This window comes from Microbacterium sp. 1.5R, assembly GCF_007667425.1.
Taxonomy (GTDB): domain Bacteria; phylum Actinomycetota; class Actinomycetes; order Actinomycetales; family Microbacteriaceae; genus Microbacterium.
In genome coordinates, this window is sequence record NZ_VDRC01000001.1 from 394,829 (window position 1) to 507,231 (window position 112,403).

A 112,403-nucleotide genomic window follows, 5' to 3' on the forward strand; every position below is an offset into this window, starting at 1 on the left:
CGATGCAGCCGACCTCGTCGACCGCATCCGCTGGCAGCTCGAGGCTCTGGCGGCCGAATCGGCGAAGGAGCCGGTCGATGAGGCCAGGGCCTTCGGTGGCATCGACATGGTGCGCATCGTGCCGACGGCCGTCGACGACGCCGCCCATCATCAGCCAGGACTCTTCGGCTCAGGTACCGATGAGCGCCTTCACCACGCCGTCTCCCGGGTGCAGACGATGCTCGGTCATCAGGGTGTCGTGACGGCCGCGCTCTCCGGCGGTCGCTGGCTCGCCGACCGCCAGGTGCTCACTCCCTGGGGTGAGCGATCGGTCGCACCGCGCGATCCTGATCGCCCATGGCCGGGGAGCCTCCCCGATCCGCTCCCCGCAGAGGTCTTCCGTCCTCCCCGGCCGATCGGCGTGCAGACGTCGGACGGCGCTTCCGTCGAGATCGACGAACGAGGGGCGCTGTCCGCGGTTCCCGCACTCATCGACGGCGACGATGTACGGGCATGGGCCGGCCCCTGGCCGATCCACGAGAGACGCTGGGAGAGCACGGGCGGCAAGAGAGGGCACCGGCTGCAGATCGTCGACGGTCACGACCGCGCATGGCTCGTCTTCTCCGCCGGCGACCGCTGGTGGGCCGAGGGGCGGTACCGCTGATGGGCTGGCACAACCCTCCGCAGACCTGGCGCGAGCTCGAGCGCACTCTGAGCGGCGAGGAGTCCCCCTATCCGATCGGCGGCCCCGAGCCCCGCCTCGACCGTCCCGACCCCGGCCCGGTCAGCACCAGGAAGAAACGCACCCCGCCCACAGCGGTCACCAGACCGGCCGACCCCGTGCCGTACGCCGAGCTGCACGCGCACTCCTCGTACTCGTTCCTCGACGGGGCGTCGTCGCCGGAAGACCTCCTCGCCGAGGCCGAGCGGCTCGGACTCGCGGCGCTGGCCCTCACCGACCACGACGGCTTCTACGGGGCGGCGCGCTTCGCCGAGGTCGCCGAGCTGATGGAGGTGCACGTGCAGACCGTGTACGGCGCCGAGCTCTCCCTGGGCCTCGACGGGCCGCAGCGCGGTGCCGCCGATCCGGTCGGCGACCACCTGCTCGTGCTCGCCGACGGACTCGAGGGCTACCACCGCCTGTCGGCCACCATGACGGGCGCTCACCTCCGCGGGGGCGAGAAGGGCAGGCCGGTCTATGACATGGACGAACTCGCGGCGACGGCCGACGGACACTGGACGGTGCTCACCGGATGCCGCAAGGGCGCCGTCCGCCGCGGACTCGAGGTCGGCGACGCGATGACCCCGCTGCGACGGCTCGTCGACCTCTTCGGCCGGGATCGCGTGGCCGTCGAGCTCTTCGACCACGGCGACCCCCAGGACACCCGTCGCAACGACGCCCTCGCCGAGCTCGCTCGCAGACTGAGGCTTCCCGTGGTCGCGACGAACAACGTCCACTACGCCACACCAGAGCGCGCATCTCTCGCCGAGGCCGTCTCGGCGGTCCGGGCTGTGCGCAGCATGGACGACCTCGACGGCTGGCTCCCTGCGCACGGCGGCGCGCACCTGCGCAGCGGCGCCGAGATGGCCGCCCGGTTCCGCCGCTATCCTGGCGCGATCTCCTCCGGGCTCGAGATCGCCGCGGCATCCGCCTTCCCGCTTCGGAGCGCGCGACCGGCCCTTCCGAAGCAGGAGGTGCCGGAGGGACACACGCCCATGACCTGGCTGCGGCATCTCGTGTGGGAGGCGGTGCCGTCGAAGTATCCGCGCCTCGACGACGACGGCCGCCGTCGGATCCACCGCGAGCTCGACGTGATCGAGGAGAAGGACTTCCCCGGCTACTTCCTCATCGTGCACGGCATCGTGGCAGAGGCACGGCGGCGCGGCATCCTCTGCCAGGGCCGAGGCTCTGCTGCGGCGAGCGCGGTCTGCTACCTGCTGGGGATCACCGCGGTGGACCCCATCCTCTACCGCCTCCCCTTCGAGAGGTTCCTCGCGACCACCCGTTCGGAGGAGCCGGACATCGACGTGGACTTCGACTCCGATCGCCGGGAGGAGATCATCCAGTGGGTGTACCGCGAGTACGGGCGCGAGCGCGCAGCGCAGGTGGCCAACGTCATCCAGTACCGCCCCAAGAACGCCGTCCGCGACATGGCGAGAGCGCTCGGGCACTCCGTGGGGCAGCAGGACGCCTGGTCGCGCCAGGTAGACGGCTGGAGCACCAGGCTGGAGGTCGCCGACGAGCACGACATCCCGGCAGATGTCCTCGACTATGCGGGCGAGCTGCTCAAAGCACCGCGGCATCTCGGCATCCATTCCGGCGGCATGGTGCTCACGGCGAGACCCGTGGGCGAGGTGGTCCCGGTGGAGCACGCCCGCATGGAGAACCGCACCGTCATCCAGTGGGACAAGGACGACGCGGCGTGGATGGGCCTGGTGAAGTTCGACCTGCTCGGCCTCGGCATGCTCGCCGCCCTGCAGCACTGCTTCGACCTCATCCTCGATGCGACCGGCGAGAAGTGGACATTGGAGACGCTACCGAAAGAGGAACCGGCCGTCTACGACATGCTCTGCCGCGCCGACTCGATCGGGGTGTTCCAGGTGGAGTCCCGAGCGCAGATCGGCCTGCTCCCCCGGCTGCAGCCCCGACGGTTCTACGACCTGGCGATCCAGATCGCGCTGATCCGTCCAGGGCCCATCCAGGGCGGGGCGGTGCATCCGTTCGTCCGCCGGAAGATGGCGAAGGACGCCCTCGACGAGGAGAATCGTGCCCGCGCCGTCCGGGGCGAGGAGCCGGTGCTGCTGGATATCCCCTACCCGCACGACGATCTGAAGCCGATCCTGGAGCGCACGCTCGGCATCCCGATCTTCCAGGAGCAGCTGATCCAGATGGCGACGGCGATCGGCGACTGCACTGCCGATGAGGCAGATCTGCTGCGGCGTGCCATGGGGTCGAAGCGCGGGCTGGAGAAGATCGAGAAGGTGCGCGACAAGCTCTATGCGGGGATGACGCGGCGCGGCCTCTCGAAGGAGCAGTCCGACCGGATCTACGCGCAGATCCAGGCGTTCTCGAACTTCGGCTTCGCGGAGTCGCACTCCCTGTCGTTCGCGCTGCTCGTCTACGCCAGCTCCTGGCTGAAGCTGCACTACCCCGCGGCGTTCCTCGCGGGCTTGCTGCGCTCGCAGCCCATGGGCTTCTACTCGGCGGCGACTCTCACCGCCGACGCCCGCCGCCACGGTGTGCAAGTGCGCAGGCCCGACCTGCACGCCTCGGGCGCCACCGACACTCTCGAACCGCTCACCGACGAGACAGAGCGGATGCCGACTGGTCTCGACTCGTGTCGTGAGGCGGATCAACCGGACACCCCTCGTTTCGACCGCACCCAGCCCGATGACTCCGCGGCCCACCGCCGTGACGGCGGGTACGCGGTCAGGCTCGGCCTCAGCGGCGTCCGAGGAATCGGCCTCCCCCTCGCCGAGCGGATCGTCTCCGAGCGAGAGGCGCACGGGCCGTACCGCGACCTGCACGACCTCGTGCGGCGGACGGATGCCACGGCCGCACAGCTGGAAGCCCTGGCCACGGCGGGGGCGTTCGAGTCGCTGGGACTGCAGCGACGGGAGGCGATGTGGCTCGCCGGTGCGGCGGCCGAGGATCGATCGCGGTTCCTCCCGGGCACCGTGGTCTCGGTGCAGCCGCCTCTGTTCGCGGATCAGTCGAGCTACGAGCAGCTGTCGTCCGACCTGTGGGCGACCGGGGTCTCCACCGACGACCATCCGATGGCGCACTTCCGCGCGGCGTTGACGGATCGGGGCGTGCTCTCCTCCCGTGACCTGCAGTCGCACGAGACCGGTCGTCGGGTCGAGGTCTCCGGTCTCGTCACCCATCGGCAACGACCGGCGACCGCCGCTGGCGTCACGTTCCTCAACCTCGAGGACGAAAGCGGTCTGATCAACGTCATCTGCTCGACCGGGGTGTGGGCACGTTATCGCCGCATAGCTCGGGATTCGCCGGCACTCATCATCCGCGGCATCCTGGAACGCTCGCCCGAGGGGGTGATCAACATCCTCGCCGATGCGTTCGAAGACCTCCGAACAGGGGTCGCGCATCGCTCCCGGGACTTCCGCTGATCCGAGGACGGCGGCTCACCAGAAGCGGTCGGCCTCCGGCTCGGGCACCCCGTCGGCCCCACCCCACCGGTCGGCTTCCGCTTTCGCCGCCTCGGCCGCGGCATCCGCACCCAGTAGCGCGGCGCGGGCGTTCGTCGCTCCTGCGCCGTCTCCCTCGACGTCGACCGTGAGCACAGTGCGCGCGCCCGCGCCGATCGTCACCGTGCAATCGAGCACTCGCCCCGACCACCGCACGACCTCGCCCCGCGTGCTCTCATCCGCGACGTAGCGGATTCCGGTGTCCAGATCGACGAACTGCAGCACCGCAGCCCGTCCGCTCTCCTCGTCAACGGCTTCCATGATGTCGAGACGATGCCCTCGCTCGACGGCGATCTGGGCGTTCAGCACGAGCCTTCTGTCCATGCACCCACTCTAGGAGCGGCGGTTCGCAAGACAACCCCGAGTGCAACTCTCATAAAAGAGAGAATATTCGGAAGAAACATTCGTACATTTCTTTGTCCCCCAAATGGCGGACAAGCCCGAATCGCGATATTCTGCTCTGAGTAGCGGGGGCTACCGGCTGACTTATGGGGAGACAGCCGATGAGAGCAGCGAGATCTTCGCCGCCCTCCCCCTCCGTCCGGGTAGGACGGTGGGCCCTCTCGAGCGATCCATCTGGGGCGGATGACTCGAGAGGGCAACCAGTCCAGACCTCCTCGCCCCGGCCCGCGTACCGCCCGGGGCAGCACGCGTCAACCCCGCCACCTTTCCGTCCGCGTGGGTCGTACGCTCGGTCTCCGTTCCAGGGAGGACCGCCCCATGAGTGCAGCTCGGCCGCGAGGCAGCATCCGCATCGGCGTCTCGGGATGGAAGTATCCCCGGTGGAGGGGCGACTTCTATCCGAAAGGCCTCGCCCAACGCCGCGAGCTCGAGTACATCGGCGAGCGCTTCTCCACCGTCGAGCTGAACGGGTCGTTCTATTCGCTGCAGCGCCCCGAGAGCTACCGTCGTTGGCGGTCGGAGGTACCCGAGGACTTCGTCTTCGCTGTCAAAGGGTCACGGTACGTGACGCATATGCTCCGTCTGCGCGACACCCGGCAGGGGCTCGCGAACTTCTTCGCCTCCGGTGTGCTCTCCCTCGGCGCGCAACTCGGGCCGATCCTCTGGCAGCTGCCGGAGAGACAGACATTCGACCCCGACCTCGTCGAGGAGTTCCTTGCCGGCCTGCCGTCGACGACGTACGAGGCGCTCGAGCTCGCGAGACGGCACGATGAGCGCCTGGACGGTCGCGCCTGGCTGGAGATAGAGGAGGACCGCCCCCTGCGCCATGCGCTCGAACCGAGATCCGACACGTTCGCCGATCCGGAGGCGCTCCGACTCCTGCAGAGACACGGCACGGCTCTCGTCGCCGCCGACACCGCGGGCCGGTGGCCCCGGTTCGACGCCCTCACGAGCGACGTCGCCTACGTCCGACTGCACGGCGCGCAGATGCTGTACCACAGCGGATACACGGCAGCAGAGCTCGCGGAGTGGGCCGGGATCGTGGCCTCCTGGGCCGACGGGTCGGGATCGAACGACGGACTCCCCCGCGACGTCTACGTGTACTTCGACAACGACGCCCGCGGGCACGCTCCGCACGACGCAGAGGGGCTGGCGGCGCTCGTCGGTGCGCTCACCTGAGGTCGGACGTCGCGCGCGTGTCGGCTCAGCCGCGGGTGCCCGATATGGTCGGAGCATGACTCGGGGGCGTCGACGCGGTGTGACCACGGCTGTGCTGAGCGGCGCTCTTCTGGTCGTGATCGTGGCGATCGTCCTCGGCTGCACCCCCATGTCGCGTGCCGCACCGGGAGCCGTTTCGGCGGTCCAGGAAGTCGTCGGCGACAGCGGCGAGGTGTCGGTGTACGTCGTCGAACGGAACATCAATGTCATGCCGAGGTGTCAACTGACCGTGCGAATGATCGACGGTGTCGCCGAAGACGAGCTCGCTCGAGTGCTCGAGCGGGTATGGGCAGCGACAGGCGACTCACCCTGCATCGTGAAGACCGTGAAGACCGTGGAGACCGCAAGCCGCTCGACGGTCTTCGGTGCCCCGCCCGTGGCCATGACTGCGGGCGAAGCCAGTGCTGTCGCCGCCGCCCTTCAGCGCATCGACGTCGTCACGGTCTCCGTCCGCGAAGACGGAGGCGTGAACGCCGACGCCTCGGTGCGGACGGGCGATTTCTCGGATGCCGCAGAACTTGCACGGGCCGCCGTCGCGTCCGCGGCCCTCGAGGAGGAGTTCGGACGAGTCCTCTGGTCGATGAGGTGGTCCGCCGACAGCAGCCCGTACGACGACGCAACCGTTACCAGCGACATCACGCCCGATGCGAGACTCGCCGACCTCTTCGACGGACTCGCCGCTCTGCGGGACTCCGGCGCGCTGGGCGACGGCTACGGAACGGATGACGCGGCACTCGACGCCCCCATCATCGCGGTGAAGCTCAACGCGATCACCGAATCGGGTTCGACGGTCGTCGGCATCGGTCTCACCGTCGCCGGCTGGGATGCCGATGACCTCGACGCCCGCGGCGCGGAGCTCGCGCAGTCGAGCCGTGCCGCCGAGGCGGCCCGCATGATCGCCGCCCTCGGGGAGGAAGTCGGCGTGCCGATCGGGTCGATCACGGCTAACGGGACGGTGGATCTGCTCCCCGAGCCGTGACCGGCGCCGGCGCGATCGACATCGTGCCGGACATGCAGAAGGCCCGGACCTCTTGCGAGTTCCGGGCCTTTCTCTGGTCGGGCTGACAGGATTTGAACCTGCGACCCCTTGACCCCCAGTCAAGTGCGCTACCAAGCTGCGCCACAGCCCGTTGTTCTGCACTCTCGCGCAGGCAACTCCCCTATCTTAGCCTGACCCGCGGCGCCTCCGCGAACCGACAGTCGGCCGGGCGTTGCACAGTGTCCGAGGCCCGGCGTAGCGTCACTGCATGGCCACGATCACGACGGAACCGGCGACGACCGCGCGGTGGGACGATGTGCAGCGCGCGCTGACCGGCGGCGGCGATGGCGCGAGCTGCCAGTGCATCTGGCCGATGCTCCGCAACAAGGACTGGAACCAGACCACGACGCCCGAGCGCACGGAGATGCTCCGCGCCGAGATCGATGCAGGCCCACCACCGGGGATCATCGCTTACGTCGACGGCGAGGCGGCCGGGTGGATCCGCATCGGCCCGCGTCCTCCGCAGGCACGTCTCGCTCACACCCGTGCGATCGCAGCGGCATCGAGTGAACCGTTCGACGACGACTCGGTCTGGGCGGTCACCTGCTTCGTCGTGCGGCGCGAGCATCGCGGATCGGGGCTCAACCACGAGCTGCTCAGCGCGGCCGTCGACTTCGCGCGCGACTCCGGCGCGCGTCTCATCGAGGGATACCCCGTCGACACCCGCGGTGAGAAGCAGCGCAGCAACGAACTGTTCCACGGCACGATGAGCACATTCGCCGCCCAAGGGTTCTCGGAGCGAGGAGAACTCACACCGGGTCGCCCTCTCGTCGCTCTCGACCTGTCGGCATGATCGTCGATCACCATCCGAGCGCCGGTAGCGTGGACACATGAGCGACGAGCACCCGACCATCGACGATCCCGAACTCGGCACCCTCAGCCGCGCGTCCACTGAGCTGGGTGACGGCACGGTGCTGACCCACGACTGGTACGCGGGCACCGTGACGGTCGACGACGTCGAGCTGGAGCTCATGCTCGAGGGCACCACCCCCGACGAGGCGAGTGCGCTCCTCCCGCACGTCCGCGAAACGATCGCGGCCCTCCCGGCACTGCGACGCCTCGCATCGGATGCCGTGGTCACGGCGTTCAGCACCGGAAGACCCGAGCAGGCGGATCTCGACGCCGGAGCATCCGACCTCACCCTGGAGACGATCGAGGCCTCCGCCGACGGCACGGTGGTCCTCCACCTGATCGATGCGTGCGGCGAGCACTTCCCCGAGGGCTACTGGCCGGCCGTGCACCTCGGAGCCGACGGCCAGATCGCCCAGGTGACCGTCGAATCCTGACCTTCCCACCCGTCATACGATGAGGGGACTCGATCGGCCGACCCTTGTCGGCCGACTGATCGCCCGCCCCCTATCAGACCCGGAGACCCTGTTCATGGACGCCGCACGCATCGACAGCTGGCTGTGGGCCGTGCGCGTGTACAAGACGCGCTCAGCCGCGACGACCGCCTGCCGGGCGGGGCATGTCCGGCTGAACGGAGACAAGGTCAAGGCCGCGCAACACGTCCGCATCGGCGATGAGCTGCGGGTGCGCATCGCCGGCTTCGATCGGATCCTCGTCGTGCGGCAACTCCTCGTGAAACGAGTGGGCGCCCCCCTCGCGGCGGCGGCCTACGAGGACCGGACGCCGGCACGCGAACCGCAGGCGATGATCGGCGTCCGTGACCGTGGAGCGGGACGCCCGACGAAGCGCGAGCGCAGAGACATCGACCGCCTGCGAGGACGAGGCGACGAGGATGCCGATATCTTCGGTGGCTGAGCTCTTTTTATTCGAATATTTGTTCTAAACTAGGGGCATGACCCGGCGCACCGACCTCGACCTCGATCTCGAGGAGCGCCAGCGCCTGCTCGATGCATGGGTGGACAAGAGGCGCCGCATCGCCGCCCTGGAGGCCGAGGCGTCGGAACTGCTGATCGAGCGGATCTCGATCCACGACGCCGATGTGACGGAGAGCCCGTTCCACCGGGACGCCATCTACCGATCGATGCTGTCGGAGTACTGCGCCGCCGCACATCTCGCGCGCGGCACGGTCGAGCAGTCGTTCACCGATGCACGCACCCTCTCCCGAGATCTCCCCCACGTCCGAGTCGCCTTCGCGGCCGGAACGATCAGCGTCGCGCATGTACGCGAGATCGTTCGCGCCAGTGCCATCGTGAGCGAGGCGGTGCGAAGCGGACGAGCGGATGCCGCGACACTCGCGCTCTTCGAGACCGCGGTGCTCGTGGTCGCGGAGCAGGACACAGCGGCGCGCACCCGTGCCCATGCCAGACAGGTCGCCGCGGCCCTCGCCGGCGAGACCGTCGTCGAACGTCATCGGCGCGCGACGGATGAACGCTGCGTCAGTGTGCGGTCGGTCGACGACGGGCTGGCATTGCTGACCGCGGTTCTGCCGGAATGGATCGCGGTCGCGATCGCCGATCGGCTCACCCGTCTGGCGCGAACGGTCGTCACCGGTCGCGACGATCGCGAGCCGGTGCTGCCCGTCCTCGATCCGGCCGGCGATGGCATCTCCGTCGACGATCTCGCCACCGACGACCCCCGACGCGACTCTTACGAGCGGAGCGTCATCTTCGGAGAGGGCAACACGTTCACGACCGACCCGCTGGGCCGCCGCACCGACCCGATGACTGACCCCACCAGCGCAGACGTCGAGCACCTCGAGGCCGATGAGCGGACGCTCGACCAGATCCGAGCGGATCTCCTCGCGGATCTGCTCCTGGCCGCTGTGCCGAGCGAAGCGCTCGGCACCGGACTCGACGCCGTTCAGCCGCGGATCCAGGTCACGGTCGCAGCCACCACGCTCGTCGGTCTCGACGACAGGCCGGCGGAGCTCGACGGGTACGGACCACTCGATCCCGACATCGCCCGACGGCTCGCCGGACGCAACACCGGGTGGTCGCGCCTCTTCCTCCATCCGGACGGCCGCGTCGTCGAGGTCGATACCTACGCGCCGAACGAAGCGATGCGGCGCTTCCTCCGAGCCCGCGATCAGCATTGCCGCTTCCCGGGGTGTCGTATGCCGGTGCACCGATGCGAGATCGATCACAACCATGATCATGCGCGCGGTGGACGCACCCGCCTCGACAACCTCAGCCACTTCTGCACGACCCATCATTCGCTGAAGCATCCGGACGTCGACGATCGACATCGCTGGACAGCACAGCAAGGTCCGGGAGGCGAGGTCACCTGGACGAGCCCGCTCGGTCGCGAGTACACCGATCCGCCGCGACGCCGAGTGATGTTCGTGTGATGCTCGCGTGATGTTCGTGTGATGTTCGCGTGCCGGGGAAGGAGGTTCGACGCGCCGGTCGGCGCGTCCGGGTTCACGCAATGCCTCCGGGCGCGGTTAGCTCATCGCGCGTCGTCGAGCACTCCGCGCAACCATCCAGCCGATCGCAGCTGCACGGCGCCGGCGGCTGTCACGCGCTCCCTCAGCTCACGGTCGCTCGTCACCACCACCACATACTCGCCGAGAGCGACGCGACGCTGCACCTCGGCGACGATCGCGTCGTCTCCTGCGGCATCCGCCGGCACGACCGACAGGACGCCCGCAGGCAGCACTACCTCCGACTCGTCCGCATCGGGGACGTCGAGGCCGCGAGCGGCTCCTTCCACGACGAACGCGACAGGCGGGAACCATGATGTACCGGCGAGCTCGATATCCTCCCCGCGCACGGACAGCCCGTTCAGCTCCTCAGCGAGCCGGGTGGCCGCGCCGGCGCGGTCCTTCCACCAGCCGTTCGGGACCGAGCCCACGACGTTCGCCGCATCGACGACCACCGAGGGCCGCACGTCGAGGAGGTCGCGCAGCACCGGCCACGCCGCCCCGAAACCCGGGTGCAGCGGCCGCGACGACACCTCGTCGAGCGGCACCCACTCCAGCGCGACGCTCTCGGGGTCACTGATCACCGGTTCGAAGGGCTCGACGACATCCGCGACGACGGTCGTGTACGACCAGATACCGAGGTCGAGCACGCTGGTGAACCTCGGGCGCACCGAGGCATCCGGAACGCCCGCTTCCTCCTGTGCCTCCCGCACCGCTCCGAGGATGGCGCTCTCCCCCTCGTGCAGGGCGCCGCCGGGCAGCCCCCACGTGCCACCGAAGTGGCTCCACGCCACCCTGTGCTGCAGAAGGATGCCGCGCTCGGAGTCGATCGCGAGAAGGCCTGCGGCGCCGAAGCGTCCCCAGTACTTCTCCCCCGTCGGAGCCACGATCCAGGCGTCGCCGGGATTGCGCGGCCCGGCGGGGCGACGCGGCTCACCGGCAGCAGGAGGAACGACAGTCACCCCCTCAGCTTTTCACAGCATCCGCGCATCGGCATCCGCTCCGGTCACATGCGGGAACAGCGACGGGCCGCCCGCAGGGAGCGGACGGCCCGTCGACGGAGAGGTCTCAGCGCTGGCGCTTCTCGCGGACGCGCATGTTGACGACGATGGGCGTCCCCTCGAACTCGTACAGCTCGCGCAGGCGACGCTGGATGAAACGACGGTATCCAGGGTCGAGGAATCCGGTCGTGAACAGCACGAACGTCGGCGGGCGGGTCGACGCCTGCGTACCGAACAGGATGCGCGGCTGCTTCCCCCCGCGCAGCGGGTGCGGGTGCTCGGCGACGAGCTCGGCGAGGAAGGCGTTGAACTTGCCCGTCGGGATGCGACGGTCCCAGTTCTCCAGCGACGTCTCGAGCGCCGGCACGAGCTTGTCGAGGTGACGGCCGGTCTTCGCCGAGATGTTCACGCGCGGGGCCCAGGCGACGTGCGCCAGGTCCTGCTCGATCTCGCGCTCGAGGTACCGGCGACGGTCGGCGTTCTCCAGGTCGAGGTCGTTGAGACGGTCCCACTTGTTGAACGCCAGCACGAGAGCGCGGCCCGACTCGAGCACGAGGTCGATGATGCGCACGTCCTGCTCGCTGATCGTCTCCGACACGTCGAGCACGACGACCGCGACCTCGGCCTTCTCGAGCGCGGCAGAGGTGCGCAGCGACGCGTAGAAGTCGGCGCCCTGCGCCATATGCACGCGGCGACGGATGCCTGCGGTGTCGACGAGCGTCCACAGCTTGCCGCCGAGCTCCACGATCTCATCGACGGGGTCGCGGGTGGTGCCGGCGAGGTCGTTCACGACCACGCGCTCCTCCCCCGCGGCCTTGTTCAGCAGCGACGACTTGCCGACGTTCGGACGCCCGAGGATGGCGACCCGGCGCGGCCCGCCGATCTCGGCCTTCGCGACAGCCGAGACGTCGGGGAGCTTCTTCAGCACTTCGTCCAGCAGGTCGGCGACGCCCCGGCCGTGGATGGCCGAGACCGGGTGCGGCTCGCCGAGACCGAGGTTCCAGAGTGCGGCGGCCTCGGGCTCCTGGCGCGCGTCGTCGATCTTGTTCGCGACGAGGAAGACGGGCTTGCCGCTCTTGCGCAGCAGGCGCACGACGTGCTCATCGGTCGACGTCGCACCCACCATCGCATCGACGACGAACAGGACGAGGTCCGACAGATCGATGGCCACCTCGGCCTGGGCGGCCACGGACCGGTCGATGCCCCGCGCGTCGGGCTCCCAGCCGCCGGTGTCGACGAGCGTGAACCGGCGGTCATTCCACTCGGCCTTGTAGGTCACACGGTCGCGCGTGACACCCGGTGTGTCCTCCACGACGGCCTCACGGCGACCGAGGATGCGGTTCACGAGCGCCGACTTGCCCACGTTGGGCCGACCGACGATCGCGACCACGGGCAGCGCGGGCAGGAACTGGATGCCGTCCTCCCCGAGCGTCACGCCGGCGAGGAGCGCGGCATCCTCGTCGTCGAGCTCGTAGTCGGCGAGGCCGGCGCGCAGGGTCTCCGCGCGCTGCTCGGCCAGCTCCTCGTCGAGTGCGTCCATCTTCTCGGCGAGCTGGTCTGGGCCGCCTTCGTATTCGTCGTCAGCCACGGTGTGCTCCTCGGAGTCGTTCGATCACCGCGAGTACGGCGTCGATGGTCTGGGGGAAATCGAGCGCCGTCGAGTCGACGACCTCGACGCCGTCCGCGGCGTTGAGGAAGTCGACGACGGCGCTGTCGGATGCGTCGCGTCTGTGCAGAGCGTCGGCGACGGCCTGGGCGTTCTCGCCGGCGAGCTCGCCCGCACGACGCGCGGCGCGCACCTCGGGTGCGGCGGTGAGCAGGATCCGCACCGGTGCGTCGGGCGCGACCACGGTGGTGATGTCGCGGCCCTCCACGACCACGGCCGGGTACGGAGCCTCGGCGACGAGCGTGCGGAACAGGCGATTGACCTGCTCGCGCACCTCGGGCACTCGCGCGACGCCGCTCACGGCGCCGGATACGCGCGACTCGCGGATCGCGTCGGTGACATCGGAGTCGCCGACGAGCACCGTACGGTCGTCGGGGTCGAGGCCCAGTCTGACGGGGAAGTCGGATGCCGCCACGCGCACCGACTCGGCGTCATCCGTGTCCGCGCCCCGGTCGAGGACGTGCCAGGCGAGGGCGCGATATGCCGATCCGGTGTCGAGGTAGCCGAAGCCGAGCCTGCGGGCGATGGCCTTCGACACGCTGGACTTGCCGGACCCGGCAGGTCCGTCGATCGCGATGAAGTCAGTCATTGGTCGCCCCTGCAATCCGCCAGCCGCGTTCCTGGAGTCCGGTGATGGCCCCGTGCAGCGCAGCAGGATCGACGCTGATCTCGGCGAGACCGAACTGCGCACCGGGCGAGTGCTCGAGTCGCAGGTCCTCGACGTTGACACCGAGCTCTCCGAGTTCTCCGAACAGTCGTCCGAGCTGACCAGCGGTGTCGTCGATCATGACGACGAGGCTCTCGAAACGTCGGTTCTGACCGTGCTTACCCGGCAGACGCTCGACCCCGTCATTGCCCTGCTTGATCGTCTCCGCGACCACACGCCGCGCACCGGGAGCTTCGGGAGCGCGGAGCGCATCGGACACCTCCTGGAGATCAGCCGCGAGAGCGTCGAGGATCTCGACGACCGGTCCGGCGTTCGCGCCCAGGATCTGCACCCAGAGTTCGGGAGCGGATGCCGCGATGCGCGTCGTGTCACGGACACCCTGACCGGAGAGTCGCAGCGCGCCCTCGTCGGCGACCGCGAGTCGGGCGGCGAGAAGGCTCGCCACGACCTGGGGTACGTGCGAGGTGAGGGCGACCGAGCGGTCGTGCTCCTCGGGTGTCATCTCCAGGGGCATCGCCCCGACGTCCAGCGCGAGCGCTTCGACGAGAGCGAGATCGGAGGCCTTGGTGTCTTCGTCACGGCACACCACCCACGGTCGGCCGATGAAGAGGTCGGCACGGGCGGAGATCGCGCCGCCCCGCTCGCGACCGGCGAGCGGGTGCGAGCCGATGTACCGGGTGATGTCGACTCCGCGGTCTCTGAGCGAGAGGAACGGCTCCAGCTTGACGCTCGCGACATCCGTCACCACGGCGTCGGGGAATCGTGCGAGTTCGGACTCGACGACATCGGCCGTGACGTCCGGCGGTACGGCGACCACGACGAGCGACGGCGTGTCGGCATCCGCCGCTGCGCGCCCCGCGCCGTAGTCGATCGCGAGACGCAGCTGAGCCGGCGAGGTGTCGGAGAGCACCACGTCGACACCCTTGGACCGCAGGGCGTGGCCGATGCTCGCGCCGAGGAGCCCGGCGCCGACGATGCGCACGGTGCCCGAGAGACGGGCGGCGACGCGCGGCGCGGACACACCTGTCGTCGGCACCCCGATGGGCGCGCTCGTCGTCTCGGTCACTCGTTCTCCTGCTGCTCGCCTGGCGCCGCGGCGACACCGGAATCACGGCGCGCCAGAGTCAGCAGCGCACCGAGTTCGATTTTACTCAGTTCGCGGGTGCGACCAGCCGGGAGGGTTCCCAGGTGCAGCGGGCCGAACTGCCGACGCACGAGTTCGGTGACGGGATGCCCGACGGCCGCCATCATCCGGCGCACGATGCGATTGCGACCGGAATGCAGCGTCAGCTCGACGAGGCCCGACCCGCCGGAGGTGTCGAGCAGGCGTGCCTTGTCGGCGGCGATCGGGCCGTCCTCCAGCTCGATCCCCTTCGTCAGCTTCGAGATCGTCTGGGCCGTCACCGCACCGTCGACCTTGGCGATGTAGACCTTGGTGACGCCGAACGACGGGTGTGCGAGCACATGGGCGAGCTCGCCGTCGTTCGTGAGCACGAGCAGTCCGCTGGTCTCGGCGTCCAGACGACCGACGTTGTAGAGGCGCTCCTCGTACTCATCCGTGAAGCGGCGCAGGTCGGGGCGTCCGCTCTCGTCCCTCATACTGCTGACCACCCCGGTGGGCTTGTTGAGCATCACGTACCGCTTGGAGACGTCGAGCTGCACGGCCGTGCCGTCGACGTCGACGAGATCGGTCTCGGGGTCGATGCGTGTGCCGAGCTCGGTCACGGTGCGGCCGTTCACCCGGATCCGCCCCTCGACGATGTACTGCTCCACGACCCGTCGCGACGCGACACCGGCCGCGGCGAGCACCTTCTGCAGTCTGACGCCCTCGGCGCTGGTGTTCTCGGTCATCGGACCACTCCTTCATCGAAACCGAATCGCGCGGTGGGGCGGTCGGTGGTGGGGACGTCGAGCACGGTCATCGCACGACCCCTTCGTCGAACCCGTCAGCGCCGTCGTCGAGCAGCGGAGAGATCGGAGGCAGCTCATCGAGCGAATTGATCCCGAGGTGCTGCAGCAACGAGTCGGTGGTGCCGTAGTTGATCGCGCCCGTCTCCGAGTCGGCGAAGAGCTCGGTGATCAGGCCGCGTGCGAGGAGTGTGCGCACGACCGAGTCGACGTTGACCGCGCGGATCGACGCCACCTGGCTGCGCGTCACCGGCTGCTTGTAGGCGATGACCGCGAGAGTCTCGAGGGCGGCCTGCGACAGACGCGCCGGGGCCTGCCCCCCGACGAACTCGGCGACCAGGGAGTCGTGGTCCTCACGCACATAGAGTCGCCACCCGCCGCCCACTTCGCGGAGTTCGAATCCGCGGCGCGGGCCGCTCCCCCGACCGTCGTAGTCCTCGACCAGGGTCTCGATCGTCTGACGCACGGCAGCGACCGGTGATCCCACAGCTGCGGCGAGAGCGACGAGGCCGATGGGCTCGTCGATGATCAGCAGGATCGCCTCGATCCGCTCGGCCAACGGAGCCTCGACGGCGGGTACGGCGCCCGCCTCTTCGTCCGCCGTCGGCGTGGTCACGTCATCGGTCATAGTCGGCCCCCAGGCTCGCGAGTGTCTCGTCCGACCAGGTGTCGGCGGCCCAGCGCAGCGTCAACTCGCCGAGCGGTTCCAGTTGTTCGAAGCTCAGCGCCGCATGTCGGTACAGCTCCAGCACGGATATGAAGCGCGCCACGACGATGCCGGGCTCACTGATGCCGGCCACCAGCTCGCGGAAGCTCAGCGACTCGGTGCCCCGCAGCAGGGTCACCACGATCGCGGCCTGTTCGCGGATGCTGACGAGCGGTGCGTGCAGATGGTCCAGTCCGACGTGCGGGATCTCCTTCGGGGCGAAGGCGAGCAGCGCCAGGGCTGCGAAGTCGTCGACGCTGAGCGACCAGACGAGCTCCGGGGTCTGCGCACGGTGCTTCTCATCGAGGCGGACCGCCCTGACGTGCCGACGGTCCTCCCGCTGCAGGCAGCGCGAGAACCAGGAGGACACCTCCTTGAAGGCGCGGTACTGCAACAGCCGGGCGAACAGCAGGTCGCGCGCCTCGAGGAGCGCGACGGCCTCGGCATCCACCAGCTCTCCCTGCGGGAGGAGACCGGCGACCTTCATGTCGAGGAGCGTGGCGGCGACCACGAGGAACTCCGATGCCTGATCGAGCTCCTCGTCGTCGTCGAGGTGCTGCAGGTAGGCGATGAACTCGTTCGTGACGGCGCTCAGCGAGACCTCGGTGATGTCCATCTCGTGCTTGGAGATGAGATTCAGCAGGAGGTCGAACGGTCCGTCGAAGTTCGACAGGGAGACGCGGAATCCGGTGTCGGCCTCGGCCTCGGGCTCGAGCTCGGCCTCGGGCGCGAGCTCGGCCTCGAGCTCCGCAGAGTCGGGCACCGCCGCCTCGTCCGGCGCGGCCGGTGCGAGCGTCTCGGAGATCTCGTCAGGCGACGGCGCCACGGGCGACCAGCTCCCGCGCCAGCCGCAGGTACGCCTGTGCGGCGGCGTGCTCCGGAGCGAACTCGGTGATGGGGACGCCGGAGACGGACGCATCCGGGAACTTCACCGTCCGGCCGATGACGGTCTCGAGCACGTCGTCTCCGAAAGCCTCGACCACGCGTTCCAGCACCTCGCGGGAGTGCAGCGTGCGCGGGTCGTACATCGTCGCGAGCAGGCCGTCCATCGTGATGGAGGGGTTGAGGCGGTCGCGCACCTTGTCGATCGTCTCGATCAACAGAGCCACACCGCGAAGGGCGAAGAACTCGCACTCGAGCGGGATGATGACGCCGTGGGCCGCGGTGAGGGCGTTGACCGTCAGGAGTCCGAGCGACGGCTGGCAATCGATGAGGATGACGTCGTACTCCCCCGCGACCTGACGCAGCACGCGGGCGAGGATCGTCTCGCGAGCGACCTCGTTGACGAGGTGCACTTCTGCGGCCGAGAGGTCGATGTTGGCGGGCATCACGTCGAGGCCGTCGACGTTCGTGTGCACGATCGCCTCATGCGCGTCGCGCTTGGTGTCGAGCAGGAGGTCGTAGATCGTGGTCACATCGTGCGTCTGGATGCCGAGACCGGCCGACAGCGCACCCTGAGGGTCGAAGTCGACGGCGAGGACCTTGCGGCCGTACTCGGCGAGAGACGCGGCGAGGTTGATCGACGTTGTGGTCTTGCCCACGCCGCCCTTCTGGTTGCAGAGGGCGATGATGCGCGCGGGTCCGTGCGAAGCCAGCGGCGCAGGGGTGGGGAACCCGTGATACGGCCGGCCGGTCGGTCCGAGGGGTGTCTCGTCGGCCTTCCGTGCCTTCGCCCTGGACTTCGCCGCTTTCTCAGCCACCGCTTCTCCTGCTCCCTCGTGCTTGGTCGATTGTAGCGGCAGGCGTACCGGCGAACGTCCTCGGCGCGCGGCGTCGCCGGTCATCGACATCCGCTGCGCTCATCGAGCGCGCGGGTGCGACGTCGCGTACACGTCGCGCAGCGAGTCCACCGACACGTGCGTGTAGATCTGCGTCGTGGCCACCGAGGCATGCCCGAGCAGCTCCTGGACGACGCGCACGTCCGCGCCGCCCTGCAGCAGGTGCGTCGCGAACGAGTGCCGCAGCGAGTGCGGGGAGACATCGGCCGTGATGTGCGCGCGCTCTGCGGCCCCCCGGATCACGAGCCAGGCGCTCTGTCGCGACAGGGGCGCGCCCCGGGCGCCGAGGAAGAGCCGCGCCGACGCGCGCCCCTTCGCCGCGAGCACCGGCCGCACACGGGTGAGATAGGCGTCGACCGCCGCCCGCGCGTACGAGCCGATCGGAACGATGCGCTCCTTCGAGCCCTTGCCCCGTACCCGCAGCACATCGCCGTGCGACAGGTCGTCGACATCGAGGTTCACCACCTCCGACACGCGCGCGCCCGTCGCGTACAGCAGCTCGAGCAGAGCACGGTCCCGCAGGCCGAGGGGCTCGTCGCCCGACGGGGCGGCCAGCAGACGCTCGACCTGATCGATGGTGAGGGCCTTGGGCAGTCGCCGCGGAGCCTTCGGCGGTCGCAGCCGCACGCTCGGATCGTCGTCCTCGATCCCCTCTCGGGCGAGGAATCGATGCCACCCCCGTATCGACGACTGCAACCGCGCCAGACTCGTGGCGGCCGGCGCGGGCTCGACGGACGACCTGTCGGCGATGAACCGGCCGACGACCGTCGGCGTGATCGCCGCCGTGTCGTCGATGCCTTCGTCCACGAGCCAGTCGACGTAACCGCCGAGGTCGCGCCGGTACGCCGCGATCGTGTGCTCGCTCAGGCCTCGCTCGATGGTGACGTGGCGCAGATAAGAGTCGAGCGCGCGGTCGAGCTGCATGCTCAGCCCCGGTCGCGCAGCCTCTGCGCGGTCGCGAGCACCCCGATCGTGAGGATGCCGTTGCGCATCCGCCCGTCGAGTACGGCTGCGATGACCTCGTCGAGTGCTCGCCACTCGATGCGGATATCGGCCTCTTCGTCCTCCCGCGCGTGGGCGGACGGTGCGGCCGAGATCCCCGTGGCGAGGAAGATGTGAATGACCTCGTCGTTGCCGCCGGGTGTGGTCCACGAGGAGACCAGCGGCTCCCAGTCGGCCGCGACCAGATCGGCCTCCTCTGCGAGCTCGCGCTTCGCCGCAGTCAGCGGCTCCTCACCGTCGACATCGAGCAGACCGGCGGGGAGCTCCCAGTCACGGTGACGGATCGGATGCCGGTACTGCTGGATCAGCAGCACCCGCCCGTCGTCATCGAGCGCGAGGATCGCCACGGCTCCGGTGTGCTCGACGTACTGCCGACGGATCTCTCCGTCGCCGTACCGAACGCGATCGTCGCGCACGTTCCAGACGGCACCCTCGAACGCGAGGTCGCTCTGCAGGACCTCGGGCTCGAAGGGCTCGTCTCGCAGCTCGCCGGCGTCGGACGAGATCTCAGGCATCGGCTTCGACATCGAACAGCTCGCTCGCGCGGTGACGGTCGATCGCGGCGCCGACCAGACCGCGGAACAGCGGGTGCGGATCCGTCGGACGCGAGCGGAGCTCCGGGTGCGCCTGTGTCGCGATGTAGTACGGGTGCACGTCGCGCGGCAGCTCGACGTATTCCACGAGATCGAGCTCGGGATTCAGGCCGGAGAAAACGAGGCCCGCATCCGACAGGCGAGACCGGTACGCGTTGTTGACCTCGTAACGGTGGCGGTGGCGCTCAGAGGCGATCGGAGTCCCGTAGACCTCGCGGGCGAGTGATCCCTCGGCGAGTGCCGCCTGATAGAGGCCGAGACGCATCGTGCCGCCGAGGTCGCCCCCGTCGAGGATCTCGACCTGCTCGGCCATCGTGGCGATGACGGGCTCGGTGGTCTCAGGGTCGAACTCCGTCGACGAGGCGCCCGCGATGTCGGCGACGTCGCGCGCATACTCGATGACCATGCACTGCAGACCAAGGCAGAGTCCGAGCGTGGGGATGCCCTGCTCGCGAGCGAACTTCAGCGCGCCGAGCTTGCCCTCGATGCCGCGGATGCCGAATCCTCCCGGTACGCAGATGCCGTCGAGTGTCGCCAGCTGCTCCCTCGCGCCGTCCGGCGTCTCGCACAGGTCGGACGGGATCCAGCGGATGTTGACCTTGGTCTCCTGGGCGAATCCGCCGGCCTTGATGGCCTCGGTCACCGAGAGGTAGGCGTCGGGCAGATCGATGTACTTGCCGACCAGCCCGATCGTCACCTCGTGCTTGGGGTTGTGCACCGCGTGGAGCACGCGGTTCCACCGCGTCCAGTCGACGTCGGCGGCCTTCTGGTCGAGGCCGAGGCGGCGCACGATGTACGAGTCGAGGCCCTGCTCGTTGAGCGTCGACGGGATGTCGTAGATGCTCGGCAGATCGACCGTGTTGATGACGCCTTCGGCGTCGACGTCGCACATGAGGGCGATCTTGTTGCGGTTGCTCTCGCTCACCGGGCGGTCGCTGCGGAGCACGAGAGCGTCGGGCTGGATGCCGACCTGGCGCAGAGCGGCCACCGAGTGCTGGGTCGGCTTGGTCTTCTGCTCGCCCGACGCGCCCATGAACGGCACGAGCGAGACGTGCACGAAGAAGACGCTGTCGCGGCCGAGCTCGTGGCGCAGCTGCCTGGCCGACTCGAGGAACGGCTGCGACTCGATGTCGCCCACCGTGCCGCCGACCTCGGTGATGATGACGTCGGGACGCGGGTCCTCGGTCGCCTGCAGACGCATGCGCCGCTTGATCTCGTCGGTGATGTGCGGGATGACCTGCACGGTGTCGCCGAGGTACTCGCCACGGCGCTCACGGGCGATCACCTGCGAGTAGATCTGGCCGGTGGTGACGTTCGCCGCCTGCGACAGGTTTATGTCGAGGAAGCGCTCATAGTGGCCGATGTCGAGGTCGGTCTCGGCACCGTCGTCGGTGACGAAGACCTCACCGTGCTGGAACGGGTTCATCGTGCCAGGGTCGACGTTCAGATACGGGTCGAGCTTCTGCATCACGACGCGGAGTCCGCGTGCCGTGAGCAGGTTGCCGAGACTGGCCGCGGTGAGCCCCTTACCCAAAGACGAAACGACACCACCAGTCACGAAGATGTGCTTGGTCGTGTCGTTCTTGGGCCCCGCAGAAGAAGAGTTCATCACGGGCTTCTATCCTAACAGTTCGCTCAGACGCCGAGGCTGAGAAGTTCGCGGGCATGGGTGAGTGCGGCATCCGAATCCGCAAGTCCGGAGAGCAGGCGGGCCATCTCCGCCTCGCGCTCCTCCCCCTTGAGTCGCCGGACGCTGGAGGCCGTGACCGCTCCGTCATGGGATTTCACGACGGAGAGGTGATTGCTGGCGAAGGCTGCGACCTGCGCGAGATGTGTGACGGCGATGACTTGGGACTTCTCTGCAAGTCGGGCGAGTCGTCGCCCGACCTCGATGGCCGCGGCACCGCCGATCCCCGCATCGACCTCGTCGAACACGAAGGTCGGAACGGGATCGGTGCCGGCGATGACCACCTCGATCGCGAGCATCACACGCGAGAGTTCACCGCCGGAGGCACCCTTCGCCACGGAGCGCGGCTCGGCGCCGGGATGCGGCGCGAGCAGGATGCCGACGTCGTCGCGACCGTGCGCGCTCTCGGCGCCGGCGGTCACGGCGACCTCGAGCGTCGCGTCCGGCATCGCGAGGGCGTGCAGCTCCTCCGTCACGGCGGCGCCGAGTCGTGCCGCCGCGGCCGTGCGTTCCGCGGACAGGACGGCGGCGCGCTCGTCGACCTCGGTGCGCGCAGCGTCGCGCTCGGCCTCGAGCCGTGCGATGCGGTCGCCGTCGTCGTCGAGCTCCGCGAGCCTCGTCGACCCGGTGCGCCAGAGTTCGAGGGCCTCGTCCAGCGTCCCGTGCGCACGTACGAGCGCGCCGAGTGCTGCACGGCGCTCCTCGACAGCGGCAAGCTCATGCGGCCCCGACTCATCGAGGTCGGCGAGGTAGGCCGAGAGCTGGCCGGCGAGGTCGGCGATGCGGTAGCCGATGTCGGCGAGACCCGCCGAGATGTCGGTGAGCGTCGGATCGGTCACACGCTCCAGCGAACGACGCGCTTCGGCCACCAGCGCGGACGCATCCGGCTCGCCCTCCTCGCTCGACAGCGCGTTGTGCGCGAGCGTCGCCGCGAGGCGCAGGTCTTCGGCGTTGGCGAGGCGCTCCGCGCGGGCGGCGAGCTCGTCGTCCTCCCCCGGCTCCGGAGCGGTCGCCTCGATCAGCGCGAGGGCCTCGCGCAGTCGCGTGGCCTCCTCCGCTCGACGGTCGCGGTTCTCCGTGATGTCGGCGATCTCGGCATCCAGCTCGCGCCAGCGCGCGAAGGCGACCGCATAGGCCTGCAGGGCGGTCGCTATCGGGGCGCCCCCGAATCGGTCGAGGGCATCGCGCTGGGCGGCGGCCGACCGCAGCCGGAGCTGCTCCGACTGTCCGTGGACGACGACGAGCTCGTCGGCGAGCGACGACAGCACCCCGGCCGGTGCCGCGCGTCCGCCGACGCTCGCGCGACTGCGTCCCTCCGCGCTCAGGGTGCGGGAGACATAGAGCTCCGCGACACCGGCGCCAGCCGGCTCCAGTTCGCCCCCGGCATCGGCGACGATATCGGCGACCTCGCCCTTCTCCGGCACGACCCACACTCCGGCGACGGACGCCTGTGCAGCACCGGCGCGCACCGCCCCGGAGTCCGCCCTGGCGCCGAGCAGCAGCCCGAGCCCTGTGACGACCATGGTCTTGCCCGCACCTGTCTCGCCGGTGATCGCGGTGAACCCCTTACCGAGCGGCAGGACGGCGTCGGCGATCACGCCGAGCCCCTGCATCCGCATCTCCTCGATCATGCGCCCGCTCCCTGCCCGCGCCAGCCTGCGACGGGGAGCTGGAACTTGCGCACGAGGCGGTTCGTGAACTCCGCCGTGTGCAGGCGCGCCAGTCGGACCGGCCGGGACGACCGTCGCACCACCACCCGTGCACCAGGCGGCAGGTCGTGAGACCGACGGCCATCGCACCAAAGGATTCCGGAGCCCGTGGTGCCGTCGAGCATCTCGATCGCGACGGCGGCGTCGGGGCTCACCACGAGCGGCTTAGCGAAGAGGGCGTGCGCCGACAGCGGCACCACGGCGATCGCCTCGACGGTGGGCCAGATCACCGGTCCGCCAGCGGAGAAGTTGTACGCGGTCGACCCCGTCGGGGTCGACACGACCATGCCGTCGCACCCGAAACTCGACAGCGGCAACCCGTCGATCTCGAGGACGACCTCGATCATGCGCTCGCGGCTGCCCTTCTCGACGGTCGCCTCGTTCAGTGCGAAGGTCTCGTAGACGACAGTGCCGTCGGCATCCTTCACCCGCACCGACAGCGCCAGGCGCTCCTCGACGTCGTAGTCGCGGTCGATGACGCGGCGCACGGCGGCGTCCATGTCGTCCCGGTCGATCTCGGCCAGGAATCCGACGTGCCCCATGTTGATGCCGAGCACCGGGGCCGAGCAGCCCCGTACCAGTTCGGCAGCGCGCAGGATCGTCCCGTCGCCGCCGAGCACGACTGCGAGCTCGAGATCCTCCTGCACGATGGTGTCGCCGAGCACATCGACATCGGCGAAGAACGGGTCGACAGCGCTGAGATCCGCGCTGTCGTCGCTCGCGAGCACCGGACGCGCACCGGCGCCGCGCAGCGCCTCGACCACACGTCGGGCGGCCTCCACGGTATCGGTACGCCTCGCGTGGGCGACGACCAGGATGTTGCGCACGTTCATCGTCCCCCTGCCAGTGCGTTGATGCGTTCCGACCATTCTGACGGATCCGTACCCCGCCCCGGAGCGAGGTGTACGAGATATTCCGTGTTCCCGTGGGTGCCGAGGATCGGCGACGGAAGGATGCCGAGCATGCCGAGCCCGACGTCCCAGGCGCTCCACACGACTCGCGCGACAGCGTCGGCGCGCGTGGCGTGATCGGTCACTAGTCCTCCGCGCACCGCGGTGCGACCGACCTCGAACTGCGGTTTCACGAGCAGCACGATGTCGGCGTGGGGTGCGGCGACCGCCGCGACGGAGGGCAGCACCAACTCCAGGGAGATGAACGACAGGTCCCCGACGACGAGGTCGGGCGCCTGCTCCTCTCCTGTCGCTGCGGCGAGGTTGTCCGGCGTCATGTGGCGGACGTTGTAACCCTCGACGAGGACGACGCCCGGGTCGGAGGCGATGGACGGCGCGAGCTGGTCGTGCCCGACGTCGACGGCCATCACGGCGCGCGCTCCGCGCTCTCGGAGCACCTGTGTGAAGCCGCCCGTCGAAGCGCCCATGTCGAGCGCGAGCGTGCCCTGGACAGTGATGTCGAATCCGTCGAGTGCCGCGATGAGCTTGTGCGCCGCCCTGCCGACGTAGTGATCCGCGCCGGAGACGGCGAGCTCGGCGGTGTCCGCGACAGGAGTGGACGGTTTGACGACGGGGCGTCCGTCGAGGCTGACCAGCCCCTCGGCTATCAATGCCGCGGCGTGCGTGCGTGAACGGGCGAGTCCTCGGGCGGCGAGGGCGGCATCGAGTCGCGTCATCGTGCGCCGGCGGCGTCGCGTCGATCGAGGCGTGCGCCGCTGTCGAGGCGGCGGGACAGTTCGTCGTGCAACCCGGAGTACGCCTCCGCACGGGACGCCAGCGGCTGCCCCTCGATCAGGCGCAGGCGACTCCACAGACCGTCAGCCGGCTCGTTCGTCGTCTCTTCAGTCACGTCTCTACTGTACGCGGAGGGTGCGACGGCGGGCCGGAGCCACGGCGCCCGCGCCAATGCTCTCAGGGACGGTGGAACGGGTCGTCGTAGAGGCGCTCGGGTACGCGCAGCACGAACACCGGGGTACCCGATGCCCAGATCGCCGACGCGCCGGCGCGGAGCAGATCGATCTGCTCGTCGCTTTCGGCGAGGATCTCGACGTCGGCACCTACGACGCGCACGGACGCTCCGTTCACCGTGTGGATGCCGTCCTTCACCGAGACGGTCGGGTAAGGCTCGTGCAGGTCGCGGAGATCACGGAGGATGTACGTCGGCCGCGACCCTTCGGGGGCTGCCAGCACATGCTTCGGCCGGTCGATGCCGGTGAGGACGAGAGCCGAGTCGATACCGGCCCGCGCCGCCCCCAGGATGTCGGTGTCGAGGCGATCGCCGATGAACAGCGGAGTCTGCGCACCGAAGCGCGACAGCGCCTCCTCGAAGATCGGCACCTCGGGCTTCCCGGCGACCGTGGCCAGTCGGCCGATCGCTGTGTGCACTGCGGAGACCAGAGTGCCGTTGCCCGGCGCGACGCCGCGCTCGCGCGGGATCGTCCAATCGGTGTTGGTGGCGATCCAGGGGATGCCGCCGTCCTCTTCCGGGACTTTGAGCGCGAAGGCGGCCTCCGCGAGATCCGTCCAGGCCACTTCGGGGGCGAAGCCCTGCACGACGGCGGCCGGAGAATCATCGGCGGAACGTGTAATCGTGTATCCGGCCTTCTCGGCCTCGTCGACGAGACCGTCGCCGCCGACGATGAGGAGGGTTGCCGGCGGAGGGACGATGCCCGCGAGCAGTCGCATCGCGGCCTGCGGGCTGGTGATCACGTCGGCCGGTGCGACCGTCAGGCCGAGGCTGCTGAGGTGCGACGCGACCGATGCGTCCGTCCGCGAGGCGTTGTTCGTGATGTAGCCGAGACGCACCGTCTCCGCCGCTCGGTTGAGGCTCTCGACCGCATGGGGAAGAGCGCCCGGTCCGGCGTAGACGACGCCATCGAGGTCGGCCAGTACGGCGTCGACTCCGTCGAGAGGCGTGCGCTGTGCCTGCTTCTTCGAGAACAGCCCCACCGCGCCTCAGTCCTCCTTCGAAGAGTCGAGCTCGTCGTCGCGGCCAGCGGGCTCGTCATCGCTCGACTGAGCATCGGCGGACTCGACCTCGTCGGCGAACTCGCCTTCACCGAGCAGCTCGCGGACCTCGGCCTCGATCGAGGGCTCGGACTCGGGTGCTGCCGGGCCGTCCTCCGCGCCATCCGCGTCTGCTCCGTCGCCGGGCTGGCCGTCAGCATCAGCCGAATCTTCCTCGACGTCTTCGATGTCTTCGATGCCTTCGGTGTCTTCGGTGTCTTCGATGTCTTCGGTGTCTTCGGTGTCTTCGATCAGCCCGTCCTCGACGAAGATCTCCTCGTCACCGGCCTCGTCGACGCCGAGTGCCTCAGCGGCGATCTCTGCACGATGTGCCCAGAACGCGGCCTCGTCCGCACGGCCGAGGTCTTCGAGCACTGCGGCACGCGCTGAGAACAACGCGGGGCTCCACTCGAATGCACGATCGGGATCGAGCTCCGGGATCTCCAGCTCGCCGAGCGCGAGCTCGAGGTCGCCCTGGTCGAGTCGCGCACCCGACATGGCGATCGCGAGCGCGACACGGACCGGCGTCGTCAGCGCGGCGCGGTCGACGGCGCGACCGGTCTCCAGCGCACGATCAGGACGCCCGATACCTCGTTCGCTGTCGACCATGAGTGCGATCTGGTCGTCCTTGCCGGAGATACGGCGGTAGGTCCGCAGCTCGCGGAGGGCGAGCGCGAAGTCCTCATTCGCGTACGCGGTGATGCCCAGCGTCTCGCGGACGATCGCGATACGTCCTGCGCGGCGGGAAGCCGCGAGGGCGTGCGCGTGCGCCAGGGCGGGATCCTCGTCGATGAGGCGGGATGCCATGGCGAGGTGCCGGGCGACGTGCTCCGCGTTCTCCTTGCTCAGCGTCTTGAGCTCGTTGCGAGCAGACGGGTGCAGGTCGCGCGCGGTGATCTCCTCCGGCAGGATCGGGTCATTGTGCCGGGGCCGTTCCTCGGAGGCCTGAACCGGACGCTCGCGCCCGGCTCCTCCGCGCTGCGGATACGACCGGCCGCGGTCGGAGTGCGATGACGCGCCCTCACGACGCTGAGCGCCACCATCGCGGTTGTAGCCGCCCTCACGACGGGGCGCACCGCCATCGCGGTTGTAGCCACCCTCGCGGCGCTGACCACCGCCATCACGGTTGTACCCGCCCTCACGACGCGGGGCACCACCATCACGGTTGTACCCGCCCTCACGACGCTGTCCACCACCGTCGCGGTTGTAGCCACCCTCACGACGAGGAGCACCACCGTCACGCTTGTAGCCGCCCTCACGACGCGGCGCACCACCGTCACGGTTGTAGCCGCCCTCACGACGCGGCGCACCACCGTCACGGTTGTAGCCGCCCTCACGACGCGGCGCACCACCGTCACGGTTGTAGCCGCCCTCGCGCCGAGGAGCACCACCGTCGCGGTTGTAGCCGCCCTCGCGCCGAGGAGCACCACCGTCGCGGTTGTAGCCGCCCTCGCGCCGAGGAGCACCACCATCGCGGTTGTAGCCGCCCTCACGACGCGGCGCACCACCATCACGGGAGTAGCCACCCTCACGACGCTGTCCACCACCGTCGCGGTTGTAGCCGCCCTCGCGCCGAGGAGCACCACCATCACGGGAGTAGCCACCCTCACGACGCGGCGCACCACCATCACGGGAGTAGCCACCCTCACGACGCGGCGCACCACCATCACGGGAGTAGCCACCCTCACGACGCGGCGCGCCGCCATCGCGACGCGGTGCACCACCCTCACGACGGGGCTGGTCGGAACGGGGTCCGGAAGGGCGGTCTCGGCGCGGTCCTCGGTCGTCGTTGCGACGCGGACGGCGCTCTTCCTCTTCCGGCATGATGCTCCCTGTTCTCATATGTGTTGTTAACGCGAAATGGCCACCCAACTTTGGGTGGCCATTTCGTCTAAAAGGAGTCCGGCGGTGTCCTACTCTCCCACAGGGTCCCCCCTGCAGTACCATCGGCGCTGTGAGGCTTAGCTTCCGGGTTCGGAATGTAACCGGGCGTTTCCCTCACGCTATGGCCGCCGAAACACTATTGATGTTTCAATCGTTTGCATAACGACAAAGTCATTTATGCGGTTCTCGACCGTACATCGAGAACCACTCAGTGGACGCAAGCACCAACGAACGGTGTGTTATCAAGTCATCGGCTTATTAGTACCAGTCAGCTGCACACGTTACCGTGCTTCCACATCTGGCCTATCAACCCAGTAGTCTGGCTGGGAGCCTCTCACCCGAAGGTATGGAAGTCTCATCTTGAGGCCGGCTTCCCGCTTAGATGCTTTCAGCGGTTATCCATCCCGAACGTAGCTAATCAGCGGTGCTCCTGGCGGAACAACTGACACACCAGAGGTTCGTCCAACCCGGTCCTCTCGTACTAGGGTCAGATCCTCTCAAACTTCCTACGCGCGCAGCGGATAGGGACCGAACTGTCTCACGACGTTCTAAACCCAGCTCGCGTACCGCTTTAATGGGCGAACAGCCCAACCCTTGGGACCTACTCCAGCCCCAGGATGCGACGAGCCGACATCGAGGTGCCAAACCATGCCGTCGATATGGACTCTTGGGCAAGATCAGCCTGTTATCCCCGAGGTACCTTTTATCCGTTGAGCGACAGCGCTTCCACAAGCCACTGCCGGATCACTAGTCCCGACTTTCGTCCCTGCTCGACCTGTCAGTCTCACAGTCAAGCTCCCTTGTGCACTTACACTCGACACCTGATTGCCAACCAGGTTGAGGGAACCTTTGGGCGCCTCCGTTACTTTTTGGGAGGCAACCGCCCCAGTTAAACTACCCACCAGGCACTGTCCCTGAACCGGATTACGGTTCGAAGTTAGATATCCAGAGTGACCAGAGTGGTATTTCAACAATGACTCCACATGAACTGGCGTCCATGCTTCACAGTCTCCCACCTATCCTACACAAGCCACACCGAACACCAATACCAAGCTGTAGTAAAGGTCACGGGGTCTTTCCGTCCTGCTGCGCGTAACGAGCATCTTTACTCGTAATGCAATTTCGCCGAGTTCGCGGTTGAGACAGTTGGGAAGTCGTTACGCCATTCGTGCAGGTCGGAACTTACCCGACAAGGAATTTCGCTACCTTAGGATGGTTATAGTTACCACCGCCGTTTACTGGGGCTTAAATTCTCAGCTTCGCCTTGCGGCTAACCGGTCCTCTTAACCTTCCAGCACCGGGCAGGCGTCAGTCCGTATACATCGTCTTGCGACTTGGCACGGACCTGTGTTTTTAGTAAACAGTCGCTACCCACTAGTCTCTGCGGCCACCACACCCTTTTCGGAGCAAGTCCGTATAAGTGGATGGCCCCCCTTCTCCCGAAGTTACGGGGGCATTTTGCCGAGTTCCTTAACCACGATTCTCTCGATCTCCTTGGTATTCTCTACCTGACCACCTGAGTCGGTTTGGGGTACGGGCAGCTAGAACCTCGCGTCGATGCTTTTCTTGGCAGCATAGGATCATCCACTTTTTATCCGCATCGTGTCTCAGCCTGTATGAGTCACGGATTTGCCTATGACTCGGCCTACGCACTTGCACCAGGACAACCATCGCCTGGCTTGGACTACCTTCCTGCGTCACACCTGTTAATACGCTAACCGCACCAGCATGGGGTCGTGCGCTAGGCCCACAGCGTCACCCCGAAGGGATCAGTCAGTGGGATTCAGACACTTAGCACTACTAGATTAGTTTGGGCGGTTCTTCGCCGGTACGGGAATATCAACCCGTTGTCCATCGACTACGCCTGTCGGCCTCGCCTTAGGTCCCGACTTACCCAGGGAAGATTAGCTTGACCCTGGAACCCTTGGTCTTTCGGAGGACGTGTTTCTCACACGTCTTTCGCTACTCATGCCTGCATTCTCACTCGTGTAGCCTCCACGGCTGGTTTCCACCGCCGCTTCGCTGGCCACACGACGCTCTCCTACCCATCAACACGGCTGGACCACGAAGGCCTACCAATAATGTCAATGCCACAACTTCGGTGGCGTGCTTGAGCCCCGTTACATTGTCGGCGCGGAATCACTTGACCAGTGAGCTATTACGCACTCTTTCAAGGGTGGCTGCTTCTAAGCCAACCTCCTGGTTGTCAAAGCAACTCCACATCCTTTCCCACTTAGCACGCGCTTTGGGACCTTAGTTGGTGGTCTGGGTTGTTTCCCTCTCGACTATGAAGCTTATCCCCCACAGTCTCACTGCTGCGCTCTCACTTACCGGCATTCGGAGTTTGGCTGACGTCAGTAACCTTGTAGGGCCCATCGGCCATCCAGTAGCTCTACCTCCGGCAAGAAACACGCAACGCTGCACCTAAATGCATTTCGGAGAGAACCAGCTATCACGAAGTTTGATTGGCCTTTCACCCCTATCCACAGCTCATCCCCTCAGTTTTCAACCTAAGTGGGTTCGGTCCTCCACGACGTCTTACCGTCGCTTCAACCTGGCCATGGATAGATCACTTCGCTTCGGGTCTAGGACATGCGACTGAATCGCCCTATTCAGACTCGCTTTCGCTACGGCTACCCCACACGGGTTAACCTCGCCACATATCGCTAACTCGCAGGCTCATTCTTCAAAAGGCACGCTGTCACACCTACCAGGGGTGCTCCAACGGTTTGTAAGCAAACGGTTTCAGGTACTATTTCACTCCCCTCCCGGGGTACTTTTCACCTTTCCCTCACGGTACTTGTCCGCTATCGGTCATCTGGGAGTATTTAGGCTTATCAGGTGGTCCTGACAGATTCACACGGGATTTCACGGGCCCCGTGCTACTTGGGATACTCTTCGCGCCAAGGGAGGCATTTCGACTACGGGGTTGGCACCCTCTATGACCGGCCTTTCAAGACCGTTCGTCTATACCCTCTTGTAACGCCGCCATCTCGGCAGAGATGACTGAAAAGTCCCACAACCCCGAACGTGCAACTCCTGCCGGATATCACACACGCTCGGTTTAGCCTGATCCGGTTTCGCTCGCCACTACTAACGGAATCGCGGTTGCTTTCTCTTCCTGTGGGTACTGAGATGTTTCACTTCCCCACGTTCCCTCTACCCGCCCTATATATTCAGGCGGGAGTCACTAGGTCGGCACGCCGCCCAGCGGGGTTTCCCCATTCGGACACCCTCGGATCAAAACTTGCTTATCAGTTCCCCGAGGCTTATCGCAGATTGCTACGTCCTTCTTCGGCTCCAGATGCCAAGGCATCCACCGTTTGCTCTTAAAGACTTGAAATCACATGAGTTCGAATCAAAAACTCGACCCCACCCGAAGGCGGGATCAGAAATTGACTAATGATCTTTAAGATCATCTTGCGCAACAACCCGAAAGTTGTTGCAAGATGCTCGCGTCCACTGTGTAGTTCTCAAAGTACGGGCGGTACCCCTCATCCCCTCCCACCCGGGGAGACGACAAAAGGCCCAGAGGTCCAGTTCGACCCGAAGGCCGGCCCGGTCCCTCAGGACCCAACAGCGTGCAGGTGCGACATCCGTCACCCTCCCCGTTCCTACCGCAAGCGGTGTACTAGAGAAGACCAACATCCTTCGCACCATGTCAAATGTTCCACCCATGAGCTCCCAGCGAAGAACGTATGCCTTCGAACTGGGTTCTGGAAGTCCGAAGACTTCAGATGCTCCTTAGAAAGGAGGTGATCCAGCCGCACCTTCCGGTACGGCTACCTTGTTACGACTTAGTCCTAATTACCGATCCCACCTTCGACGGCTCCCTCCACAAGGGTTAGGCCACCGGCTTCAGGTGTTACCGACTTTCATGACTTGACGGGCGGTGTGTACAAGACCCGGGAACGTATTCACCGCAGCGTTGCTGATCTGCGATTACTAGCGACTCCGACTTCATGAGGTCGAGTTGCAGACCTCAATCCGAACTGGGACCGGCTTTTTGGGATTCGCTCCACCTCGCGGTATTGCAGCCCTTTGTACCGGCCATTGTAGCATGCGTGAAGCCCAAGACATAAGGGGCATGATGATTTGACGTCATCCCCACCTTCCTCCGAGTTGACCCCGGCAGTATCCCATGAGTTCCCACCATTACGTGCTGGCAACATAGAACGAGGGTTGCGCTCGTTGCGGGACTTAACCCAACATCTCACGACACGAGCTGACGACAACCATGCACCACCTGTTTACGAGTGTCCAAAGAGTTGACCATTTCTGGCCCGTTCTCGTATATGTCAAGCCTTGGTAAGGTTCTTCGCGTTGCATCGAATTAATCCGCATGCTCCGCCGCTTGTGCGGGTCCCCGTCAATTCCTTTGAGTTTTAGCCTTGCGGCCGTACTCCCCAGGCGGGGAACTTAATGCGTTAGCTGCGTCACGGAATCCGTGGAATGGACCCCACAACTAGTTCCCAACGTTTACGGGGTGGACTACCAGGGTATCTAAGCCTGTTTGCTCCCCACCCTTTCGCTCCTCAGCGTCAGTTACGGCCCAGAGATCTGCCTTCGCCATCGGTGTTCCTCCTGATATCTGCGCATTCCACCGCTACACCAGGAATTCCAATCTCCCCTACCGCACTCTAGTCTGCCCGTACCCACTGCAGGCCCGAGGTTGAGCCTCGGGATTTCACAGCAGACGCGACAAACCGCCTACGAGCTCTTTACGCCCAATAATTCCGGATAACGCTTGCGCCCTACGTATTACCGCGGCTGCTGGCACGTAGTTAGCCGGCGCTTTTTCTGCAGGTACCGTCACTTTCGCTTCTTCCCTGCTAAAAGAGGTTTACAACCCGAAGGCCGTCATCCCTCACGCGGCGTTGCTGCATCAGGCTTTCGCCCATTGTGCAATATTCCCCACTGCTGCCTCCCGTAGGAGTCTGGGCCGTGTCTCAGTCCCAGTGTGGCCGGTCACCCTCTCAGGCCGGCTACCCGTCGACGCCTTGGTGAGCCATTACCTCACCAACAAGCTGATAGGCCGCGAGCCCATCCCCAACCAAAAAATCTTTCCAGTAACTGACCATGCGGCCGCTACTCGTATCCAGTATTAGACGCCGTTTCCAGCGCTTATCCCAGAGTCAGGGGCAGGTTGCTCACGTGTTACTCACCCGTTCGCCACTGATCCACCCAGCAAGCTGGGCTTCACCGTTCGACTTGCATGTGTTAAGCACGCCGCCAGCGTTCATCCTGAGCCAGGATCAAACTCTCCGTAAAAAAGAAATGCATACGAACACCCGGAATAGGGCGACGCAGCGAGTTTGATGCTGACCAAAGAGATATTCATTGCTGACTATCCGTTGCCACTCCCCAAAGGAAGTGGTCTTTGATCCAAAGGAATCTCACCCTGCCGAAGCAGGATCGAGGTTATTTGGCATTTGACAAGTGCACGCTGTTGAGTTCTCAAGGATCGGACGCTCCCCCGACCCAACCATCACAGTCAGGCCCGAAGGGCAACTTCTCAATCTTACCCACCCTGTCTCGCTTGTCAAATCGGCGCGCGGCGCGAATCTGAGAGCCGCTGCGCAGCTGAGGACAGCCGCAGATGGGGTGGATCTCCCATTCTAGACGCAGGCGTCCGTTCTCACAAGTGAGTGGATGTGGGAGGTGGTTCTCCGCTTGAGGGGGGTGAAGCTTTCGGCCTCTCCGCTTCCCTGTGGGGCGAACAAGTAATAAGTTACGCGGATCCTGGGGGTCTGGCAAATCGGCAGGGTCACCCCGGGCGTGTCGAAGCGGGCCCTCGCGCCGTTTGCCCAGTCCAGCGCGGAAAACTCGCCGAGCAGTCCCGAGGCGTACGATCTCGGGGTGGAGTCCGTATCGTCGACCGCCGCCGCGTCCGCCCTGCTCGATCGGGTGTGGGAGGACCTCGACATCCGCCCAGCCGGCGCTGCCGACCATCTCGCCACGGCGGGTGCTGTACCTCTGCCCTCGCGTCTCGCAACCTCGGAGCTCGCGTGGAGCAGCGTGCGCGCGGCGGGTCTTCTGGGGGGAATCCCCGCTCCCCCCGACCCCGGCCGGGTAGCCGTCGCGTACCGCAGCGAACGCGTCCTGACCATCGACCGGATCGCCCCCTCGGTCTGGGCACCGCTCTCCGGGTTCTGGCGAACCCGCGACGGCTGGGTCCGCACCCACGCCAACTACCCGCATCACGAGGCTGCGCTCCTGCACGCCCTCGACCTGAGTGCGGGAGCGACGGCCTCGACTCTCGAGGCGGTCGCGGGTGAGCGATCGTCCGACGACCTCATCACCGCCATCGTCGGTGCGGGAGGACTCGCCGTCACCGTGTCTCCGGAGCGGCCCGACCACGATCGGGTCCTGCGAGACACTCCCCTGCTCGAGCTGCACCGCATTCCCGGTCCCCCGGCCCACGGTCGCCTCGACGGCTCCGACGCACAGCCCCTCCGCGGCATCCGCGTGCTCGACCTGACACGCGTCATCGCGGGACCGGTCTGCACGCGGACTCTCGCGCTGCTCGGCGCCGACGTCCTGCGCGTCGACCCGCCCGAGCTGTCCGAGCCCGAGTGGCTGCACCTCGACACCGGTCATGGCAAGCGCTCGGTCGTGCTCGATGCACGGACAGAGCGGTTCCACGACCTGGCCGCCCGGGCCGATGTCGTCGTCCTCGGCTACCGCCCCTCGTCTCTCGCGCGCCTCGGAATCACCCCCGAAGCACTTCTCTCGCAGCATCCGTCCCTCGTCGTCGCCGCACTCAGCGCCTGGGGTCATGATCGACCCGAACGCGCGGGCTTCGACAGCCTGGTGCAGGCGGAGTCCGGCATCGCGATCGTGGAATCAGCCGACGGCCTCCGACCAGGGGTGCTGCCTGCGCAGGCTCTCGACCACAGCGCCGGCTACCTCCTCGCCGCGGCCGTCGTCGCAGCCCTGCGCCGGCGCGATGGTGAGGGCGGCGGATGGACGGTCCGCACATCGCTGCGGCGGATCGCCGCCGAACTGCTCGGGATGCCACGGGGCGACGAGCCTCAGGCTCCCCGGGAGATCGACACCGCCGCGCACGTCTCGACCTTCGACGTGGACGGTCGCCGCGTCACGACCGCGCGCCCCGCACTTCCCGGTCTCGAGTTCACGCCGCCACGACGATGGGGGCGGGATCAGCCGCGCTGGTGAGCACGGCGTACGAACGGCACTGACAGGCAGAGCGCCAGGGTGGCCGCGCCCCACAGCGCGCACGCCGGCGGCAGCACTCGGTAGGCGAGATGCTGCACCGTGAAGGCATCGGTGAACGGACCGTAGACCGCATAGCCCACGACGACGGCGATCACGAGCACCGCAGGGAGAGACAGCCACCATGCGACGCGGATGCCGGTCGGCACGGACTGCACCACCTCGTCGCGGACTTCGGCGCGGTCGAGCCGCAGCAGCATCCAGACACCGATCCCCGCCAGACCGAGGATGCTCGACCCGTGCTGCAGCCATTTGAAGCCGGTCAGAGGGCCCCACATCTCATCGAGAACGGGCAGCACCTCGACACCCCAGCGACCTTCGTGCGTGAACAGGTCCCACACGATGTGCGACACGACGCCGAGAAGCAGCGACATCGTCAGGAACAGCGGATACAGAGGGCGCGGCGGCGCTCCCCGCACGGCGACCCGTGCCGCAGCGGCCCCGGTCGTCGTCCAGTCGTCCGGCAGCCGTCGCGCGATCGCGAGCGGTGTCAGCTCACCGACGGCCGGCCGCAGCACCACACGCCACACGAGGAACAGCGCGAAGGCGACCACCGCGGTCCAGACGATGTTCGCGACGTCGTGGGTGAAGCCGTAATCGAGTCCGACACCGCGGAGGAAGAGCGGCAGGTCGGGGGTCATCGCACCGATCGCGATCGCGGCCGGGATGAGCGGCGTGCGGATGAACGGCAGCGCCACCAGCGCATGACTCGGCGTGAACGGCATGGTGTCTCCTGTCGAGCGTCGAACGCCCGAAGCCTAGCGGCGGTGACCTGGGAACCCCCGGGGCCACCGCCGCCGGACCTGGTCAGTCGACGAACACTCCGGCCAGGGTCTTCTTGCCTCGGCGCAGCACCGAGACACCACCCGGCAGAGAACCCTGCACCGTGGCCGCGTCATCGTCGACACGCGCGCCGTCGAGCGACACCCCGCCCTGGGCGATGGCGCGCCTCGCCTCGGACGTGCTCGACACGAGCCCCGTCGAGACGAGAACCTCCACGACGGGAGCACCCGTCGTGACGGTCGCGTTCGGCAGCTCCTCGAGGGCTGTGCGCAGAGTCGTCGCGTCGAGCGTCGTCAGGTCGCCCTGCCCGAACAGAGCCTCGGATGCGGCGATCACGGCCGCGGTCGCATCGATGCCGTGAACGGTCGCGACCACCTCGAGAGCAAGACGCTTCTGCGCTGCGCGGCGGAAGGGCTCGGACTCGACGAGAGCCGCGTACTCCTCGATCTCGGCACGGCTGAGGAACGTGAAGATCTTCAGTCGCTCGACGACATCGGCGTCGGCAGTGCTCAACCAGAACTGGTACATCCGGTACGGACTGCACATCTCGGGGTCGAGCCAGATCGCGTTGCCCTCGCTCTTGCCGAACTTCGTGCCGTCGCTGTTGGTGATGAGCGGAGTGCCGATGGCGTGCACGGACACACCCTCGGCACGACGGATGAGGTCGGTGCCGCTGGTGAGGTTGCCCCACTGGTCAGATCCGCCTGTCTGCAGCACGCAGTCGTACTGGCGGTACAGCTCGAGGTAGTCCATGCCCTGCAGGATCTGGTAGCTGAACTCGGTGTAGCTGATGCCCTCATCCGACGCGAGGCGGGCAGCGACGGCATCCTTCTTCAGCATCGTGCCCACGCGGTAGTGCTTGCCGATCTCGCGCAGGAAGTCGATCGCCGACAGCGGCGCCGTCCAGTCGAGGTTGTTCACCATGCGCGCGGCATTGTCGCCCTCGAAGCTCAGGTAGCGCTCCACCTGCCCGCGCAGCCGATCGACCCATTCGCCGACCGTCTCGCGCGTGTTCAGGGTGCGCTCGGCCGTCGGCCGCGGGTCGCCGATGAGTCCGGTCGAACCGCCGACGAGGCCGAGCGGCTTGTGCCCCGCGAGCTGGATGCGGCGCAGCGTGAGCAGCTGCACGAGGTTGCCGAGGTGCAGGCTGGGGGCCGTCGGATCGAAGCCGCAGTAATACGTGATCGGGTCCCCGGCGAGAAGGGCGCGCAGCGCCTCCTGATCGGTGGACACGTGGACGAGGCCGCGCCACACCAGTTCGTCCCACACGTTCTCGAACGTGGGGTCGATCGCCGGCGTCGCGGTCGTCAGAGCGGAATTCGACACGTCTTCCAGGCTATCAGCGCGCGGATGTCGCGCATCGCGTCGCGCACCCGCGGCGGGAGGGAGCCGGACGGATCAGCTGTGGGCGGCCCACCACACGAGGAAAGCGCCGCCGAGAGCGATCACCCAGCTGACGAGGCTCCCCACGAGGAAGTACTCCGCCCGGGCACCGGTCTCGCCGTCGCGAGAGATCTCGGGGAACCGGACGATCCCCTTCGCCGCGAGCATCGCCGCGAGGATGGGGTACGCCGCCGCGAGGGTGAGGATCAGCACCAGGATCCGTTCGAGTGGACCGATGAGACGCCCACCCTTGAACCCGCTGCGGGGGTCGACCGGTGCGGCGGTTCCGGCCAGAGCGAGTGGGTCGGCCTCGGGATCCGCCACCCCGCCATCGCGCGGCGGAACGCCATCGCCCGGCGCGCTCGACGCGGTGACGACGGGATCGGACTCCGCCGGAGCGGCCGGTCGGGCGATGTCGATCGGCCGCCAGGTGTGCTCGCCGTCGAGCGCCGCGCGCACGACGAGGTTCGCGGACTCCAGCAGGAAGACGCCCGCCCCGAGAGCGAGGATCGCGAGGTCGAAGGGAATCTCGCCGAACGGGGACCGCAACTCCCAGATCTCGCCGATCAAGCCCGTCTCGCGACGGGGCCCGAGCCAGACGACGGCACCGATGACGAGGATGCCGAGGAGCACGGCCGGCCAGAAGCCCAGAGGCGCGCGACGCTCGGAGGGCATGCACCATACCCACACCGCGCCGACGGCCAGCGCCGCGATCATCGGGAGGAGTGCGTCGCTGACACTACCGAGGAGAAGCAGGATGATCGCGACCGTGAGGTACCCGATCCACCGACGCGGAGCGAACTGCCGCACGAGGTCGGCCGCTCCGATCGCGAGCAGGGCGAAGCCGGCGACGATCACTCGGTGCCTCCTCTCAGCGCGGCGACGCCGTCGAGGATCGCGGCGCTGCCGGCGTTGCGCAACGACTTCGAGACGCTCGGCTGCGTGATCCCCTCCTCGTCCGCCAGGTCGCGCTGTGAGCGGCCGACGAGGCGGCCGTATGTGAGACGCCTCTCGCGGTCTGACATCGCGCCGACGAGTTCATCGCGTACGAGAAGGTACGCGTTCGACGCGGCGATCGTGCTCTCCATGACCTCATCCTGCCCGGGGGCTCCGACAATCCACGTCCTCGTGCGGGGCACGGCGCGCCCCTCTTTCGCATGCACGGTGTCGATCGCCGCGCGCGCGGCGTACCAGCCCGGTCCGTCCGCGAGCTCGCCGTGCACCGACTCGACGGCGCTGACCGCCCCGATGCCGATGCCGAACCGGAAGCCGATGCCGTCGGGCAGCCGCAGCTGGATCATGAGCACCGAGATCAGCGCGTCGTCGAGACGACGGTAGACGCCCTGCTGCTCGTCGCCCACCGTGGGCGTGAGCGGATGACTCGCGAGAGGCAGGTCCTCCTCGACGAGTGCGATCGTCTGATCGAGCACGCGTTGCGCGGCCGAGCGGTCGTCGAGCTTGCGAGAGCCCACGATGTCCGCGACTACGGCGATGACCATGAGATAACCGTATCATGCATATGGTGGATTTATGCCTGATTCAGCTATAAAATCGCGATATGCCTGAATCCGTCATCATCCCCTGGACCACCGGAACCTGGACGACGACTCCCGCCGCCGTCGATGCGACCGACGAGCGCCTCGACGTCACCGCCGTGGAGGGCAGCGACGCCTGGCGTCACACCGCCTACGGTTTCGTGCACGACACCGAGCATGCCCTCCTCGCACCGCTCGGCGTGGGCGAGGCGGTCGAGGTGTCGTTCCTGGCGCCGTGGAGCGGCCAGTTCGATCAGGCCGGAGTCTTCGTCAGCGCCGACGACGAGCACTGGGTCAAGGCGGGCGTCGAATACGCCGACGGGCACCTCGGGCTCGGCGCGGTCGTGACCGACATCCGCTCGGACTGGTCGGTCGGACAGATCGACGACTGGCTCGACCGCGAGATCACCGTGCGGGTGAGCCGGTGGGCGGATGCCGTGATCGTCCGCGCCCGCGCCGACGACGGGCCGTGGCGACTCGTGCGGGTCGCGCCGTTCGACGGCTCGGCGACGGCATCCGCCGGCCCGTTCCTCGCCGCACCGACGCGCGCCGGACTCACCGTCACGTTCACCCGCTGGGTTCGGTCAGCCGCAGACGACTCGTTGCACTGACGCCCACCGGCCCGCAGGGGCGAGAAGCGTCGACTCCCTCGGGCGAGGAGCCTCGACGCCGTCGGGCGAGGAGCCTCAGAGACCCAGGGCGTGGGCAGCGGCCTGAGCGCGGGCCACGAGCTCCGCGCGCTGCTCGGCGACCCGCACGGGGGCCGTGCCTCCGGCGCCGGTGCGCGAGGCGACCGAGCCCTCGATCGTGAGCACCTCGCGAACCTCGGGCGTGAGCCGCGGCGATACCGAGAGCAGCAACTCGTCGGAGGCGTCCTCCAGACCGATCCCCTGCTCCTCGCACGCACGGACCAGCGCACCCGAGATCTCATGCGCGTCGCGGAACGGCACCCGCCGCTTCACGAGCCACTCCGCGACGTCGGTCGCGAGCGAGAAGCCCTCCGGCGCGAGCGTCGCCATCCGCTCGGTGTCGAAGCGGAGCGTGGCGATCATGCCGGCGAACGCCGGCAGCACGACCTCGAGCGTCTGCACCGAGTCGAAGACCGGCTCCTTGTCCTCCTGCAGGTCGCGGTTGTACGCGAGCGGCAGTCCCTTGAGCGTGGCGAGCAGGCCCGAGAGGTTGCCGATGAGGCGACCCGACTTGCCTCGTGCGAGCTCGGCGATGTCCGGATTCTTCTTCTGGGGCATGATGCTCGACCCGGTCGAGTAGCTGTCGTGCAACGTCACGAAGCCGAACTCGCGCGTGTTCCAGAGGATGATCTCCTCGCTGAGGCGAGACAAGTCGACGCCCGTCATCGCCGCGATGAACGCGAACTCGGCGACAACGTCGCGCGCGGCCGTGCCGTCGAGCGAGTTCTCCGCGGGGCGGTCGAGGCCCAGCTCCGTCGCCACGAGCGCAGGATCCAGGCCGAGGGTGGAGCCGGCCAGGGCGCCCCCGCCATAGGGAGAGACGCCGGCGCGGCGACGCCAGTCGACCAGGCGCTCGAGCTCGCGCACCAGCGGCCAGCCATGAGCCTGCAGGTGGTGTGCGAGCAGCACCGGCTGGGCGTGCTGCAGATGCGTGCGGCCGGGCAGGACCGCATCGGGATGCGCCTCGGCCTGCGCGACCAGCGCATCGATCACGCGGAGCAGATCGCGCGCGATGACACGGGCGTGGTCGATCAGGTACATCCGCACGAGCGTGGCGATCTGGTCGTTGCGGCTCCGTCCGGCACGCAGGCGGCCGCCGAGCTCGGGTCCGAGCTCGGCGATGAGCGCCTGCTCGAGCGCGCCGTGCACGTCCTCGTCGGAGGGGACGGGACGGATCGTGCCGTCGGCGACCTTGCGCGCCACGGCATCCAGTCCCGCGTGCATCTTCGCGGCCTCGTCGGACTCCAGATACCCGGCGGCTTCGAGCGCGGTCGCGTGGGCGTGCGACCCGGCGATGTCGTACGGGGCGAGGATCCAGTCGAAGTGCGTCGAGCGGCTGAGCTCGACCAGCTCGGGCGAGGGGCCGCTGGCGAACCGGGCGCCCCAGAGAGCGCCCTCGTTCGTCCCGTCGTTCTTGGCGGAGGTCATCATGCGTCCTTCTTGCCGAGCAGCCATACGAGCAGAGCCTTCTGGGCGTGGAGGCGGTTCTCGGCCTCATCCCACACCACGCTCTGCGGTCCGTCGATCACCTCGGAGTCGACCTCGTAACCGCGGTCCGCGGGGAGGCAGTGGATGAAGACGGCGGCCGAATCGGCGAGCGTCATGGTCTCGGGAGTCACCTTGTAGTCACCGAGGTCGCGGATGCGGGCGAGCTTCTCCTCCTCCTTGCCCATCGACACCCATGTGTCGGTGACGACCACGTCGGCTCCGGCTGCCGCCTCGACGGGGTCGGTGAGGAGCGTGATCGATCCGCCGGTCTCCGCGGCGCGCCGGTCGGCCGCCTCGACGACATCGGCGCGCGGGGCGTAGTCCGCCGGCGAGGCGATGCGCACGTGCATCCCCGCCGTGACACCGGCGAGGGCGTACGAGTGCGCCATGTTGCTCTGCCCGTCGCCGAAGAACGTCAGGGTGAGACCCTTCAGGTCGCCCTTGTGCTCGCGGATGGTCAGCAGGTCGGCGAGCAGCTGGCACGGGTGGAAGTCGTCGGACAGCGCGTTGACGACCGGCACGCGCGTTCCGGCGGCCATCTCCTCCAGACCGGACTGCGCGTAGGTGCGCCACACGATCGCGGCGACCTGGCGCTCGAGCACCCGAGCGGTGTCGGAGGGGGTCTCCTTACCGCCGAGCTGGCTGTTCGCGGTCGAGATGATCAGGGGTGAACCGCCGAGGTCGGCGATGCCGACCGCGAACGAGACGCGGGTGCGGGTCGACGACTTGTCGAAGATCACCGCGACGGTCTGCGGCCCGGCGAGCGCCTTGTTGGCCCAGCGGTCCTTCTTCAACTCGATCGCGAGGTCGAGGATCTCCGCCTGCTCCGCGGGGGTCAGGTCGTCGTCACGAAGGAGGTGGCGGGTCACAGTTCGGCCTTTCCGGAGGGGGTGAGGGATGCCTGGACGTCGGCGAGCGCAGCGGCGAAGAGCTCACGGAACTCGGCGAGCTCGGCATCCCCGATGGTGAGGGCAGGGGCGATCCGCACGGTCTCCGGATTCGCCGCGTTGACGATGAGACCGCGGGCCTGGGCGGCGTCGACGACGTCACCGGCGACCGGGGCGTTCAGCGCGACGCCGATCAGCAGACCGCGTCCGCGAACGCCGGCGATGAGCGGCGCGTCGAGACCGGTGATGATCTCGCGCAGTTCCTCCCCGCGGCGGGCGGCGTTCTCGACGAGGTCGGCGCGTTCGATCTCGGCGAGAACGGCGTCGGCCACAGCGGTGGCCAGCGGGTTGCCGCCGAACGTCGATCCGTGCGAGCCGGGCGTGAAGAGCGAGCTCGCCGCGCCGTACGTGACGAGGGCGCCGATGGGGAACCCTCCCCCGATGCCCTTCGCGAGGGTGATGGCATCGGGTGTGATGCCCTCGTGGCTGAAGCCGAACCAGGCTCCCGTGCGGCCGGCTCCCGTCTGGATCTCGTCGACGATGAGCAGGGCGCCGTGCTTCAGCGTCAGTGACCGCGCCGCCTGCAGGTACCCCTCCGGCAGCTCGACGACTCCGGCCTCACCCTGGATGGGCTCGACGATGACGGCGGCGACCCGGTCGTCGATCGCCGCCTCGAGCGCTGCGACGGTGGCCGGGATGTGCTCCACTCCCCCGGGCATCGGCTCGAACGGGGCGCGCATCGCGGCCTTCGCAGTGAGGGCGAGCGACCCCATGGTGCGGCCGTGGAAGCCGTTCTCGAGCGCGAGGATGCGCGGCCGGTCGGCCCCGCCGTGCAGACGGGCGAGCTTGAACGCCGCCTCGTTCGCCTCGGCGCCCGAGTTCGAGAAGAACACGCGGCCGTCGATGCCGGCGCCGGCGAGGCGCTTGAGGCGCGCGGCGAGCGCCAGCTGCGGGGGCGTCGCGAAGTAGTTGGAGACGTGCGCGAGAGTCGCCGCCTGGGTCGCGACGGCGTCCACGAACACCGGGTGCGAATGACCGAGCGACGTCACGGCGATGCCGGCGAGGAAGTCGAGGTGTCGGGTGCCCTCGGAGTCCCAGAGGTACGAGCCCTCCCCGCGCGTGAGGAGAGCGAGTCGGCGCCCCGCGTTGAGGACGAGGTCGTTCTCCGCGTCGTGCTGCCAATTGCTCATGCCGTCGTCCCTGCGCTTCCCTTGACCACTTCTGTTCCGATTCCCTTGCTCGTGAAGAGCTCGACGAGCACCGAGTGCGGCACGCGTCCGTCGATGATCGCCGCAGCGTCGACCCCGCCCTCCACGGCGTCGAGGCATGCGCGCATCTTCGGGATCATCCCCGATTCCAGTGTCGGCAGCATCTCGACGAGCGCCTCTGACGTGAGGTGCGACACCAGCGAGTCGCGGTTCGGCCAGTCCGCGTACAGTCCGGGGACATCCGTGAGGATCACCAGCTTGCGCGCCTTCAGCGCCACCGCGAGCGCGGCCGCTGCGGCATCGGCGTTCACGTTGAGCGACTGACCGGGGTGGTCGAGGTCGGGCGCGATGCTCGAGACGACGGGCACCCTGCCGGCCGACAGATGGTCGAGGACCGGCGTGGGGTCGACCTCCACGACGTCGCCGACGCGACCGAGGTCGATCTCCTCCCCGTCGACGACGACTCCGCGACGACGCCCGCCGAAGAGACCGGCGTCCTCACCGCTGAGGCCGGTCGCGATCGGGCCGTGCGAGTTGATCTTCGACACGAGCTGCGGGTTCACCTGACCCGTGAGCACCATCCGCACGACGCTGATGGCCTCGGTGTTGGTGACGCGGTAGCCGCCCTTGAACTCGCTGGGGATCTCGAGGCGCTCGAGCATGTTCGAGATCTGCGGTCCACCGCCGTGCACGACGACCGGCAGCACGCCCACGTAGCGCAGATACGCGATGTCCTGCGCGAAGGCCTCCTGCAGCTCGTCGGAGACCATGGCGTTGCCGCCGTACTTGACGACGACGATCTGGTCGCGGAACCTCTTCAGCCACGGCAGGGACTCGATGAGCGTCGAGGCCTTGACGGCCGCGACGTCGGGGGTGGTGTCCTGGATGTCGGTCATGAGGCGTAGGCGCTGTTCTCGTGCACGTAGTCGTGGGTGAGGTCGTTCGTGAGGATGGTCGCCGTCGCGTCGCCGACCTTGAGGTCGATGACCAGGTGGGTGGCGCGCGGCGTCAGGTCGACCTCCTCACGCGGACGGTCGGGACCGCCCTCGCTGCAGACACGGACGCCGTTCATCCACACATCGACGTCGTAGGGGTCGAACTGCGCCGTCGTCGTGCCGATGGCCGCGAGCACCCGGCCCCAGTTGGGATCGTTGCCGAAGATCGCGGCCTTGAAGAGGTTGTTGCGGGCGACGGAGCGGCCGACCTCGACGGCATCCGATTCCGATGCGGCATGCTGCACCTCGATGGTGATGTCGTGGCTCGCGCCCTCGGCGTCGCCCTGCAGCTTCACGGCGAGCTCGAGGCAGAGTCCCCGGAGCGCTGCACCGAAGTCGTCGAGCGACGGGGCGATGCCGGAGGCGCCGTTCGCGAGCAGCGTCACCTGGTCGTTGGTCGACATGCACCCGTCGGAGTCGAGGCGGTCGAACGTGCGGCCGGTCGCGGCGCGGAGCGCGGCGTCGGCCTCGAGGGGCTCGAGCACGGCATCCGTCGTGATGACGACGAGCATGGTCGCGAGGCCGGGCGCGAGCATGCCGGCACCCTTCGCCATGCCGCCGATCGTCCAGCCGTCGCGGCTGACGACCGCTGTCTTCGACACGCTGTCGGTCGTCATGATCGCCTCGGCGGCGATCTGCCCGCCGTCGGCGGAGAGCTCGGCGATCGCCTGCTCCGTGCCCGCGAGCACCTTGTCGCGGAACACCTGGTCGCCGACGCCGATGAGTCCGGTCGAGCAGACGAGCACGTCTCCCGCGCCGATGCCCAGCAGATCGGCGGCCTTCTCGGCGGTCTGGTGAGTGGTCTGGAAGCCGAAGCTGCCCGTGAAGCAGTTCGCCCCGCCGGAGTTCAGCACGACCGCCTCGACGACGCGATCGGCGACGGCCTGCTGCGACCAGATGATCGGATTGGCCTTCGCACGGTTGCTCGTGAAGACCGCGGCGCCCACCTTGCGCGGGCCGCGGTTCACGACGACGGCGACATCGGGCTTACCGGTCGACTTGAGGCCGGCGGCGACACCAGCCGCCTCGAATCCTGCGGGGGCGGTGACGCTCACGGCGCGACTCCGTTCACTGAGAGGGCGCGGGACTCGGGGAGCCCCAGCGCGAGGTTCATGGACTGCACGGCGGCTCCGGCCGTGCCCTTGACGAGGTTGTCGACGGCGGTGACCACCGTCACGCGGTTCGCAGACCGGTCGATCGCGAGTCCGATGAGGGCGGTGTTCGCCCCGAGCACGTCCGCCGTACGGGGGAACTCCCCCGTCGGCAGCAGCTGCACGAACGTCTCGTCGCCGTACGCGGACTCCCACGCGGCGCGGATCTCGGCGTCGGTGACGCCCTCGACGATGGGCGCCGTCGAGGTCGCGAGGATCCCCCGCGACATCGGCACGAGCACCGGCGTGAAGGAGATGCGGATGCCGTCGGCGGCCGCCTCGGGCGCGAGACCGGATGCCGCGGCGAGCGCCTGGCGGATCTCGGGGATGTGCCGGTGGGTGCCGCCGACCGCGTACGGGTTGGCCGTGCCGAGGATCTCGCTCGCGAGCAGATTCGTCTTGAGGCTCTTGCCCGCCCCCGAGGGGCCGACCGCGAGCACCGAGACGATGTCGGCGGGGTCGATGACGCCGGCTGCGACGCCCGGAGCGAGGCTGAGGCTCACGGTGGAGGCGTTGCACCCTGGTGCGGCGATCCGCGTAGCGCCTCGGAGCTGCTCACGCTGCTTGACCCCGCCGGTGAGGAGCTCGGGCACCCCGTAGGTCCAGGCGTCGTGGAAGGCTCCGCCGTAGAAGGCGTCCCATGCGTCCTGCGAGGTGAGGCGGTGGTCAGCCCCGGCATCGATGACGAGCGGGGTTTCGCCCAGCGCATCCGTGTACTGCCCGGACTGCCCGTGCGGCAGGGCGAGGAAGACGATGTCGTGCCCGGCGAGCACGTCGGGTGTGGTGTCCTGCAGCGTCAGGTGCGCGAGCGAGCGGAGATGGGGCTGGTGCTGGACGAGCGGCTGACCGGCGTTCGAGTGCGCCGTGACGGTGCGGATCTCGATGTCGGGGTGAGCGGCGAGAAGGCGCAGGATCTCGCCGCCCGCGTAGCCGGATGCGCCGGAGACGGCGACGGAATACGTCATGGTTCTACCTTAACGGTCGGACCCTTCGGAGAATTCAGGGTGCGGTGTCGGGGGCCGGGGCGGCGACACCGGCACTCGACCGCCGGTCAGGCAGCAGCGCGGGGTCGCCTACAGTCGGCGGCCGTCGCGGCGTCGGCGCACAACGATGACGCTCGGAGCGAGCGTCGGAGTCGCGGTGGTGGCCGAAGGCATGTCGCGACGATAGCGCGGGGGTCGATGGGCGCGCAAATCACCGGCGTCACAGTCGAGGGGCGACGTAGCGAGCGTCGGCGCGCGCCGGGCGGCTCCTCACCGCAGACGGCGCTTCACCGCAGACGGCGCAGGAGCGCGAGCTCCTCGGGGCGGGACAGTCCGGCCTTGCGTGGGCGGTCGACACCACGCTCGTCCTCATCGGCGACGACCCGTGCGACGGTGTCGGCGAGCGGGCGCAAGCCGCCGCCGGCTTCGCGGTACCGGCGATTCGACCGCCGCATGAAGCCGACCATGTCCGCCGGCAGCCACAGCGGGAGGGAGCGCTCCCCCATCCAATACTCGACGCCCTGCGCCCCGAGCCAGTCGTCGGGGGCCTCGACGACCTGCCCGTCATGCCGGGCTGAGGAGCGGAACAGTGCGAAGACCTCGGAGAGCGGATGCCGTTCGCCGACTGCGTTCACGACGCCCGCGGCGTCCGTCGCCACGATGAAGTCGGCGAGGTCGTCCACGTCGATGACCTGTACGTCCGTGCCCTGAGACGCGGGGACGAGCACGTCTTCGCCCCGCGCTCGGAGGAAGGCCGCGCCCCAATATCCGAACCGGTCGCTGGGATCCCCGTCTCCCACGATGAGACCGGGCCGCACGATCAATGTTCGACCGCCGCCGAGTTCTCGGACGGTGTTCTCCGCTGCGACCTTCTGCGCACCGTAGTCGTCGTCGTCTCCCGGTTCCGCCGGCTCGAGCAGCGGGGCCGATTCGTCGGCATCCTCTCGGTCGTCGTCGGCGTACACCGATACCGACGAGACGTAGGTCCAGCGTCCGGCACGGGCTCCCAGCGCATCCACGGCCGCTCGGACGTGGTCGGCACGGGACGAGACGTCTACGACGTGGTCCCAGTCCGAGCGCGACACCAGGTCGTACGCCGCCGGGTGGTCGCGGTCTGCGAGCGCGACCGTCGCCCCCTGCGGCGCGGGGCGACCACCGCGGGCGAGGCACGTCACCGCGGCGCCCGACAACAGCCACCGCTCGGCGATGCGGCCAGACAGCCACCCGGTTCCTCCGAGGATCAGCACATCCGTCATGCACCCATGTCATCAGCATCGTCGGCGCGACGGAAGGGGCATCCGCTCAGAGCGGAGGCCGGATCACGGCTGACGCAGGTCGTCGAGTCCGTCGAGCACGGGCACCGTCCACGTGGGGTCGGGGCGCCAGGCGACCCACTCCGCGTCGAACGGCCAGTCTCCGTCGGCGAACGAAGCGATGGCCGCGCTCGCATGCTCTTCGATCTGCGCCGCCTGCTCGCTGTCGAGGCGACCCTGCTGCACGGCGGCGACGAGTTCGTCCTCGTCCTTCATCGATACCCCGCCGTCGGCCTCGATCTCGACGTCGAGGATGTGATCCGACGTGAAGGTGTCGTGATCGGTGCGGAGGTGCGCGTTCTCGAGGTTCACGTACCACCCGGCGAAGGTCCAGTCGGCGCCCGTCGCCTCGCTCCAGAACAGCCAGACCGACCAGGGCCGATCCGCCGGGGCGATCCGCAGGATGCCGTTGCCCACCCACTGCTCCACGATCCGCCGACGCGGCTCGATCCAGCGCCGCTCGAGCGGAACCGTGCGCACACGCCGCCCGTCCTGCGCCCCCTGGCCCTCCTGCTCCGTTCCGGGCGCCAGCCAGGCGACGAGCCCGCGCTCGTCGTCACGGACGACCCGCATCGGTGTGATCGTCGACGGTTCGCCCCGCAGCCAGCCCGGCCTTCGGTAGTGCCAGTCGATCTGATCGCCGGGGGCGAGGAAGGGCGCCTCGCCCAGCGGACGCGTCCCGTGCGGGGCGGCTGGCGGCGTGGCGTGCGGGTTCACGGTCGTCATCCCGCCACGGTACCGCGCGGCGCCGTCGAACTCGTGCTGCGTCCCCTCCCTGAGCGCAGCACGAGTCGCGGCTTCAGTCGCGGATGGCGGCGCCGAAGCGCTCGGCGGCGACGGTCACTCCGGCGAGCTTGGCCTCGGTGGCCTCAGCCGCTGTCAGGGTGCGGTCGTCGGCGCGGAAGCGCAGCGCGAACGTGAGGCTCTTCGTGCCATCGGCGAGTCCCTCTCCGCGGTAGTCGTCGACGAGGCGGACGGACTCGAGCAGCGCGCCCGCGCCGTCCCGCAGGGCCGCACGGACGTCGCCGGCCGGCACCGCGGCGTCGACGACGAGCGAGACGTCCTGCGTGGCGGCGGGGAACGTCGACAGCGAGGGCGCGACCGCCTTCGAGGCGGCGAGGGCGAGGATGCCGTCGAGATCCAGCTCGACCACCGTCGCCCGCCCTGGCAGGTCGGCCGCAGACGCCACGTCCGGGTGGAGCTCTCCCACGTACCCGACCTCGGTGCCCTCGACCGTGACCACGCCCGTACGCCCCGGGTGCAGCGCGGCCCGCTGCGACTGGGCGACGTCGATCGATACGCCGGCCGCCTCGCCGATGACCCCCACCGCGTCGAGCGCCTCCGACAGACCGGAGGGCTCAGCCGCACGGCCGGGCTGGCGCGACACGACGTTGCCGGTGAACAGCGCAGCCACGTACCGGTGCTGCGGTGGGATCGACGCGTTCAACTGTGCGAGGGTCTCGTCGGAGGGGCGCTCGCCCAGAGGCGGCACCTCGTCGGTGCCGTAGGCGACGCCGGGCTCCGGAAGGAACACGACGCCGGTCTCGAACAGTGCGAGATCGGTGAGGCCCCGCGAGATGTTCCGGTGCGCGATCTGCAGCAGACCCGGGATGAGCGAGCGCCGCAGGAACGGAGCGGCGCCGTCGAGGGCGTTCGCCAGCCGGATGCTGGGCACGTGCTCCCCCGATGCGGAACCGTGCAGGTCGTTCTGCGCTTCCGTGGTGAACGGGAACGAAGGAGTCTCGACCAGGCCGGCCGCGGCGAGGGCGTTCGCGACGCGACGACGGCCCTGCTGGTGTGCGGTGAGGCCGCGACCGGACGGCGGGGTGGGCAGCACCGACGGGATGCGGTCGAGGCCGTGGATGCGCGCGACCTCCTCGGCCAGCGACCACTTGTCGGTGATGTCAGGACGCCAGGTCGGCGGGATGACGGTCCAGCCGTGGTCGGCGTCGTCGACCTCGGCGCCGATCATCGTCAGCGCCTCGACGATCTCGGCATCCGTGTAGTCCACGCCGATGAGACCCTGCACGAAGCCGCGCGGTAGCCCGATCTCGCAGGTGGTGACCTCGGCGAACAGTGCGCCGCCCTCCTCCGTCAGCGTGCCCCCGGCGAGCTCGACCATGAGGTCGGCGGCGCGGCGGGCGGCGACGAACGGCACGAGGGGGTCGACACCCCGTTCGAAGCGCTTGGACGCCTCGCTCGGGAGCTTGTGACGGCGAGCCGTGCGCGCGATGGTGACCGGATCGAACGTCGCCGCCTCGATCAGCACGTTCGTCGTCGTGTCGCTCATCTCGGTGGTGCCGCCGCCCATCACGCCGGCGAGGCCGATCGGACCGGACTCGTCCGTGATCAGGAGGTCCTCGACGTGGAGCTTCCGCTCCTGCCCGTCGAGCGTCGTCATCTTCTCGCCGGGCGTCGCGCGGCGGACGGTGATGCCGCCGGCGAGCTTGTCGAGGTCGTAGCCGTGCAGTGGCTGACCGAGCTCGAGCATCACGTAGTTGGTGATGTCGATGAGCACGCCCAGCGACCGCATGCCCGCGAGCGAGAGGCGCGCGATCATCCACGGCGGTGTGGGACGCGACGGATCGACGCCGCGCACGACGCGAGTGACGAACTCGCTCGCGCCGACCGCGCCCCGGATCGGGGCGGAGTCGTCGACGACCGCCGTATGCCCGGCGCCCGGCTGCAGTTCGGCGAAGTCGCGCTCGGCGGGGTCGCGGAAGGACGCGCCGGTCGCGTGCGAGTACTCGCGGGCGATGCCGCGCACCGAGAACGCGTAGCCGCGGTCGGGCGTGACGTTCACGTCGACCGCGACGTCGTCGAGGCCGAGGAGGGCGATCGCGTCGGTGCCGACCGGGGCGTCGAGGCCGAGGTCCGAGAGCACGACGATGCCGTTGTGCTCGTCGCCGAGACCGAGTTCGCGCGCAGACGCGATCATGCCGTCGGACACGTGACCGTAGGTCTTGCGCGCAGCGATCGGGAACGGACCTGGCAGCACGGCACCGGGCAGCGTCACCACGACCTTGTCGCCGACGACGAAGTTGTGCGCGCCGCAGACGATGCCGCGCACGCCGCCGTTCGCCTCGCCGACGTCGACCTGGCACCAGTTGATGGTCTTGCCGTTCGACTGGGGTTCCGGCTCGAGCGACAGCACCTGGCCGACGACGATCGGGCCCTGCAGATCGAAGCGGTGGACGTCCTCCTCTTCGAACCCGACGGAGACCATCGCTGCGAGGACGTCCTCCGGCGTCGTTCCGGTCGCCACATCGACGTATTCACGCAACCACGAGAGCGGGACGCGCATCACACCACCATCCCGTACTGCTCGCTGAAACGGACATCGCCCTCGGCCATGTCCCTCATGTCCTGCACGTCGCTGCGGAACATCAGTGCCCGCTCGACGCCCATGCCGAACGCGAAGCCGCTGTACACGTCGGGGTCGATCCCTGCGGCGCGGAGCACGTTCGGGTTCACCATGCCGCATCCGCCCCACTCGATCCACCGAGCGCCGCCCTTGAAGGTCGGGTGCCACAGGTCGAGCTCGGCGGAGGGCTCGGTGAACGGGAAGAAGTTCGTGCGGAAGCGCGTCTTCGCCTCCGGTCCGAAGAGCTGGCGCGCGACGTGGTCGAGCGTGCCCTTGAGGTGGGCCATCGAGATGCCCTTGTCGATGACGAGGCCCTCGAACTGCGTGAACACCGGCAGGTGCGTGGCATCGAACTCGTCGGTGCGGTAGACCCGGCCGGGGCACAGCACGTAGATCGGCACCTCGCGGCCGAGCATCGAGCGCACCTGCACGGGGCTGGTGTGCGTGCGCATGACGAGGTGGCGCGAGGGCGGGTCGACGTAGAAGGTGTCCTGCTCCTGGCGAGCGGGGTGGTCGACGTCGAAGTTCAGGGCGTCGAAGTTGAACCACTCGTGCTCGAGCTCCGGCCCCTCCGCGATCTCCCATCCCATGCCGACGAAGATGTCGGAGATCTGCTCGCTGAGCAGGGTGAGCGGATGCCGAGCGCCGACACGCGTGCGCGAGGAGACCGCGGTGATGTCGACGCGCTCGGATTCGAGCCGGGCTGCGACCTCGGCGGCGGCCAGCTCCGATTCCTTTGCGGTGAGGGCCTGGGTCACACGACCGCGTCCCTGACCGACGAGCTTGCCGAACGCCGCCTTGTTCTCGGGGGCGACCTGACGCATCGAGGCGTTGAGGACCGCGAGCGGCGACCCCTCCGCGACGTGCGCCGCACGAGCGGCTTTCAGCTCGGCGGTGTCGGCTGCCGCGGCGATGGCGTCGAGCGCCGCCGCGACAGCGGCTTCGACCGCCTCCGGGGTGATTTCGAGTGACTCAGACACGAGAGACGAGTCTACCGGCGAGCGGTGACGCGCTCAGACCCCGCCCGTGCCGGTACTCGTGCCGTCGAACCTGCCTGCACCGCGTTGCATTGCGATGAGCTCGGTGTTCGTGCCGTCCTGGTGCTGACGCGGGTCGCGTCCGCCTGCCGGCCCGCCGGGCGCGCCCGCGCCTCCGCGGAGCTTGGGCGACCGACGCGTGCGGATCTCGAGCCAGCGGGCGACGCCCGACAGGATGAGGCACATGATGATGTAGATGCCCCCGATCACGAACGCCGACTGCAGCACGGGGCGCCCCTGCTGCGAGGTCAGCTGCTTCGCGAAGTAGAGGAGTTCGGGGTACGTGATGATGAAGCCGAGCGCCGTGTCTTTGAGCGTGACGACGAGCTGGGCGACGATGACCGGCAGCATGGCGCGGATGGCCTGCGGCAGGAGGATGAGGCGCATGACGCCGCTCTTGCGGAGGCCGATCGCGTACCCGGCCTCCTTCTGCCCACGCGGGAGCGACTCCACTCCGGCGCGGAGAACCTCTGCGAGCACCGAGCCGTTGTAGACCATGAGCGCGATGACCACTGCCCAGTAGGGCTCCATCTTCACGCCCACCGTCGGCAGGCCGTAGTAGAGCAGCATCATCAGCACGAGCACGGGGACGGCTCGGAAGACCTCGGTGATGACGGTGACGGGGATGCGGATCCAGGCGTGGTCCGACAGGCGGCCGATCGCGAGGACGAATCCGACGACGAGGCTGAGGATTCCCGCGAGCGCGAACGCCGCGAGAGTGCGCCCGAGGGCGCCGAAGATCTGCGTCCACACCGCGCTGAAGGTGAAGACGTACCAGCGCGAGGCGTCGAACTGGCCGCTGACGGCGAAGCGCCATCCGATGAAGCCGAGCAGGGCGAGGATGACGACGACCGTCGCCACGCCGAGCAGGCGGTTCCGCAGGATGGCCTTGGGACCGGGGACGTCGTACAGGACGGAAGTCATCGCGCGATCCTCCACTTGTTCTCGAGATACCGCTGGACCCAGCTGAGCACCAGGACAAGGGCGACGAAGATCGCTGCCACCCACAGGAGGACGACGAGGGCGTTCTCACCGCGCTCGCTGAGGTAGGAGCGGATGGCTCCGAGCTCGAGCACCGAGAACCCGGCGGCCACAGTGGTGTTCTTGAGGAGCGCGATGAACACGCTCATCATCGGCGGGACGACGGAGCGGAACGCCTGCGGGAGGATGACGAGCGTCATCACCTGCCCGAACGGCAGCCCGATCGCCCTGGCGGCTTCGGCCTGCCCGACCGGAACGGTGTTGATGCCGGCACGCAGCACCTCGGCGACGTACGTCGCGGTGTAGATGCCAATCGCGAGGATGCCGAGGATCGTGGTGCTGAGCTTCGGCAGGCCCAGCTGCGGGTAGCCGAAGACGAAGAAGAAGAAGACGAGCGTGAGCGGGGTGTTCCGGATGAGGTTCACGTACACCGTGCCGACGCCGCGAGCGATCGGTACGGGCGAGACACGCATGGCGCCCACGATGATGCCCAGGACGAGCGCGAGGACACCGCCGCCGAAGAAGATCAGCAGGGTGTTGCCCAGCGCCCTTCCCCACAGGTCGGTGTTTCCGAAGATGACGTCCACGCCGTCCTCCCCTTCTGAGTTCTGAGGAGGGGGCGGCCGCGGTGGGCCGCCCCCTCAGGTCGTTCAGTCGATCAGTCGACGGCCGGCTGAGAGACCTCGATGCCCGAAGAGCCGAGGTTCTTGTCGAAGATCGCCTGCCAGATGTCGCCGCCGTCGGTGAACATCGTGTTGATGAACTCCTGCAGCGCGGCGTCGTCCTTCGCGAGGCCCACGCCGTAGCGCTCCTCGGTGAAGGGCTCGCCGACGACCTTGAGGTTGTCGGGGTCCTGAGCCGCGTAGCCGATCAGGATCGCCTGGTCGGTCGTGACGGCCTGGACCTCGCCCGAGAGCAGCGCCTCGACGCAGGCGGAGTACAGGTCGAACTCCTTGGTCGGGACCTCGGGGTAGTTGTCGCGGATGTTCTGGATCGGGGTGGACCCCGTCGCCGAGCACACCGTGGTGTCGGCGGTGAGGTCGGCCTCGCTCTTGATGTCGTCGTTGTCGGCGGCGACGAGCAGGCCCTGCCCGGTGATGAAGTACGGACCGGCGAAGGCGATCTGCTCCTTGCGCTTGTCGGTGATCGAGTACGTGCCGACGTAGTAGTCGATGTCGCCGTTCGTGATCGCCTGCTCGCGGTTCGCCGAGGCGATCGGCTTGAACTCGATCTTGTCCTCGTCGTAGCCCAGCGAGGCCGCGATCCAGCGGGCGATGTCGACGTCGAAGCCGGTGCGCTCGTTGGTCGTGACGTCGAGGTAGCCCAGACCGGGCTGGTCCTCCTTGACGCCGACGACGACCTTGTCGCGGTCCGTGATCGCGTCGAACGTGGGGCTGCCCTCGAGGTCGACGTCCGTCGCCACCTCGAACCAGGTCGAGTCCTCTCCGCCCTCGTCGCCACCGGTGCCTCCGCCGGGGTTCGAGGGGCTGCCGCTGTTGCAGGCCGTCAGGGCGAGCAGGGCTGCGGCTGCGATACCGAGTCCTGCCAGTGTGCGTGTGCGTCGCATGTGCGTCTCCTTCATGATGTGCTGTGGTGCAGGGTCTGTAGGCTGTGAGGCGCGTCAGTGCGTGAGGAGCTTCGAGAGGAAGTCCTTGGCCCGGTCGCTCTTCGGGTTCGTGAAGAACTCCTCGGGCTTGGCCTCCTCGACGATCTGCCCGTCGGCCATGAAGACGACCCGATCCGCCGCCTTGCGGGCGAATCCCATCTCGTGCGTGACGACGATCATCGTCATGCCCTCCTGGGCGAGTTCGACCATGACGTCGAGCACCTCGTTGATCATCTCGGGGTCGAGCGCGCTGGTGGGCTCGTCGAAGAGCATGACCTTCGGGTGCATGGCGAGCGCCCGAGCGATCGCGACGCGCTGCTGCTGACCGCCGGAGAGCTGCGCAGGGAGCTTGGACGCCTGCTGGGCGACACCGACGCGCTCGAGCAGGGCCATCGCCTCCTTCTCGGCATCCGCCTTCTTGAGGCCTCGGACCTTGATCGGTCCGAGCGTCACGTTCTCGAGGATCGTGAGGTGCGCGAAGAGGTTGAACGACTGGAACACCATACCGACGTCGGCGCGGAGGTTCGCGAGCCCCTTGCCCTCGGCGGGCAGAGCCTTGCCGTCGATGCTGATGGACCCGCTCGTGATGGTCTCGAGGCGGTTGATCGTGCGGCACAGCGTCGACTTGCCCGAACCGGAAGGGCCGATCACGACCACGACCTCGCCGGCGTTGACCGTGAGATTGATGTCGGTGAGCGCCTGGAAGTCGCCGTAGTGCTTCTGCACGTCGTCGACGACGACGAGCGGCTTATCAGAGGTCATCATTTCTCCAAACTAGCCACGGGGGTGGCGGGTCTCCAGGCGGGCTCGGCGAGATTTACACGTTCGTAATCCCCGGATCGAGCCCTCTCTGCCCGAACGGCGGAGTGCCCCCAGGTCCGCCCCCGCGAACCGTGGGGGCGTCCCTGCTGCCGCGCTCCTCCCCCAAGGAGCGCGAGGCAGCAAGCCTCCGATCGGATGCGATCGCGGGGTGATCCGGCGGGATGCCTGCGCCCGGCCTGCAGAACAGGGCGCCGGGTGCATGGCATCTGAATTCTCCGTCGAATCGAGCGCGATCGACCCCAGAGTGACAGAGCCGGATGCCGTCGCGAGAACTTCTTGAGGATTTCTTGAGGCGTCAGTCGCGCTGTTCGCGGAAGTATCGGACGGCCCCGGGGTGCAGCGGGACGGGCCCGGTGAAGATCGCCTGCGTGCGGTCGAGCAGCGCGGCCGCCGGCACCTCGTGCGCGAGGCTCGCTCGTCCGTCGAAGAGGCCGCGCAGGACGTCTCGCACCACTCCGTCCGGAGTGCCGGCCGCCGTGACCAGGTAGTTCGGCACCGCGAGAGTCGGCTGCGATTCGTCGAGTCCGTACAGTCCGACGGGCAGATCGGAGGGCCGGTAGGCGTACGAGTATCGCTCGTTGACCTCGTTCACCCAGCTCTGCTCGATGGGCAGCAGCCGTACCGGAGTCTGCTCGGCCAGCTCGGCGATGCCCGGGGTCGGGATGCCGCCGACCCAGAAGAAGCCGTCGATCTCGGAGTCCTCCAGCGCCTGGATCGACGCAGCGAGTCCCATTCGGGGGTCACTGACGGATGCGGGGTCGACGTCGGCCGCGTGCAGCACGCGCGAGGCGATGACGTTGACCCCGGAGTTCTGCGCCCCCAGCGACACGACGCGACCGGCGAGATCGTCGAGGCCGTCGATGTCGGAGTCCGCGCGCACCACGACGTGCAGGTACTCGTCGTAGAGCCGCGCGACGGCCTGCACGGGAAGCGGCTCAGGGAACGCGCCCTCCCCCTCCACCGCATCGGCCGCGGCATCGCCCTGCGCGAAGCCCAGCAACGCGTCTCCCGAGCTGACGCGCAGCAGGTTGTCGACCGAGCCGGCGGTCTGCGCGGCGGTCATCTGCACGTCGAGCGTGGCGGCGAGCTCGTCGGCGAGGCCCTGACCGTAGGCGAAGTAGACGCCGTTCGCGCCGCCGCCGGCGATCTCGTACTCGACGTCGCCCCATTCGGCCGAATGCGACGAGCATGCGCTCACCGAGCCCGCCATCAGGACCGCGAGCACGCCGGCGACGATCCGCCGCGCCGCGCCGCGCCGCATCACGTCTCCGCCTCGTCCGGCAAAACCAATGAGACCAGCAGGCCGCCGTCCTTCGGCGATTCGACGAGGATCGCCCCGCCCACGGACTCCAGCAGATCGGTCGCGATGGCGAGCCCGAGTCCCGAGCCGGGGGTGTCCCCCCTGTCATCGCTGCGCCAGAAACGGTCGGTCGCCGCAGCCGCCTGCTCGTCGGTGAGACCCGGGCCCTGGTCGCGCACGGTCAACAGGCATGCGTGGTCGTCGCGCGCGGCGGCGACCACCACGACCGACTCGGGCATCGAGTACTTCACGGCGTTGTCGATCACGGCATCCAGCGCGCTCTCGACGATCGTCCGGTCGGTCACGCTCATGACGGGCTCGCGTCCCGGTGCCACGACGGAGATGCCCCGCTGGCCGGCGACCTGCTGCCACGCCTCCGCGCGCCGCCCTGCGAGTGCCGTCAGGTCCACGGCCGAGATCGAGGTGTCGCCGCGGCCCCCCGTCGCCAGGCCGAGCAGAGTCTCCAGGATCCGCGCCATGCGGCGGCCCTCCTCCCGAGTCTCCTCGACGTCGTCCCGCCAGCCCTCTCCGAGCCCCGTCGAGAGGTGCTCGACGCGCAGCAGCAGGGCGTTGAGGGGGTTCCGCAACTCGTGCGAGGCGTTCAGCGCGAACTCCTGCTGCCGTGTCATCACGCGCTCGATCTCGTCGGCCATGCCGTTGAACACGCGCGTCATACGGCGCAGCTCCGGCGGACCCGTGTCCTCGGCGACACGCGCGTCCATCTCCCCGCGCTCGATGGCGATCATCGCCTCGTCGAGCCGCCGCACCGGCGAGAGCACCCAGCGTGCGAGCTGCATCACGAGCAGGATGCCGAGGGCCACCGTGACCAGCGCCACGAGCGAGAGGACGATCACCTGCTGCACGATCTCGGCCCGCGGTGCCGCCGTGTCGGCAGACACCATGACCGCGCCGATGACGTCTCCGTCGTCGATGACCGGTTCGACGAGCGAGGACTCCGCGACGCTCCACGGGAACACCGGAGCCGGCGCCTCAGCGCGCCGCCCGGAGAGCGCGAGCCCCACCCGAGCGGTCTCCTCATCGGTCAGCACGTCGTCGTCGCCGTCGCCCGCCGCCCAGGCTGTGCCGGCCAGATCGAACACCCGGACGTCGATGTCGTAGACCTCGTGGAACCGACGCACCTCGGCCTCGATGACCGTCGCGCTGCCCGACCGCAGGGCCTGCCGCGCACTGGTCACGAAGTACGCGAGATCACCGAGCTGCTCGGTGTAGAACGTCTGCTGGATGCTGCGCGTCGCGCTCCATGCCGTCGCACCGCCGAGCGACACGAGGATCGCGATCAGCGGGACGAGGAACACGACGACGAGACGCCTGCGCATCCCTCAGCCCGCCAGCCGGTAGCCGACGCCGCGCACGGTCTCGATGAGGCGGCGCTGCCCCGCCTTGCGGCGGATCGCTCCGATGTGCACCTCGAGGGAGTGACCGAAGCCGCGCCAGTCGGTGTTCCAGACCTCGCGGATCAGGCGCTCCTTCGGCACGGCCACACCGGGATACCGCGCCAGTACCGCGACGATGTCGAATTCCTTGCGCGTCAGTTCGACGGGCTCGCGGTCGACGACGATCTGACGCGCAACGAGGTCGATCCGCACCGCACCGCCGTCGAGGGACACGATCCCCTCCGACTCCGAACGCACAGGTCGCGAACGACGCGTGACCGCCTCGATGCGGGCGAGCAGCTCGTGCACGTCATAGGGCTTGACCACGAAGTCGTCGGCTCCCGCGCGCAAACCCTTGATGCGCTCGGTCACCTGATTGCGGGCCGTGACGATGACGATCGGCACGTCGGACCTGCCGCGGATGCGGCGGCAGAGATCGATGCCGTCGACGTCGGGGAGTCCGAGATCGAGGAGGACGACCTCGGTATCGGCTCCGAGGAGTTCGAGGGCCGTGACGCCGTCGGCAGCGCGCACCGTGGCGTAGCCCGACCGCGCGAGGAAGGCGTCGAGCGCGGCGGCGACGCGCTCGTCGTCCTCCACGATCAGAATCCGCATCGACCCCGGTCCCCTTCTCCGCGAAGGCGTTCTCCGCGCACGCGCAAAGAGAAACCCTACCAGCCGACCTCTCCGTCGGAGACGAGCCCCGGCCGCGGTAGCGGCTCAGGCAGACGCGTCGGCGCGCTGTGCGAAGGCACTCTCGTACAGGCAGACGCTGGCTGCGGTCGCGAGGTTGAGCGACTCGGCCCGCCCGAAGATCGGCAGCTTGAGCACCAGGTCGGCGCGCTCGAGCGCCTCGTCCTCGAGGCCCCGCGCCTCGTTGCCGAACAGCCATCCGGTCGGCCGGGAGAGCACGCCTTCGGCCCGCGCCTGCAGCAGGTCGTCGCCCTTGACGTCGGCGGCGAGGATCGTGAGCCCTGCCGCGTGCGCGCGCTCCACGACGTCTGCGAGCTCGGCGCCCACCGACACCGGCAGGTGGAACAGCGAACCGGTCGTGGCCCGCACCACCTTGGGGTTGTAGGGGTCGACCGTGCGACCGGTGAGCACGACGGCATCCGCACCGGCCGCGTCCGCCGCCCGGATGATGGTGCCGAGATTGCCCGGGTCGCGGATCTCCTCGCAGATCGCGACGAGCCGGGGTGACGCTGCGAAGATGTCACGCACGGAGGTCGGCGTCTGCCGCACCACGGCGACCAGGCCCTGGGGCGTCACGGTGTCGGCCATCGCGTTGAGCACGTACTCGGTGACGTACTCGACGGCGATGTCGGCATCCGCGGCCTTCGAGCGGATGTCAGGGTGCTTGTCCCACCCGCTCGGAGTCGCGAACAACTCGACGATCGCCTCCGGGCTGTAGGTGAGCGCCTCGCGTACGGCCTGCGGTCCTTCCAGCAGGAGGAGACCCGTCTCTGTTCGGGCACTGCGCTTGGTCAGCTTCGCGACAGCACGGACTCGGGGGGACCGGGGGTTCTCCAGCACGGTCTCAGTCTAGGGAACAGTGACCCCCGCTTCGGGGAGCTCGGCGGGGAAACGACAGAGGACGCCCTCCCGAAGGAAGGCGTCCTCTGTGGTGACGAACTGCTTACGCAGCCGACTTCGGCGCGTTGACGTCGGAAGGCAGTGCCTTCTTGGCCGTCTCGACGAGCGTCGTGAACGTCGCCGCGTCGTTGACCGCGAGGTCGGCGAGCATGCGGCGGTCGACCGTGACACCCGCGAGGCCGAGGCCCTGGATGAAGCGGTTGTACGTGATGCCGTTCTGGCGTGCAGCGGCGTTGATGCGCTGGATCCAGAGGCGACGGAAGTCGCCCTTGCGCTTGCGACGGTCCCGGTACGAGTAGACCAGGGAGTGGATGACCTGCTCCTTGGCCTTCCGGTACAGGCGCGAACGCTGACCGCGGTAGCCGGATGCGCGCTCGAGGATGACGCGGCGCTTCTTGTGGGCGTTTACCGCCCGCTTGACTCTTGCCATTTTCCTGTGTTCCTATTCGTGCGTCGGGCGCGTCAGCGGCCGAGAAGCTTCTTGGCGACCTTGAAGTCGGCCTTCGCGAGGACCTGGTCCTGGTTCAGACGACGGGTGCGACGGCTCGACTTGTGCTCGAGGTTGTGGCGCATTCCGGCCTGCTGCTTCTTCAGCTTGCCGCTGCCGGTGATCTTGAAGCGCTTCTTAGCACCCGAGTGGGTCTTCTGCTTCGGCATCTTCTCTTCCTTCGTAGGGCGCCTGTGTCAGGCGACGGTGTCAACCCGCGATGCGGGAGTATGTGGGGCGGTCGTCACTCCGCCGCAGCTGCGGCGGGAGCGTCGTCCGACTCGTGCTTGGCGTCGCGCGCGGCCTGCTTCTTCGCGTCGCGGACGGCGTTCTGCTCCTGCTTCGCCTCGGACTTGCTCTTCAGCGGAGCCACGATCATCACCATGTTGCGACCGTCGATGGTCGGGTTCGACTCGACGGTGCCGAGCTCGGCGACGTCTTCGGCGAACTTGCGCAGCAGACGCACGCCCTGCTCGGGGCGCGACTGCTCGCGACCGCGGAACAGGATCATGGCCTTGACCTTGTCGCCGGCCTTGAGGAAGCCCTCGGCGCGCTTGAGCTTCGTCGTGTAGTCGTGCGCCTCGATCTTCAGACGGAAGCGGACCTCTTTGAGGATGGTGTTCGCCTGGTTGCGGCGAGCCTCCTTCTCCTTCTGGGCGGCCTCGTACTTGAACTTGCCGTAGTCCATGATCTTGACCACGGGAGGCTTCGAGTTGGGGGCCACCTCGACGAGGTCGAGGTCGGCTTCCTGCGCAAGGCGCAGCGCCGCCTCGATGCGGACGACGCCGATCTGCTCACCCGCGGGGCCGACGAGGCGGACCTCGGGGACGCGGATGCGCTCATTGGTGCGGGGATCGCTGATGCGGAACTCCTTAGACGATGGGATTCGGCCTCCAGGATGCTGTCTGCATCCCGGGCGAAATCGGAATCGTCCCCACCCACCGGCAGTCAGATGCCGGCTCCGCACCCTGTCTACCGGACCTGTCTGACGACGCGATCCGGCGGAGTGCAAGACCCGGTAGCCTGGAACGGCAAGCGCGGGTGGGAAGTGAATCCTCTTTCGTACCGGAGCATGACGCTCCGGAGCCCGACACAGTCTAACAGAGAGCAAGGCGAAGTGACGAACCAGGTACCGGACGAATCCGCACGCGAGCGCGAGGCGCGCTGGGCACGGCAGGAGGAGGCGGCATCGTCGGCCACGCGCGACATCGCCGACGTCCCCGCAGTCGAGGTCATCACCACGGCCGCCGTGCACCTCATGAGCGCCGCCGCCGTGAAGCTCGGTCTGGCCGACGACCCCCGCGCCGCCGAGCAGCTCGACCTCGACGAGGCCCGCAAGCTCATCAACGCCCTCGCCGGACTCATCACGGCCGGCGCGCCCGAGATCAGCGACATGCACGCGCGGTCGCTGCGCGACGGGCTGCGCTCACTCCAGCTCGCGTTCCGCGAGGCCTCCGCCATCCCCGACCCGATCGGCAAGGGCCCGGGCGAGAAATGGACCGGCCCCGTCAACTGACCGGCCCGGCACAGTCGCCCCGCGGGTCGTGAGCGAGCGGAGCGAGACGAAACGCCTCAGGCCTCCAGCACGACGTCCGGCGCTGTCGACGGGCCGCCGCACTCATCCGTCGAGTGGGTCCACTCGATGCTCTCCCTGGTCTCGGCGAGCAGGACGTCGCCGTCGTACACCCGCACGGTGATCTCGTCCGGCGCATCGAAGCCGAAGAAGAACACCCCGCCGTCGCCCCGGACGGGGATCGAGGCGTCGGTCTCCGGGGTGGGCTCCACTCCAGGCTCGGGTGAGCACCCCGCATCGGAGCACACCTGCACGAACACATCGCGCCCGTGGGCGGCGGCGTCGACCGTCACGCCGTTGTTCCAGCCGACCGCCGAGCACGCTCCTGGTGGGAAGGTGAACGCGCAGCCGGACAGCATGAGGGCGAGCGCCGATCCGGTGAGCGCGACGGCGGCTGCTCTGTGCATGTCGCCACCCTACGAGGGGACCGCCCGCGGCAACCGCCTCCGGGTGCTTTCGTGACCGGACGGATATCAGGCGGAGCGACGGAGCTTGACCGTGAGGGAGTCCGCGAGCACGGCGATGCGGTCATCGGCGGCCCATCGCTGCGCGAGACGGCCGAGCACCGCATCCAGCACCTCGCGCTCCAGCCCGTCGACGAGCTCCAGCACGACGACCAGCTCCGGGCCCCGCAGCCGCGCATCGGGATCACCGGCAGCGACCGACACATCGATCACGGCGAGTTCGTGCGCGACGCTCTCCTGCAGCGCGCCGAAGACCTCGGGCGACAGGAAGCTCGGCTCCCAGGCATGGCCCTGCGCGACCGCCCACACCGCCGGTCGTCGGATCACGAACTCGGTCTCCGCGGTCGGATCGAGCACGATGAGATCGGTGTCCTCGGCGGATGCCGACAGCGCCACGCGCACGGCATCGACGGGTATCGGGCGCGCCGCGGCATCCCACTGCTGCATGGTCTGCACGGACGAGAACACGGGCTGCACGCGACGACCGTCAGGGGCCGCGACCGTGACGATCGACAGCTCCTGCGTCTTGTCGACGGCGAGACCACTGGGAGCGACCCCCTCTTCGCCCTTCTCGGCGATGAGGGGGATCAGCACGCGCGCGGCGCGGAACGCATCGACCACCTCGGTCTGCGAACCCTCACCCGAGCGGAATCGAAGCAGGGCGGAGAGCAGCGCAGGATCAGCGGATCCGTCGTCGCCCGCGTGCGGGTTCTCCTGGAAACCGCGACCCTCCCACGGCACCCCGGCGGAGTCGCCGTGGTGATGCCCGGCGTACCCCGGGTCGTCAGTCCCCTGCGACATCCAGTGCCTCGGCCAGCGTGAACGCGCCGGCGTAGAGGGCCTTTCCGACGATCGCACCCTCGACGCCGAGCGGCACGAGATCGCGGAGGGCGATGATGTCGTCGAGGTTCGAGATGCCGCCCGATGCGACGACGGGCTTCGGCGTGCGCGAGGTGACCTCACGCAGGAGTTCGAGGTTCGGGCCCTTGAGGGTGCCGTCCTTGGTGACGTCGGTGACGACGTAGCGACTGCAGCCGGCGTCCTCGAGGCGCTCGAGCACCTCCCAGAGGTCGCCGCCCTCCTTCGTCCATCCTCGTGCAGCCAGGGTGGTGCCGCGCACGTCGAGTCCGACGGCGATCGCTTCGCCGTAACGGCCGATGACATCGGCCGCCCATTCGGGATTCTCCAGCGCCGCGGTACCGAGGTTGATGCGCGTCGCGCCGCTCTCGAGCGCCGCCTCGAGCGTGGCATCGTCGCGGATGCCGCCGGAGAGCTCGACGTTCACGCCCCGGTACTGCTTGATGACCTTGCGCAGGATGGGCGCATTGCTGCCGCGTCCGAACGCCGCGTCGAGGTCGACGAGGTGGATCCACTTCGCACCCTGCGCGACCCACTCACCGGCCGCGTCGAGCGGGTCGCCGTAGCTGGTCTCGGTGCCGGCCTCGCCCTGCGTCAGCCGGACGGCCTTGCCGCCGGCGACATCGACGGCGGGGAGCAGGGTGAGAGAGGGGGACTGCGCGAAGTCGTTCATGACGTCCTCAGGTGAGATGGGATGCGCCTGATCACCGGCACGAGAAACGACATTAGCCTCCGCACGAGTCCGGTCCAAATGAGGATGACGGTGATCGACGGGCCGCACGCGGTAGCCTCGATATCACGTCCATTCGGTCGATGAGGAGATGGTTCATGGCGCGCGACGGGGAAGCATACGGCGGAGGCCCCCTGCGACGGGGCAACACTCCCCCGCCGCCGGCACCCGAGATCGTCGAGCGCGTTCCGCTCACACCGCAGGACGACGACGACTGGCCGACGATGCCCGCCAGCGCGATCCGTCCGCAGGCGCCGACAGACGACCAGCCAGGCACCGAGCCGTCGACCGCCGCTGCACCGGCCACCCGTGCCGAGGCCGCGGCGGCAGCCGCTGCGGCCACCCCCGTCGCACCTGCCCGCCCGGAGATCCCCGCGTCCCCTCGCGTCGACCCGGCGGCCTCCACCGGCGCTCCCACGCCACCGGACGCCTCGGCGCCGGCCCCGGGCCCTGCCCCAGCCCCGGCGACGCCGGCCGCACCCGGACCGACCCCCTCACCCGCGCCAGGACCGGCCCCCTCACCCGCGTCAGGACCCGCCCCGTCTTCGTCGCCGTCGCCGTCGCCCGCGTCGACCGCCCCCGCGATCGTCTCCGCGGTACCGACGCTGCCGCCCGCACCGACGGCTCCGCCGACCCCGAGTGCCGTGCCGGCCCCGTCGGCCGTGCCGGCGACGTCGCCGGTCCCGACGCGACCGGCGCCGGCCGCGCCCGTGATCCCGCCGGCACCGGTCGGTCCGCCCGCACCGTCGACACCCGGGTCCCCAGCCGCGGGTCCGAAAGCCGCTTACCCGGCCGCGCAGCCCACCGGCGCCACAAGCCATAAGCCGACTGCGGCAGGGCCGACCCCGGCGCCCACCGACTCCGGCCCGGCCTCACCGGGCCTTGATCCGCTCGCCTCTTCCCGCCGGCTGCAGCGCGAGCAGGGCATCGAGCGACGGTCGTTCCTGCAACAGGACCCTCGCGAGGAACCGGCACGGCACGGCGGTCGCGGCGTGCTCAACCGCCTCGGCTTCTCACTCGCCCCGAACGCGCAGGAGCGAGCGGTGCGCGAAGACGAGCACTCCGTGAGCCGACACTGGCCGGGTCCTCGCACCGTCGCCGTCGTGAACGGCAAGGGCGGCGCAGGCAAGACGCCCGCGACGGTGCTGCTGTCGGCGGTCTTCGCCCAGTACGGCGGCGCCGGCGTGCTGGCGTGGGACAACAATCAGACCCGGGGCACTCTCGGCTGGCGCACCGAGACGGGTGCGCACGACAGGACGCTGCTCGAACTGCTTCCGCAGACGCAGAGGCTTCTCGGTGCGCAGGGCCAGTCGGCCGACCTCGCGCACTTCGTGCATCACCAGCCGCAGGAGAAGTACGACGTCCTCCGCTCGAAGCCGATCCGACTCGCGCACGAGAACCGCCTGAGCCCGAGCGACGTCGACGCGATCCACGCCGTCGCCGCGAAGTTCTACCGCCTGATCATCATCGATTCGGGCAACGACGAGTCCGACCCGATGTGGCTGCGCATGATCGAGCTCGCCGACCAGATCGTCGTCGCCACCACCACGCGCGACGACCACGCCGAGGCCGGCGCTCTGCTGCTCGAAGCCCTCGAGGATCGCGACGAGAGGTCGGCACGCCTCGCGCGGGAATCGGTGGTGGTGGTCAGCCAGGCCGACCCGAAGGCGTCGGCCGCCGACGTCGCGGAGGTCGTGGCCGGGTACCAGCCGCTCGCCCGAGACGTGGTGCAGATCCCGTTCGACCGCGAGATGGTCGACGGGCACCTGCGCCTACGCGCTCTCGCCGCACCCACGCAGCGCGCGTGGCTGTCGGCCGCCGCGGCGGTCGCCCGCGGGTTCTGATCAGTCGCGCAGGCTGCCCACCCAGTTGCGGAGCAGCTGGATGCCGGCTTCGCCCGACTTCTCGGGGTGGAACTGCGTCGCAGACAGCGGGCCGTTCTCGACCGCGGCCAGGAACGGAGCTCCGTACGTCGACCAGGTGAGCACCGGCTGCGGGAACGGCGGGATCACGTCGAGCTCCCACGACTGCGCCGCGTAGGAGTGCACGAAGTAGAAGCGCTCCTGTTCGATGCCACGGAAGAGGACGCTGTCGCCGCCCGGCTCGACGGTGTTCCAGCCCATGTGCGGCAACACGGGGGCGTTGAGCTCGGTGACGGCGCCCGGCCATTCGCCGAGTCCATCGGCGTCATGCCCGCGCTCGACGCCGTGTGCGAACAGCACCTGCATGCCGACGCAGATTCCGAGCACCGGCCGCCCGCCAGCGAGCCGCCGATCGATGACCTCGTCTCCCCCGTGCGCGTAGAGCGCGTCGCGGACGGCTTGGAAGGCGCCGACGCCCGGCACGAGGAGGCCATCGGCCTCGAGCGCTTCAGTGCGGTCGCGCGTGAGCACGGCATCCGCCCCCGCCGCGACCAGCGCCTTGACCGCTGAGTGGACGTTGCCGGACTCGTAGTCGAAGACCGCGACGCGGGGCGCGCCGGTCACAGCGCCCCCTTGGTCGACGGGATGCCGTCGACCAGCGGGTCGAGCGCCTTGGCCTGACGGAAGGCACGGGCGAAGGCCTTGTACTCGGCTTCGGCGATGTGGTGCGGGTCACGCCCGCCCAGCACGCGGACGTGCACGGTGAGCCCGGCGTTGAACGTGATGGCCTCGAACGTGTGCCGCACGAGCGACCCCGTGAAGTGACCGCCGATCAGGTGGTGCTCGAAACCGGCGGGCTCGCCCGTGTGCACGAGGTAGGGCCGCCCGGAGATGTCGACGACCGCCTGCGCGAGCGCCTCGTCGAGGGGCACGAGGGCGTCGCCGTAGCGCGAGATGCCGGACTTGTCGCCGAGCGCCTCACGGATGGCCTGGCCGAGCACGATCGAGATGTCTTCGACGGTGTGGTGGGCGTCGATGGCGGTGTCGCCCGATGCGCGCACGGTGAGGTCGGTCAGCGAGTGCTTCGCGAACGCCGTCAGCATGTGATCGAAGAACGGCACCGACGTGTCGATGCTGCTCGCACCGGTGCCGTCGAGGTTCAGTTCGAGCTCGACGGTGGACTCCGACGTGGTGCGAGTACGCGAGGACGTGCGCGGGGTCTGGGCGGTGCTGCTCATGAAGCCGATCCTATCGAGGCCAGGGCGTCGAGGAACGCGGTGGACTCCGCCTCGGTGCCGGCAGTGACCCGCAGGTGTCCGGGTATCCCGACGTCTCGGATGAGCACTCCGCGGTCGTAGAGCTGCTGCCACACGGCCCGGGGATCAGAGACACCCCCGAACAGCACGAAGTTCGACCATGACTCGTGCGGTGTGTAGCCGAGAGCCTCCAGCGTCGCCGAGATGCGGTCGCGCTGGTCGACGATCTCCTCGACCATGCCCAGCATCACCTCGGCGTTGCGAAGGGCCGCGATGGCGGCGGCCTGCGTCAGCGCGCTCAGGTGATACGGCAGCCGGACCAGGCGGAGCGCATCGATGAAAGCGGGGTCGGCCGCGAGATATCCGACGCGGGCTCCCGCGAAGGCGAAGGCCTTGCTCATCGTGCGGGACACCGCAAGGCGCGGACGACCGTCGAGCAACGTGAGAGCGGAAGCCGCGTCGCGGGGGGCGAACTCCTGGTAGGCCTCGTCGACGACCACGACCCCACGACTGGCCTCGTATACGGCGTCGATCACGTCGAGAGAGAGCGGGGTGCCGGTGGGGTTGTTGGGCGCGCAGAGCAGCACGACGTCCGGATCGGCCCGTTCGACCTGGGCCGCCGCGTCGTCGGGGGTGAGCGAATAGTCGGGTTGCCGCGTTCCCGCGACCCAGGTCGCCCCGGTGCCCTGCGCGATGAGCGGGTACATCGAGTACGTGGGAGCGAAGCTGAACGCCGTGCGCCCGGGGCCGCCGAACGCCTGCAGGATGTGCTGCAGCACCTCGTTGGAACCGTTTCCGGCCCAGATCTGCTCGGCTTCCAGACCGTGACCGAGATAGCCGGCGAAACCCTCTCGCAGCGCAGTGAATTCGCGATCGGGGTAGCGGTTGACGTCGCGCAGCGCGACCGCGATGTCGTCGAGGATGTCGCTCGCCACCGCATCCGGCACGGGATGGGTGTTCTCGTTGACGTTCAGCGCGATGGGAAGTGGCGCCTGGGGTGCCCCATACGGGGTCAGGCCTCGGAGATCGTCACGGAGCGGGAGGTCGGCGAGTGATGCGGTCACCCTTCCCATGGTAGGCCGCGTCGCGCGGGGGTAGCTGCCCGGTGACGTCGAAGACGCCGGGCCGCCGGTGCCTTCACTCCGAGTACTGCGCGGGAATCGCGATCTCCTGGCCGATCTGCAGCGCCCCGCCCTGCAGCATGTTCAACCGGGTGATGTCGCCGATGACCTCGCGCGGGTCAGCACCCGGCGCAACGGACTCGGCGATCGACCACAGGGTGTCGCCGGGCATCACTGTGACCGTGACGAACGAGGCGGTCGCGACGGTCTCATTCGACGCGATCGCGGTGCCACCGCTCAGCGCCGCGACGGCGATGCCTCCCGCGAGCGGGACTGCGGCGAGAGCGAGAACGAAGCGGCGACCGCGCGCCGTCAGACGGAGCCGTGTCGCCGGACCTGCCGGAAGGACCGCTGCGCTGCTGAAGGTGATCGTGCTCATCGTGTGCTCCTCTGCTCTACCGCTCTGCATCTGCGTCGGCGGTGAAGTTGGCGTAGCGTTCGCATCCGAGACTCGGCCGGGAGTCAAGAATGCGAAGCTACGTTCCGAAGGTATCTTCGAATTCGAACATCTGTCAAGAGTTCTTCGAAACCCGGGCCGCGAATCTGCCGACACGCTCGAACAGATCTTCCAGATCGGCGCGATTCTCGGATACGGTTTCGATACGGTCACCTCATCACGGACCACCGACATTCGAATTCCGCCCGCGTCGTCGCACACCTGAGGAGCACAATGAGCGAGATCTCCGCCCCCGAATCCGAGGCGCCGCGCACTCGTCGGAGGAAGAGCCTCAGCCCCAAGCAGATGGCGATCCTCGAGGTGATCCAGACCTCGATCAGCCAGTACGGCTACCCGCCGAGCATGCGCGAGATCGGAGACGCGGTGGGACTCAAGTCGCTCTCCAGCGTCACCCATCAGCTCGGTCAGCTCGAGCTGAGCGGCTATCTTCGGCGTGACCCCGGCAAGACCCGCGCCATGGAGGTGTTGATCGACCTGCCGGGCAGCAGCGCCGAGAACCCGGCCGATGTCACCACCCCGGTAGGCGATGCCGCCCTGGTCCCGCTCGTCGGCCGCATCGCCGCCGGCGTGCCGATCACCGCCGACCAGCAGGTCGAGGAGATCTTCCCCCTCCCCCGCCAGCTCGTGGGCAAGGGCGACCTGTTCATGCTCAACGTGTCGGGCGAGTCGATGATCGACGCGGCCATCTGCGACGGCGACTGGGTCGTCGTCCGCTCACAGAACAGCGCCGAGAACGGCGAGATCGTCGCCGCGATGCTCGACGGCGAGGCGACCGTGAAGGTGCTGCGTCGCCGCGACGGCCACACCTGGCTGCTGCCGCGCAACTCGGCCTTCGAGCCCATCCTCGGCGACGAGGCGGTCGTGCTCGGCAAGGTCGTCGCGGTCCTGCGGGCGGTCTGACGGCATCCGCTTCGAGAGCCCCCTCCCGCACGGGAGGGGGCTCTCGTCGTTCACTCGCCCTGGTCCGGGCGTCGACCGCTCGGACGGCCGTCGCCCGCACGACCGCCGCGGCCTAGGCTCGAGGCATGCCCGCACCGCACGGCTCCTGGCCGTCTCCGTTCACCGCTGCCGCCATCGCCGCATCCTCGCCGCGTATCGACGGAGCACAGTTCGTCGGCGCCGACGTCTGGTGGGGCGAGTCGGTGCCCGAAGAGGGCGGCCGCGTCACTGTCAGGAGCTCCTCCGGCGAGCATCTTCTCCCGGCGCCGTGGAGCGCGCGATCGCGCGTGCACGAATACGGAGGCGGCGCCTGGACGGCCGACGGCGACGGCACGCTGTACTTCGTCGACGCGAAGGACCAGCGCGTGCGGAGGAAGCCACGAGGCGGCGAACCGGTCGCGCTCACCGCCCCCGGCCCGGCGCACGGCGGACTCCGCCTGCAACGGGGACGATTGCTCGCCGTGCGGGAGGACCTGACGGTCGAGCCGCACCGACGCGCGATCGTCGAGATACCGACCGACGGCTCGGCGGCCGACGACAGCGGTGCCGTCCGCGTCGTCGTCGAGGGCGAAGGGTTCTTCGCGCACCCCGCCCTGTCGCCGGACGGAGGGGCCGTGGCCTGGGTCGAATGGGACGCATCGCGGATGCCGTGGCAGTCCGCGCGCCTCACGCTCTCGGGCGGCCGGCAGAAGACCGTCGTCGAGACGCGGGCCGCGCTGCAGCCGGAGTGGACGAGCGACGGGGAGCTCGTGTTCGCCGACGACCCCTCGGGTCGCTGGGCGCTCCACCGATTGCGCGTCGATGCCGACGGGCGACCCGGTACGCCGGAACCTCTGACCACGGCCGAGGTCGACGCCGACACCGGGTACGGCCTCTGGGTGCTCGGCAACCGCTGGTTCCAGCCGCTCGCCGACGGGCGCATCGTCGCCGTGCGTACGAACGGTCGCGACGCGGTCGTCGTGCTCGCACCCGACGGCAGCGCCCGTCCGATCGTGTCTCCGGCCGATGGACACGTCAGCGTCGACGACGTCTCGGGGTCGCGCGTCCTCCTGTCCGGCAGCAGCTCGACGTCGGCCCCCGGACTGTGGCTCGTCGACGTGGATTCCGGCGCGACCGAGGTCATCGCGGGCGGCGCGCCCGCCGACCCGGCGTGGATGCCGACGGCATCCGCTCTCGTCGTCGACGGCGCTCACGGACCGGTGCACGCTTTCGCCTACCCGCCAGCCAACCCGGAAGTCGCGACGCCCGACGACGAGCTCCCTCCTTACATCGTCCTCGTGCACGGTGGCCCGACCGCCCATGTCACGGGTGCCACCTCATCCGCCATCGCCTTCTGGACGAGCCGCGGGATAGGTGTGCTCGATGTGAACTACGGCGGGTCGAGCGGATACGGGCGCGCCTACCGCGAGCGTCTCGACAGCGGATGGGGCGTCGTCGACGTCGACGACGTGATCGCTGCAGCGCAGGGCCTCGTCGGCGCCGGGGTCGCGGACCCGGCGCGCATCGCGATCAAGGGCGGCTCCGCCGGTGGATGGACGGTGCTGTCGGCACTGGTGCGCGGTGGTACGTTCGCGGCGGGCATCAGCCGCTACGGCGTCGCAGACCTGCGCATGCTCGTCGAGCACTCGCACGACTTCGAGGCGCATTACATCGAAGGACTCGTCGGGCCGCTGCCCGAGGCGAAGGATCTGTACTTCGAACGCTCCCCGCTCACCCACGCCGACCGCATCGACGTTCCCGTGCTGCTGATGCAGGGCGGGGAGGACCGCGTGGTGCCCCCCGCGCAGTCGGAGGCGATCCGCGATGCGCTGGCCGCGCGCGGGATCGATCACGAGTACGTCCTCTACCCGTCGGAGGGACACGGCTTCCGCGCGGCCGAGACGATCGTCGACGCACTGGACCGGGAACTCGCGTTCCTGGCACGCGTGTTCGGGTTCACGCCCGCCGGGTGATCAGTCGCCCATACGGTTGCGCGTGCGCATGGCACGCTCTGCTTCGCGCGTGTCCTGCCGCTCGCGCAGCGTCTGCCGCTTGTCGTACTCCCGCTTGCCCTTCGCGAGGGCGATCTCGACCTTGGCACGGCCGTCGGAGAAGTACAGCTTCAGCGGGATGAGGGTGTACCCGCCGGCCGAGACGGCGTGCGCGAGCTTCAGGATCTCCTCGCGGTGCAGCAGCAGCTTGCGGATGCGCTTGGCGGAGTGGTTGGTCCAATGACCCTGCGAGTACTCGGGGATGTGCACGGCGTCGAGGAACACCTCGTTGCCCTTCACGAAGGCGTACCCGTCGCTGAGATTGGCGCGCCCCTGACGCAGTGACTTGACCTCGGTGCCGGTCAGCACCATCCCCGCCTCGTACGACTTCTCGATGTTGTAGTCGTGACGTGCGCGACGATTGGTCGCGATGACCTTCTCCCCGCGTTCCCTGGGCATGTCTCTCTCCTGTGCGTGACGCTCTCGATGACGCGATCCGTCACCGAGCAGCCTGTCAGTCTATACCGGGCGGGGTCAGGTGCGAAGCCACCGACGGATCGCGAAGCCGGCGGAGAGAGCCGCGAGCACGACCCCGATGATGATCAGCACCGGTACGACGACCGCGGCGTCCTGCATGGTGATCCACGTGGTGATGAACGGCACTCGCCCCCGGAGGTAGCCGTTGACACCGAAGTGCACGCCGGCGAGGACCGCGGCGCTCGCGAGGACGGAGCCGAGGAAGGCCGCGAACACCCCCTCGAGCACGAACGGCGTCTGGATGAAGCGATTGGAGGCGCCGACCAGACGCATGATCCCGATCTCCTTGCGCCTGGCGTACGCCGAGAGACGGATCGTGGTCCCGATGAGCAGGATCGCAGCGACGAGCATCAGCACCGCGATGCCGACGGCGATGTACGTCGCGACCGTCAGGGCGGAGAAGAGGGGCTCGAGGTACTGGAGCTGGTCCGTGACCTGCTCCACCCCCGCGACTCCGTTGAACGCCTCTGCGATCACCTGCGACTGCCCCGGGTCCTTCATCGTGACGAAGAAGACCTCGAACGCCTGGTCGGGGGTGATGACGCTGGCCTGCTCCTCGCCCAGCTGCGCGACGAGCTTCGCGTACGTGTCCTCCTTGCTGTCGAAGGAGATCTCGCCGATGAGCGGAGACAGTGCCTCGCCCTCGAGCTGGGCGCGCACCGCGGCGACCTGGTCCTCCGTCGCTCCGCCGTCGACGCAGGTCTGGGATTCCGAGATCGACGAGCACATGTAGACCGCGACCTGCGCGCGCTCCGACCAGTAGCCCCGCATGGTGCCGATCTGCGACTGCATGAGGATCGCCGCCCCCACGAAGGTCAGCGACACGAACGTCACCAGCACGACCGAGATGACCATGGAGATGTTGCGACGGAGACCGACGAGCGCCTCGGTGAGGATGAGTCCGATTCTCATGACGTCGGGCCCACCTTCTCGTCACCGTCGTCCGACAAGCCGAGGCGATCGGCGACCCCCAGCTCGGCGACGTCGACCTGCGGGATCACGATGGGATGCGTGCGCGGCGCGATCGGCGCCGACGCGTCCGCCACCACCGGGGTCGCATCGACCGCCGGTTCGGCGGGGACTGCCTGCGCCTCGGGAGTCTCGGATGCCGAGGGCACGGCGTCCGGCGCGGCAGCCGATGCCTTGCGCTGCGCACTGAGCTCCTCGGCGAGCGCCGCCCGCACGACGGACAGGTCGGCGGTCTGACGCTGCACTTCCTGCACCGCGGTGAGGGCTGCCGCGGCAGCGGCTCCTCGCACCTCTTCGGGGCCGAGACGCGGGATCTGCGAGGTGTCGCCGTAGCCGCCGTGCACCTCGTCACGCACCATCTCACCGTCGCGGAGTTCGATCACCCGGCGCTGCATCTGGTCGACGAACGCGGCCTCGTGAGTGGCCATCAGAACGGTGGTGCCACCGGCGTTGATGCGTGCGAGCAGCTGCATGATGTCGACGGACGTCCCGGGATCCAGGTTTCCGGTTGGCTCGTCCGCGAGCAGCACCTGGGGCCGGTTGACCAGCGCCCTCGCGATGGCGACGCGCTGCTGCTCGCCGCCTGACAGCTCATGCGGCATGCGCTTCTGCTTGCCGTCGAGCCCGACGAGCGCGAGAGCCTCGGGCACCGCCTGCTGGATGAAGCCTCGCGACGAACCGGTCACCTGGAGGGTGAACGCGACGTTCTGGTACACGGTCTTCGATGGCAGCAGTCGGAAGTCCTGGAACACCGATCCGATGTGTCGACGGAAGTAGGGCACCTTGCGGTTGGCGAGCGAGCGCAGGTCGCGCCCGAGAACGGCGACGCGCCCCGCGGTCGGCACGTCCTCCCGCAGGATCAGTCGCAGACACGACGACTTCCCCGACCCGGAGGCACCGACGAGGAACACGAACTCCCCGCGCTGTACCTCGAAGTCGACGCCGGACAGGGCGGGTCTGGCGGTCCCGCGGTAGCGCTTCGTGACATTCTCGAACCGAATCATGGCGATACGAGCCTAGGCGCGTGAATTCCTCTGCCCGCGAGCGACACCCCTGTCGCCACCTCCGCGTCGGAGCGCACTGCTATACATGATGTGCCGGTATACAGCGGCGCTGACGTTCCGCGCGGATCGCGCGGACGACGATTCGAGGGGGACCCATGACGACGCCCGCAGGCTGGTACGACGACGGATCCGGACGTCAACGCTGGTGGGACGGAACGCAGTGGACGGAGCACTTCGCCCCCGCTGCGGACGGTGGGGAGTCCCCCGCGCAGGAGACCGCGGAGCCAGCCGCGGCGGCGCCGAGTGACGAGTCTTCCGCCGCCGAGACGGATGCTGAGTCCGCCGCCGCGGAGTCGCGCGTGCCGGAGTCGGCCGCCGCAGCCGAGACCGCTGCCGCCGTCGAGTCCATCTCCGCGGTCGAGAGCGGATCGTGGGAGCAGCCGTCGACCGGCGCGCCCGCGCCCTCGACCGTCGATTCCTCGTCCGGCGAGCCCGCGTCCGCCCCGGACACGGCATCCGACAGCACTTCCGTCGGGGAGAACCCGGAATCCCGCACCCCGACGACCACTCCGTTCACCGCGCCCGGAGACACCGCCGTGCCCACCGACAACGGAACATCGCCCTACACGAACACCGCGCCCGGGTACCCGGGCTCCGCGCCCGCGTACCCGGGTGCCGCGGCCTCTTACCCGGGCTCCGCCCAGGCACCCCAGCCGCCCCAGGCCCCGGGCTACGGTGCAGCGCCGTCATACCCGGGCTCCGCACCGGCCTACCAGGGCGGCTACCCCTCCGCTGCGCCCGTATACGGGGCCCCCGGCGGATACCCGGCCGCCTACCCGGCCGCCCCCACCGCCCCGGCACGGCTCTCCGTCGTCGGCCTGATCGGTCTCGGCGCCGCCGCGCTCGGAACGATCCTGTCGTGCATCCCGTTCACCTTCGTCCTGGGCTGGGTGCTGCTCGCCGCCGGCTTCATCGTGTCCTTGATCTCGATCTTCCTCAAGGGCCGGAAGTGGCCGGGCATCGCGGGCCTCATCCTCTCGGTCGTCGGCACCGTGATCGCGGTCGTGATGGCCTTCTTCTTCGCGATCTCCGCCGTCGCGGGCGTGGTGCGCGACCTCCCGTCTGCGCCGCCGTCGAGCGATTCCAGCAGCGATGGCAGCGAAGACGATGGCACGTCCACCGGACCGACCGAGGTCGTCGAGGGCACCCTCGGCGAGCCCGTCACTGTGGAGCAGTACTCGGGCACCAGCGAGGTCACCATCACCTCCGCGACCTGGAGCGACTCCGACGGTTCGACCATCCCTGCCACGAACGGCGGCTTCGTCATTCTGGACGTGACTGTCACCGGGCTCGAGGGCACGAGCTACGTCAACCCGATCTACTTCCTGATCGAGGCGGCCGACGGCACGGAAGGCACTTACGACTTCTTCGCCGACGAGCAGATCGGCAGCGAAGACCTCGAAGCCGGCGACTCCGTCAGCGGCAAGGTGACCTTCGACGTCTCGCAGAGCGATTCCTACACGGTCATCGTCACCGACGAGATGCTGGAAGAGGTGGCGCGCATCACGGTCACCCCGACCGCCGGCTGAGCACCGAGAACGAAAGAGGGCCGGAACCCCGCGGGGTTCCGGCCCTCTTCTGCTGCCAGGCAGTCGGAGCGCTCAGTCCTCGTCTTTGCGCTTGCGCCAACGGATGCCGGCCGAGATGAATCCGTCGAGGTCGCCGTCGAACACGGCGGCGGGGTTGCCCGACTCGTGGCCGGTCCGGAGATCCTTCACCAGCTGCTGTCCGTAGAGGAAGTACGAGCGCATCTGGTCGCCCCAGCTCGCGGTGATGTTGCCCGCGAGCTCCTTCTTCTTCGCCGCTTCCTCTTCCTTCTGCAGCAGGAGGAGGCGGGTCTGCAGCACGCGCATGGCGGCGGCGCGGTTCTGGATCTGCGACTTCTCGTTCTGCATCGAGACGACGATGCCGGTCGGGAGGTGCGTGAGGCGGACGGCGGAGTCGGTCGTGTTGACCGACTGCCCGCCTGGGCCCGACGAGCGGAACACATCGACGCGGATGTCGCCCTCGGGGATGTCGACCTCTGTGGCCTCCTCCATGAGCGGGATGACCTCGACGGCCGCGAACGACGTCTGACGCTTGTCGGCGGAGCCGAAGGGGCTGATGCGTGCGAGACGATGCGTGCCCGCCTCGACCGACAGCGTTCCGAAGGCGTACGGAGCATCGATCTCGAAGGTCGCCGACTTGATACCCGCGCCCTCGGCGTACGAGGTGTCCATGACCTTGACCGGGAACTTGTGCTGCTCGGCGTAGCGCAGGTACATACGCATGAGCATCTCGGCGAAGTCGGTGGCGTCGTCGCCGCCGGCGCCGGAACGGATGGTGATGATCGCCGACCGCTCGTCGTATTCGCCGTCGAGGAGCGTCTGCACCTCGAGCTGGTTGATGATCTCGGTCAGCGCCGCGAGCTCGTTGCGGGCCTCGATGGCGGAGTCCTCGTCGCCCATCTCGTTCGCGAGATCGACGAGAACCTCGAGGTCGTCGAGACGGCGACCGATGCCCTCGACGCGAGCGAGCGCGGACTGCCGATGGCTGAGCGCACTCGTCACCTTCTGTGCACGCTCGGTGTCGTCCCAGAGATCGGGGGCGCCGGCCTCTTCACTGAGCTTGGCGATGTCGGAGCGGAGCGTATCGACATCGACGACCTCACGGATGTCACCGTAGGTGACGCGGAGGGCCTGGATGTCGGCGGAGAGATCGAGTTCGAGCATGGCGCATCCAGCCTAACGTGCCGCCTGCTCGCGCGGGGACGCTCCGCTCACAGGAGTAGCGTCGAGTGAGTGAGCGGTGCATCCACGGTCTTGAGGCGATTCGGGCCCATGGTGTACCTCCCGACCGTGCTGTTCGCACTGGGCGAGGGCGCGGTCATCCCGCTCATCCCGGTGATCGCCGCATCGATGGGCGCCGACGTCGCGTTCGCCGCGCTCGTCGCCTCCGGTCTCGTCGTCGGGCAGCTGTGCGGCAACCTCCCGGCGGGGTGGGCTGTGGCCCGCATCGGCGAGCGGCTCACCATGGTCATCGCGGGCACGGTCGCCGTCGGCGCCGGAGTGGCGATGATGTTCGCCCCGTCGCCGGCCGTGCTCGCGGCATCCGTCTTCCTCCTCGGCTTCTGCGCGGCGGCGTTCGGACTGGCCCGGCACGCGTTCATGACGACGCGTGTGCCGATCGCCTTCCGCGCGCGGGCGCTGTCGCTGCTCGGCGGAAGCTTCCGCCTTGGCGTCTTCATCGGCCCGTTCGTGGCCGCCGGGCTGTTGCAGCTGTTCGGATCCGAGATCGCGGCGATCTGGTTCTTCCTCGCCTGCCTCGTCGTGATGGTGGTGCTCGTGCTGTTCGGGCCCGACCCCGAGAAGACGATCCCCCCGACCACCCCTGTGCGCACCGCTCCCCTGGTGTCGGACTCCGGCGAAGTGGTGAGCGGTTCGATCCCCACCGTCGAGCGCACCGGCATCTTCCGCACGATGTGGCAGCAGCGCACCGTTCTCGGCCGACTCGGACTCGCCGCGTCGTCGCTGTCGGCCGTCCGATCGGCCCGCCAGGTTGTGCTGCCGCTGTGGGGCCTCTCGCTCGGGCTCGACGCCTCGACCATCGCCCTCGTGGTCGGTGTGTCCGGGGCCATCGACTTCGCTCTCTTCTACGCGAGCGGACAGGTGATGGATCGGTTCGGTCGTCTCTGGGCAGCCATGCCCGCGATGCTGCTCATGGGCGCCGGCTTCCTCGCGCTGTCGCTCACGCACGACCTCGACGCCGCGGTGCTGTGGTTCGGCATGTTCGCCGCCGTCCTCGGCGTGGGCAACGGGCTCTCCAGCGGCATCCTGCTGACCCTCGGGGCCGACGTGGCCCCCAAGCGCGAGCCGGCGGCGTTCCTCGGATCGTGGCGGACGCTGACGGATGCCGGCGGCGCGACCGCCCCTCTTCTCGTGTCCGCCATCACCGCGATCGCCTCGCTCCCCGTCGCCGCCGCGGCGATGGGCGTGGTCGGCCTGATCGGTGCGGTCGGCTTCATCCGGTGGATCCCCCGCTTCGTGCCGCGGGTTAAGGGCGAGGCATGAGCGCCCTCGGTGCCGACGTCCGCCGCCTGGTCGCGGATTTCCCGATCACCTCGTCCGAGGATCGGGATGCGCAGGCGGACTTCACCTCCTTCTTCTCCGATGATGACGGTCCTGTGCAGCGCGACGACGGACCCCGCCACGCGACGGCGTCGGCGTTCGTCTTCGATCCGGCGCTCACCCGCATCCTGTTGGTGTTCCACCGCAAGGGCCGCTTCTGGGTGCAGCCGGGCGGTCACCTCGAACCCGGCGACGGATCTGTGGCCGATGCCGCTCTCCGCGAGCTCGCCGAGGAGACGGGGCTCCTCGCCCCACGGCCCGAGGAGTACGTCTACGACCTGGACCACCACGAGCTTTCCGCCGCGTTCGGGCGGTGCGCCTCGCACCTCGACGTCGGTGTCGCGATCGTCGTCGCCGACGAGGGTGCGCTGCAGGTGAGCGAGGAGTCGGAGGACGTGCGGTGGTGGCCGATCGACGCGCTCCCCGACGAGGTGCCGCCGCAGTTCCACCGACGCGTGGCCGGCGTGCTCGACCGCATCCCCCGCTGACAGAGGGCGGCTCTGGCGCGGACCCCAGTGCCTCGATGGAGTCCTCCGCATGGATCTCCGCGTGAAGATCGCCCTCGGCATCTCCGCGCTCGTCGTGGGAGGGCTCGTCGCCGCCGCCGTCCCGACACCGCTATCTACGAGATGGGCACGTTCGTCCGCAACCGCGACCTGCCGGCCGCCCGCGCGCTCTGGACGCAGCTCGCCCCCGACATCGATCCCGCCATCGTCCCGTTCATCGCGGCAGCCTTCGACTCCGGGGACTGGTACGTGCTCGGGCACCTGTTCCCCTGACCGCCGAGAGCTTCCTCACCGCAGTGCGGTGCGGCTGGTCGCGGTCGCCTCGAGTCGCACAGCCTCCGGGACGAAGAGCGATGCGAGCGGCGGGTGCCAGTCCGCGGTGATCGTGACGCGCGCCGAGAGCCCGTCCGGAGCGGTCGCGGCGACGAGGGCGGCGCGCCCCGGCATCCCGTCGAGCACCGCTGTGACCTGCTCGCGCACTCCCCCGTCGGTGAGCCTGGCGCGCACCACGTCGCCCTCGACCTCCAGGATGAACCCGTCGGCTCCGGCGAGCGCGGCCGCATCAGCCAGCGCGTCGAGACGCTTCTGAGCGATGTACAGGTCGGTCGCCATGGCGGCGACGATGATCAGGGTGAGAGCGAGAAGTGCGTAGCCGAGGGTGAGCAGCAGGACGCTGCCGGAGTCGTCGCCACGCACTCTCATGGCGTTCCCCACAGGCGGGACATCTTCTGCACCGCGGTCCCCTCGACCGGGATGGACGCTGCGGTGTCGAGACCGAGGACCGACGGCACCAGAGGGAGGGGGACGTGGGTCGCGACGGTCACCGTGACGAGGGCACCGGGTGCGGGGCACTCGGGGGTTCGTGGGGCGCAGGCCACCGACACCTCCAGCGTGCCCGGCGCGATGCCGTACTGATCTGCGATGCTCGCGACGAGTCGATCGCCGTAGTCGGCGGCTGATGCGGCGTCCGGCACGAGCGCGATCGCTCGGGCGAGATGACGGGCTGCGGCCTCTGCTCCCAGCGTGTGCTCTTGGATGCTGCCGAGTGCGACGATGAGGTACACGAGCGGTACGAGCAGGATGACCCCGACCGTGATGAACTCCAGCGCCGCGGACCCGCGGTCGTCACTCATCGAACGACTCCGCCGGCGCCTCGGCGACGATCTGCATCGCGGACGGTATGCCGATCAGCCCGATCACCGGCAGCGCCGTGCGGATACGCACGACCACGACGGTTCGCCCACCGCTCTCCGACTGCGCGGCCGTGACGTCGTCGGCGTACGCCGAACCGACCGCCTGCGTGATCACCCGGCGCGCGCGTTCGGCGCCTGCGGCGGGGTCGACGTCGGCGAGCGCCGCGTGCTGGGCTCCCTCCACCGCGGCGTCGTGGACCACGTTGCGCACATACACGGCGAGCGCGAGCTGGAGAACGGCGAGAGTGAGAGCGGTGAGCATCGTCCCGACCAGCACGAACTCGACGGGGCTCGAGCCTCGATCGTCGCGCCGGAGGGCGTGCATGAGCCTCGTACGCATTCAGATGCCGGACACGCGCTCGATCGCCTGCTCGAACAGTTCGCTCAGCGCCGGTCCCGCGACCGCCCAGATCAACACGACCAGACCGGCGGTCATCAGCGTGACGAGCACCCAGCCGGGCACGTCGCCCGTGTCGTCGGCGATGAGCTCGCGGAGGCGAGAAACAGGCGGGTCATTCAGGGGTGGGAAGTCGTTCATGTCGTCCTTTCTGGGGCGCGATCAGCCGATGCCGAGTCGCAGGATGAAGAGGCCGGGGTAGATCGCGAAGAGCACCGACAACGGCAGGATGAGGAAGACGAGCGGCAGGAGCATGAGGATCTCCTTGCGTCCCGCCTGCTCGATGAGAACGCGCTTGGCGTCGTCGCGCGCATCTCCGGCCTGCGCCTGGAGGACGGCCGCGAGCGGCGCACCGTGTTCGAGTGCGGCGATCACCTGGTCGACCGCGCGGCTGAGTCCGGCGAGTTCCAACCGAGAGGCGAGCTCACGCAGGGCGTCTCCGAGCGGAGAACCCGTGGCGACCGCCACCACCACGCGGTGCAACTCTCCGGTCAATTCACCGGTGCCGACCGCGGCCACACGCCTGAGCGAATCGAGCAGAGTCTCTCCGGCCGACAGGCAGAGCGCGATGAACTCCAATGTCGTGGGCAGCTCGTCCGCCAGTCGTGCCCGACGGGAGGCGACGCGTGCCGTGAGGCGCATGTCGTAGCCGACGGCGGCCACGGCTCCGAGCACCAGCGGCAGAAGCGCGACGGGCGGCGACATCCGCCCCGCGACCACGACGGTCACCACGACGACGGCGCCGACACCGATGCCCGCGACCAGCCACCCGAGTTGACGGGCCCGGAACATCGTGGCCGAGACGTCGATCCCCGCCTGCGCGAGTCGTCGTGCCAGTGAGTCACTGCCACCCAGCGCACGTTCGCACACCGTGATCGCCCGTGCGATCACGGTGCGCTGCGTCGCGGGAAGCCGTCGGACGATCGGCAGCGCGGCCCGCGGCACGGTCTCGTCGGCGACCGCGTCTCGGACGTACGGGGCGATGCGCGTCATCAGCGGCACCGCAGACCACCGAGGCAGCACAGAGAGAATAAGGAGCAGTCCCGCCGCGAGCACTCCCCCGCCGAGAACCGAGAAGGCGACAGCCGAGAGGGCACTCATCCGAACCACCGTTCGGGCTCGGGCAGACGGCCGATCCGGAGCATGATCCGGTAGGCGATCACCGAGACCGCTGCCCCCACGGCGATCACGACGACCCCTTCGGGGGTCCCGTAAGCGGACGCACCCTCTGGGCGCATCACGAGCAGGCCGAGGATGACCCATGGCGCGACGGCGCCCAGCACAGCGGCACCCCTGATCCAGGATTGGCGCGCTTCCACCTCTCCCCGCAGGGCGGCGTCGGCGCGTACCGAGGCCGACAGCGCCCTCAGTACGGTTCCGAGCTCCGTGCCGCCGACCTGCCTCGCCATGCGCAGGGTCTCGATGATGCGATCAGCGACGGGATCCGCGAGCGACGTCTTCAGACGGTCGATGCTCGATTCGAATCGACCCGTGGCACGGAGGTCTCGAGCGAAGACGACGAAGGCCGGGCGCATCATCCCGGGTGCGGATTCCGCGAGCGCGGCGACAGCGTCCGGCAGCGACAGGCCGACGCGGATGGATGCGATCAGCAGGTCGCAGACATCGGGCCACACCTGTCTGCGCAGCTTGCGCAGGCGCAGCCTGCGAGCGCGCAGGAACATCACCGGCGCCGCACCGGCGACCGCGCCCGCCAGCACCGCGAGGGCGGGGATCGGAACCACGAGCCAGACGACGGATGCCGTCGCCGCGGCGAGGCCGGCTACCACCGCGACGAGCGTGCGAGGGGCAGCGGCGAATCCCGCCTCCCCCAGCATCCGCGCCAGCACGCCGCGCCGTTCGACACGCATGCTCACGGCACCTGTGCCCCGAGGCCACAACCAGGGGGAGGCGACGAGGAGGGCGCCTGCTGCGAGGAGAGCGCCGAGCAGCAGCGTCACAGCCCTGCCCTCACGCGTCGGAGGTCTCCGCGGCGTTCCTGCCCGGCGCCGCCTTCGTAGGAGTACAGCATCCGCGACACCAGACGCCCGTCGACGATCTCGCCCGTCGGCTCGATGACCTCGCGCACCCGGCGCACCCCGTCCAGGTCGCGCCCGCAGTGCACGACGAGGTCGACCGCACGTGCGAGCGCGGGGGCGACGAAACTGCGATCGATGTTCCGCCCCGCGAGCAACGGCAGCAGGGTGAGCTTCTCCAGCGCCTCGGATGCGGAGTTCGCGTGCACGGTCGCCGCGCCCGGTACACCGGTGTTGAGGGCGAGCACGAGGTCGAGCGCTTCCGCGTCGCGCACCTCGCCGACGACGAGCCGGTCAGGACGCATGCGCAGAGCCTCCTTCACGAGGCGGCGCAGCGTGATCTCACCAGCCCCCTCGAGGCTCGCCTGGCGTCCCTGGAGCGCCACGACGTCGGGCCCGGCGAGCGCGAGTTCGAACGTCTCCTCCACCGTCACGACACGCTGCCCGTCGGCACAGCTCGCCAGCAGGGCACCGAGCAGCATGGTCTTCCCCGCGTGGGTCGCTCCCGAGACGACGACGCTCCGCCCCGCACGCATGGCGGCGGCGAGCGTCGCCGCGAGATGCGCAGGAAGCGCACCCTGCTCGACCAGGGCGTCCAGCGACCGGTAGCGGGGGAGGAATTTGCGGATGTTCACTGCGGCGCCGCCGCGCACGACATCGGCGATCGCTACGTGCAACCGCGACCCGTCGGGCAGCGAGGCGTCGACGAAGGGCTGACTGATGTCGACCCGACGGCCGGTGGAGTGCAGCATCCGCTCGATGAGGTCGCGCAGGGTCTCGGCCGTAAGCCGCAGCGTGGTCCGCTCGGCCACTCCCCCGCGCGCGACGTGGATGCTCTCCGGCCCGTTGAACCAGATCTCCTCGATCTCGGGATCGTCGAGAAGCGGTTGCAGCACTCCGAATCCGCCCAGCGAGGCCAGCACGTCGCGGAGGCACCCGGCTTCGTCATCGACCAGCACGCCGCCCTGAGCGAGGGCGACGTCGTTGAAGCGCCGCACCTCGGCCTGCGCCACCGCTCTGGCAGCCTCCGCGTCGAGCGCCGGCTCGATGCCCTCACTGCGCAATCTCAGGCGCACGCGTTCGGCGATGACGACGGAGGGCTGATGCACCCGAGCATCCTCGCAAGGATGCGGAATCCTCGACCGGACTTATCCACACTGTCCTCATACGGCTGCGGGCAGATCCCCAGCAACGCCGGATGCCCCGGTCAGTAGACTTATCCCACCGCGCGGGAGTGGTGAAATCGGCAGACACGCAGGATTTAGGTTCCTGTGCCTTCGGGCGTGTGGGTTCAAGTCCCACCTTCCGCACCGATCAGTCGCGTCCTCCGCGGCCGACGCGACCGCCGCACACAGCTCTACGACGGGAACACCATGCATCACGCCGCTCTCATCCCCTGGCTCGACCCCGCCACCATCATCGGCACGGCGGGTCCGTGGGCGCTGCTCGTGGTGTGCTTCATCGTCTTCGCCGAGACCGGGCTGCTCGTGGGCTTCCTGCTGCCGGGCGACACCCTGCTGGTGATCTCCGGCCTGCTCTCACACCCGCTCGCGGGCTCCGAGCACGGCGTGTTCGGCATCAACGTGTGGTTCGTGGCTCTGCTCATCGGCCTCGCCGCCTTCGTCGGCGGTGAGGTCGGCTATGTGATCGGCCACAAGGGCGGGCCCGCGGTGTTCGAACGCAAGGAATCGGGCCTCTTCAGCAAGAAGAACGTCGAGCGCACGAACGCGTTCTTCGAGCGCTTCGGCGGAATCACCGTCATCCTCGCCCGCTTCGTGCCTATCGTCCGCACCTTCGCTCCTGTCGCCGCGGGCGTCGGTCACATGCCGTGGCGCAAGTACACGCTGTACAACCTCATCGGCGCGATCCTCTGGGGCTTCGGCCTCACCATGTTCGGCTACCTGATCGGATTCATCCCGCCCGTGGCGGAGTTCGTCGAGAGCTACATCGACCTCATCCTGCTCGCGGCCGTCGGCGGTACGGCGATCATCACTCTGTGGCACTACCTCTCCGAGCGGCACAAGGCGAAGAAGGAGGCAGCCGCGGGACACGCGACGACCGACGCGTCCGAGGCTGAGGAGCTCGCGCTCGAGCCCGAGGTCTTCGACCGCGCTCCCGACCTCGACGGCGACGGCACGCACTGACGAACGAAGCGGATGCCGGTCAGCCGGCCTTCTTCTTCGCCGCAGGCTTCGACGACTTCTTCGGCTTCTCGTCCTCGTCGGAGTCGGCGTCCGTGCCGCCCGACCGCGCCGCCTTCGACTTGGCGACGCTGGCGCGCAGCGCCTCCATGAGATCGATGACCTCGCCGCTCTTGGCGTCGGCATCCTCCTCGCCGAATGTGTCGGCGACGTCGAACGTGTCGCCCGCCTCGATCTTCGCGTCGATGAGCGTGCGCAGCTCCTTCTGGTACTCGTCCACGAACGACTCCGCGTCGAAATCGGCGGAGTAGCTGTCGACCAGCGACGATGACAGCTCGAGCTCCTTCTTCGAGATCCGCACGTCCTCGTCGAGCGAGGGGAAGTCTGCTTCGCGCACTTCGTCCGCCCACAGCAGGGTCTGCAGCACCAGCACCTTGCCCCGCACGCGTAACGCCGCGAGCCGGGTCTTCTGCCGAAGTGTGAAGCGCACGATCGCGGTGCGGTCGGTCTGCTCGAGGGTCTTGCGCAGCAGCACGTAGGCTTTCGGCGACTTCGAGTCGGGCTCCAGGTAGTACGCCTTGTCGAGCGTCAGCAGGTCGACCTGCTCCGAGGGCACGAACTCGACGACGTCGATCTCGCGGCTTCGCTCGGCCGGCAGCGCGGCGAGGTCGTCCTTGGTGAGAACGACCGTCTGCCCGTCGTCGACGTAGGCGCGGTCGATGTCGGAGTACGCCACGGTCTCTCCGCACACCTCGCACGTGCGCTGATACCGGATGCGCCCGCCGTCCTTGTCGTGCACCTGATGCAGCGGCACATCGTGATCCTCCGTCGCGGAGTACACCTTCACCGGCACGTTCACGAGACCGAAGGTCAGCGCACCCTTCCAGATCGTCCTCATGCCACCCAGTGAACACCAGTCGCACCTGTCACAACCAGTCCCTTGACTACGCTGGCGTCATGTCTCCGGAGGCGCAGCACGTGCAGATCGAGGGCCGCCGCCTGCGCGTCACGAACCTCGACAAGATCGTCTACCCCGAGACAGGCACCACCAAGGGCGAGATCATCGCCTACTACACCGCGATAGCGCCGCAGCTGCTCCCTCTGCTGCACGGCCGCCCCGTGACGCGCAAGCGCTGGGTCGAGGGCGTCGGCACCTCGGGGCACCCCGAGGACTCGTTCTTCACCAAGCAGCTCGAACCGGGGGCACCGAAATGGATCCCCCGCCAGGCGATCGAACACTCCGACGGGTCGAAGGACTACCCGCTCGTCGACGACGTGCCGACGCTCGTCTGGCTCGCGCAGGTCGCCGCCATCGAACTGCACGTCCCGCAGTGGCGCTTCACGCCCGATGGGCTCCCCGGACGCCCCGACCGCCTCGTGCTCGATCTCGACCCCGGTCCGGGCGTCGAGCTCGCGCAGTGCGCGGAGGTCGCGCGCATCGCCCGCGGCATCCTCACCGGCATCGGACTCGAGCCGCTTCCCGTCACGAGCGGCAGCAAGGGCATCCACCTCTACGCGAACCTGCCCGGCCAGCAGACGAGCGACGAGATCTCCGCCGTCGTCAAGGAGGTGGCGCGCCTCATCGAGAACGACCATCCCGACCTCGCGACGAGCACGATGGCGAAAGTCGCGCGCGGCGGCAAGGTGTTCCTCGATTGGAGCCAGAACAACGGCCGCAAGACCACGATCTCGCCGTATTCGCTGCGCGGTCGGGCACAGCCATGGGTCGCCGCTCCGCGCACCTGGGACGAACTCGACGACCCCGATCTGCGGCAGCTCGACTTCGAGGAGGTCCTCGAGCGTGCCGCCTCGGGTGACGATCCGCTGGCGTCGCTGCGTCCTTCGGTGGACGCGGCGTCCTCGCCTCAGCAGCCCGAGGCGCCGCGCCCCGCCCGCAAGGAGCACCGCCCGCGCATCACGGCTGCGCCGTCGACCGCAGACACCGTCTCGGCCTCTGTCTCCCCGATGCTCGCCGAGAACGGCACGCCCGCAATCGCCCGCGGGCTCAGCGATCCGTCCTGGGTCGAGGTGAAGTGGGACGGGATACGCGCAGTGGGCACGTGGAGCGATGGACGGCTGCGCCTGCACGCCCGGAGCGGCACCGACATCACCGCGCGATACCCGGAGCTCACCGCCGACGGCGCCCCGTTTCTGCCGGTCGGCGATGCGATCCTCGACGGCGAGATCGTCGCGTTCGACGCGCACGGGCGGCCGAGCTTCTCGCTGCTGCAGAACCGGATGCACCTCACCAGACCCCGAGAGATCGAGCGCGAGGTCGTCCGCACCCCCATCGTGTACATGGTGTTCGACATGCTGCGCCTCGACGGGCACGACCTCTCCTCCCTGCCCCTGTCGCAACGGCGAGTCCTGCTGGAAGACGTGGTCTCCGACCTCGACGCGCCGGTCCAGGTGCCGCCGGTCTTCGACGACGTCGACGCCGCTCTCGCCGCCAGCGAGGAGTTCGGTCTGGAAGGCGTCGTCGTGAAGGATCCGCGGTCGCGCTACCGCGCCGGACAGCGTTCGCCGTCCTGGCTGAAGCTCAAGAACACTCGCATGCAGGAGGCGGTGATCGTCGGCATCCGTCCGGGCAAGGGCGACCGCGAGGGGACGTTCGGGTCGTTGCTGCTCGCCGTGCCGGACGACGGGCGACTGCGCTACATCGGTCGGGTGGGCACGGGATTCACGGACCGGATGCTGCGCGACCTGCTCACGCGCCTCGCGCGCCTGCGCGTGCGCGATGCGCCGCTCGACGGAGTGCCCGCGCCTGACGCGTCGGATGCGCTCTGGGTGCGCGCCGAGCTCGTCGGAGAGGTGGAGTTCGCGAACTGGACCCCCGACGGCGTGCTGAGGCACGCGCGCTGGCGCGGTCTGCGCCCCGACAAGGGCCCCGACGAGGTCGTCGTCGAGAGCTGATCCGATCAGGCGTGGTGCGGCTCGCAGTCGGACTGCTCCGCACCCTCGAGCTGGAACGTCGAGTGTTCGACGTCGAAGTGCTCGGCGAGACACGACTGCATATCGGTGAGGAGCCGTGCGGATCGGCCGTCGGCGAGCAGCGCAGGGTCGACGGTGACGTGAGCGCTGAACACCGGCGCGCCCCGTGTGAGCTGCCACACGTGCACGTCGTGGACGCCGACGACGCCGTCGTAGTCGAGCAGATGCTGACGGATGTCGCTGACCGCCGTCCCCGTCGGTGCCGACTCGGAGAGCACCGAGAACACCTCTCGCAGCAGGGCGATCGCCCGAGGGATGATCAGCACGGCGATGGCCAGCGAAGCGATCGCATCCGCCGGCATCCATCCGGTCGTGACGATCACGATGGCGGCGACGATCACCATGGCGGAGCCGATGAGGTCGCCCATGACCTCGAGGTAGGCACCACGGACGTTGATGCTGCTGCGCTGGGCCCGACTCAGCAACCACATCGAGACAGCGTTGGCAATGAGGCCGACCGCCGCGACCACCAGCATCAGACCGCCGGCGACCTCGGTCTCACCGGGGTCGACGAGGCGCCCGATCGCCTCGATGCCGACCCAGCCGGAGAGGATGATGAGGATGATCGCGTTGATGAGCGCGCCGAAGACCTCGGCGCGCTGATACCCGAACGTACGTCGGTCATCGGCGGGCCGAGCGGCGACGGCCGCGGCAATCAGCGCGATCACGAGTGCGGATGCATCGGTGAACATGTGCGCGGCATCGGCCAGAAGCGCCAGCGAACCGGTGAGGATCGCACCGACCACCTGCACGAGCATGATCGTCGCCGTCAGGGTCAGCGAGATCGCCAGCAGGCGGCGATGGCTGGCCGAGCGGATGCCGCCGGCGGCGGGCGCGTGATCGTGCATGTGACCAGGCTAGACGCGGAGTCCGCCCGCTCGGGTGGATCGCCGCTACTCGGGAATGGTGATGATTCTCAGTAGGACACCCGTGCGGATGCTCAGCGGTTCCGCGTGTACTCCAGCACCGCGCAGCCGTTGTCGTACGAGCGCACGCGGTCGAGCGTGAACGACGTCGGTCGGAAGCCGTGACTCACCATCGGGATGCCGGAGCCGGCGATCACCGGGTACTTCTTGACGATGAGCCGGTCGATCTCGTCGAGGAGAGCGCCGGCGAGACCGGCTCCACCGGCGAGGTAGATGCCGAGGCCGTCTTCGGACTTGAGGTCGCGGATTCGCGCCACCGGGTCTGCGCGCACGACCTCGACGTTCTCGTGCCCCGGATCGTCGAGCGTCGCGCTCACCACGATCGTCCGCAGCTGCGAGTACGGATCGACGACACCCTGAGAGAACGCGGGCTCGTACGTGCGACGGCCCATCACCACGGTGTCGAAGCGGGTGAGCGGTTCCTGCACTCCTCCTCGACCGGCACGCACGAAGGCGGGCTGGATGTCGGAGAGTTCGGTGCCGAGCACCTCGGCAAAACCTTCCGTCACGGGGTAGAAGTCGACCTCGTCATCCGGCCCCGCGATGAACCCGTCGAGCGTGACGCCGATGTAGTAGGTGAGATCTCTCATGTCCACCACCGTAACCACGACGTATGAAGTACGTCAAGCGTAGTGGTTACAGACCAGGCCTCAGAGCCCTGCGAGCAGCGGCATGAGCTCGGCGAAGGCTCGCGCGCGGTGCGATTGGGACTGCTTCTCCTCCGCCGAGAACTCCCCCACCGAACGCTCCTCGCCCGCCGGCTGCCCGTCGGGGAGGAAGATCGGGTCATAGCCGAATCCGCCTGCTCCGGATGCCGCATGCGCGAGGCGCCCGGGCCAGATGCCCTCGACGACGTGTTCTGCACCACCAGGCACGACCAGCGCGATCGTCGAGGTGAAGTGCGCCGCACGGTGCGGGTCGGCGATGTCGTGCAGCTGGTCGAGCAGGAGTTCGAGGTTCGCGGCTGCGTCCTTCTTCTGCCCGGCCCAGTACGCCGAGAAGACCCCAGGAGACCCGCCGAGGACGTCGACGCAGATCCCGGAGTCGTCGGCCAGAGCCGGGAGCCCGGTGTGCGAGGATGCCGCCCGTGCCTTGATCAGCGCATTCTCCGCGAACGTGACCCCGTCCTCCACCGGTTCGGGGCCGTCGTAGGCGACGATCTCCAGATCGGGTCGCGTCGCCGACACGATCTGCTGGAACTCCGCGACCTTGTGCGGGTTGTGCGTGGCGAGGACGACCCGCATCAGCCGGCGAGCGCCTTCAGCTGAGCATCCTTCAGGTCGCTGCACCCGGCGACTCCGAGGTCGAGCAGAGCATCCAGCTCGCGCTTGTCGAACGGAGCTCCTTCGGCGGTGCCCTGCACCTCGACGAAAAGCCCTCGCCCGGTGACGACAACGTTCATGTCGGTCTCGGCTCGCACATCCTCGACATATGCCAGATCGAGCATGGGCTCGCCGTCGATGATGCCGACCGAGATCGCCGAGACCGAGTCGATCAGTGGCGTCGAGTTCCTGCCGATGAACTTCCTCTCCCGACCCCACTCGATCGCATCGGCGAGAGCGACATAAGCGCCCGTGATCGCAGCGGTGCGCGTGCCTCCGTCGGCCTGCAGCACGTCGCAGTCGATCACGATCGTGTTCTCGCCGAGGGCTTTGGTGTCGACGACCGCACGGAGCGCCCGCCCGATGAGCCGCGAGATCTCGTGGGTGCGGCCGCCGATGCGACCCTTCACGCTCTCGCGGTCGTTCCGACTGTTCGTGGCGCGCGGCAGCATGGAGTACTCAGCCGTCACCCAGCCCTTCCCCTTGCCGGTGAGCCAGCGCGGCACGCCGTTGGTGAACGAGGCGGTGCACAGCACCTTCGTTCCCCCGAAGCTGATGAGGGCCGATCCCTCGGCGTGTGCGCTCCACCCGCGCTCGATGGTGACCTCGCGGAGCTGGTCGGTGGCGCGCCCGTCGGCGCGAACGGTGTCTGACATGGGTGTTCCTTCGATGGGGGACGCGGGGGCGGCGGAGGACGGGGGTCGTGCGGTCAGGTCAGTGGACGGCGTCGGGGAGCGTGATCACACCGGTCTGCACGAGCTGCACGTCGCGGACCTCACGTCCCATCAGACGATTGGCGAGAGCGGTGAACTCTGTGGTCGATGCGCCCGTGGCCTCGTAGACGTACGAGGCGGTCGCATCGGCGGGGGCGAGCAGGTCTCCGCGGACGAGCTGGCGGTAGACGTCGCCGGCGGTCTCGTCGTCGCTCGACACCAGCGTCACGCCCTCCCCCATCACGTAGCTGATCGCCCCGCGCAGGAACGGGTAGTGAGTGCATCCGAGGACGAGGGTGTCGACGTCGGCGTCCCGGAGCGGGGCGAGGTACTCCTCGGCGGTGGCGAGCACCTCGGGCGTTCCGGTGATGCCCGCCTCGACGAACTCCACGAACCGCGGGCAGGCGGCGGTGAAGACCTGCAGCCGCTCGTTGACCTCGAGCATGTCCTGGTAGGCACGGGAGCCGATCGTGCCGACGGTGCCGATCACGCCGACCCGGCCGTTGCGGGTCGTTGACACGGCCCTGCGCACGGCGGGCCCGATCACCTCGACGACGGGCACGTCGTAGCGCTCGCGGGCGTCGCGCAGCATCGCGGCGGATGCTGTATTGCAGGCGATCACCAGCATCTTGACGCCCTGATCCACGAGGGTGTCGAGCACCTCGAGCGAGTAGCGCCGCACGTCGGCGATGGGCTTCGGCCCGTACGGCGAATGGGCCGAGTCGCCGATGTAGACGAACGACTCGCGGGGCAGCTGGGCGCGGATGGCCCTGGCCACCGTGAGCCCGCCGACACCGGAGTCGAAGATTCCGATCGGCGCGTCGTTCATGACTCCCCAGCCTAGTCCGGCGCACCGACATGCGCGGCGTTCCCTGCGTCGGCCGTCACTAAGCTGAGCGCATGACGACGTCCACGGCGCTTCTGACCGATCGTTACGAGCTCACCATGCTCGCCGCCGCTCTGCGCGACGGGACGGCCGCACGGCCGAGCGTCTTCGAGCTGTTCTCGAGAAGGCTCTCCGGTGGCCGTCGCTTCGGCGTCGTCGCGGGTACAGGGCGCCTGCTGACTCTTCTGCGCGACTTCCGCTTCGGCGACGACGAGCTGCGGTTCCTGCGCGACGGCCAGGTCGTCGATGCCGACTCGGTGAAGTACCTCGAGTCGTACCGCTTCACCGGCAGCATCCGCGGTTACCGCGAGGGCGAGCTGTACTTCCCCGGCTCGCCGATCCTCACCGTAGAGGGCAGCTTCGCGGACGCCGTGGTGCTCGAGACCCTCGCTCTGAGCGTGCTCAACCACGACTCCGCCGTCGCGACGGCGGCGTCGCGGATGAGCATCGCCGCGGGAGAGCGTCCGCTCGCCGAGATGGGATCGCGGCGAGCGGCAGAGCGCTCGGCCGTCGCCGCAGCCAGGGCCGCGTTCATCGCGGGCTTCGGCGCGACCAGCAACCTGGAGGCGGGCCGGCAGTGGGGCATCCCCACCATGGGCACAGCCGCGCATTCCTGGACTCTGCTGCACGACAGCGAGGAGGCCGCGTTCCGTTCGCAGATCGAGAGCCTGGGCACCGACACCACGCTTCTGGTCGACACGTACGACATCCGCACGGGTGTGGAGACGGCCATCCGCGTCGCGGGCACCGGACTCGGCGGGGTGCGCATCGACTCCGGCGACCTGCCGATCGTGGCCGCGGAGGTACGGGCGCAGCTCGACGAGCTCGGCGCCACCGGCACCCGCATCACGGTGACGAGCGACCTCGACGAGCACGCCATCGCCGCCCTCGCGGCCTCTCCCGTCGACGCCTACGGCGTCGGCACGTCGGTGGTCACCGGATCGGGCTACCCCACCGCCAGCATGGTCTACAAGCTCGTCGCGCGGCAGGATGCCGACGGCTCCTGGGTCGGTGTCGCGAAGGCGTCGACCGACAAGGCGTCGCACGGCGGTCGAAAGGCCGCGTTCCGCACGCTGTCCGACGGCGTCGCCACCTCCGAGACGGTCGTCGTATCCGACGGATTCGAGGAACTCGGGACCGCGGCAGAGCACCCAGACGGTCGCGCCTTGCAGACGACGTTCGTCGACAACGGCGACATCGACACGTCGTTCGAAGGCGCAGCCGGGACGACCTCGGCGCGTCAGCACCACCTGCGCGTACGCGAAGAGCTGCCGGTGCGCGCCCTCGCGCTCAGCAAGTCGGATCCGGCGATCCCGACGGTGTTCGTCGACGCCGGGTGACGGCGGGTCGGTCAGCCGACCATCGACTCGTAGATCTCCTTGCACGTGGGGCAGATCGGGAACTTCTCCGGGTCGCGACCCGGCGTCCACTTCTTGCCGCACAGCGCCCGCACCGGCTTGCCGGTGATGGCGGACTCGAGGATCTTGTCCTTCTTCACATAATGCGAGAAGCGCTCGTGGTCGCCCGGTTCGAGATTCTCCTCCCGGAGGAGCTCTTCCAGTTCGCGATCAAGCGTTGCCACGCCGCCCTGATCGGGGCTGTCCAGCGGAGTACTCATGACGAGATTCTAGCCGCGCACGCACGACGTCGGGCGGGCGTCATGCCGTCTCGACGAACTCCATGAGGCGCTCGCCTCCCCTTTCGAAGATGAGACCGCCGACAGCCACGCCGATCGCGAGCACCGCGACGCCCGTGCCGAGTCCGGTCCAGAACGTCGCCAGCGCGTATTCGGACCCCTCGAACACGGAGACCGCGAACAGCCACGCCGTCGGGGCGCTGACGACGATCGCTCCGAGGAACGCCGCCGCCGGACCGAAGACTCCTCGCGAGACCGCGCGCTGAGGCTGCTGGAACGGACTGTCACCCGGACGCGAGACAGCGTACGGCGCGACGGCCGAGACGATGCTCGAGAGCCCCAGACCGGCGAGCAGCAGGCTCGCTCCGAGACCGACGAGCGGGAGCAGGAGCCGCCAGTCGTCGATCCAGAGCAGAGTGAGCGGCACCGCGATCGCGAGCACCGGAACCGCGACGAGCACGACGGGCACGAGGCGACCGAGACGGTCGGGGGCGCCGCGGACGCCGCTGGCCACATGAGTCCACAGAGCCGTGGAGTCGTACGCGACGTCGTTGTGCGGCAGCCAGCCGAAGAACAGCGCCATCACCGGCACCGGGAACAGGGCGGCGATCTCGAGCGGCACGCCGGCGACGAGCAGCGGGAGCACCGTGAGGATACCTGCGATCGGTACGACGATGACGTTCATGATGTAGCGCCGGTCGCGGAGCCAGTACACGAGGCTGCGCGCGGCGATCGCGCCGAAGGCATTGGACGGCAGCAGACCGAACCATCCCAGCCCCGTCCGCTCGCGCGAGGCCGCGGGGCGTTCGGTGGTGGTGAGCAGGCGCCGGACGAGCCAGGTCCAGAGGATCCAGAGCACTGCCGCCGTCGCGAGCGCGATGAGTCCGCTGACCCAGGCGTTCGACACGTCGTCAGCCGCAGCCGCGAAGAGGAAGCGCGGGGCCGCGGCCACCGGCGTCAGCCCCACGACCGCGGTGACGCCCGCCACCGAGGTCGGCACCTGGCCGTCCCAGTTCAGTGAGGCCAGGAACACGGCGACGGGGAAGGCCACGACGAGAACCGCGAGCGCGAAGAGCGCCGTGAGCTCGCGCGACCGGCGCTCGGGGAGCAGCAGTGCGTTGATCGCCATGCCGATGCGCGCGACCAGCACGGTCGACAGCACGGCGATGAGGCTCATCAGCAGAGCGGCCGGCCAGGGTGCACCGAGGCGGATGGCCACCGTGCACACGCTGGCATGCACGGCGACGACCGCCAGGCTCGGCACGCTCACGAGCGAGGCGAGGGCGAGGATCCACGGCATCTGCCGCTCGTCGACGCCGAAGACCGCGAACCGCCGCGGATCGAGCTGGTCGGTGGCTCCGACGAGCAGCGGCCCCACGAGGAATCCGAGGAAGAGCGCGCCGCTGCCGAGCACGATCACGGTGCGCGCGACCTCGACGGGCGCGTCGTCGAGGCTCAGGATGGCCGCGCACACCACGACCGTGAGCACGACGACGACGGCGAACATCAGCAGGGTGCGTCCCCGTCGGTCGCCGCGGAGCGAACCGACCAGGAGAGCCGCCCTCAGTCGGAGAACGTGTGCAGCCACTCGAGCCCCTCCACCTCGCCGATGCCGCCGGAGAGCTCGACGAACCGCGCCTCGAGCGTCTGCCCCGCGCGCACCTCGTCAATCGTCCCCTCGGCCAGCACATCTCCGCCGACGATGATCGCCACGCGCGAGCACACCCGCTCGACGAGGTCCATACCGTGGCTGGAGAGGATGACGGTGCCGCCGTGGGCGACGTAGGCACGGAGGATGTCGAGGATCACCGCGGACGACACCGGATCGACGGCCTCGAAAGGCTCGTCGAGCACCAGCACCCGGGGCGAGTGGATCATCGCACCCGCCAGCATGATCTTCTTCGTCATCCCGGCGGAGTAGTCGGAGACGACGCGCCCGAGCGCGTCACCCAGATCGAACGCCCTGGCGAGGTCTCCGACGCGCTTCTCGATCACATCCGAGGCCAGCCCTCGCAGAAGGCCGTAGTAGTAGAGGAGCTGGCGGCCGGTGAGCCGGTCGAACGTCCTGAGCCGATCCGGAAGCACTCCCATCATGCGCTTCGCCGCGAGCGGCTTCGCCGCCTGATCGATTCCGCAGACGACGACGCTGCCGCCGTCCGAACGAAGCAGGCCCGCGACGATCGACAACGTCGTGGTCTTACCAGCGCCGTTCGGCCCGACGATGCCGTAGAAGGACCCAGCCGGGATGGTCAGGTCGATGCCGTTCACCGCCGTGTGGTCGCCGAAGCTCTTCACGAGCCCGCGGATGCGCACCGCCTCCGTGCCCGGGTCGACGGGCGGCTCGACGGCGCCCTTCCCCTCGGGGACGGCGTCGGCGTCGGCATCCGGCGCCGCGACGACCGGCACGACCGACGGCTCAGCGGCCTCGACCGGATCGACGGCGTCCTCGACAGACGCCTGCGTCTCTTCGACCGATGCGACCTGTGTCTCCTCGACGGATGCGACCTGGTCGGGCGCGGCCTCTTCGTCTCCGCGCGCAGGCGGATCATCGACGTTTTCGGACTCGTCCTCAGGAGCGGCGGGTTCGGGCTCGATCGGCGCGGGCTCGACCGCGAGCTCGATCGGCGCAGGATCTTCCACGATCTCAGTCTGTGCAGGCTCGGGCTGAATCGACTCGGCCGCGAGCTCAGTCGGCGCGGGCTCGGCCTCGATCGCCGGCGGTGCCGCGACGGCATCCTGCGGGTGGGCGTCGTCCGCGCGCGCTGAAGCCTTCTCCTTCTCGGATGCCTCCGTCGCCTTCCGCTCCGCTTCCGCAGCCTCGGCAGCGGCCTTGGCAGCTGCGGCGTTCGCGGCCCTGGTCGCTGCCGCCTTCTTCGCCGCCGCTGACCTCGCCGCTGCCGTGCGCGCGGCAGTCGTACGAGCGGCGGTCTTTGCCGCGGCACTCTTCTCGGCCGCGGACTTGGCCGCCGCGGTCTTCGGCACACCGCCCGCTGCGGCGTCCTTCGACGTGCCTGCGGGCGACTTCTTCGGCGCGGCCACCCTCGGCCCATCGGCCTTTCCCGTCGAGGTGCTCTTCGACGCCGCGGTGCGGGCGGAGTTCTTCGCGGCCGCAGCGCGCGCCGCCGCGGCCGTCGGTGTGGTGCGCGCGGCCGCCGCCGGCTTGACGACCGGTTCCGCGACCATGTCCACCGTCGGGGCCGCGTTCTCGTCGGCCGATCGGCTCGGCGTCCGACGCGCCGGCGTCTTCTTCGCGGGGGTCTTGCGAGCGGGCGTCTTCTTCTCAGACGAGCTCGCGGAGTCAGCCACCTGATCGGTGCGGTCGTCGGGGGAAGGAGTCACCGTCCTACGGTATCAACGGGCAGGACATTTCCCAGGGCCGACCCCGACATTGCACCGTGGAGCAGACCGAGTCCCCTCGCGCAAGGCTCTCGTCGAATCTGGGCGTCGGGTGTGTACTCGGTCACGAAATGGCAACGGGAGCACCCGACCCCGAGTGTTCCCAGGCTCTGTCGCTACCATGAAATCCGGCACGACGAAGTGTCCGGTCGGTTAATCGACCGTGAACACCGATCCTTTAGGAGCACTCGTGACTCTTCAGACCGTCATCCTCGCCGCCGGCATGGGCTCGCGCCTCGGCCGTGCGCTGCCCAAGCCGCTCACCGAGCTGAGCGACGGCCGCTCCATCATGCGCCAGCAGCACGACAACATCCGCGCGGCGTTCGGATCCGATGCACGCATCACCACCGTGGTGGGCTACCGGGCCGAGACCATCATCGAGGCTTTCCCGAACGCGAACTACGTCCACAACGAGCGCTACGACGAGACCAACACGTCGAAGAGCCTGCTCCGCGCGCTCGGCGCGACCGGTCGGGCTGGAGTGCTGTGGATGAACGGCGACGTCGTCTTCGACCCGATGATCCTCGGCCGCGCCGCCGCGTACATCGAGCGCGATCAGTCCTTCGTGACCGTGAACACCTCGAAGGTGAGCGACGAAGAGGTCAAGTACACCGTCACTTCCGAGGGCTTCATCAAAGAGCTGTCGAAGACCGTCAAGGGGGGCCTCGGCGAGGCCGTGGGTATCAACTACATCTCCTCCGCCGACAAGAAGAGCTTCATGCGCCAGCTCCAGCGGGTCGAGGATCAGGACTACTTCGAGCGCGGTCTCGAGCTCGCGATCGCCGAGAACGGCCTGCTGCTCGAGCCGATGGACGTTTCCGACCTGTATGCGGTCGAGGTCGACTTCGCGGAAGACCTCGAGCGGGCGAACCTCTTCGTCTGACCGACCTTCTGCACGAAAGCCCGGCCCCGTCAAGGGAGCCGGGCTTTCATGCTTTTCGCGGCGGGGATTCCTAAGATCGGCTCATGGCCCCGAAGGTGCACAAGATCCACTCCCTCCCCGACGACTCTCCCTGGGACAAGGCTGTGCCGCCGGTCGGCTCGGCCGAGCATCCGCTGATGGTGCGCGGTCTCGACAGGGTCCTCTCGATCCAGCGTCCGCTGGTCCTCGCCCACATCCGCAGCATCCGGATCCGCAACCCGCAGGCGACCCCCGCCGAGATCATCCGGATCCTCGAGCGCCGCTACCTGGCTGCGGTCACCGCCGGCGGCGCAGCGGTGGGCGCCACCGCCGTCGTCCCGGGGATCGGCACGGGAATCACCCTCGCGCTGTCGGGCGTGGAGACGGTCGGATTCGTCGAATCGACCGCACTGTTCGCGCAATCGGTCGCCGAAGTGCACGGCATCCCCGTCTCCAACCCCGATCGCGCCAGGGCCCTGGTGATGACCTTGATGCTCGGGAAAGAGGGTGTGGATCTCGTCGGCCAGCTCGCAGGGCAAGCCGCCGGCCGGGGTGGATCACGGGCGTCCTACTGGGGCGAACTCGTCACCAAATCGCTGCCGCGCGCGGCTGTCGGCCCCCTCGCGGACCGGCTGAAGAGCGCGTTCGTGAGGCAGTTCGCCGCCAGGGGCGGCGCGTCGTTCCTCGGGAAGGCTCTCCCCTTCGGCGTCGGCGCTGCCGTCGGCGGCGCAGGGAACCACATCCTCGGCCGGCGGGTGCTCACCACCTCGCATCGGGCGTTCGGCGCGCCGCCGGTCGATCTGCCTGCCGAGCTCGAACCGGTGCCCGGCGCCCAGAAGCTCGAGGCACGCGTCCTCCGCGGTGCGCGCTTCACGGGTGGTGCCGTCTCGGGTGCAGCGGGCTCGGCGGTGCGGGGCGTGGGACGAGTGGGGCGCCGTCTCGGTGAGCTGACCTCGCGCAGACACCGCACCGACGATCAGCAGGAATCGCTGACCGGGCACGACGGCGGCCACGAGCTGCCCGACGAGGTCTCGTCCTCCCCGTCGTCCGACTGAGCCGGGCACACACCGCTCACCTCGCCTGTCCGTCGGCCCCTTCCCGACAGCCTGCGACGAACCGACCAAAGGATCGGGCATGCCGTTGTGGCGAGCATCCAACGGGGTGCGACGGCCCGACGATAGGGTGGAATCCGTGACGGAACAGCCCGAACTCTCGACCACCGCCGGCAGACTCGCGGACCTCCGTGCTCGATACAACGCAGCCGTTGTCGATGCCGAGAAGGTCGCGCAGGAGAAGCAGCACGCCAAGGGCAAGATGACCGCCCGCGAGCGCATCGAGCTGCTCGTCGACCCGGGAAGCTTCGTCGAGTTCGACGAGTACGTGCGTCACCGCACCACGGCCTTCGGCATGGACCGCAATCGCCCGTACGGCGACTCGGTCGTGACCGGTGTGGGAACCATCCACGGTCGCACCGTCTCCGTCTACTCCCAGGACTTCACGACTTTCGGCGGTTCTCTCGGCGAGGTCTCCGGCGACAAGATCATCAAGATCATGGAGTTCGCGCTCACCAACGGGATGCCGATCATCGGCATCCTCGACTCCGGGGGCGCTCGCATCCAGGAGGGCGTCCTCGCCCTCAGCAAGTACGGCGAGATCTTCCGCCTCAACACGCGTTCGTCGGGTGTCATCCCGCAGATCTCGATCATCATGGGTCCGGCCGCCGGCGGCGCCGTGTACGGTCCGGCTCTCACCGACTTCGTGATCATGGTCGACAAGACCAGCCAGATGTTCGTCACCGGACCCGACGTCATCAAGACGGTCACGGGCGAGGACGTCGGCATGGAGGAGCTCGGCGGTGCGCTGACGCACAACACCCGCTCCGGTGTCGCGCACTACCTCGCGCAGGATGAGGATGACGCGCTCGACTACGCGCGCACACTGCTGAGCTTCCTGCCCGACAACAACATGGCCGAGATCCCCGGCTACGAGTCCGGCTTCGAATGGGAGACGACGGATGCCGACCGCTCGCTGAACACGATCATCCCCGACTCCGCGAATCAGCCGTATGACATCCACACCGTCATCGAGCACGTCGTCGATGCCGGTGACTTCATCGAGGTGCAGCCGCTGTTCGCACCGAACATCGTGATCGGCTTCGGGCGCGTCGAAGGACGCTCGGTGGGCATCATCGCGAACCAGCCGTCGCAGATGGCGGGCACGCTGAACATCGAGGCGGGCGAGAAGGCGAGTCGCTTCGTGCGGTTCTGCGACGCGTTCTCGATCCCGATCGTGACCCTGGTCGACGTGCCGGGGTACCTGCCCGGCACGGATCAGGAGTGGACCGGCGTGATCCGTCGAGGCGCGAAGCTCATCTACGCCTACGCCGAGGCCACCGTGCCGATGGTCACCGTCATCCTGCGGAAGGCATACGGCGGCGCGTACATCGTCATGGGTTCGAAGCAGCTCGGTGCCGACGTGAACCTCGCCTGGCCCACGGCAGAGATCGCGGTGATGGGCGGACAGGGCGCGGTGAACATCCTGTACCGCAATGAGATCCGCAAGGCCGAGGAGGCGGGCGAAGACGTCGCGGCTGTCCGGACGCGTCTCGCCAACGAGTACACCTACAGCGTCACCTCGCCCTTCCTCGCCGCAGAGCGCGGCGAGATCGACGGGATCATCGAGCCGGCCAACACGCGCGTATCGATCGCCAAGGCGCTGCGGGCACTGCGCGGCAAGCGTGCGGACCTGCCCCCGAAGAAGCATGGGAACATCCCCCTGTGAGCGCTCGACCTGATGCCGTGCCGGCGGCAGGCGAACAGCCGCCGACGATCGAGATCACCCGCGGCGACGCGTCTGCCGAGGAGCTGGCTGCCCTCATCGCCGTAGTGAGCGACGCCTACGCCCAGGAGTCCGCGGATGCCGTGGCCGACGAACCCCAGGTCTCGGCGTGGGTCAGGACGCAGCGATCCCTGCGAACGCCACTTCGGCGCGACATCCCGTGGGGACGCTTCTCGGGCTGAGCCGCGCGTGGCCGGCGCGTGAGCCTGCGGGCCCGTGAGCCCCCAAGCTCACGGGCCGCGCAGCGAGTCTCCGCTGTGCGGGCGGGGACCCACCCCCTGATTCACCCCAGTCGGCGCACCGGGATCGATAGTACATCGATTGGACTTACCACCCGGCACTCCACACCGATATACCGGAATTTGTGGTGAAGGGTTGTTCAGTCCTCCAGGAGGAGGTCGGAGGCACGCGGAGTGAGGACCGCGTCGAGAACCACGCAGGCCGCGCCGACCGCCCCGACGTCCTCACCGACGACGGTGCCGTCGATCGGGATCGATCTCAGCGCCCTGGTGGCGCTCCGGCGGTGGACGAGACCGGGCAGCATCTCCAGATAGAAGTCGCGGAGCCGCTCCCAGTACGGCCCACCGAGCACGACGCGATCGACGTCGAGCAGGTCCGTGAGCACCGGGATGAGCAGGGCCAGGTGCTCCGCGGCGACCCGGATCGCGTTCGACGCCCCCTCCTCCCCCGCCTTCGCCCTGGTGCAGAGCTCCCCGAGGCGCTGCTCCACCGCCTGGACGTCGTCGGGATCGACGGCGTCGTCGAACAGACCATCTCGCTCCGCGCGCCCGACTATCGCCTGCGGTGTGCACACGACCTCGACGCATCCCCGCCCGCCGCAGCCGCAAGCCGGCCCGTCCGGATCGACGATGATGTGTCCTACTTCGCCGAAGTTCCGTGTGCTGCCCCGCACGGCCTCGGCATCACGCACCAATGAGGCGCCGATGCCCGTCCCGAGATAGACGAAGAGGAACGAACGGTCGGCCGCCCATCGCCCGGTCCACTGCTCACCCAGTGCCGCCGCCACGGTGTCCTTCTCGAGCATCACCTCGAAGCCGGAGCTGTCGGCCATCACATCCCGCAGCGGCACCCGCCGCCATCCGTGCAGCTTCGGGGGATCGATCACCGCGCCCTTCTCATCGTCCAGGGGGCCGGGCGCGGCCACACCTACCCCGGCCACCAGGTCCCGATCTACGGCGGAGTCGTCGATCACCGCCTCGACGGTGCGCGCCATGACGTCCGCGATCCGTTCCGGATCCTTGTCTCCGGTGCGCACAGCGCAACGACGTCGGACGGCGCCGGACATGTCGAGGAGCACCACGGTGATCACCACAGGATCGAGATGCACTCCGACCGCGAATCGACTCTCGGCGACGAGTCGCAGCGTGACGCGGGGCTTGCCGGGGCCGTTGATCGTCCGGCCCGCCTCAGCAATCAGGCCTTCGTCGAGGAGGCGGCGCGTGATGTTCGTCACAGTCTGCGCGGACAGCCCCGTCGCATCCACGAGCTCGATGCGGCTGAGCCCCTCGACGGACCGGCGGATCGCTTCCAGAATCACCGACTGATTGAAGTCGCCCATCCGCGGGAGGTTGGTACCCCGGCGCATTGCCATGACCCATCTTCTCGCATCCGGACGGCTCCGTGTCCCCCAAAATACCTACAGACAACGTCTGGAATAACTACGAAACTGTAGAAGACGCTTCGCGTTCGGCTGGTCTCTCTGTCCCAGGGTAGATAGACGCAGACCGGTCATCGGCGGACGGTTTTCGGGTAACTGTCCGCACGGCGAGGGGCGGGCGGCTTCGCCGCCCCTCGCCCATTCTCTTTCCGCCCTCGCCTCCGACCTCCTCCCCCGGTCGGAGTCGAGGCGCGCGGCCGTCCGAGTCCGGCGAACGCCCGGATCAGCGAGCGCTGTCGCGGGGGATCTCGTGCCACACGTCGACGGCGTCGTCGTCGCTGGCCATGCCGGCGCTCGCTCGTCCGACGACCGTGATGGCGGTGCGCGGATCACGCGCGGCGCGGATGATCCACCTCTCGGCGCGAGCCTGCCGCAAAACCTCGGCCAGCTCGTCACGGATCTCCGAACGACGGGTCTCGGGAACGTCGTCCATCCCGCCCTCGTCGAACACGGTGACGACCGCTCCACGTCGACGCGCCTCCTCGATGGCGTCACGCACCGCATCGTTGAGCAGATCGCCCCCGCGCAGCTCGTCGCGGAGCCGCCCCTCCGCCAGTCGGGCCTCCAGCCGTTCCTCCCGGTCGAGTGCACCGCGAGTCGCGACTGCTCGACTGAGCAGGGGCCCGGCCACGGCGACGGCGAACTGCGTACGCAGGCGCCGCTCCTTCTGCCGCACCTGCTGCGTCGCGTGCCAGGCCGACACCGCCTGCTGGATCCCGGCCAGCCTCTCGGTGTCGCGGACAGCTCGATCCCAGAACATCACCAGCAAATGCGCGACCACCACCCACATCACGGACCCGACCAGTCCGAGCGACAGCGAGACGAGGAAGCCGAGCGACGCGGAAGAGGCAGCGACCAGGATGACGACGATCATCCAGCCGATGAGGAACCTCCGCCTGACGACGCAGACGATCCCGAGCAGCCCGAGCGCCCCGATATACCAGGTCGCGAAGGGCGCCGTGAGCGTGGCAGGGTCGAGCGACACGGTGACGAGCACGGGGATGACCACGCTCGACGCGAGCGCGAGCAGGGCGGTCCACAGCGGCATCCGCACCGACACCGCCGAATCCCACAGGATCGCGGCATTGACCACGACGAGATACAGGGCGATCGCGGCGACCATCAGCAGCGGACCCGTGGGTTGCTCGATCCACCACACGCCGCGGGCGGCGAAGTACATCGCGAATCCGACCGCCAGCGAGGTCGCGACACTGCGGACCGACCTGTTCACGGGCGCTCCCACCCCAGCGTGACGATCGTGCCCCTCTCCGTCGACTCGATCTCCGCGGTCCCGGCGACACCTGCCATGCGCGCGAGGATCGATGCCCGGATGCCGAGCCGATCGGCCCCGATCGTCTCGAGATCGAAGCCGGGCCCGGTGTCGGAGATCGTCAGCTCGATGCCCTCGTCGCCTCGTCCCTCCGCCAGGATGTGCAGACCTCGTCCGTTCGCATGGGTCACGGCGTTGCCGAGGGCCTGACGGGCGGCGAGCACGAGGGCCCTGGCGACGCGTCCCGGGATGAGACCGATGCCGCCCCGCTCCTCGACGATCGCGTCTGCTCCGAGCTCGGAGAGGGCGCGGCGCAGCTCCCCGACGATCTGCGCCGTCGCGACCGGATCGTCGCTGCCCTCCTGAGCGACCGCCGCCTCGGTGTTCGCCAGACGGGTGAGGGCTTCTCGCGCCATCGCGACGGCGAGCTCACGAGCCCGCTCGCCCTCGGCGCGCTCCACGGCGATGAGCGCGGCGAGCACGCTGTCGTGCATGAGCGCCGACATGGCGACGCGCTCCTCCTCCGCGGCGGCGGCGGCCGCGGCATCCGCGTACGACGACACCGCGCGCGCCCTTGCCTCGTCCACACCGGCCGCGACGGATCGGAACATCCATCCGAGGGAGATGATGACGATCCCGAGGATCAGTGTGAAGGACACGTCGAAGGCTGTCGTGACCCAGAAGTCGCGCGAGAATCCGCCTTCGACGAGTCGGACGTATCCGTAGACCAGAGGCAGACCGACGGCCCAGGCGAACTGTAGTCCGAGGGGGAACGCCAGCATCGCCGCCACGACGCCGACGTTGACGAGGAAGAAGATCCACGGCTGGTCGGTGGCGGAGCCGCCCGACACTCCGACCAGGCTCGGCCACGCGCCGAGCGCGAGCACGTACACGACCGCGAACAGACCGGATGCCGCGCGCACGCCTCGTCCGGTCAGGCACGCGACCAGCATGAGCGCGAAGGGCACGTACACCGCCAGCAGCGTGACGACGCGCGGAGCGTCGCCCCACGACGTGGTGGACACCGCGGCGATCAGCGCCTGCGCGCCGAGGACGGAGGAGCCGATCGCGACGACCGTCGCGAGGATGCGCTCCATGCGCTTGCCGGTGAACCGCTCGAACTCGGTCTCCACGCTGCCCGGAGAAGGGATCTGACTCCAGGCCTCGCGGATGCTGAGCGGCTCAGTGGGCACTCGGCGTCCCGTCGGCGGCGACGATGCCGTCTTCCATCGCGCGTCGGAGCAGATCGACCTTGGTCGGCGCCGGCCGGCCGACTTCGACGTACTTGACTCGGATGCGGGTGATGTTCTCCTTGGCGGTCGAATAGGCGACCCCCAGGCGCTCCGCCACGGCCTTGAGCGGCAACCCCGTCGCGTAGAGGCGCAGCACCTCGCGCTCGCGTGTCGACAGCTGGGCATCGGCGAAATCACGATCCCCGTCGACCGCGCTCGCCCACTCCACGTTGTTCAGCGCCTCTCCCTGCGCGACGGTGCGGATCGCATCGAGCACGTCGTCCAGCGCGGATGACTTGCTCACGACCCCGGCGGCGCCCGCGACGAGCGCCTCCCTGACGGCAGCAGGGCGGTCGGCCACACTGTGGATGACGACGCTCGCACCGTCCGCGACGAGCGAGGTCACGTTCTCGGTCACGGTCGTCCCGTCACCGAGGGTGAGGTCGAGGACGACGACGTCGGCGGGAGCGGCGGCCGTCGCGGCACGCCAGTCGAGATAGGCGCCGACGGTGCTGCCGGAGAACACCACGGTTCCGGCGCCATCACGGGCGCAGGCCGCTTCGAGCCCCAGACGGACGGACTCGTGATCATCGATCAGTGCGACCCTGCTCATCCGCCCAGCCTAGTGAGTCCCGGTGGGGGTCGAGATCGGGTGTCAGCGGGTCAGCAGCGCGACGACCTCGAAGTGGTGCGAATGCGGGAACAGGTCGAAGGCGCGGAGCCTGGGCACCTGCCAGCCGTGCTCGCGGAACGTGCCGAGGTCTCGCGCGAGGGCCACCGGGTCGCAGGCCACGTAGGCGATCGCTTGCGGATCGAGTTCATTGAGAGCATCGACGACCCCGCGCCCTGCTCCCGCGCGAGGCGGGTCGAGGACGACGGCGCCGGCCCGTGAGCCCGACGGGAGCCCGGCGAGGAAGCGATCCACGCGTGCCGTGACGGCCGTGGCGCCGAGCGGGGCGAGGTTCGCGGCGGCATGGGCGGTGGCGCGAGGATTGGACTCGACCGTCACGATGTCCGTGCCCCCGAGGTCGGCCAGTGTCGCGGCGAAGAGCCCGACACCGCCGTAGAGGTCATAGTGTGTCCGATCCTCGTCGACGTGGCCGTCCAGGATGCCGTACACGGCCGCGTCGAGGACCGATGCTGCCCGCGGATGCACCTGCCAGAACCCGCCGGCATCCAACTGGAAGCTCCGATCGCCGACGCGCTCCTGCACGATCTCGGGCGCCGGTCGGCGGCTCACCCCCCGACGCGGTCGCTCGGGCTGCGAGTCGCGTCGGATGATGCGGACTTCGCCGTCCTCCGGCTCGACCAGCTCGATGCTTCCTGCTCCCGCGCCGGTCAGCCTCAGCGCAGCCTCCGCGACGGCGGGGCGAGCGAGGGGATGCGAGGCGACGGGGATGATCCGGTGACTGCGGGCGGCGTACGGTCCGACCGTCCCGTCGTCACCGACGTGCAAGGTCACCCGCGTGCGCCACCCGGTGCCGTCGCCCGAGTCGACAGCCTCGATCTCGGGGGCGTCGAGCCCTGGCCCGGCGAACCTGTCCAGAGCCTCGCTCAGCACCCGACGCTTCAGGATCCTCTGCTCGGCGAGGTCGATGTGACCGAGGTCGGCGCCCCCGGCCCGCTGTTCCGGCGCCCGCGAGATGTCGGCCTCCGCCCACACGTGCGGGCGGCGATGCGGCGAGGCCTCGAGGACCTCGACCGTCTCGGCGCGCCAGAAGCTCTTCGACGAGCCCGTCGACTCGGGATCGAGACGGGCACGCACCCGCTCTCCGGGGATGGCGTCGGAGACGAACACGACGCGCCCCTCGTGACGGGCGATGAAGGTGCCGCCGTGCGCGATGCCGGTGATGTCCAGATCGAGCAGGTCCGCGGAAGAAGTCATCCTTCGAGGATACGGTGGTGCACATGCGCGTCTGCCTGGCCTCCACCTCCCCCGCCCGCCTGATGCTGCTGCGGCAGGCCGGTATCGAGCCCCTCACGCAGTCGCCCGGGGTCGATGAGGAGGCACTGGCCGCCGCCGCGGCGGTCGAGCGGGGCTCCGAACTCCCGCCGTCCGAGCTGGTCCTGCTCCTCGCACGCGCCAAAGCCGCCGACGTCGCGCATCGGCTCGCGGCCGAGGGCTCCTTCGACGGCCTGGTGATCGGCGGCGACTCGATGTTCGCGCTCGGCGGCCGCGTCTACGGCAAGCCGTACACGCCGGAGGAGGCCACGCGGCGATGGCACGAGATGCGGGGAGCCACCGGCATCCTGCACTCCGGCCACTCCGTTTTCCGGGTGTCTCCCGGCGCCGAGCCGGTCGAGGCGACCGCCACCGCCGAGGCCTCGGTCACCTTCGCGGACGATGTCTCGGATGCCGAGATCGCCGCGTACGTCGCATCGGGTGAGCCCCTGCTCGTGGCCGGCGCGTTCACCGTCGACAGTCTCGGCGGAGCCTTCATCACCCGCGTCGAGGGTGATCCGTCGACGGTCGTCGGCATGTCGCTGTCGACGGTTCGCCGGCTCGCTGCCGAGCTCGGCGTTCGGTGGACGGACCTGTGGTCGTAGGGTCCCCTCCACGTTTCCGCCCCTTTCTTGTGGGGAGTCGTCAAAGGGATCGGCACTCTTCTCGCTAGGCTGACAACCATGCCTGATATCGCCAAGGTGCTCATCGCCAACCGCGGCGAGATCGCCGTCCGCATCATCCGCGCCGCCCGGGATTCCGGTATCGCCTCGGTCGCCGTCTACGCCGATCAAGACCGCGATGCGCTGCACACCCGTCTCGCCGACGAGGCCTACGCCCTGGGCGGCGCCACCAGCGCGGAGACGTACCTGCAGATCGAGAAGATCCTCTCGGTCGCCCGACGCGCCGGCGCCGACGCCGTGCACCCGGGCTACGGCTTCCTCGCTGAGAACGCCGACTTCGCCCGAGCCGTCATCGGCGCAGGCATGACGTGGATCGGCCCGTCGCCCGAGGCCATCGAGGCGCTCGGCGACAAGGTCACCGCTCGTCACGTCGCCGAGAAGGTGGGCGCACCGCTCGCCCCCGGCACCCCCGGCCCCGTGTCGGGTGCGGACGAGGTCATCGCGTTCGCGCAGGAGTACGGCCTTCCCATCGCGATCAAGGCCGCCTACGGTGGCGGCGGACGCGGCCTCAAGGTCGCCCGCGAGCTCGACGAGGTCGCCGAGCTGTTCGAATCGGCGACCCGTGAGGCGGTCGCCGCCTTCGGCCGCGGCGAGTGCTTCGTGGAGAAGTACCTCGACAAGCCGCGACACGTGGAGACCCAGTGCCTGGCGGATGCCGCGGGCAACGTCGTGGTGATCTCGACGCGCGACTGCTCGCTGCAGCGCCGTCACCAGAAGCTCGTCGAGGAGGCCCCAGCGCCCTACCTCACCGACGACCAGAACGCGCAGCTCTACGCGGCGTCGAGGGCGATCCTCAAGGAGGTCGGCTACGTCGGCGCCGGCACCTGCGAGTTCCTCATCGGCGCCGACGGCACGGTGTCGTTCCTTGAGGTGAACACCCGCCTCCAGGTCGAGCACCCCGTCTCCGAAGAGGTCACGGGCATCGACCTCGTCCGCGAGCAGTTCCGCATCGCCGCCGGCGGCACGATCGACTACGACGACCCCGCACCGACCGGCCACTCCTTCGAGTTCCGCATCAACGGCGAGGACCCGGGTCGCGGGTTCCTGCCCCAGCCCGGCCCCATCCACGTCTTCAAGACGTTCGGCGGACCGGGCGTCCGTCTCGACTCCGGTGTCACCGCCGGCGATTCCGTGTCTGGGGCCTTCGACTCGCTGCTCGCGAAGATCATCGTCACCGGCAGGGACCGCGCCGAGGCGCTCGAGCGCTCGCGTCGTGCCCTCGAGGAGTTCGAGGTCGCGGGACTCCCCACCGTGCTCCCCTTCCATCGCAAGGTCGTCAACGACCCCGCGTTCACGGCGGAGAACGGTGAGTTCGGCGTCTTCACTCGATGGATCGAGACGGAGTTCGACAACGACATCCCCGCGTGGGACGGCGAGCTGGAGTCTCCCGCCGCCGAATCCGGCCGCCACACGGTCGTGGTCGAGGTCGGCGGCAAGCGTCTCGAGGTGAGCCTGCCCGACCGCGTCGCGGTCGCCGCCGGCTCCGTCGGCCGTCCGGCCGCCGTGCCGCCGTCGCGTCGCAGCCACGCCACCTCGGTGAGCGCAGGGGCCTCTGGCGATGCCGTGAAGTCGCCCATGCAGGCGACGGTCGTCAAGATCGCCGTCGAAGAAGGGCAGCAGGTCGTCAAGGGCGACCTCGTCGTGGTGCTCGAGGCGATGAAGATGGAGCAGCCGCTGCAGGCGCACAAGGACGGCGTGATCGGCAACATCAACGCGGATGCCGGCGCCACCGTGTCTGCGGGGCATCAGCTGCTCACGATCAGCTGACGGCATCCGTCTCGCTCTTCGCCGAGACCCCGCTTTCACGCCGAGACCCCGGGCTGCTGACGTCAGCGGCCCGGGGTCTCGGCGTGAAAGCGGGGTCTCGGCGTCGGCGGACGCGCCCCGAATGCCTCAGGTGATCTTGGCGTTCACGAGGTGCATCGCGCGGCTCGCATCGGTGATGCTGCTCGACAGCGACGGGTAGGCCGCGAACACCCGCGAGACCTGATCGACCGTGAGGCGGCGCTCGACGGCGACGGCGATCGGATAGATGAGCTCCGACGCCTTCGGCGCGACGATGACGCCGCCGATGACCGTGCCCGAGCCCTTGCGTGCGATGAGCTTGACGAAGCCGTCCTTGATGCCCATCATCTTCGCCCGGGGGTTCGCCGCGAGGGGCAGCTTGTAGACGAGCCCGTCGGCCACGCCCTCCTCGACGTCCTTCTCGGAGTACCCGACGGTCGCGATCTCGGGCGCCGTGAAGATGTTCGAGGTGATCTTGATGAGCTCGAGCGGGATGACGATGTCGCCCAGCGCGTGGAAGACCGCCGTGCGGCCCTGCATCGACGCCACCGACGCGAGCGGGAAGAAGTTCGTGCAGTCGCCGACCGCATAGACGTTCGGAACAGACGTGCGCGCCACGCGGTTGACGCGGATGTTGCCCTGCTCCGTGAGTTCGACTCCGGCCTCCTCGAGACCGATGCCCGCCGTGTTCGGGATCGACCCGACCGCCATGAGGCAGTGGCTCCCCTCGACCGTCCTGCCGTCGGACAGCGTCACCAGCACGCCGTTCTCCGTGACCTCGACCCGGTCTGCCCTGGCCTTCGACAGCACCTTCATGCCGCCCCGCTTGAACACCTTCTCGAGCACGCTCGCGGCGTCGCGGTCCTCGCCGGGGAGCACCTGGTCCCGGCTGGAGACCAGAGTCACCTGAGCGCCCAGGTTCATGTAGGCGGAGGCGAACTCCGCGCCGGTCACACCGGATCCGACGACGATGAGGTGCTCGGGCAGCGCCTTCATGTCGTACAGCTGCGTCCAGGTGAGGATGCGCTTGCCGTCGGGCTTCGCCGAGTCGAGCTCGCGGGGCGACGCGCCGACCGCCACGACGATGGTGTCGGCCTCGACGCGGTCGAAGTCGGTGCCGTCCTGGCCCGTCGACACGACGATCGCCGTGGGGCCTTCGAGGCGTCCGTGACCGGAGAGGATCCGCACGCCCGCCTCGAGCAGCGTCGAGCGCATGTCTTCGGACTGCTGACCGGCGAGCGCGATCAGCCGTTTGTTCACCGCGGCGAGGTTGATGGCGATCTCGGGCTTGAGCGGCTTGCCGTTCTCGCCCTTCGCGTAGAACTGCACTCCGAGGTCCGACGCCTCCGAGATCGCGACGGCCGCATCGGCGGTCGCGATGAGGCTCTTCGACGGGACCACATCGGTGAGCACGGCTGCTCCACCAACGCCCACGCGCTCGACGAGTGTCACCTCGGCTCCGAGCTGGGCGGCCGCGAGGGCCGCCTCGTATCCGCCGGGGCCGCCGCCGAGGACGGCGACGCGCTGGGTGCGCTCAAAAGGGGTGGAAGACATGCTTCCCATTCTTCCGCAATCCTGGCACCGCAGCCTGCACCTTCCTAGAGTGGATCCATGCCTGGAACACACACCAACCCCCTCGACGACCCGAACGCGAACCCCTTCGAGGTCGCCGCCGCAGCAGCCGCGGACATCGCCCGGCTCTCGGGTGTCGAGAAGCACGACATCGCGCTGACGCTCGGCAGCGGCTGGGGCAAGGCCGCCGACATCCTCGGCGAGACGGTCGCGACGATCCCCGCGACCGAGGTCACCGGGTTCTCGAAGCCGGCCCTGGAGGGCCACGTCGGCACTCTTCGCAGCATCCGCACTCCCGATGGCAAGAACGTCCTCGTCATCGGCGCACGGACGCACTACTACGAGGGCCACGGTGTGCGCCGCGTCGTCCACTCCGTCCGCACCGCAGCGGCCACGGGAGCACAGATCATGGTGCTCACGAACGGGGCGGGCGGTGTGCGCGAGACGTGGACGCCCGGGCAGCCGGTTCTGATCAGCGACCACATCAACCTCACGGCCGACTCGCCGCTCGAGGGTGCGACCTTCATCGACCTCACCGACCTCTACGCGCAGCGTCTGCGCGATATCGCGCGTACGGTGGACCCCTCGCTCGACGAGGGCGTGTACACGCAGTTCCGCGGACCTCATTACGAGACCCCCGCCGAGGTGCAGATGGCGAAGCACATCGGGGGACACATCGTCGGGATGTCGACCGCGCTCGAGGCGATCGCCGCGCGCGAGGCCGGCATGGAGATCCTCGGGTTCTCGCTCATCACGAACCTCGCCGCCGGGATCCAGAAGACCCCGCTGAGCCACGCGGAGGTGATCGAGGCTGGTCGCGAGGCCGAGCCCGTCATCTCGGCACTGCTCGCGCGAGTGGTCGAGGCACTGTGAGCGAGCAGCGCCTCGAGCAGGCGCGCGCCTGGCTGCGGCAGGACCCCGACCACGAGACCCGCGACGAGCTCGCCGGCGTGATCACCCGCGCAGCGGGGGGCGATGAGGCGGCGGTCGCCGAGCTCGATGATCGGTTCGGATCCCGCCTGGCGTTCGGCACGGCGGGGCTGCGCGGCGCGCTCGGTGCGGGCAGCAACCGGATGAACCGCGTGCTCGTCGCCCAGGCGGCGGCAGGGTTCGCGGCCTATCTCCGCGAGCGCGCTCAGGGCGGCACGCCGACGGTCGTCGTCGGCTACGACGGACGCCGGAACTCCCGTGTGTTCGCGACCGATTCCGCCGAGCTGTTCGCCGGGGCCGGTCTGCGCGCGATCATCCTCCCCCGCCTGCTCCCCACCCCCGTGCTCGCCTTCGCGGTGCGTCACCTCGGCGCGGACGCCGGCGTCATGGTCACCGCGTCGCACAACCCGCCGAACGACAACGGCTATAAGGTGTACCTCGGCGGAGCGGATCAGGGGTCGCAGATCGTCTCCCCCGCGGATGCCGAGATCGCGGCGCACATCCAGCGCATCGCCGACGCCGGCGACATCGCGTCGCTCCCGCGGTCGACCGCCTACGAGACGGCCGGCGAGGATGTCGTCGAGGCGTATGTGACCGCCACGGCCGCCGTCGCGCCGGCTCCCGCGTCGGCATCCGCTCTGCGCTGGGTCTACACGGCGATGCACGGGGTCGGGTGGGAGACGGTGTCGCGCATCGTGCGAGCCGCCGGGTACCCGCAGCCGATGGTGGTCGGCGAGCAGCTCGAGCCCGACGCCACCTTCCGTACCGTGTCGTTCCCCAACCCGGAGGAGCCGGGTGCGATGGACCTGTCGTTCGCCAAGGCTCGACGGGTGCAGGCCGATTTCATCCTCGCGAACGACCCCGACGCCGACCGCCTCGCGGTGGCGATCCCCGACGCGGATGCCGAGAGCGGCTGGCGCAGGCTCTCGGGCAACGAGGTCGGGCTGCTGCTCGGCGCCCGCGCTGCGCGAGCGGCCGCCGGGACCCCTGGCGCCTCACTCGCGTGCTCGCTCGTGTCGTCGCCCGGTCTCGGCGCGATCGCCGCACACCACGGCCTCGACTTCCACGAGACCCTCACGGGGTTCAAGTGGATCTCGCGCGCGCCCGGGATCGTGTTCGGCTTCGAAGAGGCGCTCGGGTACCTCGTCAACCCCGAGACCGTGCGCGACAAGGACGGGATCTCGGCCGTCGTCGCCATCCTCGGCCTCGCTGCCGAGGCTCGAGATCGCGGCACCGACCTCGCAGGGCTGCTCGTCGAGCTCGGCGACACCTACGGCCACTACGCCAGCGGGCAGGTGTCGGTGCGGGTGGACGACCTGACCGTGATCGGGAAGGTCATGACCTCGCTGCGCGCCGATGCGCCGACCGCCTTCGGGCCGCTGTCCGTCGCGTCGGCGGAAGACCTGCTGCAGGCAGCGGACGGGCAGCCGTCGGGAGACGTACTTCGCTATCGGCTCGCAGACGGCTCGCGCATCATCGTGCGCCCCAGCGGCACCGAGCCCAAGCTCAAGGTCTACATCGACGCGGCCGGAGAGTCCGCGGCGCAGGCGGCCGATCG

At 68.8% G+C, this 112,403-nt stretch carries 106 protein-coding genes, 2 tRNA genes and 3 rRNA genes (2 of these 111 running past the window's edge); 31 read left to right on the forward strand and 80 right to left on the reverse strand.

The annotated features are described in order from the left end of the window. Together FSY98_RS01975 and FSY98_RS01980 are read left to right on the forward strand one after the other, a co-directional pair. A protein-coding gene (locus FSY98_RS01975; protein WP_144873438.1) for a DNA polymerase Y family protein crosses the window boundary here: on the forward strand, window positions 1-643 show its end. 896 nt of this gene lie to the left of the window's left edge; 643 of the gene's 1,539 nt are visible here — the last part of the coding sequence; the start codon falls outside the window, past its left edge; the stop codon is at window positions 641-643. After that, a complete protein-coding gene (locus FSY98_RS01980) occupies window positions 643-4,107 on the forward strand; it encodes an error-prone DNA polymerase (RefSeq protein WP_144873441.1) in 3,465 nt (1,154 codons plus the stop codon). Before FSY98_RS01975 ends, FSY98_RS01980 begins: the two co-directional genes overlap by 1 nt. A 15-nt stretch (window positions 4,108-4,122) precedes the next feature. Here the strand turns inward: FSY98_RS01980 and FSY98_RS01985 are convergent, their stop codons facing one another. After that, window positions 4,123-4,509 (reverse strand): hypothetical protein, encoded by a 387-nt coding sequence (locus FSY98_RS01985; RefSeq protein WP_144873444.1) that lies wholly within the window; start codon window positions 4,507-4,509, stop codon window positions 4,123-4,125. 396 nt (window positions 4,510-4,905) lie between these two features. Between FSY98_RS01985 and FSY98_RS01990 the strand changes: the two genes are divergently transcribed. Continuing rightward, window positions 4,906-5,766, forward strand: coding sequence for a DUF72 domain-containing protein (locus tag FSY98_RS01990; RefSeq protein WP_144873447.1), 861 nt, complete (start codon window positions 4,906-4,908; stop codon window positions 5,764-5,766). 55 nt (window positions 5,767-5,821) lie between these two features. Then, window positions 5,822-6,784: a hypothetical protein gene (locus FSY98_RS01995; RefSeq protein ID WP_144873449.1), complete on the forward strand. Its 963-nt coding sequence runs from the start codon at window positions 5,822-5,824 to the stop codon at window positions 6,782-6,784. A gap of 74 nt (window positions 6,785-6,858) precedes the next feature. Here FSY98_RS01995 and FSY98_RS02000 read toward each other — a convergent pair. Then, a tRNA-Pro gene (locus FSY98_RS02000) sits at window positions 6,859-6,935 on the reverse strand. A gap of 117 nt (window positions 6,936-7,052) precedes the next feature. Here FSY98_RS02000 and FSY98_RS02005 point away from each other — a divergent pair. The 4 genes from FSY98_RS02005 to FSY98_RS02020 all read left to right on the forward strand — a co-directional run bounded on the left by FSY98_RS02005 (window position 7,053) and on the right by FSY98_RS02020 (window position 10,100). Next, on the forward strand, window positions 7,053-7,637 hold the full coding sequence (locus FSY98_RS02005; RefSeq protein ID WP_144873452.1) for a GNAT family N-acetyltransferase: 585 nt from the start codon (window positions 7,053-7,055) through the stop codon (window positions 7,635-7,637). A gap of 37 nt (window positions 7,638-7,674) precedes the next feature. After that, window positions 7,675-8,130 (forward strand): hypothetical protein, encoded by a 456-nt coding sequence (locus FSY98_RS02010; protein WP_144873455.1) that lies wholly within the window; start codon window positions 7,675-7,677, stop codon window positions 8,128-8,130. A 94-nt stretch (window positions 8,131-8,224) separates the two neighbouring features. Continuing rightward, window positions 8,225-8,608 carry an RNA-binding S4 domain-containing protein gene (locus FSY98_RS02015; RefSeq protein WP_144873458.1) on the forward strand — a complete coding sequence of 128 codons (384 nt, stop codon included), beginning with the start codon at window positions 8,225-8,227 and terminating at the stop codon, window positions 8,606-8,608. A gap of 37 nt (window positions 8,609-8,645) precedes the next feature. Continuing rightward, a complete protein-coding gene (locus FSY98_RS02020) occupies window positions 8,646-10,100 on the forward strand; it encodes an HNH endonuclease signature motif containing protein (protein ID WP_144873461.1) in 1,455 nt (484 codons plus the stop codon). 101 nt (window positions 10,101-10,201) lie between these two features. Here the strand turns inward: FSY98_RS02020 and FSY98_RS02025 are convergent, their stop codons facing one another. The 20 genes from FSY98_RS02025 to FSY98_RS02115 form a co-directional block, all read right to left on the reverse strand. Then, entirely contained in the window at window positions 10,202-11,137 is a 936-nt protein-coding gene (locus FSY98_RS02025; RefSeq protein ID WP_144873463.1) for an NUDIX domain-containing protein, read from the reverse strand. A 106-nt stretch (window positions 11,138-11,243) separates the two neighbouring features. Then, a complete protein-coding gene (gene der, locus FSY98_RS02030) occupies window positions 11,244-12,716 on the reverse strand; it encodes a ribosome biogenesis GTPase Der (RefSeq protein WP_260857361.1) in 1,473 nt (490 codons plus the stop codon). A gap of 40 nt (window positions 12,717-12,756) precedes the next feature. Next, the gene (cmk, locus tag FSY98_RS02035; protein WP_144873469.1) at window positions 12,757-13,431 is read right to left on the reverse strand and encodes a (d)CMP kinase; all 675 of its coding nucleotides are present in this window, start codon (window positions 13,429-13,431) and stop codon (window positions 12,757-12,759) included. Then, complete coding sequence (locus FSY98_RS02040) at window positions 13,424-14,530, reverse strand: prephenate dehydrogenase (protein ID WP_144876556.1); 1,107 nt, start codon at window positions 14,528-14,530, stop codon at window positions 13,424-13,426. The genes cmk and FSY98_RS02040 overlap by 8 nt, the downstream gene beginning before the upstream one ends. 41 nt (window positions 14,531-14,571) lie before the next feature. Further along, complete coding sequence (locus FSY98_RS02045) at window positions 14,572-15,360, reverse strand: pseudouridine synthase (RefSeq protein WP_144873472.1); 789 nt, start codon at window positions 15,358-15,360, stop codon at window positions 14,572-14,574. A gap of 67 nt (window positions 15,361-15,427) precedes the next feature. Next, on the reverse strand, window positions 15,428-16,045 hold the full coding sequence (gene scpB / locus FSY98_RS02050; protein WP_144873475.1) for an SMC-Scp complex subunit ScpB: 618 nt from the start codon (window positions 16,043-16,045) through the stop codon (window positions 15,428-15,430). After that, entirely contained in the window at window positions 16,035-16,949 is a 915-nt protein-coding gene (locus tag FSY98_RS02055) for a ScpA family protein (RefSeq protein WP_144873478.1), read from the reverse strand. Before FSY98_RS02055 ends, scpB begins: the two co-directional genes overlap by 11 nt. Beyond that, the gene (locus tag FSY98_RS02060) at window positions 16,933-17,823 is read right to left on the reverse strand and encodes a ParA family protein (RefSeq protein WP_144873481.1); all 891 of its coding nucleotides are present in this window, start codon (window positions 17,821-17,823) and stop codon (window positions 16,933-16,935) included. The genes FSY98_RS02055 and FSY98_RS02060 overlap by 17 nt, the downstream gene beginning before the upstream one ends. A 99-nt stretch (window positions 17,824-17,922) precedes the next feature. Then, entirely contained in the window at window positions 17,923-18,825 is a 903-nt protein-coding gene (xerD, locus tag FSY98_RS02065; RefSeq protein ID WP_144873483.1) for a site-specific tyrosine recombinase XerD, read from the reverse strand. Window positions 18,826-18,827: 2 nt separating this feature from the next. Then, window positions 18,828-19,418, reverse strand: a complete 591-nt coding sequence (locus tag FSY98_RS02070; protein WP_144873486.1) for an NUDIX hydrolase — start codon at window positions 19,416-19,418, stop codon at window positions 18,828-18,830. Next, window positions 19,411-21,105 (reverse strand): CTP synthase, encoded by a 1,695-nt coding sequence (locus FSY98_RS02075; RefSeq protein ID WP_144873489.1) that lies wholly within the window; start codon window positions 21,103-21,105, stop codon window positions 19,411-19,413. The genes FSY98_RS02070 and FSY98_RS02075 overlap by 8 nt, the downstream gene beginning before the upstream one ends. A gap of 26 nt (window positions 21,106-21,131) precedes the next feature. Then, a complete protein-coding gene (recN, locus tag FSY98_RS02080; protein ID WP_144873492.1) occupies window positions 21,132-22,814 on the reverse strand; it encodes a DNA repair protein RecN in 1,683 nt (560 codons plus the stop codon). After that, window positions 22,811-23,725 (reverse strand): NAD kinase, encoded by a 915-nt coding sequence (locus FSY98_RS02085; RefSeq protein WP_144873495.1) that lies wholly within the window; start codon window positions 23,723-23,725, stop codon window positions 22,811-22,813. Before FSY98_RS02085 ends, recN begins: the two co-directional genes overlap by 4 nt. After that, window positions 23,722-24,519 carry a TlyA family RNA methyltransferase gene (locus FSY98_RS02090; RefSeq protein WP_144873498.1) on the reverse strand — a complete coding sequence of 266 codons (798 nt, stop codon included), beginning with the start codon at window positions 24,517-24,519 and terminating at the stop codon, window positions 23,722-23,724. The genes FSY98_RS02085 and FSY98_RS02090 overlap by 4 nt, the downstream gene beginning before the upstream one ends. Then, window positions 24,516-24,692: a hypothetical protein gene (locus FSY98_RS16600; RefSeq protein WP_186307520.1), complete on the reverse strand. Its 177-nt coding sequence runs from the start codon at window positions 24,690-24,692 to the stop codon at window positions 24,516-24,518. The genes FSY98_RS02090 and FSY98_RS16600 overlap by 4 nt, the downstream gene beginning before the upstream one ends. Window positions 24,693-24,754: 62 nt before the next feature. Next, the gene (locus tag FSY98_RS02095; RefSeq protein ID WP_144873501.1) at window positions 24,755-25,792 is read right to left on the reverse strand and encodes an HAD-IIA family hydrolase; all 1,038 of its coding nucleotides are present in this window, start codon (window positions 25,790-25,792) and stop codon (window positions 24,755-24,757) included. Between the two features lie 6 nt (window positions 25,793-25,798). Further along, on the reverse strand, window positions 25,799-27,673 hold the full coding sequence (locus tag FSY98_RS16980; RefSeq protein WP_313955845.1) for a hypothetical protein: 1,875 nt from the start codon (window positions 27,671-27,673) through the stop codon (window positions 25,799-25,801). Between the two features lie 76 nt (window positions 27,674-27,749). Then, window positions 27,750-27,866 (reverse strand): 5S ribosomal RNA (rrf, locus tag FSY98_RS02105). A 105-nt stretch (window positions 27,867-27,971) separates the two neighbouring features. Then, a 23S ribosomal RNA gene (locus FSY98_RS02110) occupies window positions 27,972-31,076 on the reverse strand. Window positions 31,077-31,481: 405 nt separating this feature from the next. Next, window positions 31,482-33,004 (reverse strand): 16S ribosomal RNA (locus tag FSY98_RS02115). The 16S, 23S and 5S rRNA genes sit together here, the layout of an rRNA operon. A 588-nt stretch (window positions 33,005-33,592) precedes the next feature. On the opposite strand from FSY98_RS02115, the gene FSY98_RS02120 reads away from it, so the two are divergent. Next, window positions 33,593-34,912 carry a CoA transferase gene (locus tag FSY98_RS02120; RefSeq protein ID WP_260857217.1) on the forward strand — a complete coding sequence of 440 codons (1,320 nt, stop codon included), beginning with the start codon at window positions 33,593-33,595 and terminating at the stop codon, window positions 34,910-34,912. Here FSY98_RS02120 and FSY98_RS02125 read toward each other — a convergent pair. The 4 genes from FSY98_RS02125 to FSY98_RS02140 form a co-directional block, all read right to left on the reverse strand. Continuing rightward, on the reverse strand, window positions 34,897-35,694 hold the full coding sequence (locus FSY98_RS02125; protein WP_144873504.1) for a DUF4184 family protein: 798 nt from the start codon (window positions 35,692-35,694) through the stop codon (window positions 34,897-34,899). The genes FSY98_RS02120 and FSY98_RS02125 overlap by 16 nt on opposite strands. Window positions 35,695-35,776: 82 nt before the next feature. Then, on the reverse strand, window positions 35,777-37,078 hold the full coding sequence (gene tyrS / locus FSY98_RS02130) for a tyrosine--tRNA ligase (RefSeq protein WP_186307521.1): 1,302 nt from the start codon (window positions 37,076-37,078) through the stop codon (window positions 35,777-35,779). Window positions 37,079-37,150: 72 nt separating this feature from the next. Continuing rightward, entirely contained in the window at window positions 37,151-37,993 is an 843-nt protein-coding gene (locus tag FSY98_RS02135; RefSeq protein ID WP_144873509.1) for a hypothetical protein, read from the reverse strand. Continuing rightward, window positions 37,990-38,634, reverse strand: coding sequence for a SatD family protein (locus tag FSY98_RS02140; protein ID WP_144873512.1), 645 nt, complete (start codon window positions 38,632-38,634; stop codon window positions 37,990-37,992). Before FSY98_RS02140 ends, FSY98_RS02135 begins: the two co-directional genes overlap by 4 nt. A gap of 59 nt (window positions 38,635-38,693) precedes the next feature. Here FSY98_RS02140 and FSY98_RS02145 point away from each other — a divergent pair, with 59 nt between their 5' ends. Continuing rightward, a complete protein-coding gene (locus FSY98_RS02145; RefSeq protein ID WP_144873514.1) occupies window positions 38,694-39,281 on the forward strand; it encodes a DUF1349 domain-containing protein in 588 nt (195 codons plus the stop codon). Window positions 39,282-39,356: 75 nt separating this feature from the next. Here the strand turns inward: FSY98_RS02145 and argH are convergent, their stop codons facing one another. From argH to infC, 21 genes are all read right to left on the reverse strand, one after another. Further along, on the reverse strand, window positions 39,357-40,787 hold the full coding sequence (argH, locus tag FSY98_RS02150) for an argininosuccinate lyase (RefSeq protein ID WP_144876559.1): 1,431 nt from the start codon (window positions 40,785-40,787) through the stop codon (window positions 39,357-39,359). After that, window positions 40,787-41,716: an ornithine carbamoyltransferase gene (gene argF, locus FSY98_RS02155; protein WP_144873517.1), complete on the reverse strand. Its 930-nt coding sequence runs from the start codon at window positions 41,714-41,716 to the stop codon at window positions 40,787-40,789. The genes argH and argF overlap by 1 nt, the downstream gene beginning before the upstream one ends. After that, complete coding sequence (locus tag FSY98_RS02160) at window positions 41,713-42,924, reverse strand: acetylornithine transaminase (protein ID WP_144873520.1); 1,212 nt, start codon at window positions 42,922-42,924, stop codon at window positions 41,713-41,715. The genes argF and FSY98_RS02160 overlap by 4 nt, the downstream gene beginning before the upstream one ends. Beyond that, entirely contained in the window at window positions 42,921-43,838 is a 918-nt protein-coding gene (argB, locus tag FSY98_RS02165; protein WP_144873523.1) for an acetylglutamate kinase, read from the reverse strand. Before argB ends, FSY98_RS02160 begins: the two co-directional genes overlap by 4 nt. Next, on the reverse strand, window positions 43,835-44,992 hold the full coding sequence (gene argJ / locus FSY98_RS02170) for a bifunctional glutamate N-acetyltransferase/amino-acid acetyltransferase ArgJ (protein ID WP_144873526.1): 1,158 nt from the start codon (window positions 44,990-44,992) through the stop codon (window positions 43,835-43,837). Before argJ ends, argB begins: the two co-directional genes overlap by 4 nt. Then, entirely contained in the window at window positions 44,989-46,053 is a 1,065-nt protein-coding gene (gene argC, locus FSY98_RS02175; RefSeq protein ID WP_144873529.1) for an N-acetyl-gamma-glutamyl-phosphate reductase, read from the reverse strand. The genes argJ and argC overlap by 4 nt, the downstream gene beginning before the upstream one ends. A gap of 305 nt (window positions 46,054-46,358) precedes the next feature. Beyond that, complete coding sequence (locus tag FSY98_RS02180; RefSeq protein ID WP_144873532.1) at window positions 46,359-47,327, reverse strand: NAD-dependent epimerase/dehydratase family protein; 969 nt, start codon at window positions 47,325-47,327, stop codon at window positions 46,359-46,361. A gap of 63 nt (window positions 47,328-47,390) precedes the next feature. Further along, window positions 47,391-48,110, reverse strand: coding sequence for a DUF402 domain-containing protein (locus FSY98_RS02185; protein WP_144873535.1), 720 nt, complete (start codon window positions 48,108-48,110; stop codon window positions 47,391-47,393). Window positions 48,111-48,183: 73 nt separating this feature from the next. Further along, entirely contained in the window at window positions 48,184-50,688 is a 2,505-nt protein-coding gene (gene pheT, locus FSY98_RS02190; protein WP_144873538.1) for a phenylalanine--tRNA ligase subunit beta, read from the reverse strand. Then, window positions 50,688-51,728 (reverse strand): phenylalanine--tRNA ligase subunit alpha, encoded by a 1,041-nt coding sequence (gene pheS, locus FSY98_RS02195; protein WP_144873541.1) that lies wholly within the window; start codon window positions 51,726-51,728, stop codon window positions 50,688-50,690. The genes pheT and pheS overlap by 1 nt, the downstream gene beginning before the upstream one ends. A gap of 33 nt (window positions 51,729-51,761) precedes the next feature. Further along, a complete protein-coding gene (locus FSY98_RS02200; RefSeq protein ID WP_144873544.1) occupies window positions 51,762-52,709 on the reverse strand; it encodes an amino acid ABC transporter permease in 948 nt (315 codons plus the stop codon). Next, window positions 52,706-53,353, reverse strand: a complete 648-nt coding sequence (locus tag FSY98_RS02205; protein ID WP_144873547.1) for an amino acid ABC transporter permease — start codon at window positions 53,351-53,353, stop codon at window positions 52,706-52,708. The genes FSY98_RS02200 and FSY98_RS02205 overlap by 4 nt, the downstream gene beginning before the upstream one ends. A gap of 71 nt (window positions 53,354-53,424) precedes the next feature. Continuing rightward, window positions 53,425-54,333 (reverse strand): glutamate ABC transporter substrate-binding protein, encoded by a 909-nt coding sequence (locus FSY98_RS02210; RefSeq protein ID WP_144873550.1) that lies wholly within the window; start codon window positions 54,331-54,333, stop codon window positions 53,425-53,427. Between the two features lie 54 nt (window positions 54,334-54,387). Continuing rightward, window positions 54,388-55,137 carry an amino acid ABC transporter ATP-binding protein gene (locus FSY98_RS02215; RefSeq protein WP_396652314.1) on the reverse strand — a complete coding sequence of 250 codons (750 nt, stop codon included), beginning with the start codon at window positions 55,135-55,137 and terminating at the stop codon, window positions 54,388-54,390. A 352-nt stretch (window positions 55,138-55,489) separates the two neighbouring features. After that, the gene (locus FSY98_RS02220; RefSeq protein WP_144876561.1) at window positions 55,490-56,455 is read right to left on the reverse strand and encodes a TAXI family TRAP transporter solute-binding subunit; all 966 of its coding nucleotides are present in this window, start codon (window positions 56,453-56,455) and stop codon (window positions 55,490-55,492) included. Continuing rightward, the gene (locus FSY98_RS02225; protein ID WP_144873553.1) at window positions 56,455-57,831 is read right to left on the reverse strand and encodes a HAMP domain-containing sensor histidine kinase; all 1,377 of its coding nucleotides are present in this window, start codon (window positions 57,829-57,831) and stop codon (window positions 56,455-56,457) included. The genes FSY98_RS02220 and FSY98_RS02225 overlap by 1 nt, the downstream gene beginning before the upstream one ends. Before the next feature lie 3 nt (window positions 57,832-57,834). Beyond that, entirely contained in the window at window positions 57,835-58,503 is a 669-nt protein-coding gene (locus tag FSY98_RS02230; RefSeq protein WP_144873556.1) for a response regulator transcription factor, read from the reverse strand. Between the two features lie 105 nt (window positions 58,504-58,608). Beyond that, on the reverse strand, window positions 58,609-59,421 hold the full coding sequence (locus tag FSY98_RS02235; RefSeq protein ID WP_144873559.1) for an RNA methyltransferase: 813 nt from the start codon (window positions 59,419-59,421) through the stop codon (window positions 58,609-58,611). Between the two features lie 103 nt (window positions 59,422-59,524). Then, window positions 59,525-59,911 (reverse strand): 50S ribosomal protein L20, encoded by a 387-nt coding sequence (gene rplT / locus FSY98_RS02240; RefSeq protein WP_045252681.1) that lies wholly within the window; start codon window positions 59,909-59,911, stop codon window positions 59,525-59,527. Window positions 59,912-59,943: 32 nt separating this feature from the next. Beyond that, a complete protein-coding gene (gene rpmI / locus FSY98_RS02245) occupies window positions 59,944-60,138 on the reverse strand; it encodes a 50S ribosomal protein L35 (protein ID WP_025105280.1) in 195 nt (64 codons plus the stop codon). A gap of 74 nt (window positions 60,139-60,212) precedes the next feature. Further along, on the reverse strand, window positions 60,213-60,854 hold the full coding sequence (infC, locus tag FSY98_RS02250; RefSeq protein WP_313955868.1) for a translation initiation factor IF-3: 642 nt from the start codon (window positions 60,852-60,854) through the stop codon (window positions 60,213-60,215). 231 nt (window positions 60,855-61,085) lie between these two features. Here infC and FSY98_RS02255 point away from each other — a divergent pair, with 231 nt between their 5' ends. Further along, window positions 61,086-61,484 carry a DUF1844 domain-containing protein gene (locus FSY98_RS02255; RefSeq protein WP_144873561.1) on the forward strand — a complete coding sequence of 133 codons (399 nt, stop codon included), beginning with the start codon at window positions 61,086-61,088 and terminating at the stop codon, window positions 61,482-61,484. A gap of 56 nt (window positions 61,485-61,540) precedes the next feature. Here the strand turns inward: FSY98_RS02255 and FSY98_RS02260 are convergent, their stop codons facing one another. The 3 genes from FSY98_RS02260 to priA all read right to left on the reverse strand — a co-directional run bounded on the left by FSY98_RS02260 (window position 61,541) and on the right by priA (window position 63,536). Continuing rightward, window positions 61,541-61,948, reverse strand: coding sequence for a hypothetical protein (locus FSY98_RS02260; protein WP_144873564.1), 408 nt, complete (start codon window positions 61,946-61,948; stop codon window positions 61,541-61,543). 66 nt (window positions 61,949-62,014) lie between these two features. Then, the gene (locus FSY98_RS02265) at window positions 62,015-62,806 is read right to left on the reverse strand and encodes an SseB family protein (RefSeq protein ID WP_144873567.1); all 792 of its coding nucleotides are present in this window, start codon (window positions 62,804-62,806) and stop codon (window positions 62,015-62,017) included. Continuing rightward, the gene (gene priA, locus FSY98_RS02270) at window positions 62,790-63,536 is read right to left on the reverse strand and encodes a bifunctional 1-(5-phosphoribosyl)-5-((5-phosphoribosylamino)methylideneamino)imidazole-4-carboxamide isomerase/phosphoribosylanthranilate isomerase PriA (protein ID WP_144873570.1); all 747 of its coding nucleotides are present in this window, start codon (window positions 63,534-63,536) and stop codon (window positions 62,790-62,792) included. Before priA ends, FSY98_RS02265 begins: the two co-directional genes overlap by 17 nt. 155 nt (window positions 63,537-63,691) lie before the next feature. On the opposite strand from priA, the gene FSY98_RS16985 reads away from it, so the two are divergent. Beyond that, complete coding sequence (locus FSY98_RS16985) at window positions 63,692-65,437, forward strand: AAA family ATPase (RefSeq protein WP_144873572.1); 1,746 nt, start codon at window positions 63,692-63,694, stop codon at window positions 65,435-65,437. On the opposite strand, the gene hisH is transcribed toward FSY98_RS16985, so the two are convergent. The 4 genes from hisH to FSY98_RS02295 all read right to left on the reverse strand — a co-directional run bounded on the left by hisH (window position 65,438) and on the right by FSY98_RS02295 (window position 68,211). Continuing rightward, the gene (gene hisH, locus FSY98_RS02280; RefSeq protein ID WP_144873575.1) at window positions 65,438-66,079 is read right to left on the reverse strand and encodes an imidazole glycerol phosphate synthase subunit HisH; all 642 of its coding nucleotides are present in this window, start codon (window positions 66,077-66,079) and stop codon (window positions 65,438-65,440) included. It abuts the gene before it with no gap. After that, the gene (gene hisB, locus FSY98_RS02285) at window positions 66,076-66,693 is read right to left on the reverse strand and encodes an imidazoleglycerol-phosphate dehydratase HisB (RefSeq protein WP_144873578.1); all 618 of its coding nucleotides are present in this window, start codon (window positions 66,691-66,693) and stop codon (window positions 66,076-66,078) included. Before hisB ends, hisH begins: the two co-directional genes overlap by 4 nt. After that, window positions 66,690-67,784, reverse strand: a complete 1,095-nt coding sequence (locus tag FSY98_RS02290) for a histidinol-phosphate transaminase (RefSeq protein ID WP_186307522.1) — start codon at window positions 67,782-67,784, stop codon at window positions 66,690-66,692. Before FSY98_RS02290 ends, hisB begins: the two co-directional genes overlap by 4 nt. Before the next feature lie 64 nt (window positions 67,785-67,848). Then, on the reverse strand, window positions 67,849-68,211 hold the full coding sequence (locus tag FSY98_RS02295) for a LysM peptidoglycan-binding domain-containing protein (RefSeq protein WP_144873584.1): 363 nt from the start codon (window positions 68,209-68,211) through the stop codon (window positions 67,849-67,851). Between FSY98_RS02295 and FSY98_RS02300 the strand changes: the two genes are divergently transcribed. From FSY98_RS02300 to FSY98_RS02310, 3 genes are all read left to right on the forward strand, one after another. Then, complete coding sequence (locus FSY98_RS02300) at window positions 68,198-68,494, forward strand: hypothetical protein (RefSeq protein ID WP_144873587.1); 297 nt, start codon at window positions 68,198-68,200, stop codon at window positions 68,492-68,494. The genes FSY98_RS02295 and FSY98_RS02300 overlap by 14 nt on opposite strands. Before the next feature lie 8 nt (window positions 68,495-68,502). Next, window positions 68,503-69,189 carry a transcriptional repressor LexA gene (gene lexA / locus FSY98_RS02305; RefSeq protein WP_144873590.1) on the forward strand — a complete coding sequence of 229 codons (687 nt, stop codon included), beginning with the start codon at window positions 68,503-68,505 and terminating at the stop codon, window positions 69,187-69,189. A 125-nt stretch (window positions 69,190-69,314) separates the two neighbouring features. Beyond that, window positions 69,315-71,180, forward strand: a complete 1,866-nt coding sequence (locus tag FSY98_RS02310; RefSeq protein ID WP_144873593.1) for a prolyl oligopeptidase family serine peptidase — start codon at window positions 69,315-69,317, stop codon at window positions 71,178-71,180. Here the strand turns inward: FSY98_RS02310 and smpB are convergent, their stop codons facing one another. The 3 genes from smpB to ftsE form a co-directional block, all read right to left on the reverse strand. Then, window positions 71,181-71,657 (reverse strand): SsrA-binding protein SmpB, encoded by a 477-nt coding sequence (gene smpB, locus FSY98_RS02315; RefSeq protein ID WP_144873596.1) that lies wholly within the window; start codon window positions 71,655-71,657, stop codon window positions 71,181-71,183. 75 nt (window positions 71,658-71,732) lie between these two features. Further along, the gene (gene ftsX / locus FSY98_RS02320; protein WP_144873599.1) at window positions 71,733-72,647 is read right to left on the reverse strand and encodes a permease-like cell division protein FtsX; all 915 of its coding nucleotides are present in this window, start codon (window positions 72,645-72,647) and stop codon (window positions 71,733-71,735) included. After that, window positions 72,644-73,708, reverse strand: coding sequence for a cell division ATP-binding protein FtsE (ftsE, locus tag FSY98_RS02325; RefSeq protein ID WP_144873602.1), 1,065 nt, complete (start codon window positions 73,706-73,708; stop codon window positions 72,644-72,646). Before ftsE ends, ftsX begins: the two co-directional genes overlap by 4 nt. Window positions 73,709-73,863: 155 nt before the next feature. On the opposite strand from ftsE, the gene FSY98_RS02330 reads away from it, so the two are divergent. Beyond that, window positions 73,864-75,297, forward strand: a complete 1,434-nt coding sequence (locus FSY98_RS02330) for a DUF4352 domain-containing protein (protein WP_144873605.1) — start codon at window positions 73,864-73,866, stop codon at window positions 75,295-75,297. 72 nt (window positions 75,298-75,369) lie between these two features. Here the strand turns inward: FSY98_RS02330 and prfB are convergent, their stop codons facing one another. Beyond that, window positions 75,370-76,479, reverse strand: coding sequence for a peptide chain release factor 2 (prfB, locus tag FSY98_RS02335; RefSeq protein ID WP_144873607.1), 1,110 nt, complete (start codon window positions 76,477-76,479; stop codon window positions 75,370-75,372). 108 nt (window positions 76,480-76,587) lie between these two features. Here prfB and FSY98_RS02340 point away from each other — a divergent pair, with 108 nt between their 5' ends. The 3 genes from FSY98_RS02340 (at window position 76,588) to FSY98_RS16605 (ending at window position 78,653) form a co-directional block, all read left to right on the forward strand. Next, window positions 76,588-77,817 (forward strand): MFS transporter, encoded by a 1,230-nt coding sequence (locus FSY98_RS02340; RefSeq protein ID WP_144876563.1) that lies wholly within the window; start codon window positions 76,588-76,590, stop codon window positions 77,815-77,817. After that, window positions 77,814-78,362: an NUDIX hydrolase gene (locus FSY98_RS02345; RefSeq protein WP_144873610.1), complete on the forward strand. Its 549-nt coding sequence runs from the start codon at window positions 77,814-77,816 to the stop codon at window positions 78,360-78,362. The genes FSY98_RS02340 and FSY98_RS02345 overlap by 4 nt, the downstream gene beginning before the upstream one ends. A 141-nt stretch (window positions 78,363-78,503) precedes the next feature. Further along, window positions 78,504-78,653: a hypothetical protein gene (locus FSY98_RS16605; RefSeq protein WP_186307523.1), complete on the forward strand. Its 150-nt coding sequence runs from the start codon at window positions 78,504-78,506 to the stop codon at window positions 78,651-78,653. Between the two features lie 15 nt (window positions 78,654-78,668). On the opposite strand, the gene FSY98_RS02350 is transcribed toward FSY98_RS16605, so the two are convergent. The 7 genes from FSY98_RS02350 to FSY98_RS02380 are packed head-to-tail and all read right to left on the reverse strand — an operon-like array spanning window position 78,669 to window position 83,112. Beyond that, window positions 78,669-79,082 (reverse strand): hypothetical protein, encoded by a 414-nt coding sequence (locus FSY98_RS02350; RefSeq protein WP_144873613.1) that lies wholly within the window; start codon window positions 79,080-79,082, stop codon window positions 78,669-78,671. Next, the gene (locus tag FSY98_RS02355) at window positions 79,079-79,513 is read right to left on the reverse strand and encodes a TadE family protein (protein ID WP_144873616.1); all 435 of its coding nucleotides are present in this window, start codon (window positions 79,511-79,513) and stop codon (window positions 79,079-79,081) included. The genes FSY98_RS02350 and FSY98_RS02355 overlap by 4 nt, the downstream gene beginning before the upstream one ends. Next, window positions 79,506-79,898, reverse strand: a complete 393-nt coding sequence (locus FSY98_RS02360) for a TadE/TadG family type IV pilus assembly protein (protein WP_144873619.1) — start codon at window positions 79,896-79,898, stop codon at window positions 79,506-79,508. The genes FSY98_RS02355 and FSY98_RS02360 overlap by 8 nt, the downstream gene beginning before the upstream one ends. Before the next feature lie 15 nt (window positions 79,899-79,913). Further along, on the reverse strand, window positions 79,914-80,111 hold the full coding sequence (locus FSY98_RS02365) for a hypothetical protein (RefSeq protein ID WP_144873621.1): 198 nt from the start codon (window positions 80,109-80,111) through the stop codon (window positions 79,914-79,916). A gap of 21 nt (window positions 80,112-80,132) precedes the next feature. Beyond that, complete coding sequence (locus FSY98_RS02370; protein ID WP_144873624.1) at window positions 80,133-81,071, reverse strand: type II secretion system F family protein; 939 nt, start codon at window positions 81,069-81,071, stop codon at window positions 80,133-80,135. After that, the gene (locus FSY98_RS02375; RefSeq protein WP_144873627.1) at window positions 81,068-81,928 is read right to left on the reverse strand and encodes a type II secretion system F family protein; all 861 of its coding nucleotides are present in this window, start codon (window positions 81,926-81,928) and stop codon (window positions 81,068-81,070) included. Before FSY98_RS02375 ends, FSY98_RS02370 begins: the two co-directional genes overlap by 4 nt. Continuing rightward, window positions 81,925-83,112: a CpaF family protein gene (locus FSY98_RS02380; protein ID WP_260857225.1), complete on the reverse strand. Its 1,188-nt coding sequence runs from the start codon at window positions 83,110-83,112 to the stop codon at window positions 81,925-81,927. Before FSY98_RS02380 ends, FSY98_RS02375 begins: the two co-directional genes overlap by 4 nt. A 119-nt stretch (window positions 83,113-83,231) precedes the next feature. Between FSY98_RS02380 and FSY98_RS02385 the strand changes: the two genes are divergently transcribed. Then, a tRNA-Leu gene (locus FSY98_RS02385) sits at window positions 83,232-83,313 on the forward strand. 63 nt (window positions 83,314-83,376) lie between these two features. Beyond that, on the forward strand, window positions 83,377-84,147 hold the full coding sequence (locus FSY98_RS02390; protein ID WP_144873630.1) for a DedA family protein: 771 nt from the start codon (window positions 83,377-83,379) through the stop codon (window positions 84,145-84,147). Window positions 84,148-84,166: 19 nt separating this feature from the next. On the opposite strand, the gene FSY98_RS02395 is transcribed toward FSY98_RS02390, so the two are convergent. After that, window positions 84,167-85,042 carry a Ku protein gene (locus tag FSY98_RS02395; RefSeq protein WP_144873633.1) on the reverse strand — a complete coding sequence of 292 codons (876 nt, stop codon included), beginning with the start codon at window positions 85,040-85,042 and terminating at the stop codon, window positions 84,167-84,169. Between the two features lie 59 nt (window positions 85,043-85,101). Between FSY98_RS02395 and ligD the strand changes: the two genes are divergently transcribed. Further along, window positions 85,102-87,057 (forward strand): non-homologous end-joining DNA ligase, encoded by a 1,956-nt coding sequence (gene ligD, locus FSY98_RS02400; RefSeq protein ID WP_144873636.1) that lies wholly within the window; start codon window positions 85,102-85,104, stop codon window positions 87,055-87,057. Between the two features lie 5 nt (window positions 87,058-87,062). On the opposite strand, the gene FSY98_RS02405 is transcribed toward ligD, so the two are convergent. The 5 genes from FSY98_RS02405 to murI form a co-directional block, all read right to left on the reverse strand. Beyond that, complete coding sequence (locus tag FSY98_RS02405; RefSeq protein WP_144873639.1) at window positions 87,063-87,983, reverse strand: cation diffusion facilitator family transporter; 921 nt, start codon at window positions 87,981-87,983, stop codon at window positions 87,063-87,065. 92 nt (window positions 87,984-88,075) lie between these two features. Next, on the reverse strand, window positions 88,076-88,651 hold the full coding sequence (locus FSY98_RS02410) for a dihydrofolate reductase family protein (protein WP_144873642.1): 576 nt from the start codon (window positions 88,649-88,651) through the stop codon (window positions 88,076-88,078). A gap of 60 nt (window positions 88,652-88,711) precedes the next feature. Then, window positions 88,712-89,305, reverse strand: coding sequence for an RdgB/HAM1 family non-canonical purine NTP pyrophosphatase (gene rdgB / locus FSY98_RS02415; RefSeq protein WP_144873645.1), 594 nt, complete (start codon window positions 89,303-89,305; stop codon window positions 88,712-88,714). Then, window positions 89,305-90,039, reverse strand: coding sequence for a ribonuclease PH (gene rph / locus FSY98_RS02420; protein ID WP_144873648.1), 735 nt, complete (start codon window positions 90,037-90,039; stop codon window positions 89,305-89,307). Before rph ends, rdgB begins: the two co-directional genes overlap by 1 nt. A 58-nt stretch (window positions 90,040-90,097) precedes the next feature. Then, window positions 90,098-90,925: a glutamate racemase gene (murI, locus tag FSY98_RS02425; protein WP_144873652.1), complete on the reverse strand. Its 828-nt coding sequence runs from the start codon at window positions 90,923-90,925 to the stop codon at window positions 90,098-90,100. Window positions 90,926-90,996: 71 nt separating this feature from the next. Between murI and FSY98_RS02430 the strand changes: the two genes are divergently transcribed. Next, window positions 90,997-92,322, forward strand: coding sequence for a nicotinate phosphoribosyltransferase (locus FSY98_RS02430; protein WP_144873655.1), 1,326 nt, complete (start codon window positions 90,997-90,999; stop codon window positions 92,320-92,322). Between the two features lie 11 nt (window positions 92,323-92,333). Here the strand turns inward: FSY98_RS02430 and FSY98_RS02435 are convergent, their stop codons facing one another. The 3 genes from FSY98_RS02435 to FSY98_RS02445 are packed head-to-tail and all read right to left on the reverse strand — an operon-like array spanning window position 92,334 to window position 95,957. After that, window positions 92,334-92,600 (reverse strand): DUF3039 domain-containing protein, encoded by a 267-nt coding sequence (locus FSY98_RS02435; RefSeq protein ID WP_028503536.1) that lies wholly within the window; start codon window positions 92,598-92,600, stop codon window positions 92,334-92,336. Window positions 92,601-92,640: 40 nt separating this feature from the next. Next, window positions 92,641-94,206: a hypothetical protein gene (locus tag FSY98_RS02440; RefSeq protein WP_144873658.1), complete on the reverse strand. Its 1,566-nt coding sequence runs from the start codon at window positions 94,204-94,206 to the stop codon at window positions 92,641-92,643. Next, entirely contained in the window at window positions 94,182-95,957 is a 1,776-nt protein-coding gene (locus FSY98_RS02445; RefSeq protein ID WP_260857227.1) for an ABC transporter ATP-binding protein, read from the reverse strand. The genes FSY98_RS02440 and FSY98_RS02445 overlap by 25 nt, the downstream gene beginning before the upstream one ends. A 247-nt stretch (window positions 95,958-96,204) precedes the next feature. Between FSY98_RS02445 and FSY98_RS02450 the strand changes: the two genes are divergently transcribed. The 4 genes from FSY98_RS02450 to FSY98_RS02465 all read left to right on the forward strand — a co-directional run bounded on the left by FSY98_RS02450 (window position 96,205) and on the right by FSY98_RS02465 (window position 99,935). After that, the gene (locus FSY98_RS02450; RefSeq protein WP_144873661.1) at window positions 96,205-96,897 is read left to right on the forward strand and encodes an NTP transferase domain-containing protein; all 693 of its coding nucleotides are present in this window, start codon (window positions 96,205-96,207) and stop codon (window positions 96,895-96,897) included. A gap of 83 nt (window positions 96,898-96,980) precedes the next feature. Then, a complete protein-coding gene (locus tag FSY98_RS02455) occupies window positions 96,981-97,970 on the forward strand; it encodes a hypothetical protein (RefSeq protein WP_260857228.1) in 990 nt (329 codons plus the stop codon). A 136-nt stretch (window positions 97,971-98,106) separates the two neighbouring features. Continuing rightward, entirely contained in the window at window positions 98,107-99,696 is a 1,590-nt protein-coding gene (locus FSY98_RS02460; RefSeq protein ID WP_396652316.1) for an acyl-CoA carboxylase subunit beta, read from the forward strand. Then, entirely contained in the window at window positions 99,693-99,935 is a 243-nt protein-coding gene (locus FSY98_RS02465; protein ID WP_260857229.1) for an acyl-CoA carboxylase subunit epsilon, read from the forward strand. Before FSY98_RS02460 ends, FSY98_RS02465 begins: the two co-directional genes overlap by 4 nt. A 197-nt stretch (window positions 99,936-100,132) precedes the next feature. On the opposite strand, the gene FSY98_RS02470 is transcribed toward FSY98_RS02465, so the two are convergent. The 5 genes from FSY98_RS02470 to FSY98_RS02490 form a co-directional block, all read right to left on the reverse strand. Beyond that, entirely contained in the window at window positions 100,133-101,365 is a 1,233-nt protein-coding gene (locus tag FSY98_RS02470; protein WP_260857230.1) for an ROK family transcriptional regulator, read from the reverse strand. Window positions 101,366-101,654: 289 nt separating this feature from the next. Next, a complete protein-coding gene (locus tag FSY98_RS02475; protein WP_144873666.1) occupies window positions 101,655-102,662 on the reverse strand; it encodes a hypothetical protein in 1,008 nt (335 codons plus the stop codon). Further along, a complete protein-coding gene (locus tag FSY98_RS02480) occupies window positions 102,659-103,894 on the reverse strand; it encodes a sensor histidine kinase (RefSeq protein ID WP_144873669.1) in 1,236 nt (411 codons plus the stop codon). The genes FSY98_RS02475 and FSY98_RS02480 overlap by 4 nt, the downstream gene beginning before the upstream one ends. Further along, entirely contained in the window at window positions 103,884-104,546 is a 663-nt protein-coding gene (locus FSY98_RS02485; protein WP_144873672.1) for a response regulator transcription factor, read from the reverse strand. The genes FSY98_RS02480 and FSY98_RS02485 overlap by 11 nt, the downstream gene beginning before the upstream one ends. A gap of 42 nt (window positions 104,547-104,588) precedes the next feature. Continuing rightward, window positions 104,589-105,818 carry a class I SAM-dependent RNA methyltransferase gene (locus tag FSY98_RS02490; RefSeq protein WP_144873675.1) on the reverse strand — a complete coding sequence of 410 codons (1,230 nt, stop codon included), beginning with the start codon at window positions 105,816-105,818 and terminating at the stop codon, window positions 104,589-104,591. A gap of 23 nt (window positions 105,819-105,841) precedes the next feature. Here FSY98_RS02490 and FSY98_RS02495 point away from each other — a divergent pair, with 23 nt between their 5' ends. Both FSY98_RS02495 and FSY98_RS02500 read left to right on the forward strand, forming a co-directional pair. Continuing rightward, window positions 105,842-106,480 carry a nucleoside triphosphate pyrophosphatase gene (locus FSY98_RS02495; protein WP_144873678.1) on the forward strand — a complete coding sequence of 213 codons (639 nt, stop codon included), beginning with the start codon at window positions 105,842-105,844 and terminating at the stop codon, window positions 106,478-106,480. A gap of 78 nt (window positions 106,481-106,558) precedes the next feature. Beyond that, on the forward strand, window positions 106,559-108,325 hold the full coding sequence (locus tag FSY98_RS02500; RefSeq protein WP_144873681.1) for a biotin carboxylase N-terminal domain-containing protein: 1,767 nt from the start codon (window positions 106,559-106,561) through the stop codon (window positions 108,323-108,325). A 126-nt stretch (window positions 108,326-108,451) separates the two neighbouring features. On the opposite strand, the gene FSY98_RS02505 is transcribed toward FSY98_RS02500, so the two are convergent. Beyond that, window positions 108,452-109,906 (reverse strand): NAD(P)H-quinone dehydrogenase, encoded by a 1,455-nt coding sequence (locus tag FSY98_RS02505; protein WP_186307524.1) that lies wholly within the window; start codon window positions 109,904-109,906, stop codon window positions 108,452-108,454. A gap of 48 nt (window positions 109,907-109,954) precedes the next feature. On the opposite strand from FSY98_RS02505, the gene FSY98_RS02510 reads away from it, so the two are divergent. Then, window positions 109,955-110,788 (forward strand): purine-nucleoside phosphorylase, encoded by an 834-nt coding sequence (locus FSY98_RS02510; protein WP_144873687.1) that lies wholly within the window; start codon window positions 109,955-109,957, stop codon window positions 110,786-110,788. Continuing rightward, window positions 110,785-112,403 carry the 5' portion of a phospho-sugar mutase gene (locus FSY98_RS02515; RefSeq protein WP_144873690.1) on the forward strand. The gene runs 52 nt beyond the window's last position, so the window shows 1,619 of its 1,671 coding nt (coding positions 1-1,619); the start codon lies at window positions 110,785-110,787; its stop codon lies beyond the right edge, outside the window. Before FSY98_RS02510 ends, FSY98_RS02515 begins: the two co-directional genes overlap by 4 nt.

What these genes read in the sequence shown, in the direction of transcription:
- FSY98_RS01980 (WP_144873441.1), top strand. Translation starts at nt 643, where the DNA reads ATGGGCTGGCACAACCCTCCGCAGACCTGGCGCGAGCTCGAGCGCACT.
- FSY98_RS01985 (WP_144873444.1), bottom strand. Translation starts at nt 4,509, where the DNA reads ATGGACAGAAGGCTCGTGCTGAACGCCCAGATCGCCGTCGAGCGAGGG.
- FSY98_RS01990 (WP_144873447.1), top strand. Translation starts at nt 4,906, where the DNA reads ATGAGTGCAGCTCGGCCGCGAGGCAGCATCCGCATCGGCGTCTCGGGA.
- FSY98_RS01995 (WP_144873449.1), top strand. Translation starts at nt 5,822, where the DNA reads ATGACTCGGGGGCGTCGACGCGGTGTGACCACGGCTGTGCTGAGCGGC.
- FSY98_RS02005 (WP_144873452.1), top strand. Translation starts at nt 7,053, where the DNA reads ATGGCCACGATCACGACGGAACCGGCGACGACCGCGCGGTGGGACGAT.
- FSY98_RS02010 (WP_144873455.1), top strand. Translation starts at nt 7,675, where the DNA reads ATGAGCGACGAGCACCCGACCATCGACGATCCCGAACTCGGCACCCTC.
- FSY98_RS02015 (WP_144873458.1), top strand. Translation starts at nt 8,225, where the DNA reads ATGGACGCCGCACGCATCGACAGCTGGCTGTGGGCCGTGCGCGTGTAC.
- FSY98_RS02020 (WP_144873461.1), top strand. Translation starts at nt 8,646, where the DNA reads ATGACCCGGCGCACCGACCTCGACCTCGATCTCGAGGAGCGCCAGCGC.
- der (WP_260857361.1), bottom strand. Translation starts at nt 12,716, where the DNA reads ATGGACGCACTCGACGAGGAGCTGGCCGAGCAGCGCGCGGAGACCCTG.
- cmk (WP_144873469.1), bottom strand. Translation starts at nt 13,431, where the DNA reads ATGACTGACTTCATCGCGATCGACGGACCTGCCGGGTCCGGCAAGTCC.
- FSY98_RS02045 (WP_144873472.1), bottom strand. Translation starts at nt 15,360, where the DNA reads ATGACCGAGAACACCAGCGCCGAGGGCGTCAGACTGCAGAAGGTGCTC.
- scpB (WP_144873475.1), bottom strand. Translation starts at nt 16,045, where the DNA reads ATGACCGATGACGTGACCACGCCGACGGCGGACGAAGAGGCGGGCGCC.
- xerD (WP_144873483.1), bottom strand. Translation starts at nt 18,825, where the DNA reads ATGCAGCTCGACCGCGCGCTCGACTCTTATCTGCGCCACGTCACCATC.
- FSY98_RS02070 (WP_144873486.1), bottom strand. Translation starts at nt 19,418, where the DNA reads ATGCCTGAGATCTCGTCCGACGCCGGCGAGCTGCGAGACGAGCCCTTC.
- FSY98_RS02075 (WP_144873489.1), bottom strand. Translation starts at nt 21,105, where the DNA reads ATGAACTCTTCTTCTGCGGGGCCCAAGAACGACACGACCAAGCACATC.
- recN (WP_144873492.1), bottom strand. Translation starts at nt 22,814, where the DNA reads ATGATCGAGGAGATGCGGATGCAGGGGCTCGGCGTGATCGCCGACGCC.
- FSY98_RS02085 (WP_144873495.1), bottom strand. Translation starts at nt 23,725, where the DNA reads ATGAACGTGCGCAACATCCTGGTCGTCGCCCACGCGAGGCGTACCGAT.
- FSY98_RS02090 (WP_144873498.1), bottom strand. Translation starts at nt 24,519, where the DNA reads ATGACGCGACTCGATGCCGCCCTCGCCGCCCGAGGACTCGCCCGTTCA.
- FSY98_RS16980 (WP_313955845.1), bottom strand. Translation starts at nt 27,673, where the DNA reads ATGCCGGAAGAGGAAGAGCGCCGTCCGCGTCGCAACGACGACCGAGGA.
- FSY98_RS02125 (WP_144873504.1), bottom strand. Translation starts at nt 35,694, where the DNA reads ATGCCGTTCACGCCGAGTCATGCGCTGGTGGCGCTGCCGTTCATCCGC.
- FSY98_RS02140 (WP_144873512.1), bottom strand. Translation starts at nt 38,634, where the DNA reads ATGGTCATCGCCGTAGTCGCGGACATCGTGGGCTCTCGCAAGCTCGAC.
- FSY98_RS02145 (WP_144873514.1), top strand. Translation starts at nt 38,694, where the DNA reads ATGCCTGAATCCGTCATCATCCCCTGGACCACCGGAACCTGGACGACG.
- argH (WP_144876559.1), bottom strand. Translation starts at nt 40,787, where the DNA reads ATGACCTCCGCCAAGAACGACGGGACGAACGAGGGCGCTCTCTGGGGC.
- FSY98_RS02160 (WP_144873520.1), bottom strand. Translation starts at nt 42,924, where the DNA reads ATGAGCAATTGGCAGCACGACGCGGAGAACGACCTCGTCCTCAACGCG.
- argB (WP_144873523.1), bottom strand. Translation starts at nt 43,838, where the DNA reads ATGACCGACATCCAGGACACCACCCCCGACGTCGCGGCCGTCAAGGCC.
- argC (WP_144873529.1), bottom strand. Translation starts at nt 46,053, where the DNA reads ATGACGTATTCCGTCGCCGTCTCCGGCGCATCCGGCTACGCGGGCGGC.
- FSY98_RS02180 (WP_144873532.1), bottom strand. Translation starts at nt 47,327, where the DNA reads ATGACGGATGTGCTGATCCTCGGAGGAACCGGGTGGCTGTCTGGCCGC.
- FSY98_RS02185 (WP_144873535.1), bottom strand. Translation starts at nt 48,110, where the DNA reads ATGACGACCGTGAACCCGCACGCCACGCCGCCAGCCGCCCCGCACGGG.
- pheT (WP_144873538.1), bottom strand. Translation starts at nt 50,688, where the DNA reads ATGCGCGTCCCGCTCTCGTGGTTGCGTGAATACGTCGATGTGGCGACC.
- FSY98_RS02200 (WP_144873544.1), bottom strand. Translation starts at nt 52,709, where the DNA reads ATGACTTCCGTCCTGTACGACGTCCCCGGTCCCAAGGCCATCCTGCGG.
- FSY98_RS02210 (WP_144873550.1), bottom strand. Translation starts at nt 54,333, where the DNA reads ATGCGACGCACACGCACACTGGCAGGACTCGGTATCGCAGCCGCAGCC.
- FSY98_RS02215 (WP_396652314.1), bottom strand. Translation starts at nt 55,137, where the DNA reads ATGATGACCTCTGATAAGCCGCTCGTCGTCGTCGACGACGTGCAGAAG.
- FSY98_RS02220 (WP_144876561.1), bottom strand. Translation starts at nt 56,455, where the DNA reads ATGCGGCGCGGCGCGGCGCGGCGGATCGTCGCCGGCGTGCTCGCGGTC.
- FSY98_RS02225 (WP_144873553.1), bottom strand. Translation starts at nt 57,831, where the DNA reads ATGCGCAGGCGTCTCGTCGTCGTGTTCCTCGTCCCGCTGATCGCGATC.
- FSY98_RS02230 (WP_144873556.1), bottom strand. Translation starts at nt 58,503, where the DNA reads ATGCGGATTCTGATCGTGGAGGACGACGAGCGCGTCGCCGCCGCGCTC.
- rplT (WP_045252681.1), bottom strand. Translation starts at nt 59,911, where the DNA reads ATGGCAAGAGTCAAGCGGGCGGTAAACGCCCACAAGAAGCGCCGCGTC.
- rpmI (WP_025105280.1), bottom strand. Translation starts at nt 60,138, where the DNA reads ATGCCGAAGCAGAAGACCCACTCGGGTGCTAAGAAGCGCTTCAAGATC.
- FSY98_RS02260 (WP_144873564.1), bottom strand. Translation starts at nt 61,948, where the DNA reads ATGCACAGAGCAGCCGCCGTCGCGCTCACCGGATCGGCGCTCGCCCTC.
- FSY98_RS02265 (WP_144873567.1), bottom strand. Translation starts at nt 62,806, where the DNA reads ATGTCGCAGGGGACTGACGACCCGGGGTACGCCGGGCATCACCACGGC.
- priA (WP_144873570.1), bottom strand. Translation starts at nt 63,536, where the DNA reads ATGAACGACTTCGCGCAGTCCCCCTCTCTCACCCTGCTCCCCGCCGTC.
- FSY98_RS16985 (WP_144873572.1), top strand. Translation starts at nt 63,692, where the DNA reads ATGGCGCGCGACGGGGAAGCATACGGCGGAGGCCCCCTGCGACGGGGC.
- hisB (WP_144873578.1), bottom strand. Translation starts at nt 66,693, where the DNA reads ATGAGCAGCACCGCCCAGACCCCGCGCACGTCCTCGCGTACTCGCACC.
- FSY98_RS02290 (WP_186307522.1), bottom strand. Translation starts at nt 67,784, where the DNA reads ATGGGAAGGGTGACCGCATCACTCGCCGACCTCCCGCTCCGTGACGAT.
- FSY98_RS02295 (WP_144873584.1), bottom strand. Translation starts at nt 68,211, where the DNA reads ATGAGCACGATCACCTTCAGCAGCGCAGCGGTCCTTCCGGCAGGTCCG.
- lexA (WP_144873590.1), top strand. Translation starts at nt 68,503, where the DNA reads ATGAGCGAGATCTCCGCCCCCGAATCCGAGGCGCCGCGCACTCGTCGG.
- FSY98_RS02310 (WP_144873593.1), top strand. Translation starts at nt 69,315, where the DNA reads ATGCCCGCACCGCACGGCTCCTGGCCGTCTCCGTTCACCGCTGCCGCC.
- smpB (WP_144873596.1), bottom strand. Translation starts at nt 71,657, where the DNA reads ATGCCCAGGGAACGCGGGGAGAAGGTCATCGCGACCAATCGTCGCGCA.
- ftsX (WP_144873599.1), bottom strand. Translation starts at nt 72,647, where the DNA reads ATGAGAATCGGACTCATCCTCACCGAGGCGCTCGTCGGTCTCCGTCGC.
- ftsE (WP_144873602.1), bottom strand. Translation starts at nt 73,708, where the DNA reads ATGATTCGGTTCGAGAATGTCACGAAGCGCTACCGCGGGACCGCCAGA.
- FSY98_RS02330 (WP_144873605.1), top strand. Translation starts at nt 73,864, where the DNA reads ATGACGACGCCCGCAGGCTGGTACGACGACGGATCCGGACGTCAACGC.
- prfB (WP_144873607.1), bottom strand. Translation starts at nt 76,479, where the DNA reads ATGCTCGAACTCGATCTCTCCGCCGACATCCAGGCCCTCCGCGTCACC.
- FSY98_RS02340 (WP_144876563.1), top strand. Translation starts at nt 76,588, where the DNA reads ATGGTGTACCTCCCGACCGTGCTGTTCGCACTGGGCGAGGGCGCGGTC.
- FSY98_RS02345 (WP_144873610.1), top strand. Translation starts at nt 77,814, where the DNA reads ATGAGCGCCCTCGGTGCCGACGTCCGCCGCCTGGTCGCGGATTTCCCG.
- FSY98_RS16605 (WP_186307523.1), top strand. Translation starts at nt 78,504, where the DNA reads ATGGGCACGTTCGTCCGCAACCGCGACCTGCCGGCCGCCCGCGCGCTC.
- FSY98_RS02350 (WP_144873613.1), bottom strand. Translation starts at nt 79,082, where the DNA reads ATGAGAGTGCGTGGCGACGACTCCGGCAGCGTCCTGCTGCTCACCCTC.
- FSY98_RS02355 (WP_144873616.1), bottom strand. Translation starts at nt 79,513, where the DNA reads ATGAGTGACGACCGCGGGTCCGCGGCGCTGGAGTTCATCACGGTCGGG.
- FSY98_RS02360 (WP_144873619.1), bottom strand. Translation starts at nt 79,898, where the DNA reads ATGCACGCCCTCCGGCGCGACGATCGAGGCTCGAGCCCCGTCGAGTTC.
- FSY98_RS02365 (WP_144873621.1), bottom strand. Translation starts at nt 80,111, where the DNA reads ATGAACGACTTCCCACCCCTGAATGACCCGCCTGTTTCTCGCCTCCGC.
- FSY98_RS02370 (WP_144873624.1), bottom strand. Translation starts at nt 81,071, where the DNA reads ATGAGTGCCCTCTCGGCTGTCGCCTTCTCGGTTCTCGGCGGGGGAGTG.
- FSY98_RS02390 (WP_144873630.1), top strand. Translation starts at nt 83,377, where the DNA reads ATGCATCACGCCGCTCTCATCCCCTGGCTCGACCCCGCCACCATCATC.
- FSY98_RS02395 (WP_144873633.1), bottom strand. Translation starts at nt 85,042, where the DNA reads ATGAGGACGATCTGGAAGGGTGCGCTGACCTTCGGTCTCGTGAACGTG.
- ligD (WP_144873636.1), top strand. Translation starts at nt 85,102, where the DNA reads ATGTCTCCGGAGGCGCAGCACGTGCAGATCGAGGGCCGCCGCCTGCGC.
- FSY98_RS02405 (WP_144873639.1), bottom strand. Translation starts at nt 87,983, where the DNA reads ATGCACGATCACGCGCCCGCCGCCGGCGGCATCCGCTCGGCCAGCCAT.
- FSY98_RS02410 (WP_144873642.1), bottom strand. Translation starts at nt 88,651, where the DNA reads ATGAGAGATCTCACCTACTACATCGGCGTCACGCTCGACGGGTTCATC.
- rdgB (WP_144873645.1), bottom strand. Translation starts at nt 89,305, where the DNA reads ATGCGGGTCGTCCTCGCCACGCACAACCCGCACAAGGTCGCGGAGTTC.
- rph (WP_144873648.1), bottom strand. Translation starts at nt 90,039, where the DNA reads ATGTCAGACACCGTTCGCGCCGACGGGCGCGCCACCGACCAGCTCCGC.
- murI (WP_144873652.1), bottom strand. Translation starts at nt 90,925, where the DNA reads ATGAACGACGCGCCGATCGGAATCTTCGACTCCGGTGTCGGCGGGCTC.
- FSY98_RS02430 (WP_144873655.1), top strand. Translation starts at nt 90,997, where the DNA reads ATGACGACGTCCACGGCGCTTCTGACCGATCGTTACGAGCTCACCATG.
- FSY98_RS02435 (WP_028503536.1), bottom strand. Translation starts at nt 92,600, where the DNA reads ATGAGTACTCCGCTGGACAGCCCCGATCAGGGCGGCGTGGCAACGCTT.
- FSY98_RS02455 (WP_260857228.1), top strand. Translation starts at nt 96,981, where the DNA reads ATGGCCCCGAAGGTGCACAAGATCCACTCCCTCCCCGACGACTCTCCC.
- FSY98_RS02470 (WP_260857230.1), bottom strand. Translation starts at nt 101,365, where the DNA reads ATGGCAATGCGCCGGGGTACCAACCTCCCGCGGATGGGCGACTTCAAT.
- FSY98_RS02485 (WP_144873672.1), bottom strand. Translation starts at nt 104,546, where the DNA reads ATGAGCAGGGTCGCACTGATCGATGATCACGAGTCCGTCCGTCTGGGG.
- FSY98_RS02490 (WP_144873675.1), bottom strand. Translation starts at nt 105,818, where the DNA reads ATGACTTCTTCCGCGGACCTGCTCGATCTGGACATCACCGGCATCGCG.
- FSY98_RS02495 (WP_144873678.1), top strand. Translation starts at nt 105,842, where the DNA reads ATGCGCGTCTGCCTGGCCTCCACCTCCCCCGCCCGCCTGATGCTGCTG.
- FSY98_RS02500 (WP_144873681.1), top strand. Translation starts at nt 106,559, where the DNA reads ATGCCTGATATCGCCAAGGTGCTCATCGCCAACCGCGGCGAGATCGCC.
- FSY98_RS02505 (WP_186307524.1), bottom strand. Translation starts at nt 109,906, where the DNA reads ATGGGAAGCATGTCTTCCACCCCTTTTGAGCGCACCCAGCGCGTCGCC.
- FSY98_RS02510 (WP_144873687.1), top strand. Translation starts at nt 109,955, where the DNA reads ATGCCTGGAACACACACCAACCCCCTCGACGACCCGAACGCGAACCCC.